The sequence below is a fragment of the Pseudomonas sp. MWU12-3088 genome, assembly GCF_023242405.1.
In the GTDB taxonomy this organism is placed as follows: Bacteria; Pseudomonadota; Gammaproteobacteria; order Pseudomonadales; family Pseudomonadaceae; genus Aquipseudomonas; species Aquipseudomonas kribbensis.
The window spans coordinates 340357-455432 of the sequence record NZ_JALJEA010000003.1 but is presented as its reverse complement, the minus strand read 5'-3'; the positions used below and the strand labels follow the sequence as shown (position 1 = coordinate 455432).

The following is a 115076-nucleotide window of genomic DNA, read 5'->3' as shown; positions in this document are numbered from 1 at the left end:
GCCACGGTCAACAAGATCGTGTTCCCGGCGCACACGCCAGTTAACTTCCGGATCACTTCGGACGCGGTGATGAACTCGTTCTTCATCCCGGGCCTGGGCGGCCAGATCTACGCGATGGCGGGCATGACCACCAAGCTGCACCTGATCGCTGACCGCAACGCTGAAATGGACGGTATCTCCGCCAACTACAGCGGCGCTGGTTTCACCGGTATGAAATTCAAAGCGATCGCAACTTCTCAGGAAGATTTCGACGCCTGGGTAAGTGAAGTCAAAAAGGCACCTAAACAGCTTGAACAAGCTGAATACGCAGCCCTTGCCAAGCCAAGCCAGAACAATCCAGTCGAGCTCTACTCCTCGGTCACGCCGAACCTGTTCCAGACCATCGTCGACAAGTACGAAGGCATGAAACCGGGCAAGCCGCTGAAGCACGAGAAGAAAGAGAAAGAAGTGGCGGCAACGGATATGGACTCGAATTCGCATTCAGCTGCCGGGGCAGAGGAGTAAACGATGTTTGGTAAATTAAGTTGGGAAGCGATCCCTTTCCACGAGCCGATCGTGATGGTCACCATCTCGATGATCGCGCTCGGTGGTCTGGCGTTGTTCGCTGCAATCACCTACTTCAAGAAGTGGACTTACTTGTGGACCGAGTGGCTGACGTCGGTCGACCACAAGAAAATCGGCGTGATGTACATCATCGTTGCCATGGTCATGCTGCTGCGCGGTTTTGCCGACGCCATCATGATGCGTACCCAGCTGGCCATGGCCACCGAGGGTTCGCCTGGCTACCTGCCACCTGAACACTATGACCAGATCTTCACCGCTCACGGTGTGATCATGATCATCTTCATGGCGATGCCATTCTTCACCGGCCTGATGAACCTTGCAGTGCCGCTGCAGATCGGTGCCCGTGACGTTGCGTTCCCGTTCCTGAACTCCCTGAGCTTCTGGCTGCTGGTGTCCGGCGTCGTGCTGATCAACCTGTCCCTGGGCGTCGGCGAATTCGCCAAGACCGGCTGGGTTGCCTATCCACCGCTGTCGGGTCTGCAATACAGCCCTGGCGTGGGGATGGACTACTACATCTGGGCGCTACAGCTATCGGGTCTGGGTACAACGCTAACGGGGGTCAACTTCCTCGCGACCGTGCTGAAAATGCGTACCCCTGGCATGAAACTGATGGACATGCCGATCTTCACCTGGACCTGCACCTGGGCAAACGTTCTGATCGTGGCTTCGTTCCCGATCCTGACCGCTACCCTGGCACTGCTGACCCTTGACCGTTACATGGATTTCCACATTTTCACCAATGAACTTGGTGGCAATCCAATGATGTACGTCAACCTGTTCTGGGCATGGGGCCACCCTGAGGTTTACATCCTGATCCTGCCGGCCTTCGGCATCTTCTCGGAAGTGATCTCGGCCTTCACCGGCAAGAAACTGTTCGGCCACCACTCGATGATCTACGCTTCGGGCGCGATCTCGGTACTGGGCTTCATGGTTTGGCTGCACCACTTCTTCACCATGGGTTCGGGTGCCAGCGTCAACGCCTTCTTCGGTCTGGCGACGATGCTGATTTCCATCCCGACGGGTGTGAAACTGTTCAACTGGCTGTTCACCATCTACCAGGGCCGTCTGCGCTTCACCAGCCAGGTTCTGTGGACTCTGGGCTTCATGGTGACCTTCGCCATCGGCGGCATGACCGGCGTACTGCTGGCCATCCCGGGTGCTGACTTCGTTCTGCACAACAGCCTGTTCGTGATCGCGCACTTCCACAACGTGATCATCGGCGGCGCAGTATTCGGTTACATCGCAGGCTTCGGCTTTTATTTCCCGAAAGCGTTCGGCTTCAAGCTGCACGAAGGCTGGGGTAAAGCAGCGTTCTGGTTCTGGATCTCGGGCTTCTTCGTCGCGTTCATGCCGCTCTATGCACTGGGCTTCATGGGCATGACCCGTCGTCTGAACGCCACCACCAACCCTGAGTGGGTACCGTACCTGTACGTTGCCATGTTCGGTGCGGTGATGATCGCTGTGGGTATCGCTTGCCAGCTGATCCAGCTGTACGTCTCGGTACGTGACCGCAACAAGCCGGAAAACATGTGCGAACACGGTGACCCGTGGAATGCCCATACCCTGGAATGGTCGACCTCGTCGCCACCTCCGTTCTACAACTTCGCTGTGCTGCCTAAGGCTGACTGCATCGACCCGTTCACCGAAGCCAAGGAAAACGGTACTGCGTACCAGACTCCGGCCAAGTACGAGCCGATCCACATGCCGAACAACACCGCCACTGGCGTGGTGATGGGCGCACTGCTGACCGTATTCGGTTTCGCGATGATCTGGCACATCTGGTGGTTGGCGATCGCCAGCCTGGCCGGCACTGTCATCTACTTCGTGATCCACGCTGCACGTGACGACCAGGGCTACATGGTTCCGGTTGAAACGATCGAGCGCATCGAAGCCGAGCAGCACAAGCGTCTGGTAGCGGCCGGGAAGATCCCTGCTTCCGCGACCCGTGTTGAAACCAAGTTGGAACAGGCTTAAACAATGTCGAACTTAGTGACCAATGCTGGACACGCCCATGGCCACGACCATGGGCACGATGACCATCACCACGACTCGGGCGAGATGACCGTATACGGTTTCTGGCTCTACCTGATGACCGACTGCATTCTGTTTGCGTCGATCTTCGCGGTGTACGCGGTACTGGTAAACAACGTCGCCGGTGGCCCGTCGGGCCACGACATCTTCGAACTGCCATACGTGCTGGGCGAAACCGCTCTGCTGTTGTTCAGTTCGATCACCTACGGCTTCGCCATGCTGGCGTTGTACAAAGGTAAAAAGCAGCAGGTTCTGGGCTGGTTGTTCATGACCTTCCTGCTCGGCGCAGGCTTCATCGCCATGGAGATCAACGAGTTCCACCTGCTGATCTCCGAGGGCTTCGGTCCTAGCCGTTCGGGCTTCCTGTCGGCGTTCTTCACCCTGGTCGGTACCCACGGTCTGCACGTATCCGCGGGTCTGATCTGGATGGGCATCATGATGTACCAGGTCAACAAGCACGGCCTGACGGCGACCAACAAGACCCGTCTGAGCTGCCTGAGCCTGTTCTGGCACTTCCTGGACGTGGTGTGGATCTGCGTATTCACCGTTGTTTACCTGATGGGGACCCTGTAATGGCTAATGCACACTCCCATGACAGCCATGATGCTGGCCACGGCAGCGTAAAGTCGTACGCCATCGGCTTCATCCTGTCGGTGATCCTGACCGTGATCCCGTTCGGCCTGGTGATGTTCCCGACCCTGCCGAAGTCCACCACGCTGGCAATCGTCCTGCTGTTCGCAGTGATCCAGGTGATCGTTCACCTGTATTACTTCCTGCACCTGGACCGCTCCGTGGCCCAGCGTAACAACGTGATCGCGTTCGTCTTTACGGCCATCGTGATCCTGCTGCTGGTCGGCCTGTCGCTGTGGATCATGTTCAGCATCCACACGTTCATGATGGCGAAGTGAGGTAGACCCGATGTCGCTCAAGCACTTTATCCAAATCACCAAACCGGGGATCATTTTCGGTAACGTGCTTTCTGTGGCAGGCGGGTTCTTCCTGGCCTCGAAAGGGCATGTGGATCTGGCGGTGTTCCTGGCCGCCATGATCGGCACTTCCCTGGTCGTGGCCTCCGGTTGCGTGTTCAACAACTGCATCGACCGCGACATCGACCTGAAGATGGAGCGCACCAAGAACCGGGTGCTGGTCCAGGGCCTTATCTCCCTGAAACTGGCCCTGGTCTATGCGACCGTCCTGGGTGTCGCCGGCGTTGCGTTGCTGTACAAGGTGGCCAACCCGTTGGCTGCCCTGTTCGCCGTGATCGGCTTCATCATCTACGTCGGCTTCTACAGCCTGTACCTCAAGCGCAAGTCGGTTCACGGCACGCTGGTGGGCAGTCTGTCGGGCGCCATGCCGCCGGTGATCGGTTACGTGGCCGTGACCAACAGCTTTGACATGGCCGCGCTGACCCTGCTGGTGATGTTCAGCTTGTGGCAGATGCCGCATTCTTACGCCATCGCGATCTTCCGCTTCAACGATTACCTGGCCGCATCGATTCCGGTGCTGCCAGTGAAGCGCGGGATCCAGGTGGCCAAGAAGCACATCCTGTTCTACATCCTGGCGTTCCTCGTGGCGACCCTGATGCTGACCTTCAGCGGCTACGCCGGCATGAGCTACCTCGCCGTCGCCGCGGCCATGGGCATGTACTGGCTGTACATGGCCTGGACCGGCTACAAGGCGGTGGATGACACGGTCTGGGCACGCAAGCTGTTCGTGTTCTCGATCTTCACCATCACCGCATTGAGCGTCATGATGTCCCTGGACTTCAAGGTGCCGACCGAGCTGCTGCTGACGTACGCGCCGTAAGGTTCGAACGCTGTACGAAAAACCCCGTTCATCGAGAGATGAGCGGGGTTTTTTGTTGCCCGCGGCAAGTGATTCCGTCACAGCGGTTTGGGTTAAGCCGTAAATGATTAACCAGAAATCGACAGGTTGCGGTCACCAGGCAAAAGCCCTAGATTCGGATCCAACTTCACGCATCGATCAAGAGGCTGGGCGAAATGACTGAGAGGATGACTTGCGACGAACGCTTCATTGCCCTGGCAAAAGAGCTGAATTACGACATCAATGGCGAGAACACGGTGGGCGGCAATTACGCGCCGCTGGTGCGTCATCACGATGAGCTGTACATCAGCGGCATGGTGCCGCGCACCGAGGGCAAGATTCAGTATCCCGGCCGGGTCGGGCTGGAGCTGACGCTCAAGGACGCGCAAGCCGCCGCGAGCATCAGCGCCATGCGTTGCCTGGCGTTCATCGTCGATGCGGTCGGTTCGCTGGACAAGGTCAGGGCGTTGTTGCGGGTCACGGTCTATGTGAAGTCGACACCGGACTTTGTCGACCTGAGTGAAGTGGCCAACGGCGCATCCGACGTTTTCAGTTATGTGCTGGGGGATGCAGGTCGGCATACCCGCACCACCGTCGGCGTCTATCAGTTGCCGAAAAACGCGGCCATCGAAGTCGACATGATCGCAGCGGTACATCCGTCGGCGTAATCGCTGAACGCCGCACAACAAAAAGCCCCGCCTGAGATTCAGAGCGGGGCTTTTTCGTCAGCGCTGCGCTTACTGGGCAGCGATGCTGTAACCGTCGAACGCGGTCTGCTGTTGCAGGGCGGTGATGATGTTCTTGCGGTTGATCGCGTGTTCGGTGCCGGCGTTGTCGACGAAGGTCTCGCCTTCGATTTCTGCTTCTTCGCCTTCACCGACGAAGGTGAAACCGAGGAATTCCAGCGCCTCACGATCCACGCTCAGGCGCGAACGCGGCGTGCGCATTGGCAGGGTCACGCTGACGCCGTCCTTGCTGATGCTGAACACTTCGACGTCTTTCTTGGCGCGTGCGGCTTTGCTCTTGCCGCCGCTCGGGTTGCTGATCGCCTGATGGGTCTGGTTCAGCACCTTGAGGGCCAGGCCATAGACGATTTCCTGGAACGCCGGATCGTCCTTGAAGCTGGACAGGATGCGACTGATCGGGAACTTGCTGCTCAGGTCTTCGAGGGCTGCGATGTCGGCCGCCTCGGCATCTTTCAGGCGCTTGAGCTGGCCCATCAGCTCGTAGGCCTGATCGTCATCGAAGCGATCATGGGCCTGACGGATCGCGGCGCGCAGCTCACGGATCTGCTCGCTCTCGCGGGTCGACTGGAACGCGTCGAGCACCATCTCGCTGATGATCTTCGCTTGTGGAATGTGTTGTGAAAGATTGATGGAGTTTTCGTATTCCGCTTTGGACGACAGGGTGACTACGGATTCAGCGGTGTTGAAATCGGACATTGAAATTTCACTACTTTTTAACTTGGGATAAGACGAGAAAGCATGGGGGGCTTTTTCAGGCCGACTAATTTAGGGGAGCGGGGCAGTGTTGTCACGGAGCAACGGCCCGATGGAGTTGATTATTTGCCCGGCGTATTCAGGTTCATCGAACGGACGATCCACTGTTCGGCGTTCTGTTGATCCACCGGCAGCGAGAAGCGAAAGGTCGCGCCCCGTCCTGCGACATCGAGCAACTGGATTTCGCGCCCGTGCAGTTGCAGGATCCGATGCACGATTCGCAGGCCCAGTCCGCCGTCGCGCCGCGCGCCGCCGATATTGAAGGGACGCAGGAACAAACCTTCACGCAACTCGGCGGCGATGCCGGGGCCGGTGTCACTGACGGTGATTTCAACCAGTGCACCCTGGGGTTTCAGACCGAGTTCGATTTCGCCCCCCGGCGGCGTATGGCGCAAGGCGTTATCGAACAGGTTGGTCAGCACCCGTTCGATCAGCCCGAGGTCAGCGCAGACAGTTGGCAGGTTGGCGCTGAAACTGGCCTTGAGTTCGACGTTCCGGGCTTCGGCGCCCAGTTCGAATTTCTGGAAGATGTCCTGCACCAGGTCGGTCAGGGAAAATTGTTCCAGCACAGGCTGCACGAAACCATGTTCAAGGCGCACCAGCTCCAGCAGCGATTGCGCGAGCCCGCCGACCTTGCGGCTCTGATCCAGGGCGATCCCCAGATAGCGGCGGCGTTCTTCCGGAGACAGGGTGGCGTCCTTGAGTGACAGCGTTTCCAGGTAACCATGCAGCGAAGCCAGCGGTGTGCGCAGGTCATGGGAAATATTCGCCACCAGTTCCCGGCGCTCCTGATCCTGACGGGTCAAAGAGCGCCACTGTTCGCCGAGGCGGTTTTGCATTTGCCGGAACGCTGCGTCGAGCACGGCGATTTCGTCCGGGTCAGCGGACTTGTCCACAGGTGACGGTGCGGCTGGCAGCGATTGCGGTGCGCCGTCGATGTCGAAGCGACTCACGGTTTCGGTCAACCGACGCAATGGCCGGGTGATCAGGTTGAATGCCGTCAGACCGGCAATCAGGCACAGGAACGCCACCAGCCCGATGGACAGCAACGCCGTATTCAGCGCTGCACTGGTGGCGCCGCGTTCGGCGAAACGGTCGTGCGCTTCGCTGAGCAGGACCACGTAAAGGTAACCGGCCGGCTTGCCGTTGACCTGCAACGGCGCGGCGCTGAAGACCTTGCGCCCGTCGATGCTGCGCGGGTCGTCGCCAAGGATCGGCAGCGGTTGATCATTGAGCAGTCGTCGAATCGGTTGCAGGTCGACAGTCTGCCGACGCAGGCGTCCTTCCGGCGCCGCGTTGCCGACGATCCGGCCTTCGGTGTCGAGCAGATACACCTCGACACTCGGGTTGACCAGCATCAACTGGCTGAACAGTTCGCGCACCGCGCCGGGCATCAGGCCGTTGCTGTCCATCAGCACCGTGTCGTGGGCGATGTGTTGCGCCAGATCCCGGGACAGACCTTGCACCACCTCCAGCTCATGCATCTGGCTGGAGCGCACCTGCAACCACGCCGAAGTGCCGCAGCACGCCAGCAGCAACACGGCGAATACCAGGGACAGGCGCTGCGTCAGGGTCAGTTTCATGGTTGTTCTGTACTCGTGCCGAATTTGTAGCCACGGCCCCACACCGTGAGGATGCGCACCGGTTGTGCCGGATCCGCCTCGATCTTCGCCCGCAGGCGATTGATGTGGGTGTTGACCGTGTGTTCGTAGCCTTCGTGGCTGTAGCCCCAGACCGCGTTGAGCAGATCCATGCGCGAGAACACCTTGCCCGGCTGGCGGGCGAAGAAATACAGCAGGTCGAATTCCCGTGGGGTGAGGTCCAGTCGTTGGCCGTTCAGGGCCACGTCACGAGTGATCGGGTCGATGGTCAGGCCGTCGAGGCTCAGGCTGCCGGCGTCCATCTTCAGGTTGCGGGCCATGGCGTCTACCCGGCGCAGCAGGGCTTTGACCCGGGCGACGAGTTCAAGCATCGAAAACGGTTTGGCGAGGTAATCGTCGGCGCCCAGTTCCAGGCCAAGGATGCGGTGCAGTTCGCTGGAGCGGGCGCTGGTGATGATGATCGGTGTGTAGCGCGCCATGGCCCGGGCGCGGCGGCAGATTTCCAGGCCGTCGACGCCCGGCAACATGAGGTCGAGGATCAGTGCATCCCAGTGACTTTGCTGCAGCAGGCGCATGCCTTCGTCGCCGTCGGCGCTGTGGACCACCTCGAATTGCTCATCCCGCAGATGCAGGCAAATGAGGTCGGCGATGTGCAGGTCGTCCTCGACCACCAGGACGCGTTTGGTCTGTTCCATGAAGCTCAATCCTTCGGCGCAATGTGCGCATTGTGCGGGTTTTCCTCCGGGCGAGTTATCACGAATTGTTTAACTTCCCGTGAGGATTTGGCGATCAACCCAAGCCTAGGCTGTGTTCCACGACAGGCATCTGGAATTTTGGGAGACGGCCATGTTTTCACGGCGACAGATTCTGGCAACGGGCGGCGGGCTGGGGCTTGCAGCATTGCTGGCGGGTGTATTGCCAAAGTTATCCACGGGCTCGGCGCTGGTCGGCGAGGCGTTTGCCGACGAAGCGTTCGAAGTGACCCACAGCGACAGTGAATGGCATGCGCTGCTCACCGACGAGCAATTCGACGTGCTGCGCAAGGAAGGCACGGAACGGGCCTACAGCAGTCCCCTGAACAACGAGCATCGGACCGGCACTTTTGCCTGTGCCGGGTGCGATCTGACGCTGTTTTCGTCGGACACCAAGTTCGACAGCCGCACCGGCTGGCCGAGTTTCTGGGCGCCGCTGGAACACGCCGTGGCCACCCGTCAGGATCGGTCCTTCGGCATGACTCGGGAGGAAGTTCACTGCCGACGTTGCGGCGGTCACCTCGGCCATGTGTTCGACGACGGGCCCAAACCCACCGGTCTGCGCTACTGCATGAACGGCCTGGCCATGACTTTTAAACCCGTGGCGGTTTGAGTCGTGGCCCGCCTGCAATCTTCACTCTCTACAGGACGACACCATGTGGCTCTTGGTTCTCGCTTATCTCGGCGGTGTGCTGACGATCGTCAGCCCGTGCATCCTGCCGGTTCTGCCTTTTGTCTTCGCTCGCGCCGGGCAGCCGTTTATCAAGAGTGGCTTGCCGCTGTTGGCCGGGATGGCACTGACCTTCGCCCTCGTCGCGACACTGGCGGCGGTGGGCGGCGGTTGGGTGGTGCAAGTCAATCAGTACGGTCGCTGGCTCGCGTTGCTGTTCGTTGCACTGTTCGGGCTGACCTTGCTGCTGCCGCGTCTGGCCGAGCGTCTGACCCGGCCGCTGGTGTCCGCCGGCAGTCGCCTGTCGGAGGCCGCCGGCCAGGACAATCGTCCGCGTCCCGGCGCGCCGTTTCTGATCGGTGTCGCCACCGGGCTGCTCTGGGCACCGTGCGCCGGGCCCATCCTCGGCTTGATTCTGACCGGTGCCGCGCTGCAAGGAGCAAGCATCGCCACCACGCTGTTGTTGCTCGCTTACGCGGCGGGCGCGGCTACGTCGCTGGCTGCGGCGCTGCTGCTGGGCGGTAAGGTTTTCGCGCTGATGAAGCGCTCGATCGGAACTGGCGAGTGGATCCGCCGCGGGCTCGGTGCTGCGATGCTGGCCGGTGTGGCCGCCATCGCGCTGGGCCTCGATACCGGGATTCTGGCGCGGGTGTCGACCGCATCCACCGGAGGTCTGGAGCAGGCACTGGTCGGCAAACTGTCGGGGAAATCCCCTCAGGGCAACGGCACAATGATGGCGCAGATTCCCGCAGCGGATGACGCGGCAAACGGCAGCATGATGGCTGCTGGCGGTGCGATGAAAATGGCCGCCAAGGCACCGGTTTCGCTGCCGGTCGAAGGTCAGTTGCCGCCGCTCGATGGCGCGGTGCAATGGCTCAACTCCGCGCCGCTTGATGCTCAGGCATTGAAGGGCAAAGTGGTGCTGGTGGATTTCTGGACCTACTCCTGCATCAACTGCCTGCGCACCTTGCCTTACGTCAAAGCCTGGGCCGAGAAGTACAAGGATCAGGGCCTGGTGGTGATCGGCGTGCATGCCCCGGAATTTGCCTTCGAACGTGATGTAGGCAACGTCACCAAAGCCATGAAGGAACTGGGCATCAACTACCCGGTGGCCATCGATAACGACTACAGGATCTGGCGCGCTTTCAACAATGAATACTGGCCGGCACATTACTTTGCCGACGCCCAGGGGCGCATTCGTTACCACCACTTTGGCGAAGGAGACTACGCCGAATCGGAACGCGTCATCCAGCAACTGTTGCGTGAAGCCGGTGCGAAAACCGTCGCCGACGGTTTGATCAATGCCGATGCCCAAGGCGTGCAGCTGGCGCCGGACATGAATCAGGTGCTGTCGCCGGAAACCTACGTCGGCTACCAGCGTGCGGAACATTTCGTACCGGAAACCAGCCTTGTGCCTGACAAGGTGGCGGCTTACACGGCGCCGACGAACCTGGCTCTGAATGACTGGAGTCTGGGCGGGCAATGGGCAGTCGGTGCCGAGCGCGCCACCGCAAATGCGCCGGCCAGCCGTATCGTTTACCGCTTCCATGCCCGCGATCTGCATCTGGTGCTGGGGCCGGGAACGGACGGCAAACCGGTGCGCTTCAAAGTGACCATCGACGGTCAGGCGCCGGGCGATGCCCACGGTGTCGACGTGGCGCCTGACGGCAGCGGTCGGGTCACCGAACAGCGCTTGTATCAATTGGTGCGGCAAACCGATGGGGTGAAGGACCGAACCTTCAGCATCGAGTTTCTAGATCCGGGCGTGTCGGCCTACGCCTTTACCTTCGGCTGATCAGGAGTGCGTGACATGAAAACTCGAATTGTCTGGCGTCGTCTGTTGTTGGGCGTCGCGGCGGCCGGAGTGATCGGACAGTGCTCGGCGTTTTCCTTCGGCGCCGAGGAAGGCGTGGCGATTCCTCCGCCAGCTCTTGATGAGAGCACCCTGGCGCACAGTGAGACGGCAGTCTTCGCCGGCGGCTGTTTCTGGGGTGTGCAGGGTGTTTTCCAGCACGTCAAAGGTGTGCAGAAAGCCGTCTCCGGATACGCTGGCGGCTCGGCCAACACGGCGGAATATGAACGGGTCAGCGAGGGCGATACGGGCCATGCCGAGTCGGTACAAGTCACCTTCGACCCGACCCAGGTCAGCTACGGCAGCCTGTTGCAGATTTACTTCTCGGTGGCCCACAACCCGACCGAGCTCAACCGTCAGGGGCCGGACAGCGGCACGCAATATCGCTCGGCGCTGTTCCCGGTCAATGCCGATCAGCAACGCGTCGCGCAGGCCTATATCGCCCAGCTTGATGCGGCGCATGCCTACAGCAAACCCATCGTGACCCGACTGGAAACCTATAACGGCTTCTATCCGGCGGAGGACTATCACCAGGACTTCCTCACCGAACACCCGACCTATCCGTACATCGTGATCAACGACCTGCCGAAAGTGGCACAGTTGAAGCAGCTGTTCGCCGAGCGTTATCAGGAGAAACCGGTGCTGGTGAAAAACGGGTCGTGATCAACGGTTATGCAATGGTTATTGTGCGGTCACTGGCGACTGTCGAGCGGCGAGGGCTCGCAGTGTCCAGTAGAGTTTCAGCGAACGGGTGCTGATCAGGCCGCACATGAACCCCGATACCGTGGACTTGAGCAGCAGCATGTCGGGGGAAGCGGCCAGCTGCGGATTTACCGCATCCTGATAGCCGAAGTAATAGTTCGCGAAAAAGAACATCAGGAACATGATCAGGATTTTCACGGTGCCCGGCATGATCAACCCCGTCGCGGTATCGTCGAGTGCCACGCCCTTGCGGGAAAACACCAGCCAGGCCGAGAGACTGCCCAGCAACAGCGCGCCAAACCAACTGCCAAGGAACAGGACCGGGTCGATCGTCAAGTTCACGGAGTACAACGACCACGCCAGAAACGCAGGCGGTGTGATGAGCATCGAGAGACGGCTTTCACGGCGGGGAGAAAAAGCCTTGATGCCGAAATAAACCACAAGCAGAAAAAACACATAGGCCCGAATCGGAGTGTTTTGCAGAATCGTGAGCATCGCGCAGCATCCATGCTGGAAAAGAGGAAGGTGGATAATAGTCGTGGTCGCTGCAACCGTCGGCTTTTTGTTGAACCCGGGCTGATCAGCTTTTCCCCCATGTCCGCATCGCAAACTCGACGAAGCGCCGAAGCTTCGGCAGCCGATAACGATCCTGTGCATAAAGCAGATGCAAAGGACGGCTCGGTGGCTGGTAGTCGGGCATCACTGCGACGAGTTTGCCGTCGCGCAGGTCCTGCTCCACCAGTGCATCGGGCAGCATCACGATGCCCATGCCGGTACGCGCCGCCTGATGCAAACCGGCGGAGGTGTTCATCAGCATCGGCCCACTGACATCGACCATGATTTCACCGTCAGGGCCGCTCAGGCGCCAGCGCTTTTCCACCGATTGCCAGTCATCGCCGGCGGGGTAGGCGAACGACAGGCAATCGTGCTGTTGCAGGTCTTCAGGTGTCAGGGGCATGCCGCGCCGGGCCACGTAATCCGGAGATGCACACACGGTCAGGGTGTAGTCGATCAGGGGGCGGGCGATCAGGTTCGATTGCTCGAAATGGCCGAGGCGGAACGCCACATCGAGACCACTCTCCAGCAGATCCGGGCGACTGTTGGTCAGCACGACATCCATTCTGACTTGCGGGTACTGCAGGGAAAATTCGCTGAGCGCCGGAGCCAGGCGTTCAACACCGAAGGTCAGTGGCGCGGTGATGCGCAACAGGCCGCGCGGTTCATCCAGGGTTTGCTCGGCGAGTCGTTCGGAGTCTTGCACCAGCCCCAGCACTTCCAGACAGCGCTGGTAATAGACCGTGCCGAATTCGGTCAGCCGCTGACGCCGTGTGGTGCGTTGCAGCAGTTGTACGCCGAGGCGCTGCTCCAGTGCCCGCAGGTGATTGCCGACCATGGTCGTGGACATTTCGCACTGCAGGGCGGCGGCCGTCATGCTGCCGCTTTCCACGACCTTGACGTAGACGCTCATCGACTGGAACAGATCCATTATCAAGTCCTGCTTATAAATGATTGAAGTTTTGCGGAGTTTATCCAGCTCTGGTGGCTAACCATACTGCAAACACACCGACCTTCACTGGAGTTTGAAGTCATGACCGCCGCCCTGATGAACACGTACCAACCGCTGGCTTTGAGTTTCACCAAAGGCCTGGGCACCCGTCTGTGGGATCAGGCCGGTCGTGAATACCTCGATGCCGTCGCGGGTGTAGCGGTGACCAATGTCGGCCACTCGCATCCGCGGATTGTTTCGGCGATCAGCGAGCAGGCGGGATTGCTGTTGCACACCTCCAACCTCTACAGCATCGACTGGCAGCAGCAACTGGCGCTCAAACTGACGCAGTTGTCGGGGATGGAGCGGGCGTTCTTCAACAACTCCGGCGCCGAGGCCAACGAAACCGCGCTGAAACTGGCGCGCCTGCATGGCTGGCGCAAGGGGATTGAGCCGCCGCTGGTGGTGGTCATGGCCAATGCGTTTCATGGCCGCACTCTGGGCACTTTGTCAGCCAGCGATGGCCCGGCGGTGCGCCTGGGATTCAACGAGTTGCCGGGGGATTTCGTCAAAGTGCCATTTGGCGATCTCGAAGCTCTGGAGCAGGTGCAGCAGCAACATGGCGAGCGGATCGTGGCGATTCTGGTGGAGCCGATCCAGGGCGAAAGCGGCGTGCAAATCGCGCCGCCGGGTTACCTGAAAGCGCTGCGCGAACTCTGCAATCGCCACGCCTGGCTGTTGATGCTCGACGAGATCCAGACCGGCATCGGTCGCACCGGGCGGTGGTTTGCGTTTCAGCATGAAGGCATCGTCCCCGACGTCATGACCCTCGCCAAAGGCCTGGGTAACGGCGTGCCGATCGGTGCCTGTCTGGCACGGGGCCGGGCGGCGGAACTGTTTACGCCGGGCAGCCATGGCAGCACCTTCGGCGGCAATCCGCTGGCCTGCCGGGTGGGTTGCACCGTGCTCGACATCATCGAAGAACAGGGCCTGCTGGAGAATGCCCGGGTACAAGGCGAGCGTTTGCTCAGCCGCCTGCGGTCGGAACTGGCGGACAACCCGAATGTGCTGGCAATTCGTGGGCAGGGGTTGATGATCGGTATCGAACTGAAACAGCCGATCCGCGACCTGACCCTGATTGCCGCGCGGGATCACGGGCTGCTGATCAACGTCACCCGCGGCAAGACGATCCGGTTGCTGCCGCCGCTGACGATTGATGAGCGGGAGGTGGGGATGATTGTGAGGGGGATAGGGCGCGTACTGGAACGGGACTGATCTCTTGTTCAGTAGTGATATCTGCACGTGATGACGCAGACTTCACCGTCTTCAATTGCATAGACCAAACGATGTTCGGCAGTTATCCGTCGGGACCAGAAGCCGCTCATGTTGTGCTTGAGCGGCTCGGGTTTGCCGAGTCCTTCGAAGGGTTGTCGTTGGATCGCTTTGATCAACAGATTGATGCGTTTGAGACCGGCCTTATCGTTCTGCTGAAACCATAAGTAGTCTTCCCACCCGGTTGGCGTGAACTCGATTTTCATTCTTCGATCAGTTGCCTGGCCTTGGCTTTTCCTGCACGCATTTCGCCAATCGATTTGATCAAGCGCTCTGCGTTGGCTGGAGAACGCAGCAGATATGCCGTTTCTTCCATCGCGTTGTATTCAGCCAGAGACATCATGACAACAGGTTCACCTTTTTGGCGGGTGACCAGCAGTGGGGCGCGATCTTCGTTCACGCGGTCCATGGTTTCCGCCAAGTGAGCCCGGGCCGTGGTGTAGTTGATGGTGTGCATGTTGTAGTCCTCGCTTGATGCAAAGAACGTACAGAAATGAGTACATGATGACAAGGCAATACCTACCAGTGGTTGTCGTGCAGAGAGACTATCTGCGGTTGAGTAAGTATCACTGAAGTCTCATCGAGACGTTTCCTGGACCTCTGTAATCTCATTCCGATGGGTAAGCCATCCAGCGGTCGTTGAGAATTCGAATCTGACGTTACCCGCGTAAGACTTATTGACCGTACTTGTCAGGCAACGGCAACCCTGTCTGCAGGCATTTGATGAGTTTGTCGGGATCTACCTGACACCAGTAAACGAATGTCAGCTCATCAAAATCGGCTATTGCTGTCTGGGCGTCGACCAGAAAGTGTGGCGCTTTCCATTGTTGTGCGACGACGGCCAGTGCACCAGGACCGCAAACGATCCACGATGCTTTGCCACCAAAGATTTGTGGCAAATAGGCGTCGCTCAAAATGGATTGCATGACACTATCGAGCGATTCGCTTTCTGATCGAGTCAACCAGCGTTGATGTGGCGCGTCGCAATCATCGCCGGCATGCACGCTGTCGCGAGTGATTCGAAGCTTTTTCAGTAATGTCATCCGAGCAACTTTCCATCAGAAAAAAGGTAAGATCCTAATCAGGATAATCCGTCAGATCCGGCGCCAGCATCCGGGTCTTCGGCGCGCCGTTCGAGTTGTGCTGAATGATGTCCCGGGGCTGTCCTTGCTCATTGAAAAAAACCTGGCCGATCCCCGCCGAATTCCATAGCCGTTCACCCGCTTCGGCATGCTCGGGAACGTACGGCACGATGCGCATGCGTCGGCGTTTGGTCAGCCAGTTCAGCGGCGAGCGAGGTGAGTAGAGCCAGCGATTGAGGCGGTCGAACCATTCGAGCAGGGTGGGCGGGAATTCGTTCTTGATGCCGCTGCTGGTGATCTGCCAGATGCGCGGACCGGCCTTACGGTGTCGGATAAGTACTTCGTAGACGAAGGAATAATGCACATCCCCTGACAGCACCACGTAACTGCCGGGTGTACGGGTGTGTCGGAAAATATTCAGGATCACCTGGGCCGCGCCGCGATGGGCCATCCAGTTTTCCGCGTCCACCAGCAGGGGATAGCCGCACCAGCTGAAAACTTTCTGTACGGTTTCGATCAGCTTCACACCGAAGATCGGTGCCGGCGAGACGATGATCGCCGACGGATGATCGAGCAGTTCCTGCTGCAGTTCGCAAAGGGCCTCCCAGTCCAGCAGACCGGAAGGTTGCTTGAGCGCCATCTCGCTGCGCCAGCGGCGGGTGCGGGTGTCGAGCACCACCATGGCCGGGCTGGTGGGCAGTACGAAATGCCAATGCTGAAAGCGCAGCAGTTCATCAATCAGATCGTCCTGCACCGACGCGTCGAGATAGCAGTCATCACCGCTGTCACTCAGTCGTCGGGTTGTCTCCAATAACCTGCTGAATGCATCCGGGTTGTTGCCCCAGCCCTGACACAACATATAAGCGATCAGCGCATTGCCGATGATGCGTCTGGAGAACGGATGACCATAGGCGGTTTCTTCCCACTGCGCTGACAGGTTCCAGTCATCGGTGATGTCGTGATCGTCGAAGATCATCAGGCTCGGCAAGTGCGCCAGCGCCCGGGCGACATTGCCCAGGCCTGCCTTGAAGGTATCGATCCGGGTCTGTTCCAGTGCGTAGCGCTGGCGGCGTTCGGGCGTCAGGTTCGGAACTTGTGGATCGATCAGCGTCCATGGTGTTGGCGACCACACCAACAGGTACATGGCCATGACTTCGGCAAACGTCACCAGATGGTTGTCGGCGCTGCTGCTGGTGAAAATCGGCTTGCGCGCACCGCCGAAAAAACGCTCGCGCAAAGTCTCGTTGCTCTCAAGTGCCGGTAACAAATCTGCACGGTGGTAATAACTGGCCGGGTGTTCGTAGAGTCGGGCGCTGTCGCTGACCACGGCGCCTTCGAGTTGCTCACCAAACAGGCCGAGTCGCTCGATCAAGGCATGAATCGCCCGCAACATCGGACCGGCAACGTCATCGGCGTAAATCTGATCGCCGCTCATCATCAGCAGGGCAGGGCGCTGTTGCGGCTCGGTTTCAGCCGCGAGCAGTTGATCGACGCAGAGCAGGCCGTCAGCCGCCGGGTGATGCGGTTTGCGGCACGAGCCGTGGAGCAGTTGATCGATCCGTGAACGCACTACAAGGTTCGGGCACATGGCGCTGCCATACAGCAGATTCGGCGCCCAGTCGGCGATGGGATGCTGGCCATCGATCAGCAAGTCGTAATCGACCTGTGTGTCAAAAGGCAGCGGGCTGTCGAGCGTGACGTCTATCAGGTGAATGAATGCATGAGTGCCTACAGGAATGACCGTGCATTTCCCGGCATCCAGTGGAATGTCTCCTGCGCCTTGCAGGCGCAAGGTCAGCGACAACTCGCGGCTGCCGACCAGCCAAAGCACGATGCGTGCAGGTTCCAGCCGTCGCAACAGCGGGCCGGCCAGTACAGGAGGCAGCGGAGTCAGGTCAGCAGACATTCGAGACATCGGAGGGCAGAACTCAGGTCGCACAGGCTGGCGATGATAGCTCAGCCCGTGCTTTCAACCCTTAAGCGAGGCTTAAGAGTCCGACTTTTGCAGCTTCAGCGCCAACAGGCGCCATTCGGCAGGTGTCGCGTCGACTCTTGGCTGTTCCTGCACGGAGCAGTCGAAACGGTAAGTGACGTCGTCGCCGTTCATGTTCCGCGCGGTGACGGTGTTGCTGAAGGTGTAGATCTGATTCTTGAAGCGTTGCGGTGCGATGCTTTTGCTATCGGCAAACCGTGCAGACGCGGGGAAGCGCAAGGTACTGGTCACGAACGGGCTGCACATGACGTACGCAAGCATCGACTTGTCACCCTGCGCGTCGTTGCGCAGTTTTTTGCTCAGGGCTGTCAGGGCTTTGCGCCCCTGGTCGTCACTCTGGTCAATCACGGTTTGCACCGACATGGTTTTCGGCGCCCGACTGGCGTAGTTCGGCAGCAAGGCTGAGTCCGGGGGCGAGGGTTTGTCGTCTGGCTCGATAGCGGCAAACACTGGCGCGGTTTTCAGCGCAGTGGGGCTTGCAGCTGACTCGGCTTCCGGCAGCAACGAGGTTGGCTCTGCTTCCCGTGTCACAACGTTTTCAGTCTGCTCGGCTTCGTAGTGATGGGCTGACGGGAACAGTGAAAGCGTGATCGACAGCACCACCATCGCCACAATAAAACCGCCCGCCGCTCCGACCAGATTGCCGTAAAACAGATGCCAGCTGCCGCGGTTTTTCACCACCCAGCGCCACATGAAACCCCAGGCCGCGACAAATGCCAGAAAACGCAGAAACTCCATTCGATCCTTTCCTTAAACCTGCAAAAACCGGAAATCAGCGTCGCCCCGACGATGAACGCTGAAGATGGACGGCAAGATATCAAAATAGAAGCGTGATACCAGTGACGTAAGCGTTGTCAGCGAAAGTTGAGTACGAAAAACATTAGCGTCGTGACGCCGGCAGTCAGTCCGCACAGGCCTGCGAGCAGGTGACGGGCCACCGGTTGTTCGGGTTGAGGGCGGCGGAGCATCCACATCCAGACTCCCGCAATCGCCCCGGCGGTTGTCATCACCTCCAGCAGGTCGCGGAGCAAATTTGCGGAGGACGGAGGGACGGCTGAGGGGAAAAGGCCGGAACATACAATCGAGATGGCCAGCGCCACCAGGAAACCGCTGGCGGCGCCTGCCAGATTGGCCAAAAGCAGATTCCAGTTGCCACGCGTCTTCACGACCCAAACCCACATGGCGGCCCAGGCGAAGAAGTAAAACAAGGCATACATGCGGTTCGTTCCTTGAATGCGATTTTTTGGAGTGAGGTGCTGTTGATGCGCTCGTCAGCAGTGGACGAGAAGATATCAAAATAGTAGCGTCGCGCCACTTCTCTCCTGTAATGGATTACCTATGTTTGCCGCCTTCAATGCCTCGCGTCTGTTCGGCGCGATCACACTCGTTTTCGCGGTAACCCCGGTGTTCGCAGCCTGGACAGAAGCTCCACAGGCCAGTTGGCAGTACTACAGCGCCAACTGTCAGCGAATGCAGGAAAAAATGGCTGGTGTGCAGAGCGGTCGCAACACTGCTTTCGACATCATGTTTGCCCTGGAAGAGAACCTGCGAACTCTCGATGAGCGCCGCCCGAACCTGACGCCCGAATATTTCTATTCCCGCGAGTACGCTCAGTGCGACAGCACCATCGCGCAAGCCGAATCGATGATCGCCCAAGGCAAGGCTGATTATGCCGCGCAAAACGAACGTGCCGTTCAGGAAGGCCGGATCGCTCACGAGAACTCCCCCGAGTACAAGCGCGCCCGCTCTCTGGGATTCAGCGATGTGGGTGAGCTCTCATTCCTGAAACTGCATGAAGACATGGATGGCGAAGCTCGCCTCAAGACCATGATGATCACCGTCGATGCAGTCTGTGGCCGACACTTCCGTGCCACGCAGTATGTGAAACCGTATGTGATCTATACCGTCAGACCATCGGATGGCGGGTGCGGCGAGGAAAAACGTGTGGCGGTGCTAGGAGGCAGGTCCGTGGAGAAGGGCGATTACATCGATGAACGCGGGACGTTCCAGTACGTGGGATGGAAGAAACTGGTCGGCCTGGATGGCTTTCCCACAGATATCCGTGTCGTGAAAGCGCTGCGCTGATGACGAATTACAGGATGTCTTTCAGGTAGCTTTTAAGGGCAAGGAGTGGTGCATCCATCTGCGCCACCGATCGTGCCTGGCCGAAATCAACCGACAACCTGTTCAATTCACGCCCCAACGGTTTTTCGATACCGCCCAGGGCATCCATCGCCAGGCCCAGGCATTCGTTCATCTTGAACTGAATGGTTTCGACATCTTCCCGGCGTACCAGCAGCTCGAACACGTCTTTCTGATAGTCGCCCATGACCATGTCATCCCGCAGAATCGGGCTCAGGCCTTCTTCCTCGTACGCGAGTTTCAGGGAGAAAAGGGCGACTGTTTCCAGTGACGTTTCCATGGGGTGAACCTGTGTGAGATCTCGCCGGTCGGCCAGCGGCACTTTCCGGCAGGCGAAAAAAAAGGCCTTGCAAAGCAAGACCTTTTCTAATTTTGGTGCCCCGAGGGAGACTCGAACTCCCACTCCTTTCGAAAACGGATTTTGAATCCGCCGCGTCTACCAATTCCGCCATCAGGGCTCAATGGCGGCGAAGTATAGAGAGGTGCCTACCGTTGGTCAATCACGTTTCATGGTCAATTTTCGATATTTCCGCTAGACTTTCCGGCCCTGCTAGACGAACCCCATCATGCGCGTTGCTGACTTTACCTTCGAGCTTCCTGATTCGCTGATCGCCCGCCACCCTTTGGCCGAGCGTCGCGGTAGCCGCCTGTTGACCCTGGATGGGGTCAGCGGCGCCCTGGCACACCGTCAATTCACTGATCTGCTTGAGCATTTGCGCCCGGGCGATCTGATGGTGTTCAACAATACCCGGGTGATTCCGGCGCGGCTGTTCGGGCAGAAAGCCTCCGGCGGCAAGCTGGAAATCCTCATCGAGCGGGTGCTCGATACGCACCGCGTGCTGGCCCATGTGCGCTCCAGCAAGTCGCCGAAACCGGGTTCGAAGATCCTTATCGACGGTGGTGGCGAGGCCGAGATGCTGGCGCGTCATGACGCGCTGTTCGAGCTGGGTTTCTCTGAGGAAGTGCTGCCGTTGCTCGACCGCGTCGGGCACATGCCGCTGCCTCCTTATATAGATCGCCCGGACGAAGGTTCGGATCGCGAGCGTTATCAGACCGTTTACGCCGAGAAGCTGGGCGCGGTGGCTGCACCGACCGCCGGGCTGCACTTCGACCAGACGCTGATGGAAGCGATTGCCGCCAAGGGCGTCGAGACTGCATTCGTCACCCTGCACGTTGGCGCCGGTACCTTCCAGCCAGTGCGCGTCGAGAAGATCGAAGACCACCACATGCACACCGAGTGGCTGGAAGTCGGCCAGGATGTGGTCGATGCCGTTGCCGCTTGCCGCGCACGCGGTGGTCGGGTTATCGCCGTGGGCACCACCAGCGTGCGTTCGCTGGAAAGCGCCGCCCGCGACGGCGTGCTCAAGCCGTTCAGCGGCGACACCGACATCTTTATCTACCCGGGCCGGCCGTTCCATGTGGTCGATGCCCTGGTGACCAATTTCCATTTGCCCGAATCCACGCTGTTGATGCTGGTTTCGGCGTTTGCCGGTTACCCGGAAACCATGGCCGCCTATAAGGCCGCCGTGGACAACGGTTACCGCTTTTTCAGCTACGGTGATGCGATGTTCATCACCCGTAATCCCGCACCGACTGCCCCTGAACAGACAGGCCCAGAGGAAACAGAATGAGTCGCGAATGTCGCATGTCCTTTGAACTCCTGGCCACCGATGGCAAGGCCCGTCGTGGTCGCCTGACCTTCCCCCGTGGCACCGTCGAGACCCCGGCCTTCATGCCGGTGGGCACCTACGGCACGGTCAAGGGCATGTTGCCGCGTGATATCGAGGCGATTGGCGCGGAAATCATTCTGGGCAACACCTTCCACCTGTGGCTGCGTCCGGGCACCGAAGTGATCAAGGCCCATGGCGACCTGCACGATTTCATGCAGTGGAAAGGCCCGATCCTGACCGACTCCGGCGGTTTCCAGGTTTTCAGCCTCGGCGCAATGCGCAAGATCAAGGAAGAGGGCGTGACCTTCGCCTCTCCGGTCGACGGCTCGAAAGTGTTCATGGGCCCGGAAGAGTCGATGCAGGTCCAGCGTGACCTGGGCTCGGACATCGTGATGATTTTCGACGAATGCACCCCGTACCCGGCTGACGAAGACGTCGCCCGCGTGTCCATGGAGCTGTCGCTGCGCTGGGCCCAGCGTTCGAAGAATGCCCATGGCGACAACACGGCGGCGCTGTTCGGCATCGTTCAGGGTGGCATGCACCAGGACCTGCGCATGCGCTCGCTGGAAGGCCTGGACAAGATCGGTTTCGATGGCCTGGCCATCGGCGGTCTGTCGGTGGGCGAGCCGAAGCACGAAATGATCAAGGTGCTCGATTACCTGCCGGGCATGATGCCGGCTGACAAACCTCGTTACCTTATGGGCGTTGGCAAACCGGAAGATCTGGTTGAGGGTGTGCGCCGCGGTGTGGACATGTTCGATTGCGTGATGCCAACCCGTAATGCCCGCAACGGGCATCTGTTCATTGATACAGGCGTGCTGAAGATCCGTAACGCGTTCCATCGCCATGATGATTCGCCGCTGGATCCGACCTGCGATTGCTATACCTGCCAGAACTTCTCCCGCGCTTATCTGCATCACCTGGACAAGTGCGGCGAAATGCTGGGAAGCATGCTCAATACCATCCATAACTTGCGCCATTATCAGGTGCTGATGGCTGGTTTGCGCGAGGCTATTCAACAGGGTACATTGGCCGCCTTTGTCGATGCCTTCTACGCCAAACGCGGGCTCCCCGTTCCGCCTTTGGACTGAGTTTTCTGACCCCAAGATTCAACATTTGCAACTGGAGTGCTAAATGAGCTTTTTTATCTCTAACGCCATGGCTGACGCGGCTGCACCGGCTGCAGCGCCTATGGGCGGCGGCTTCGAGTGGATTTTCCTGGTCGGCTTCCTGGTCATCTTCTACCTGATGATCTGGCGTCCACAGGCCAAGCGCGCCAAAGAGCAGAAGAACCTGCTGAACAGCCTGCAGAAGGGCGACGAAGTGGTCACCACCGGCGGTATCGCCGGCAAGATCACCAAAGTGGCCGATGACTTCGTGGTTCTGGAAGTTTCCGACACCGTGGAAATGAAGTTCCAGAAGGGCGCCATCGCCGCCACGCTGCCAAAAGGCACGCTGAAAGCGATCTAAGGGCAACAACTTCTACTCAATCGACGGGGCGCGCAAGGCGCCCCGCGTCATAACGGGCGGCGTGATGCTGAACAAATATCCTCTGTGGAAATACATTCTGATCCTGGCGGTGCTGGCGATCGGTCTGATTTATTCCGCTCCGAATCTATACCCCGATGACCCGGCCATCCAGATCAGCGGCGCCAGCACGGCCCTGCAGGTCAACCAGGCCGACCTGGACCGCGTGAGCACCGCGCTGCGTGAATCCGGGATCAACGTCAAGGCGTCGAGCCTGGCAGCCAACGGCAAGGGCGGCCTGATCCGTCTGACCAAGGCTGAAGACCAGTTGCCGGCCAAAGACGTTGTGCGCAAGGCATTGGGTGATGACTACGTCGTCGCGCTGAACCTGGCACAGACCACTCCGCAATGGCTGCGCAACATGGCTGCGCACCCGATGAAGCTGGGTCTGGACTTGTCCGGTGGTGTGCACTTCCTGCTGGAAGTGGACATGGACAAAGCCCTCGACGCACGCCTGAAAGTCTACGAAGGCGACGTCAAGAGCCTGCTGCGCAAAGAGAAGCTGCGCTATCGCAGTCTGCCGCAGCTCAATGGCGCCATTCAGCTGGGCTTCAGCGATGCTGACTCCCGCGAACAGGCCCGTGCGCTGATCCGCAAGAATTTCAACGATTTCGACATTGTTCCGGCCGACCTCAACGGTCAACCGGTGCTGCGTCTGGCGATGACCCCGGCCAAGCTGGCGGAAATCCGTGAATACTCCATCAAGCAGAACCTGACCACGGTACGTAACCGCGTCAACGAGCTGGGTGTTGCCGAACCGATCGTCCAGCGTCAGGGTGCCAACCGCATCGTGGTTGAGCTGCCGGGCGTGCAGGACACTGCCGAAGCCAAGCGTATCCTCGGCAAGACCGCCAACCTGGAATTCCGTCTGGCCGCCGAACCGGGTGCTTCGAAAGCCACTTCCGAGACCTTCGAGTTCCGCGAAGGCAAGCGTCCTCCGGCACAGATCGAGCGTAGCCTGATCATCACCGGTGACCAGGTGACCGATGCCAAGGCCGGTTTTGGCGAGCACGGCACACCTGAAGTGAACATCCGTCTGGATGGCCACGGTGGCGAACTGATGAGCCGCGCGACCCGCAGCAACGTCGGTCGCAGCATGGCGGTGATCTTCATCGAACAGCGTCCGGTGACCACCTACGTCAAGCAGATGGTTGACGGCGTCGAGAAAGACGTTGCCGTGCAGACCTTCAAGGAAGAGAAGAAGATCATCAGCCTGGCGACCATTCAGTCGCCGCTGGGTGCGCAGTTCCGTATCACCGGCCTGAACGGCCAGGGCGAGTCTTCCGAGCTGGCGCTGCTGCTGCGTGCCGGTGGTCTGGCGGCTCCGATGTACTTCGCTGAAGAACGTACCATCGGCCCGAGCCTGGGTGCGGACAACATCACCAAGGGTATCGATGCATCGCTGTGGGGCATGCTGTTCGTCTCGCTGTTCATCATCGCCATCTACCGCTTCTTCGGCCTGATCGCCACCGTCGCGCTGGCGGTGAACATGGTGCTGCTGCTGGCGCTGATGTCGCTGCTGGGTGCAACCCTGACCCTGCCGGGTATCGCCGGTATCGTGTTGACCATGGGTATGGCGGTCGACGCCAACGTGCTGATCTTCTCGCGGATCCGCGAAGAGATCGCCGCCGGCATGACCGTGCAGCGTGCAATCAACGAAGGCTTCGGCCGGGCATTCACTGCGATTCTCGACGCCAACCTGACCACCTTGCTGGTCGGCGGCATCCTCTTCGCCATGGGCACCGGCCCGGTGAAGGGTTTCGCAGTGACCATGTCCCTCGGGATCTTTACCTCGATGTTCACGGCCATCATGGTGACCCGCGCGATGGTCAACCTGATCTTCGGCGGTCGTGACTTCAAGAAGTTGTGGATTTAAGGGGCTGCCATGTTACGTACAATCAACTTCATGGGCGTTCGCAACTTCGCGTTCGGCGTCACATTGTTCCTTACCGTGCTGGCCTTGTTCAGCGTGTTCCACAAGGGCATGAACTGGGGCCTGGACTTCACCGGCGGTACGCTCATCGAGCTGACCTACGAGCGTCCGGCCGACGTCACCAAGGTGCGTGAACAACTGGTTACCGCCGGTTATCACGAAGCGGTCGTGCAGAACTTCGGTGCGACCACCGACCTGCTGGTGCGCATGCCGGGTGAAGACCCGCAGCTGGGCCATCAGGTGGCGGAAGCGCTGCAGAAGGTCGGTGGTGAAAACCCGGCGACGGTCAAGCGCGTCGAGTTCGTCGGCCCGCAGGTCGGTGAAGAACTGCGCGACCAGGGCGGCCTCGGCATGCTGCTGGCGCTCGGCGGCATCCTGATCTACCTGGCTTTCCGCTTTCAGTGGAAATTCGCGGTCGGTGCCATCGTTTCGCTGATTCACGACGTGATCGTGACCGTGGGTATCCTGTCGTTCTTCCAGATCACCTTCGACCTGACGGTGCTGGCGGCGGTACTGGCGATCATTGGTTACTCGCTGAACGACACCATCGTCGTGTTCGACCGGGTGCGTGAGAACTTCCGCGTGCTGCGCAAGGCTTCGCTGATCGAGAACATCAACATCTCGACCACTCAGACCCTGCTGCGCACCATGGCGACTTCGATCTCCACCTTGCTTGCGATCGCGGCACTGCTGTTCTTCGGTGGCGACAACCTGTTCGGCTTCTCCATCGCTCTGTTCATCGGTGTTCTGGCGGGTACCTACTCGTCGATCTACATCGCCAACGTGGTGCTGATCTGGCTGAACCTGTCTTCGGAAGACCTGATTCCGCCGGCCAATACCGAGAAGGAAGTCGACGACCGTCCATAACGGCCATCGCTTCCCCGGTTGTCAGTCAAAAAAGGCGCGAGTTGAACTCGCGCCTTTTTTATTGCTCCAAGGCTGGGAGAAGCGCGGGCGCGTCCCGCATGTGATGGTCAGGAGGTTCATGTGAACAAGTCGTTGCTGGTTGGTGCGGTACTGGGTGCTGTCGGTGTGACTGCCGGGGGCGCTGTCGCCACCTACAGCCTGGTTAAAAGCGGCCCTGAGTATGCGCAGGTTCTGGCCGTTGAACCGGTCAAGACACAGATCAAGACGCCACGTGAAGTATGCAAGGATGTCGCTGTGACCCGGCAGGCGCCGGTCAAGGATCAACACCAGATTCTCGGTACCGCCATCGGTGCCGTGGCAGGTGGTTTGCTGGGTAACCAGATCGGCGGCGGCACCGGCAAGAAGATTGCCACGGTAGCTGGCGCGGTCGGTGGCGGTTATGCCGGCAACAAGGTGCAGGAAGGCATGCAGAATCGCGATACCTACACCACCACTCAGACTCGCTGTAATACGGTGAATGACATCAGCGACAAGGTCGTAGGTTATGACGTCCGTTACTCGTTGGACGGCAAGGAAGGCAAGGTGCGGATGGATCGTGATCCGGGCAACCAGATTCCGGTCGACAAGGAAGGCAAGCTGATCCTGTCGCAGGCGCAGCCTGGGCAATAAGCGGTCGTAGTAAAAAGAAGCACCCTTCGGGGTGCTTTTTTGTGCCCGGGAACCAGGCAATGTGCAGGCATAAAAAAAGCACCCCGAAGGGTGCTTTTCTGGTTTCGCGAGAAGCTTAGCGCTTCAGCGAGGCCGGCAGGTGCGGCTGGATTGCCGTCAGAACTGCCTTGAAGCATTTGGTGTTGCCGGCAACGACGTGGCCTTTTTCAAGGAAGTCGTGACCGCCGGTGAAGTCGCTCACCAGGCCGCCGGCTTCCTGAATCAGCAGGGCGCCAGCCGCCATGTCCCACTCGGACAGGCCCGACTCCCAGAACGCGTCGAAACGACCGGCAGCAACGTAAGCCAGGTCCAGGCTCGCCGAACCGGCGCGGCGGATGCCGGCAGTCTGGCCAACCAGGGCGCGGAACATGCCCAGGTAGTTGTCGAGGTTGTCCATCTGGTCGTCACGGAACGGGAAACCGGTGCCGAGCAGAGCGCCGTCCAGGCTGGTACGACCGCTGACACGCAGACGACGACCGTTCAGTTGAGCGCCGCGACCACGGCTGGCGGTGAATTCTTCCTGGCGAACCGGATCCAGAACAACGGCGTGTTCCAGGCGACCACGGTATTTGCAGGCAATGCTGACAGCGAAGTGAGGAATGCCGCGCAGGAAGTTGGTGGTGCCGTCCAGTGGATCGATGATCCACAGGTATTCTTCGCCTTCGATGCCGCTGCCGGCGTGCATGCCGGTCTCTTCGCCCATGATCGAGTGATTCGGGTAAGCCTTGCGCAGGGCGTCGATGATTTTCTGTTCGGCGGCGCGATCGACCTCGGATACATAATCCTTGGCGTCTTTTTCGTCGACCTTGATGGTATCCAGGCGCTCGATGGAGCGGAAGATCAGTTCACTGGCGCTGCGGGCGGCGCGCAGCGCGATATTCAGCATGGGCTGCATGGATGTGTCACCTAAGGTTGTTAAAGAAAGCCGCGCATTCTATCAGAACTTTTCTTCAGGTGAAGGTCGCTGTTCGCTTTCATAGCTTAACGGTAGGCTGTTCTGTAAGATTTGCACCCCTTTCCCCAGTCCGAGAGCGCCCGCCGTGCTGCAAAACATTCGTGTCGTCCTGGTCAATACCAGCCACCCGGGAAATATCGGCGGGACCGCGCGCGCCATGAAAAACATGGGTTTGTCGCGGCTGGTGCTGGTCGATCCGCGAGTCTTTCCGCATCACGAAGCCGATGCTCGTGCCTCGGGTGCCGGTGACATCCTTGAAAATGCGCAAGTCGTCGCCACCTTGGAAGACGCCCTGGTCGGCTGCAATCTGGTGCTCGGCACCAGTGCTCGCGACCGGCGCATTCCCTGGCCGCTGCTGGATCCGCGCGAGTGCGGGACCAAAGTGGTCGAGGAGGCCGGGCAGGGCGCGGAAATCGCGCTGGTGTTCGGTCGTGAAGACTCCGGCCTGACCAACGACGAGCTGCAACGATGTCACTATCACGTGCACATCCCCTCCGATCCTGAATTCAGCTCGCTGAATCTCGGGGCGGCGGTGCAGGTGTTGAGCTATGAAGTGCGCATGGCCTGGCTGGCCGCTCAAGGGCAGCCGACCAAGATCGAGAAAGAAGAAGTGGCCTCCGTGAAAAGCGCCGAGCTGGCGACCATGGATGAGCTGGAGCGATTCTATGAGCACCTGGAGCAGACCCTGGTGGCCATCGAATTCCTCGATCCGGAAAAGCCTCGGCACTTGATGGCGCGCCTGCGCCGGTTGTACGGACGCAGCTCGGTCAGCCGGGCGGAAATGAATATTTTGCGTGGCATCCTCACGGAAACCCAGAAAGCGGCCCGTGGCGAGCTCCTTAAGCGGAAGGATTAATGATGTTCGAGCGTTTGCGTGAAGATATCCAGAGCGTATTCCACCGAGACCCGGCGGCGCGTAACGCTTTTGAAGTCCTGACCTGCTACCCCGGCATGCATGCGATCTGGATTCATCGGCTGGCCGGCATGCTCTGGCGCAACGATCTGAAATGGCTGGCGCGTCTGGTGTCGAACTTCGGTCGCTGGTTGACCGGTATTGAGATACATCCGGGCGCCAAGGTCGGTCGACGCTTCTTCATCGACCATGGCATGGGCATCGTCATTGGCGAAACCGCAGAAATCGGCGATGACGTCACCATCTATCAAGGCGTGACCCTTGGCGGTACCAGCTGGAACAAGGGCAAGCGTCACCCGACGCTGGGTGATGGCGTTGTAGTGGGGGCTGGCGCGAAGGTGCTAGGTCCGTTCACGGTCGGCGCCGGCGCCAAGGTCGGCTCCAATGCCGTGGTGACCAAAGAGGTGCCGCCGGGCGCCACGGTGGTAGGTATTCCGGGGCGGATCATCGTCAAATCCGATGATGAAGCCGATGCCAAGCGCAAAGCGATGGCCGAGAAAATCGGTTTCGATGCCTATGGTGTGAGCGGTGATATGCCGGACCCGGTGGCGCGTGCCATCGGTCAATTGCTCGATCACCTGCAGGCGGTGGATGGCCGTCTGGAAGGAATGTGCGGGGCGTTGAAGGATCTGGGCAGCAATTATTGTGCGAAAGATCTGCCAGAGCTGCGCGAAGAAGACTTCGCCTGCGTCAAGGGCAAGGACGAATCCACGACGCATTGATGCGCTTGCAGGGCTGCTGCCGGCCGGTGTGCCATTAAGCCGCAGACCCTGCTATCATTCGCGCGCTCTTTTGCGGGTAAACCCGACTAAAGCACTAGGTCTTATAGTTGACTTAAATGCTCAGGAATTGCATACTCCCGCCCATTCCGAACTCCGTGGTAATTGTCCATGCGACTGACTACAAAAGGCCGATACGCCGTGACCGCCATGCTTGACCTGGCGTTGCACGCGCAGCACGGGCCCGTGTCCCTGGCCGATATCTCCGAGCGCCAAGGCATCTCCCTGTCCTATCTCGAACAGCTTTTCGCCAAGCTGCGTCGCAGCAACCTGGTTTCCAGTGTTCGCGGTCCGGGCGGTGGCTACCAGTTGTCCCGCGACATGCAGGGCATTCAGGTCGCCCAGGTGATCGATGCGGTGAACGAATCGGTCGATGCAACAAAATGCCAGGGCCAGGGCGATTGCCATTCCGGCGACACCTGCCTGACCCATCACCTGTGGTGCGACCTGAGCCTGCAGATTCACGAATTTCTCAGCGGTATCAGCTTGGCCGACCTCGTAACTCGCCGTGAGGTGCAGGAAGTGGCCCAGCGTCAGGATCAGCGTCGTTGCAATGGCAAGGCGCCGCGCCTGGACAAGATTGAAGCGTCCGCCGTCGAATGACAGCCAGAGAGCTAGCGGCACGCCAGCCAGCCTGATTTAGGAGATAGTCCATGAAATTGCCGATTTACCTTGATTACTCTGCGACCACCCCGGTCGATCCGCGCGTTGCGCAAAAGATGAGTGAATGCCTGCTGGTCGACGGAAACTTCGGTAACCCGGCGTCCCGCTCCCACGTGTTCGGCTGGAAGGCCGAAGAGTCCGTCGAAAACGCCCGTCGTCAGGTGGCCGACCTGGTCAACGCCGACCCGCGCGAAATCGTCTGGACCTCCGGTGCCACCGAGTCCGACAACCTGGCAATCAAGGGCGCGGCACATTTCTACGCCTCCAAGGGCAAACACCTGATCACCTCCAAGATCGAGCACAAGGCTGTCCTCGACACCATGCGCCAACTGGAGCGTGAAGGTTTCGAAGTGACCTACCTCGAGCCGACTGAAGACGGTCTTATCACGCCGGCCATGATCGAAGCCGCGCTGCGCGAAGACACCATCCTGGTGTCGGTGATGCACGTGAACAACGAAATCGGCACGGTCAACGACATCGCCGCCATCGGCGAGCTGACCCGTTCCAAAGGTATTCTGTTCCACGTCGACGCCGCTCAGTCCACCGGCAAGGTCGAAATCGACCTGCAGAAGCTGAAAGTCGACATGATGTCGTTCTCTGCCCACAAGACCTACGGTCCTAAAGGCATCGGCGCGCTGTACGTCAGCCGCAAGCCGCGTGTGCGCATCGAAGCGACCATGCACGGCGGCGGTCACGAGCGTGGCATGCGTTCCGGCACCCTGGCGACCCACCAGATCGTCGGCATGGGCGAAGCGTTCCGTGTGGCCAAGGAAGACATGGCTGCCGAAAACGCGCGCATCAAAGCGTTGAGCGATCGCTTCTACAAGCAGGTCGAGCATCTGGAAGAGCTGTACGTCAACGGCAGCCTGACCGCCCGCGTTCCGCACAACCTGAACCTGAGCTTCAACTACGTTGAAGGCGAGTCGCTGATCATGGCACTCAAGGATCTGGCGGTTTCGTCCGGTTCGGCTTGCACCTCGGCGTCCCTGGAACCTTCGTACGTGCTGCGCGCCCTGGGCCGCAACGACGAACTGGCGCACAGCTCGATCCGCTTCACCTTCGGCCGTTTCACCACCGAAGAAGAAATCGATTACGCCGCGCAGAAAGTCTGCGAGGCCGTTACCAAGCTGCGCGCTCTGTCGCCGCTGTGGGACATGTACAAAGACGGCGTCGATATCTCGAAGATCGAGTGGGCGGCACACTAAACATAGAAGCCGCCGGATACGGATCCTGTAGCGACGCGGCGGTTTGCGCAGCGCAGTTGCAGGGTCTCAAGAGCGGCCCTGATGAGTGAGGATTGAGAATCATGGCTTACAGCGAAAAGGTCATCGACCACTACGAAAACCCGCGTAACGTCGGCAAGATGGACGCGGAAGATCCAGATGTCGGCACCGGCATGGTCGGCGCTCCGGCGTGCGGCGACGTGATGCGTCTGCAGATCAAGGTCAACGACCAGGGCGTTATCGAAGACGCCAAGTTCAAGACCTATGGCTGCGGTTCGGCTATCGCTTCCAGCTCCCTCGCCACCGAGTGGATGAAGGGCAAGACCCTGGACGAAGCGGAAACCATCAAAAATACCCAGCTGGCCGAAGAACTGGCCCTGCCGCCAGTGAAAATCCACTGCTCGGTTCTCGCTGAGGACGCCATCAAGGCGGCCGTTCGCGACTACAAGCAGAAGAAAGGCTTGATCTAAGCATTGGGCGACGAGTAAGGAGTCAACGATGGCTATCAGCATGACAGAAGCGGCTGCTCGGCACGTGCGACGCTCCCTCGACGGGCGCGGCAAGGGTGAAGGGATTCGTCTGGGTGTTCGCACCACGGGCTGTTCCGGCCTTGCCTACGTGCTGGAGTTTGTCGACGAGGTGGTTGCAGAAGATCAGGTGTTCGAGAGTCACGGCGAAAAAGTGATCATCGACCCCAAGAGCCTGGCTTACCTCGACGGCACCGAGCTCGATTTCGTCAAGGAAGGGTTGAACGAAGGCTTCAAGTTCAACAATCCCAACGTGCGCGGTGAGTGTGGCTGCGGCGAAAGCTTCAACATCTGAGGCTGGTCGTGGGAACTCCTTGTCATTTCGCTTTATTCGAGCTGCAACCGGGCTTTCGCCTGGATCTCGAGCAACTGGCCACGCGCTATCGCGAGCTGGCGCGCGGCGTTCATCCGGATCGTTTTGCCGACGCTTCCGAGCGTGAGCAGCGCTCGGCGCTCGAACAGTCCGCTCGGCTCAACGATGCCTATCAGACGCTCAAGAGTCCGGCCCAGCGTGCACGTTACTTGCTGACCATCAGCGGTCATGAAGTGCCGATGGAAGTCACGGTCCATGATCCCGAGTTTCTTCTGCAGCAGATGCAATGGCGCGAAGAGCTCGAAGATCTGCAGGACAGTGCCGACCTGGCGGGTGTCGCGACCTTCAAGCGTCGCCTGAAGACCGCCCAGGAGCAGCTGAACGAAAGCTTCGCAGCCTGTTGGGATGATGCAGCGCAACGCGAACAGGCCGAACGCCTGATGCGGCGCATGCAGTTCCTCGACAAGCTCACCTACGAAGTGCGCCAGTTAGAAGAGCGCCTCGACGATTAACCCAGTGCCGCTCCGGTCGCACGCCTGATATACAGATAAGTCCTGATCACGATGGCCCTACTGCAGATCGCCGAACCCGGCCAAAGTCCTCAACCACACCAGCGTCGTCTGGCTGTGGGGATCGACTTGGGCACTACCAATTCGCTGGTCGCTGCGTTGCGCAGTGGTCTTTCCGAGCCGCTGGCCGATGCCGAAGGGCGGGTCATCCTGCCTTCCGCCGTGCGTTATCACGCCGATCGCGTCGAAGTCGGCGAGTCGGCCAAGCTGGCCGCGTCCTCCGATCCCCTGAATACCGTGCTGTCGGTCAAGCGCCTGATGGGCCGTGGCCTGTCTGACGTCAAGCAACTGGGCGATCAACTGCCATACCGCTTTGTCGGCGGCGAATCGCACATGCCGTTCATCGACACCGTGCAGGGCCCGAAAAGCCCTGTCGAAGTCTCCGCCGATATCCTCAAAGTGCTGCGCCAGCGCGCGGAAGCGACCTTGGGCGGCGAGCTGGTCGGCGCGGTGATTACCGTTCCTGCCTATTTCGACGACGCTCAGCGTCAGGCTACGAAGGATGCGGCGAAACTTGCCGGCCTGAACGTGCTGCGCCTGCTCAATGAGCCAACCGCCGCCGCGGTGGCTTATGGGCTGGATCAGCATGCCGAAGGCCTGGTCGCCATTTATGACCTGGGCGGCGGTACTTTCGATATTTCGATTCTGCGCCTGACCGGTGGCGTCTTCGAAGTTCTGGCTACAGGCGGCGACAGCGCGCTGGGTGGTGATGACTTCGACCATGCGATTGCCGGCTGGATCATCGAGAGCGCGGGCCTGTCCGCCGATCTCGATCCGGGCGCGCAGCGCAATCTACTGCAAACCGCCTGCGCGGCCAAGGAAGCCCTGACGAATGCCGGCAGTGTTGAAGTTGCTTATGGCGACTGGAAAGCGCAGCTGACCCGCGAGGCCTTCGACGCACTGATCGAGCCGATGGTTGCCCGCAGTCTGAAAGCCTGCCGTCGTGCCGTTCGCGACTCCGGTATCGAGCTGGAAGATGTGCATGCCGTGGTCATGGTGGGTGGTTCGACCCGCGTCCCACGTGTTCGCGAAGCCGTCGCCGAAGCCTTCGGCCGTCAACCGCTGACCGAAATCGATCCGGATCAGGTGGTGGCCATCGGTGCTGCGATCCAGGCCGATACGCTGGCCGGCAACAAGCGCGATGGCGGTGAACTGCTGCTGCTCGACGTGATTCCACTGTCTCTGGGGCTGGAAACCATGGGCGGCCTGATGGAGAAGGTGATTCCGCGCAACACCACCATTCCGGTTGCCCGCGCCCAGGACTTCACTACTTATAAAGACGGCCAGTCGGCCATGGCGATCCATGTGTTGCAGGGCGAGCGCGAGCTGATCAGCGACTGCCGCTCCCTGGCTCGCTTCGAATTGCGCGGTATCCCGGCGATGGTGGCGGGCGCGGCGAAGATTCGCGTGACCTTCCAGGTCGATGCCGACGGTCTGCTCAGCGTTTCTGCCCGCGAACTGGGTTCGGGCGTTGAAGCGAGCATTCAGGTCAAGCCCTCCTATGGCCTGACCGACGGCGAAATCGCCAAAATGCTCAAGGATTCGTTCCAGCACGCCAATGACGACAAGGTCGCTCGCGTTCTGCGTGAGCAGCAAGTCGATGCCCAGCGCCTGATCGAAGCGGTGCAGGGCGCTCTGGAGGCGGATGGCGAGCGTTTGCTCGACGCCGAAGAGCGCATGGTCATCGATCTGCAGGTGCAGGAACTGACCGAACTGATGAAAGGTACCGATGGTTACGCCATCGAGCAGCAGACCAAGCGTCTGTCGCAAGTGACCGATGCTTTTGCTGCCCGTCGTATGGATCAGACGGTGAAAGCCGCTCTGTCGGGGCGCAACCTGAATGAAATCGAGGATATCTGATGCCGCAGGTCATTTTTCTGCCCCACGAGAAGTTCTGCCCTGAAGGCATGGTGGTCGAGGCTGAGCCCGGCACATCGATTCTCGAGCTGGCCCACGAACACCATATCGAGATGGAAAGCGCCTGCGGCGGCGTCTGCGCCTGCACCACCTGTCACTGCATCATCCGCGAGGGTTTCGACTCGCTGGAAGAAGCTGACGAGTTGGAGGAAGATTTCCTCGATCGTGCCTGGGGTCTGGAGGCGCAGTCGCGCCTGGCTTGTCAGGCCATCGTCGGCGAGGAAGACCTCACCGTCGAGATTCCGAAATATTCGCTTAACCATGCGGCCGAAGCGCCGCACTGACTGGTAAGACTGTCATGAGCTACGGTTGGAATGATGTTCAACGTATTGCAGAAGAATTGGCTGAGGCCAAGCCGGGTGTGGATCCGTATTCTGTCAATTTCGTCGAGTTGCAGCAGTGGATCAAGGAGCTGCCTGACTTCGACGCTAACTCTGGCCGGGTCGGCGAGAAGGTGTTGGAAGCGGTTCAGCAGCTCTGGAATGATGAAATAGACTGATCATCCTTGCAGGTTAGGCAATACCCAAGAACCCGCGTATAATTCGCGGGTTTAATTTTTCGCAAATTACCGTTTCTGGAGTTACACCATGGCTGTTCAACGTACTTTCTCCATCATCAAGCCTGACGCCGTTGCAAAAGGCGCTGCCGGCGAAATCGTTACCCGTTTCGAAAAGGCTGGTCTGAAAGTGGTTGCTTCGAAAATGAAGCAACTGTCCAAAGCCGAAGCTGAAGGCTTCTACGCTGAGCACAAAGAGCGCGGTTTCTTCGGTGACCTGGTTGCTTTCATGATTTCCGGTCCGGTTGTTGTTCAGGTTCTGGAAGGCGAAAACGCCATCGCTCGCAACCGTGAGCTGATGGGCGCTACCAACCCTAAAGAAGCTGCTGCCGGCACCATCCGTGCTGACTTCGCTGAGTCGATCGACGCCAACGCCGTTCACGGTTCGGACTCCGAAGCCGCTGCCGCTCGCGAAATCTCGTACTTCTTCGCAGCTACTGAAGTAACCACTCGCTAAGCATTGGCTTAAGAGTGAAGGTGAATCCATGACTACATCGACTGTTAAAACCAACCTGCTGGGTCTGACCCAGCCGGAAATGGAAAAATTCTTCGACTCAATCGGGGAGAAGCGTTTCCGTGCCGGTCAGGTAATGAAATGGATTCACCACTTTGGTGTCGATGATTTCGACGCCATGACGAACGTCAGCAAGGCCTTGCGCGAAAAGCTCAAGGCTGTTGCTGAAGTTCGCGGTCCCGAAGTGGTCAGCGAGGACATTTCCAGCGACGGCACCCGCAAGTGGGTGGTACGCGTGGCGTCCGGCAGCTGTGTCGAGACCGTTTACATTCCCCAGGGCAAACGCGGCACTCTGTGCGTTTCGTCCCAGGCAGGCTGTGCCCTGGACTGCAGTTTTTGCTCCACCGGCAAGCAAGGCTTCAACAGCAACCTCACCGCCGCCGAAGTCATCGGCCAGGTGTGGATTGCCAACAAATCCTTCGGCAGTGTTCCGGCTACCATCGACCGCGCCATCACCAACGTGGTGATGATGGGCATGGGCGAACCGCTGCTGAACTTCGACAACGTCGTGGCCGCCATGCATCTGATGATGGATGACCTGGGCTACGGGATCTCCAAGCGCCGCGTGACCCTGTCCACGTCGGGTGTGGTGCCGATGATCGATGAGCTGGCCAAGCACATCGACGTATCCCTGGCGTTGTCCCTGCACGCACCGAATGACGCATTGCGTAACCAATTGGTGCCGATCAACAAGAAATATCCGCTTAAGATGCTCCTCGATTCGTGTGTGCGCTACATGTCCGCCCTGGGCGAGAAACGTGTACTGACCATCGAGTACACCTTGCTCAAGGACGTCAACGACAAGCTTGAGCACGCTGTGGAAATGATCGAGTTGCTCAAGGACATTCCCTGCAAGATCAACCTGATTCCGTTCAACCCGTTCCCGCACTCCGGTTACGAGCGGCCAAGCAACAATGCGATTCGCCGGTTCCAGGATCAGCTGCATCAGGCAGGCTATAACGTGACCGTGCGCACCACCCGTGGTGAAGACATCGACGCGGCTTGCGGTCAATTGGTAGGGCAGGTGCTGGATCGCACCCGTCGCAGCGAACGTTACATCGCCGTGCGCGAATTGAGCGCCGACAGCGATCTGGCACAGAACGCCGCGAACACTAACTAAGAGAGGATCTCTATGTCCCTGCGCTTTGCGCTGCTGTTGCTGTTGGCCAGCCTGTGTGCTGGCTGTGTCCTGTCGGGTGATTACAACCCGATGAAGACCAGCAAGGGCCGCGACGAGGCGCGGGCTGCCTACGTGCAGCTGGGGCTGGGATACTTGCAGCAAGGCATGACCGAGCGGGCCAAGGTGCCCTTGAAAAAGGCCCTCGAGCTGGACGGTTCCGATCCCGACGCCAACGCCGCTCTTGGGCTGGTCTTTCAGTCCGAAATGGAGCCGAAGCTGGCCGACGAACACTTTCGCAAGGCACTTTCCTCCCGTCCCGCCGATGCCCGCATCCTCAACAATTACGGCAGTTTTCTTTACGAAGAGCAGCGTTACAAGGAAGCCTACGAGCGTTTTGAACAGGCCGCCGCCGATACCCTGTATCCTGAGCGTTCCCGTGTGTTCGAGAACCTCGGCATGACGGCGTCCAAGCTTGGTCAGCGTGATCTGGCCCGCCAACAACTGGAAAAAGCATTGCGTTTGAACCGTCAGCAACCGCGGGCGTTGCTGGAAATGGCTGAGTTGTCATTCGAAGACAGGCATTATGTGCCCGCGCGTGACTATTACGACCGTTTCAGCCAGCTGTCCGAGCAAAACGCACGTAGTCTGTTGCTCGCGGTGCGGTTGGCAAAAGTGTTTGAAGATCGCGACAAGGCCGCCAGTGCGGGCCTGCAATTAAAACGACTCTATCCCGGTACGCCGGAATATCAGCAATACCTGTCGGAGCAATGATGAAAGCGGCGCATCCCGAAGTTGTAGCAGCGAATCGCGTTAACCCCGGTGAGACCTTGCGCCAGGCCCGCGAAAGCAATGGCTGGTCGCTGGCCGAAGTGGCCCTCAAGCTCAACCTCACCGTGACTTCCCTGACCAACCTCGAAGCCGGTGCGTTCGACAAGCTGCCGGGGCATACCTTCGCTCGTGGCTATATTCGCGCCTATGCCAAATTGCTCGGCATGGATCAGGCGGTCCTGGTCCAGCAGTTCGACCAGTCCACCGGCACCGACTCCCAGGGCAGCAATGTCCATGCGCTGGGCCGGATCGAAGAGCCGGTCCGGGTTTCCCACACCATTCTGCGAATTGTCAGCCTGTTGTTGCTGATCGCGGTCATCGGCGGCGGCTTCGTCTGGTGGCAGGATCAGACCTCGTTGCGCACCAAGGACCTGACCAGTCTGGCCCCGGAGCACGTTGAAGTCGAAGGCGCCGATGGCACCACGCAGATTCATCCGATCGACGAGCCGGAAGACCAGGCCGTTACCGAAGGTCAGACCGAGGGCGCGACGGCGCTGGCACTGCCCCAATCGGAAACCGCTGCCGAGTCGTCCGGTGCCGAACCCGTCGTTCCGGCAACCGCACCGGCCGTACCTGCTGCCCCGGCGGCGACGCCAGTTGCTCCGGCTCATGCCCCGGCCCCGGTTGTCGCCACTCCGGCTGCACCTGCCCCTAATGTTCCGGCGACTCCGGCACCGACCGTCACCGCCCCCGTAGTCCCGGCCACCCCGGCACCCACCGCAGAAACCACTGCTCCGGCAGCAGGCGAAGGTCAGGTGCAACTGCAGTTCACCGCTGATTGCTGGGCACAGGTCACCGATGGTCGCGGCAAGGTTCTGTTCAGCGGTCTGAAACATAAAGGCGACAGCGTCTCCGTGGCAGGCAAGCCACCGCTGGCCGTGCGTCTGGGTGTTGCCCGGGCAGCGCAGGTCAGCTACAACGGCCAGCCGGTCGATGTCGCTCCGTTCACCAGTGGCGAGACTGCTCGCCTGAAGTTGGGTCAATAAGTCATGCACGGCGAATCTCCAATCAAACGTCGCGAATCGCGCAAGATCTGGGTCGGTAACGTGCCTGTGGGCGGCGATGCACCTATCGCGGTGCAGAGCATGACCAACAGCGACACCAATGATGTCGCGGCCACCGTCGCCCAGATCAACCGTCTGGAAGCCGCTGGCGTCGACATCGTTCGCGTATCGGTGCCGGACATGGACGCCGCCGAGGCGTTCGGCAAGATCAAGCAACTGGTCAAGGTGCCGCTGGTTGCCGATATCCACTTCGACTACAAGATCGCTTTGCGCGTGGCCGAACTGGGTGTGGACTGCCTGCGCATCAACCCGGGCAACATCGGTCGCGAAGACCGCGTGCGCGCGGTGGTCGATGCCGCCCGTGACCGCGGGATTCCGATCCGCATCGGCGTCAACGCCGGTTCCCTGGAAAAAGACCTGCAGAAGAAATACGGTGAGCCGACCCCGGCCGCGCTGGTCGAGTCCGCACTGCGTCACGTCGAGCACCTGGAGCGCCTGAATTTCCAGGACTTCAAGGTCAGCGTGAAGGCTTCCGACGTGTTCATGGCCGTCGAAGCCTACCGCCTGCTGGCGAAAGAAATCGTCCAGCCGCTGCACCTGGGCATCACCGAAGCCGGTGGATTGCGCTCCGGTACAGTGAAATCCGCCGTGGGCCTAGGTATGCTGCTCGCCGAGGGGATTGGCGATACCATCCGCATCTCGCTGGCGGCCGATCCGGTCGAGGAAGTGAAGGTCGGTTACGACATCCTCAAGTCTTTGCATCTGCGTTCCCGTGGCATCAACTTCATCGCCTGCCCGAGCTGCTCGCGGCAGAACTTCGATGTGGTCAAGACCATGAACGAGCTGGAAGGGCGCCTTGAAGACCTGCTGGTGCCGCTGGATGTTGCGGTGATCGGCTGTGTGGTCAACGGCCCCGGCGAAGCCAAGGAAGCCCATATCGGCTTGACCGGTGGTACGCCGAACCTGATTTACATCGACGGCAAGCCGTCGCAGAAACTGACGAATGACAATCTGGTGGACGAGCTGGAAAAGCTGATCCGCGAGAAGGCGGCCGAGAAGGTCGAAGCCGACGCAGCGGTCATCGCGCGCGGCTGATCGAACGAATTAAGGAATTTCTGTGAGCAAGTCCCTGCAAGCCATTCGTGGCATGAACGACATCCTGCCGGAACAGACCCCGGTATGGCGCTACTTCGAAGGCACTGTTTCGCGTTTGCTGGATAACTACGGTTACAAGCAGATCCGCATGCCGATCGTCGAATTCACCGAGCTGTTCAAGCGCTCGATCGGCGAAGTGACCGACATCGTCGAAAAAGAGATGTACACCTTCGACGACCGCAACGGCGACTCCCTGACCCTGCGTCCGGAAGGCACCGCCGCATGTGTGCGTGCCGTGCTCGAACATGGCATCACCGGCGGTGGCCAGGTGCAGAAACTCTGGTACATCGGCCCGATGTTCCGTCACGAGCGTCCGCAGAAAGGCCGTTATCGCCAGTTCCACCAGATCGGTCTGGAAGTCTTCAACCTCGACGGTCCGGACATCGACGCCGAACTGATCATCATGACCTGGCGCCTGTGGGGCGAGCTGGGCATCCGTGATGCGGTCAAGCTCGAACTTAACAGCCTGGGCACCAGCGAGTCCCGTGGCCGTTATCGTGAAGCGCTGGTCGAGTACCTCTCGGCGCACCACGACAAACTGGACGAAGACAGCCAGCGTCGCCTGAAAACCAACCCGCTGCGCGTGCTCGACACCAAAAATGCCGACACGCAAGCCGTGCTGGTCGATGCGCCGAAGATGGCTGACTACCTGGACGACGAATCCCGTGCCCACTTCGAAGGTCTGAAGGCCCGTCTGGATGCTGTCGGCATTCCTTACGTGCTCAACCCGAAACTGGTACGCGGTCTCGATTACTACAGCAAAACCGTATTCGAATGGGTCACCGACAAGCTCGGCGCCCAGGGCACTGTGTGCGCGGGCGGCCGTTACGACGGTCTGGTCGAGCAGATGGGCGGCAAGCCGACCCCGGGTGTCGGTTTCGCCATGGGCATCGAGCGTCTGGTGCTGATGCTGGAAACCCTGGAGCAGATCCCGCAAGAACTCGCCCGTCAGGTCGACGTCTACCTCTGCGCCTTCGGCGAAGAGGCGGAGCTGGCCGGTCTGGCCCTGGCCGAGCGTGTACGCGACCAGCTGCCGAACCTGCGCCTGCAGGTCAATGCCGGTGCCGGCAGCTTCAAGAGCCAGTTCAAGAAAGCCGACAAGAGCGGTGCGCTGTACGCACTGATCCTCGGTGACGACGAAATGGCCCAGCAAGTGGTAGGTTTCAAACCCCTGCGTGGCCAGGGCGAACAACAAAGCATTGCCTGGGATGCGCTTGCCGCTCACCTGGCCACCTGCGTCGTGCAGGGTTGAAGCTGTTTAAACAGCCGATTTAGCGATTAAGGAGTATTGGGGTGTCGAGTACCGAAGACGAACAGTTGGCGGATTTGAAGGACTGGTGGACACGCAACGGCAAACCTCTGGTCACTGGCGGCCTGTTGGCGCTGGTCATCGTGTTCGGCTGGCAGGCATTTCACAAGTATCAGAGCAACCAGTCGCAAGGCGCCTCGGTGCTCTATCAGCAATTGCTGGAAACCACGCTGACCCCGGACGGCAAGCCTGACGCCGCACGCGTTGCGGATCTGGCCGGCAAGCTCAACAGCGAATTCGGCGGTACTGCCTACGCGCAGTACGGCAGCCTGTTCGTGGCCAAGGTTGCGGTCGACAGCGGCAAGCTGGATGACGCGGCGACCGAATTGAAGGCCATCGTTGCCAAACCGGCCAACGCGGCGCTGGGCGAAATCGCCCGTCAGCGTCTGGCGCAGGTGCTGGGTGCACAGAACAAGGCGGATGAAGCCCTGAAACTGCTTGAAGGCGATGCCGACAAGTCGTTCCTGGCCACTCGCGAAGAACTCAAGGGCGACCTGCTGGTACAGCTGGGCCGCACTGACGAAGCGAACGCGGCGTATCAAAAAGCCAAGGCGGCACTGTCGGATGAAGCGGCAGTCGGCGGCCTTCAAATCAAGCTGGACGACCTGGCCAAAGGGGATGCGTGACGTGATCGGTTGGAAGCATGCAGCATTGCTGGCTCTGGCCATTCTGGCCACGGGTTGCAGCAGCAACAGCACAAAAGAACTGCCACCAGCCGAACTGACTTCCTTCAAGGAAGAAGTGGTTCTGCACAAAGTCTGGAGCCGTTCGATCGGTGACGGTCAGGGCGAAACCTACAACATGCTGGTGCCGGCGATCGATGGTGACACCATCTACGCCGCCGATGTGACCGGCATCGTGATGTCCATGGATCGCAGCAACGGCGACGTGAAGTGGAAGAAAGAACTGGATGTGCCAGTCTCCGGCGCCGTCGGCGTGGGTTACGGTCTGGTTCTGGTCGGCACGCTGCGTGGCGACGTCATCGCTCTCGACACCATCAACGGTGAAGAGAAGTGGCGCGCTCGCGTGACCAGTGAAGTGTTGGCGCCTCCAGCCAGCAACGGCGACATCGTGGTCGTGCAGACCCAGGACGATCGTCTGATCGGTCTGGATGCATCCACCGGTCACCAGCGCTGGGTGTATGACAGCACCCCGGCCGTACTGACCCTGCGTGGCACCAGTGCACCGCTCGCGACCAACCGCCTCGCGGTGGCTGGCCTGTCGACCGGTAAAGTGGTCGCTCTGGACATTTCCAACGGTGTGCCGGTCTGGGAACAACGGATCGCGATTCCACAAGGTCGTTCGGAACTGGAGCGCGTGGTCGACATCGACGGCGGTCTGCTGCTGTCCGGCGGCACACTGTACGTTGCCAGCTATCAGGGTCGCGTTGCGGCACTGGACCTGGAAAGCGGCCGTCAACTGTGGCAGCGCGATGCGTCGAGCTATGCCGGTATCGCCCAGGGCTTCGGCAACGTCTACGTGAGCCTGTCTTCGGGCACCGTTGAAGGCGTCGACGAGCGTTCGACCACTGCACTGTGGACCAACGACTCGCTGGCCCGCCGTCAACTGTCGGCACCGGAAGTGTTCTCCAGCTACGTTGCAGTCGGTGACCTGGAAGGTTACCTGCATCTGCTGAGTCAGGTGGACGGTCGTTTCGTCGGCCGCGAGCGCATCGACAGCGACGGCCTGCGTGCCCGTCCGCTGGTGGTGGGTGACACGATTTACGTGTATGGCAACAGCGGCAAACTGGAAGCCCTGACCATCAAGTAATGGTTTGACTATGCTTGGGGTTGAACCCCAAGCGGCCCTGCTCCGGCAGGGTTTGCAACACCCATGGGTGTTGCCCCGAGCACCAGCCGCTGCCTCGCAGCGGCTTTTGTATTTTCTGAAATAACGAAGTGGAGAGCCGCATGGTTCCCGTAATCGCCCTGGTGGGCCGACCGAACGTCGGCAAGTCCACCTTGTTCAACCGCCTGACCAGGACTCGCGACGCCATCGTCGGCGACTTGTCCGGTCTGACCCGTGATCGCCAGTACGGTGAGGCCAAGTGGCAAGGGCGTTCCTACATTCTGATCGACACCGGCGGTATCTCCGGTGACGAGCATGGTATGGACGAAAAAATGGCCGAGCAGTCGCTGTTGGCCATCGAAGAAGCGGATGTCGTTCTGTTCCTGGTAGATGCCAAGGCCGGTTTCACCGCCGCCGACCAGATGATCGGCGAACACCTGCGCAAGCGTAACAAGCGTTCCTATGTGGTCGCCAACAAGGTCGACAACATCGATCCGGAAATGGCCCGCGCCGAATTCGCGCCGATGGGCATGGGCGATGCGATCCCGATTGCCGGCGCGCATGGTCGTGGCATCACTCAATTGCTGGAAATCGCCCTGAGCTCGTTCCCGAAAGATGAGGACGAGCTGCCGGAAGGCGAAGAGCAGGAAGAAGTCGCCGAAGGCGAGGAAGCCAAGCGCATTCCAGGTCCGAGCGAAAAGGACGGCATCAAGATCGCCATCATCGGCCGGCCGAACGTCGGCAAGTCGACGCTGGTCAACCGCATGCTCGGTGAAGAGCGGGTGATCGTTTACGACCAGCCGGGCACCACTCGCGACAGTATCTACATCCCGTTCGAGCGTAACGACGAGAAGTACACACTGATCGACACTGCCGGTGTGCGCAAGCGCGGCAAGATCCACGAAGAAGTCGAAAAGTTCTCCGTGGTCAAAACCCTGCAGGCGATCAAAGACGCCAACGTGGTGATCTTCGTGATGGATGCCCGCGAAGGTGTGGTCGACCACGACCTCAACCTGTTGGGCTTCGCCCTCGAGTCCGGCCGTGCGCTGGTCATCGCGCTGAACAAGTGGGATGGCATGACTCCGGGCGAGCGCGACTACGTGAAGACCGAACTGGAACGCCGGTTGTTCTTCGTCGACTTCGCCGATATTCACTTCATTTCGGCACTGCACGGTACCGGCGTGGGCAACCTCTACGCTTCGGTGCAGAACTCGTTCAAGTCGGCGGTCACCCGCTGGCCGACCAGCCGCCTGACCCAGATCCTCGAAGACGCGGTCAGCGAGCACCAGCCACCGATGGTCAACGGCCGCCGGATCAAGCTGCGTTATGCCCACCTCGGTGGCGCCAACCCGCCGCTGATCGTGATCCACGGCAACCAGATCGAGAAAGTGCCGAACTCGTACGTGCGCTATCTGGAAAACACTTACCGCCGTGTGCTCAAACTGGTCGGTACGCCGATCCGTATCGAGTTCAAGGGCGGCGAGAACCCGTACGAAGGCAACAAGAACACGCTGACCGACCGCCAGGTCAACAAGAAGCGTCGTTTGATGTCGCACAACAAGAAGGCCAGCAAGAAGCGCCGCGACAAGCGCTGATCCCGGTCATCAAGAGAGAAGGGCGCCGTCTGGCGCCCTTTTTTTATGGGCGCCGGATGGGCTATCCTCGGGCTCTCCCGCGCCGTCGTCAGTGCCGGGGCAGAGCAGGGAACCCCGATGATCAACAGCAAGCTGCCGAATGTCGGCATCACTATTTTCACGCAGATGTCTCAGCTCGCGGCACAGACCGGAGCCATCAACCTGTCCCAGGGTTTTCCCGATTTCGACGGCCCGCAGTCGCTGCGCGATGCGGTCGGTCGGCACATCGCCAGCGGCCATAACCAGTATTCGCCCATGACCGGCCTGCCGGCACTGCGCCAACAGATTGCGGCGAAGATTGCCCGCAGCTATGGCGTGAATGTCGATGCCGATCACGAGGTGACCGTCACCCCCGGCGCGACCCAGGCGATCTTCTGTGCGATCCAGGCGGTTATCCACAGCGGCGATGAAGTCATCGTGTTCGACCCGGCCTACGACAGCTACGAGCCGTCGGTAGAGCTGGCCGGCGGGCGCTGCGTGCATGTGCAACTCGGTCTGGAGGATTTCTCCATCGACTTCGACAAGCTCGGTGCAGCGTTGAGCCCGCGCACGCGGATGATCATCCTCAACACTCCACACAACCCCAGTGGCGCCCTGATCAGTCGCGCAGAGCTGGACCAGTTGGCGGCGCTGATCCGCGATCGCGACATCTATGTGATCAGCGACGAAGTCTACGAACACCTGGTGTACGACGGCGTTCCGCATGTGAGCGTGCTGGCCCATGAAGAGCTATATCAGCGTGCGTTCGTGGTCAGCTCGTTCGGCAAGACCTATCACGTCACCGGCTGGAAAACCGGCTACGTCGTGGCGCCGCCGGCCCTGACCGCCGAACTGCGCAAGGTGCACCAGTACGTCAGCTTCTGTGGCGTGACGCCGCTGCAATATGCGCTGGCCGATTACATGGCCGAGCATCCGGAACACGTCGAAGAACTGCCGGGCTTCTATCAGGCCAAGCGCGATCTGTTCTGTGATCTGCTGGCGCCGTCGCGATTCAGCTTCACCCGGGTCACCGGCACCTATTTCCAACTGGTCGATTACTCGCAGATCCGTCCCGACCTGAACGACGTCGAGATGGCGATGTGGATGACCCGCGAACATGGTGTGGCGAGCATCCCGGTGTCGGTGTTCTACCAGAATCCACCTGAAGGCCAGCGCCTGGTGCGCCTGTGCTTCGCCAAACGCGAGGAGACGCTGCGGGAAGCGGCGGCAAAACTATGCGTGATCTGAGTGCATTGCCCGATCTCAACCTGGCGCTGATCCAGACCAGCCTGGCCTGGCATGATCGTCAGGCCAACCTCGAGCATTTCGACGCGTTGCTGGAGCAGGCGCGCGGGGCGGATCTGATTATCCTGCCGGAGATGTTCACCACCGGCTTCTCCATGGAATCCGAAACTCTGGCGGAAGCCGAAAACGGCCCGACCAGCAAATGGATGAAGGCACAGGCGGCAAAACTCAATGCGGTGATCACCGGCAGCGTGATCATCCAGGCCGCCGACGGCAGCCATCGCAATCGCCTGCTATGGGCGCGCCCCGACGGCGAAGTGTGGCATTACGACAAGCGCCATCTGTTCCGCATGGCCGGCGAGCACAATCACTACACGCCCGGCGAACGCCAGGTGCAGTTCGAGCTCAAGGGCTGGCGCATCCGGCCACTGATTTGCTACGACTTGCGTTTCCCGGTGTGGAGCCGCGATGCACAAGACACCGACCTGCTGCTGTACACCGCTAACTGGCCCGGGGCGCGGCGTCTGCACTGGAACCGTTTGCTGCCGGCGCGGGCGATTGAAAACCTGTGCTACGTGGCAGCGGTGAATCGCGTCGGCACCGACGGCAAGGGTTTTGCCTACACCGGCGACAGTCAAGTCCTGGACTTCCAGGGCGAGACCTTGCTGGCGGCGGGGGAGGCGGACGGGGTGTTCAAGGCCGTACTGGAAGCGGCACCGCTGGCGGCTTACCGCGAGCGATTCCCGGCGAATCTGGATGCGGACACGTTCGAATTCACCTGAGTTTTTGCGTTGTCTGTGCGGGCCCCATCGCGGGCAAGCCCGCTCCCACAGTGACCGTTGTGTACTCAATGTCATGTACACCAGAAAACCCTGTGGGAGCGGGCTTGCCCGCGAAGAGGCCAGTTCAGGCAACATAAAGCCAGCAGGCATAAAAAAGGCCCCGGAGTTCGCACTCCGGGGCCTTTTGCACTTCAGCGGTAATTTACGCCGCTTTCGCTTCCGGCTGGCTCAGCGAGCGGTTCAGCGCGCTGAACAGTGCCTTGAAGCTGGCGGTGGTGATGTTTTCATCGATACCTACGCCGTGCACTGCACGTTCGCCATTCACACGCAGCTCGATATAAGCCGCTGCCTTGGCGTTGGTGCCCGCGCCGATGGCGTGTTCGTTGTAGTCCATGATCTCCACCGGAATCGGCAGGCCGGCCACCAATGCCTCCAGCGCACCGTTGCCCTTGCCGCGCCAGTGCAGGTTGGTTTCGCCCTGCCCCTTGCTCGCCACTTCCACCTCGACGGCGCTGTGGCCGTTTTCTTCCTGCAGGCGATGGCTGACCAGCGCATACGGGGTGTTGGCTTGCAGGTACTCGGTGTGCAGCAGCGAGTGGATCTGCTGGGCAGTCATTTCCAGGCCCAGGCGATCGGTTTCACGCTGCACGACCTGGCTGAACTCGATCTGCATGCGGCGCGGCAGGCTGATGCCGTATTCCTGCTCCAGCAGGTAGGCGATACCGCCCTTGCCCGACTGGCTGTTGACGCGGATCACCGCCTCGTAGCTGCGGCCGATGTCGGCCGGGTCGATCGGCAGGTATGGCACTTCCCACAGAGTGTCCGGTTTCTGCTGGGCGAAACCCTTGCGGATCGCGTCCTGGTGGGAGCCGGAGAACGCGGTGTGCACCAGGTCGCCGACGTACGGGTGACGCGGGTGTACCTGAATCTGGTTGCACTCTTCGACGACTTTGCGCACGCCGTCGATGTCGGAGAAGTCCAGTTGCGGGTCGAGGCCCTGGGTGTACATGTTCAGTGCCACGGTCACGAGGTCGACGTTACCGGTACGCTCACCGTTGCCGAACAGGCAGCCCTCGACGCGGTCGGCGCCGGCCATCAGGCCCAGTTCGGTGGCGGCCACGCCAGTGCCACGGTCGTTGTGGGTGTGCAGGCTGATGATCACGCTGTCACGACGGTTGATGTTGCGGTGGAACCACTCGATCTGGTCGGCGTAGACGTTCGGGGTCGCGCATTCAACGGTGGCCGGCAGGTTGAGGATGATCTTGTGCTCGGGCGTCGGGTTCCAGACCTCGATCACCGCGTCGCAGACTTCCTTGGCGAACTCCAGTTCGGTGGCGCTGAAGGTTTCCGGCGAGTATTCGAAGGTCCACTCGGTGTCCGGCTGCATGGCGGCGTATTTGACGAACAGCTTGGCGGCGTTCACGGCGATGGCCTTGATCCCGTCCTTGTCCTGGTTGAACACGATGCGACGGAAAGAAGGGGAAGTGGCGTTGTAGAGGTGAACGATGGCTTTCTTCGCCCCGCGCAGGGATTCGAAAGTACGCTCGATCAGGTCTTCACGGCCCTGGGTCAACACCTGGATGGTGGTGTCGTCCGGGATGTGGCCGTCTTCGATCAGGGTACGCACGAAGTCGAAGTCGGTTTGCGAAGCCGCCGGGAACGACGCCTCGATTTCCTTCACACCCACCTGCACCAGAGTTTTCCAGAAGCGCAGCTTTTTCACCGCGTCCATTGGCTCGATCAACGACTGGTTGCCGTCACGCAGGTCGGAGCTGCACCAGATCGGCGCGGCATCGATGGTTTTCGACGGCCAGGTGCGATCCGGCAGGTTGATCACAGGAAACGCGCGGTATTTCGAAGACGGGTCTTTGAGCATGCTCATCGGGAAATTCCTTATTGTCTGGGCCGAAAAGAGGCGGCCTGCCGGTGGAACGAATGTTCGGAGAAGCTTGGGACGAGGCGCAGCGATTCAGCCCGGCAGTCGTGCGCTGACAAGGCACAGGCTGCGGTGCTGGCGAAGCTGAATAAGGGTGTGAGAGGTTTTCATGCCTTCAACCCTAACCGCGGGGGATGAGGATGGCAAGCAGTCGAAAAAAATTGAGAGGAATACCCGGAAAGCGCTTTTTTCCGCGATTTTATTCTTGATATGGCGGTTATTGTTGGCGGGGATTGCGCGGACCATTCGTCGTGCGCAATCCCTGTGGGAGCGAGCCTGCTCGCGATGAGGCCAGTCGCCTCACCCGCAAATCAAGGCTGGAAAGCCCCAATGAAAATCGCCGGATCGACCCTCGCGTCGTTCAGACTGACGTTCCAGTGCATGTGCGGCCCTGTGGCCCGACCTGTGGCACCCACCTTGCCGACTACCGCACCGCGGGCCAGTTGCTGGCCGTTCTGCACGTCGATCTTTGACATGTGGCAGAACATGCTGATGAAGCCCTGGCCGTGGTCGACGAACACCGTGTTGCCATTGAAGAAGTAGTTGCCGATCAGGATCACCTTGCCCGCCGCCGGGGTCTTGATCGGTGTTCCCGCCGGCACCGCAAAGTCGAGGCCGGCGTGTGGATTGCGTTCTTCACCGTTGAAGAAACGGCGCACACCGAACTTGCTCGACAGCGGCCCGTTGACCGGTTTGTCCAGCAACAGGTTGCTCGGTGTGTTCGGGCTGAAGCTGCGATAGGCCTTGATCTGCTCGGCCAGTTCGCCCTCGATGCGCTTCAGGTTCGCCGGGTTCGGATTGACCTGCTGAGTGTTCTTCAGCGTGATGTGCTGTTCCGGGTATTTCTTGTTGCCGACATTGAAGTTGAGGGTACGGCCGCCACTGCTGACCTGCTGAACGCCAGGTTTGACAGTCAACGGAACGCCGACAATCGCCAGCCAGTTGTTCTGTTCCTTGACCACCAGCACCGGTTTGCCCTGATACGTGGCTTTCGGCGCTTGTGCGGCGGATCCCAGATCGACCACCGCAACACCACCCGGTACCGGTTTGTTCAACAGCCGGGTGATGTAGCTGTCGGCGTGGGCATTGAAGGTCAGGCACAGCAATAACAGCGGAGCAAGAAAACGCGGCATGGATCAGTCCAGTAAAGAAAGAGTGACGGGCGTCAGGTGGTTGTCCTCGACGCGCACTTGCAGTTCGCCTTCGCCCAGTCTGGCCTTGAGGCGCTGGCCGGTGTGGGTTTGTGCCGCGTCGCGGATCGCGTTGCCACGCTCGTCGAGCAGAATGCTGTAGCCACGGCCGAGGGTTGCCAGCGGGCTGACCACGTGCAGGGTCTGCATCTGGCTTTGCAACTGCAGGCGCCGGCGTTTCAGGCCTTCGTTCATGGCGCGGGGCAGACGCTCGGCGAGGCTGTCGAGGCGTTGGCGCAACAGGGCCAGTTGTCGTCCGGGATGTTGCCCGGCGAGACGGGTTTCCAGACGAATCAGGCGTTCGCGGCGGGTATTGAGCTGGCGCTCGAACGCCCGGCGCATGCGCATGTCCAGATCATCCAGACGCTGGGCCTGCTGGCGCAGTCGTTCACCGGGATGGCGCAAGCGGCGGGTCATTCCTTCAAGTCGCAGACGGTCGCGCATCAGGCGGTCGCGCATGCGCATCACCAGTCGGCGGTGCAGGCTTTCGACCTGGCGGATCAGATGGCTGGAATCCGGGGCGAGCAATTCGGCCGCCGCAGATGGCGTCGGCGCACGAACGTCGGCCACAAAGTCGCTGATCGACACGTCGGTTTCATGGCCGACCGCGCTGACGATCGGCGTCACACAGGCGTCCACCGCCCGGGCCACGGCTTCTTCGTTGAAGCACCAGAGGTCTTCCAGCGAGCCACCGCCGCGCGCCAGGATCAGCGCGTCGAAGCCCCGGGCATCCGCGAGTTTCAAGGCGCGGACGATCTGCGCCGTGGCCTCGCGGCCCTGAACGGCCGTCGGGATCAGCGTCAGTTGCACTTGTGGTGCGCGGCGGCGGAACACGCTGATGATGTCGCGGATCACCGCGCCGGTCGGCGAACTGATGATGCCGATGTGCTGTGGATGGGCCGGCAGCGGCACCTTGCGCTCGGCACTGAACAGCCCTTCGGCGCTGAGCTTTTCCTTCAAGGCATCAAACGCCAGACGCAGCGCACCATCGCCGGCAGGCTCCACCGTGTCGAGAATCAACTGATAGTCGCCACGCCCTTCGAACAGCGAGACCTTGCCACGCACCTTGACCGCCAGGCCATCCTTCAGCGCTTGCCGCACCCGCGCAGCGTTCTGGCGGAACAGTGCGCAACGCACCTGCGCGCCGCTGTCCTTGAGGGTGAAATACACGTGGCCGGACGCCGGGCGGGCGAGGTTGGAGATTTCGCCTTCGACCCAGATGTTGCTGAACACGTCTTCGAGCAACACCCGCGCGCGGCCGTTGAGCTGGCTGACGGTCAGGACTTCGCGGTCGAGGCCGAGTCTTGCAAAGGGATCTTTAATCATGGGGCGCAGTTTAAAGGCTTTCGCCGGTGAATGTCTGGAGGAAGTGTTGCACCAAAGGTGTGGGATTTTGCCGAAAGGCGAGGGCGACGGTGCTCTGGCAATCGCCGGTCAGCGGCACAAATCTCACACCAGCGGGCGCGATGTCCTGCATCGATTCCGGCAGCAGGGCGATACCGAATCCGGCCTGGATCAATTGCAGCTGTGTGGTCTTGCGCGACATCACCCGTGCAGCCTGGGGGAAGAAGCCGTGACGCATGCACAGGTCGGCGCACAAATAACTCAACCCGCCGCGTTGCGGGTGCGGAATAGAGATGAACGCTTCGTCCTTCAACTGCGCCAGATTGACCGCATCAGCCAGTGCCAGTCGATGCTCCGCCGGCACGGCAAGCAGCAAGCGCTCGGTGTAGAGCGGCAGGACCTGAACGCCCTCGCGCTGGCGCAAAACCGGCAGGCGCAGAAGACCGATGTCGAGCCGCCCCTCGGCCAGTTCTTCGAGCTGGGCCTCCGAAGACAACGTGCCGATGTCCAGCGAAACCCCGGGTTGCTGCTCCAGGTAAGCGCTCATGTCGCGCAACAGTTGGCCGCTGATCGGCACTGTGCTGGAGTGGCACAGGCGCAACGTGCCGCGCTGGCCCTGGCCGATTTCCGTGGCGAGGGTGCTGGCCTTGTTCAATTCATTGAGCAGGTTTCTCGCCCGGGGCAGGAATGCTTCGCCAGCGGCAGTAAGCCGGGGCTGGCGGGCGGTGCGTTCGAACAGCGGCGTTTGCAGGCGGTTTTCCATGTCCTTGATCTGCCGGCTCAGCGCTGACTGGGCGATGAACAGGCGTTCGGCGGCGGCACTGAAGCTGCGGCACTCGGCGATTTCCACGAAGTAGCGCAATTGACGGGTTGAAAGCACGAGGCATGCCTTTTCGAGATGGCTTGGCGGTTTCGATGATATTAGTCGCAACCCTCGGCGCTGGCTAAAGTCATCACAGGCTTATTAAAGGAAGCGAGCGGATGAGTGTGGCGGGGCTGTTGGGCGAATGGTCGTGGGGCTTCGGGGGCTGGGCAGTCATCGGAGTGGGCGTTGCGCTGGCCTACATCGTGTTCGGCATTGCCGGTTTTGGTACGGCGCTGGTGGCGGGGCCGATCCTGATCCTGTTCATGCCGCTTTCGAAAATCGTGCCGTTGCTGGTGTTGCTGGATTTTGTCGCCGCGTTCGGCAATCTGCTGCCATCGCGCAGAGATGTAGCGAAGCCGGAGTTGCTGCGGTTGCTGCCGTGCATGGCGGTCGGGTGCACGCTGGGGGTGATTTTTCTGCTTAATCTCAAGTCCGATCTGCTGTTGTTGCTGATGGGGCTGTTTATCACGGCCTATGCGATCTACAGCTTGTGGATCAAGGCGCGGCCGGCGCAGTTGGCTGCTGGATGGGCGTTGCCGATGGGCACGGTGGGCGGGCTGTTCGGGGCGTTGTTCGGCAGTGGCGGCTTTCTTTATGCGATCTACCTCAACAGCCGACTGCCCAAGGACGCGGCACGGGCCACGCAAAGTGCGCTGATCAGTTGCAGCACGGTGGTGCGTTTGAGTCTGTTCGCCATCGCCGGGGTGTATGCCGAGCTACCCTTGTTGATGCTCGCGCTGTGTCTGTTGCCGGCCATGGCGCTGGGCTTGTGGATCGGGCGGCGGCTGACCATGCGTTTGTCCCGCGAGGCTTTCGTGCGGCTGGTGACCTGGCTGGTGCTGGCGAGCGGTCTGGCGCTGATCGGCCGCTATTTAAGCACTTGACCGGATTGTCTCAGGGATTAAGCTGCCGGCCGCGTTCGTCGCAGAACATCCTTTGACGCAGCAGGCTTGCACCATGAACTCCCAAAGCATCATCGTCCCGAAAATCTCCAACCTGCCGGTGCACGAGCCCCGCGCCCGGGCGATCCTGCGCTGGCTGGTGCGCAAGAACATCGTCAAGGAAGAGCTCAGCACCTGCGGACGCACCGGCAACCGCATGGCCTATGCCATCGCCGATGGTGCCCGCGCCGTGGTGCTGCACCCCGAGGCGCTGCCGTTCGGTGAGCCGATCAATGGGCTGGAGGTCATCACCAAGCGCTGCATCTACACCCCGGCCAAAGGTTTTCTCGAAGAAGCCGGTTGTGCCGAGTGCCGCCAGGAAATCGGCGAAGCGCTGTTCGAAAGCCTGGAAGACTGGATGCCGGGCCGCACCGACAACTTCACCTGCCCCGAGTGTGGGCATGAAGACGACATCAACGGCTTTCTGTATTTGCAGGAGTGCGGGTTTTCCAACCTCGGTTTCATCTTCAACAACTGGCTCGAGGCGGGGTTCAAGCAGAGTTTCATCGACGAATTCGCCGACTGGCTGGATCAACCGGTGAGTTGGGTCAAGGTCGAGTTGTAGGGGCGGCTTTTCCCGTACATCAGCAACATTGATATAAGACAAGTTTTACATTGAACCCGAAGGGGTGTCTGACTATAATGGCGCGCTTCCATTTTCCCGCTCGGGAGCCCCCGCGATGCTGCGTATCAGCCAAGAAGCTCTGACCTTCGACGACATTCTTTTAGTGCCTGGTTATTCCGAGGTGCTTCCTAACGAAGTCAGTCTCAAGACCCGCCTCACCCGTGGCATCGAACTGAATATTCCTCTGGTTTCTGCCGCCATGGACACCGTCACCGAAGCCCGTCTGGCAATCGCCATGGCTCAGGAAGGTGGCATCGGCATTATCCACAAGAACATGACCATCGAGCAGCAAGCTGCCGAAGTCCGCAAGGTCAAGAAGTTCGAAGCCGGTGTGGTCAAGGATCCAATCACCATCGAGGCTGACGCCACGGTTCGTGATCTGTTCGAACTGACCCGCATGCACAACATTTCCGGCGTTCCGGTGCTGCACGATGGCGACCTGGTCGGCATCGTCACTTCCCGTGACGTGCGTTTCGAAACCCGTCTGGAAGCCACCGTTCGTGAAGTGATGACGCCGAAAGAGCGTCTGGTCACTGTTCGCGAAGGCGCCAACAAGAACGAAGTCCGCGAGTTGCTGCACAAGCACCGCCTGGAAAAAGTCCTGATCGTCGACGACAAGTTTGCCCTCAAAGGCATGATGACCGTCAAAGACATCGAAAAAGCCAAGGCCTACCCGCTGGCCAGCAAGGACGACCAAGGTCGTCTGCGCGTCGGCGCTGCAGTCGGTACCGGCAAAGACACCGGTGATCGTGTTGCCGCGCTGGTCAATGCCGGTGTGGACGTGGTGGTGGTCGACACCGCTCACGGTCACTCCAAAGGCGTGATCGACCGCGTTCGCTGGGTCAAGGAGAACTTCCCTGAAGTGCAGGTGATCGGCGGCAACATCGCCACCGGCGCAGCCGCCAAGGCCCTGGCCGAAGCCGGCGCCGATGCGGTCAAGGTCGGTATCGGCCCTGGCTCGATCTGCACCACCCGTATCGTCGCCGGTGTCGGCGTTCCGCAAATCAGTGCCATCGCCAACGTTGCCGCTGCCCTCGAAGGCACCGGTGTTCCGTTGATCGCCGACGGCGGCATCCGTTTCTCCGGTGACCTGTCCAAGGCCATCGTGGCCGGTGCGTCCTGCGTGATGATGGGCTCGATGTTCGCCGGTACCGAAGAAGCGCCGGGTGAGATCGAACTGTTCCAGGGTCGTTCGTACAAGGCTTATCGCGGCATGGGTTCGCTGGGCGCCATGTCCCAGGCTCAAGGTTCTTCCGACCGTTACTTCCAGGACTCCTCGGCAGGCGCCGAGAAACTGGTTCCGGAAGGCATCGAAGGCCGTGTTCCTTACAAGGGCACCCTGAGCGCGATCATTCACCAGTTGATGGGCGGTCTGCGTTCCTCGATGGGTTACACCGGCAGCGCCAACATCGAAGAGATGCGCACCAAGCCTGAGTTCGTGCGGATCACCGGTGCCGGCATGGCCGAATCCCACGTTCACGACGTGCAGATCACCAAGGAAGCGCCAAACTACCGCGTAGGTTGAGGCTTCAAGCAAAACGTCAAATGACCGGGGCTGTTTTATTCAGCCCCGAGTCGTTTCTGAATCAAGACTGTTTCTGAATTACTTAGACGAGACTGAATCATGGCCCTCGACATTCACGCTCACCGCATCCTGATCCTCGACTTCGGTTCGCAATACACCCAACTGATCGCCCGCCGCGTGCGCGAGATCGGTGTGTACTGCGAACTGCACCCGTTCGACATGGACGAGGATGCGATCCGCGAATTCGCTCCAAAAGGCGTGATCCTCGCCGGCGGTCCCGAGTCCGTGCACGAAGCCAACAGCCCACGCTGCCCGCAAGCGGTGTTCGACCTGGGCGTACCGGTCTTCGGCATCTGCTACGGCATGCAGACCATGGCCGAGCAACTGGGCGGCAAGGTTGAAGGTTCCGAGCTGCGTGAGTTCGGTTATGCCCGCGTTGACGTGGTCGGCAAGAGCCGTCTGCTCGACGGCATCGAAGACCACATCGACGCCGACGGCCTGTTCGGCCTCGACGTATGGATGAGCCACGGTGACAAGGTCACCAAGATGCCAAGCGACTTCCACATCCTGGCCAGCACCCCGAGCTGCCCGATCGCCGGCATGTTCAACGACGAGCGCGCTTACTACGGCGTGCAGTTCCACCCGGAAGTGACCCACACCAAGCAGGGCGGTCGCATCCTGTCGCGCTTCGTTCTCGACATCTGTGGCTGTGAAGCCCTGTGGACCCCGTCGAAGATTGCCGAAGACGCGATCGCCAACATCCGCGCACAGGTCGGCACCGACAACGTCCTGCTGGGTCTGTCCGGCGGTGTGGACTCCTCGGTGGTTGCGGCGCTGCTGCACAAGGCCATCGGCGACCAGCTGACCTGCGTCTTCGTCGACAACGGCCTGTTGCGTCTGCACGAAGGCGAGCAAGTGATGGCCATGTTCGCCGAGAACATGGGCGTCAAGGTGATCCGCGCCAACGCTGAAGACCAGTTCCTGAACAACCTGGCCGGCGAAGCCGATCCGGAGAAGAAGCGCAAGATCATCGGCCGTACCTTCATCGACGTGTTCGATGCCGAATCCTGCAAGCTGGACAACATCAAGTACCTGGCCCAGGGCACCATCTATCCGGACGTGATCGAGTCGGCTGGCGCGAAAAGCGGCAAAGCGCACGTGATCAAGTCGCACCACAACGTGGGCGGCCTGCCGGACGAGATGAACCTGAAACTGGTCGAGCCACTGCGCGAACTGTTCAAGGACGAAGTCCGTCGTCTGGGTCTGGAACTGGGCCTGCCGTACGACATGGTCTACCGTCACCCGTTCCCGGGCCCGGGCCTGGGCGTGCGGATCCTCGGTGAAGTGAAGAAGGAATACGCCGACCTGCTGCGTCGCGCCGACCACATCTTCATCGAAGAACTGCGCAAGGCCGACTGGTACCACAAGGTCAGCCAGGCGTTCGTCGTGTTCCAGCCGGTGAAATCGGTGGGCGTGGTAGGTGATGGCCGTCGTTACGCCTGGGTCGTGGCCCTGCGTGCCGTGGAAACCATCGACTTCATGACCGCGCGTTGGGCACACCTGCCTTACGAACTGCTGGAAACCGTTTCCGGCCGCATCATCAATGAAATCGAAGGCATCTCCCGCGTCACTTACGACGTGTCGAGCAAGCCGCCGGCGACTATTGAGTGGGAGTGATCCCGCACACGCCTTGACGGCGTGAGAGCAGGCAACCCCGAGGCCGCGTGAACAGTGTTCACGCGGCCTTTTTATTGCCGCTTACAAGGGACCGGACCAGCCGGCCAGGGTCATGCCACGCTCGTCCAGTGCCTTGAGCAGGTCTTCGACACTGTTGAAGCGTTTCTCATGGAGGGCGGGCCAGGCGGGGCGTTCGATGAACCAGCGACCGGATTCCCAATGGATCTCCGTGCGTACAAGTGCATTGTCGCGGCTGCGATGAACCAGCAAGGTGGATCGGGGTTCCTGTTTCAAGGTGTACATGCCCGGACGATTCAGCAATTGATCGATCTCCTTTTGCGTCTGGGCGTTCCACGGCGTCTGCACCTGCAGACGCACATCACCTTTTACCTGCCCGGCCGGCTTGCCCTTGTCATCGAAAAAAGTCCTTCCGGGATCGGGTTCGAACCCACGGGATTTACCGTAGCCAACGTCTTCAATCCGCAGGCCGACGGCGTTTTCCAGCTCACTGACGCCTGCGACACCCTCGAAGGTGTTGGAGTGTGAATTGCCCATGAGCGAGACCCATTTGTGTGGTCCGCGCGCGGACTGATCGGCCTCGATGATGGTGTGGGCAAAGAAGTTCATCATCTTCTGCCGGGTCGTCGCGTCAAGGCCTCGCATACCTTCCAACCGGTAGCTGGCCATGCAGTCGATGGCTTGAATGCGCACTCCTTGACGGTTGGCTTCCTTCACCAGATTGAGAAAGGTGTAGCGTCTTGTGGGATCGGTGATGTGACCCTGGTCAAGGCCCTCCAGATACAGCTCAAGATCCCGGGGCATGACCGAGGTTCTGGCAAAGTTGTCCAGCGCTGCCTGGTGGAAGTCCGTGAGCAGATGTTCCATGTACAGGGTCTTCACGCCTTTTCGAGCGAGCGCAGGCATCTGTTCGATGAGCCATTGCTTGCTGCCGATCTCGGAATGACTCTCGCCGATGACCAGACCGTTGAATTGCTTCAGGGATTTCTCGATGAACGATTCGGCGCTCGAGGCCTGCTCGACAGGCGCCAGCGTCGTACGCGGCGCAGGATTTGCTCGGGCATAAAAGCCGTTGGCGGCCTCACGCAGTTGTTTGCGCAGCGCCCTGAACGTGTCGAGGGGCCGATTGCCTTCCAGGCTCTCGAAAGCGTCACCCAGTGTTCGCTCATTGCCGATGACGGCAGCATTTTTCAGTTCATTGCGAAACGCTACGGGAATTTCGTAAGGCGAACTGATCAACGGAGTATCAGGCAGTGACACTTCAGGATTGACCACTGCGCCGGCACCGGTGGTGGATATCGAAGGCTCGATGCCCGGCAATTGTCCCTCGGTTGCCAGCGGATCGATGCGCACGCGCCTGAGTGTCAGGCCTTCATCGGTCAAAGCCGTCGCCAGTTCCTGAACACTGTCAAAGTGCCGGCCGCTGACGGATATCCATTTGGGGCGGACGATGAAAAAGCCTCCGGCATCCTTCTGGATCGTTGTTGTTACCAGCGTGCCGTCGCCGCTGCGATGAATGAGCGTGGAGGGCTCCTGGATCATGAACATGCCCCTTCTGGGTAACGCTTCTTCGAGCGTTCGGGCGGTGATCGTTGGAGGAGGTCCATTCAATTGCAGGCGCAAGTCGCTTTTAAGCAGGTCGACGGGGTTGCCGACGAGATCACGTACCTTTTTGCCCAGGTCGGTTGTCAGGCCTTCCGCCTGACCTACGGTGATTTCCTCGACCCGCAGTGTCGGCGCACCTTCCAGTTCACCCAGCCCGGCGACCTTGTCGAAGGTGCTGGCGCGTCCTTCATCCAGCAACGCCACCCAGCGATGGGCGCCCCTCGCTGCCTGATCGGCCTTGATCACGGTGTCGGAGAAGTAATTCTGCATCTTGCGGCTGCTGACTTCAGACGTGTGTTCCATGTTCGGGAAACGCCGGCTGGCCATGCAGTCGATAGCCTGCACACGGATATGGTTTTTCTGTGCACTCCTGATCAGCTCGGTATATGAATGGGGCCCTGTCGGGTCGGCGTCGAAGCGGACATCCAGTGACTTCAGATAATCTTCCAGCTCAGTCGGCATGTTGCCGGTCTTGTGGAACAGGTCGAGATTCGTTTGATGGAAATCGCTCAGCAGATGATCCAGGTACAGGGTTCGGACCTTCTGTTTGTTCAATGCCTTGAAGTTGTCGATCAGAATACCTCGCGCTCCAGTGCCGCTGCTGTCCTGTCCGATCACCAGTCCAGGCGCTTCCTTGAGCAGGCGCTTGGTCATGTCGGCGAAAGGCGTTGCGGGTTTGAAGGGCGATATCGCCGGGCGTGGCGGGGAGTTCGGAGCACTGTAAAAATCGATGGCGTCGTCATACAGGCTGCGCCGCAGCGTCTTGAAGTCCTGATAAAGGCTGTCACTCCCGGTCTGGCTGTTCAACGGGAAATCATCGACATGCCTTTCCGCCACCGGGCGCAGAGCCGATCTGGACCACAGTGACGTGTCATAGGGCATCGTTTGTGTTGCCATCTCGGGCAACGGGTCTGCCGTATGACCCCAGGGCCAATCGCCGAACAGCTTCATTCCCCCTCTGAGTCCTGGGCGGGCGACCGGCTGCCATTTCAACGCTTCGTTCAGGCGTACCGGCACGTTGCGATAAAACGAATAGGGATTGGCCGGGTCGACAATGACCCAGCTACGCATCTGCTCAACGTAACGCACCTGGTAGAAACCCTGGTTACCCCAGGCTCGGCGCATGTAAATGTAGTACTTGCCGGACGCGGTCTGAAGGATCTCCTGGAATTTTGGGTCACCGGTTTCTATCCGGGTGCCTTCGCCGATCTCGGTCTTGAAGGACGCCAGAAAATCCTCCGGCGCTGCCGGCAGCACTTGCTTCGGTGCGATCTCCGACAGTGTCGGCAGTGGTGAACGTGCCAGTGCCGCTTCGGCCAGTTTTTCTTCAGGTTTTACGGACAGCCCGGTCTGAGCGAGTTCTTCTTCCGGCGCAATGAAGGTCTCGGTCTCTGCAATCTCGGGCAGTCGCCCGCTGCCTTTGATGAACGTGGCGTTGAACAGCGTATCGATGGCCGCGAAGATTGCTCCGGTCACGCCGGCCTTGCGCGCCTGCGGCGTCTTGCCGTTGACCGCCTGATCGATCTGCAACCCGACGTTGGCGATGCCCGCACCGACCACGGCCAGCGCTACCGGCCAGCCAACCGCCGCCATCGGTCCGAATACGCGGTTGAAGGCGTTGAGGTAACCGATCCACAGTTTTTTGCGCAGATCACCGTTGGAATGCAGCATGAATTCCGCGTCGCTGATCATGCGGGCGTGGGTGGCGGTCGCCAGAAAACTGAAGATATCGCCATCGAGTGCAACACCGGTGTGAGCCACCAGAGTGTGATCGTCGCTGTCCCAGGTGCTGACGAGCAGATCCAGCACGTGGTTCAGCCCGACGTTCTCGATATGTGGTGCGCGCCATAGCTCCGAAATACCTCCCGCCAGAGGACCGAAGGCCCAGAGCCAGCGCCGTTTCGCGACTGCGCGCCAGGATGTGTCCTCCATGATGTCGTGATCGGCGACCTGGAAGTGCGCCATGAAGCGTTTGCGATCAGAGGGCTTTCTGATCTGCGACAGCACCCACCAATGCAGGTCGCGAGCGTTCTGCAGGGCATGCACCCCCCAGATTTCACCCGGGACATAAAGAATGGTGCCGCCCTTGCCATCGGTGATGCACAGGATGTCGGTCGCGACGAACCCGCCGATTTTCAGCAGGCCGATGCGCAGGCCATCGGCTTGTGCAGCTTCTTCTTCGAGCATCTTGCGCGTCACCGGCCAGCTGACGTTGCCGGCGATGGCTTTTACGGCGGTGCGGAAGTTGTCGTCGGAGAGCCGGCCACCTTCTCGATCTTCCATGGCCTTGGCCAGGAAAGTGCATTTGGCCAGGGTTCTGAAGGTCTTGCCGTGCTTGTTCCAGAACGAATCGACCTTTTTCCGGTAGCGATCGGCGAAGTTGATCGCCCAGAACGCTTTGAGTACGTCGCGGCTGTGCAGCTTCACTTCGTTGGTTTCGTTATAGGTGCCGGCGTCCGGGCCGACGGTATAGAAACCTGCGTCGGAATCGAGCAGATCGGCATTGTCCTGGTCGTGAACGCTGAAGCGCTGGATCACCAGTTGCGGCAGGGTCATCGACTCGCGCGGGGTTTCGAACAGATGCTCCCAGCCGGTAAAGGTTCGCGGGCTGCTTTGTGCGGCGTGGAACCGATGCCAGTAAACCTGTTCGGGTTCCAGGTGAGCGAGGTCGTGGCTGGCGAGGATCTCTCTGGCAATCGCGCAGGCCATTTCATACATGTCGGGGCAGGCCTCGACCAGGGCGGGAACCAGTGCCTTGAGGGCGTTTCTGTCGGCGGTGTTGGGCAGTGCTATGTCGTGTGTCGTGTCCACAGTCTTTCCTTGAGCGTGGTGGATAAAAAACGACCGCGATCATTTCAATAGGTGAGGAATACGTCTGTCAGACACCTGGCTGTTGGCGTGTCGTCTGAAGGAAAAAGATGAATGGGAAACAGGCTTCGTGCCTGTAGTCTGCGGCCATCCGCCGCGCTGCCCTTACTGTTTCGCAACCGCAGGTGTATCGTATTCGCCTTTTGCGGGCGCCCTGGCCCGCGGCTGATACGAGAGGTAGTTGTGCCCATGTCCTTTACCCGTCGACAAATTCTCGGTGGCCTGGCCGGCCTTGCAGTGGTTGGCGCGGGAGCCGGTGGTGCGACGCGTTACTGGCTGGGCAAGGTGGCCGATGCCAACGCCGGGCATGACTACGAGCTGATCGCCGCACCGCTGGACGTCGAGCTGGTGCCAGGGCACAAGACCGAGGCCTGGGCGTTCGGCCCGTCGGCACCGGGCACCGAGTTGCGCGTGCGTCAGGGCGAGTGGCTGCGGGTGCGCTTCATCAACCATCTGCCGGTCGCGACGACCATTCACTGGCACGGCATCCGCCTGCCGCTGGAGATGGACGGTGTACCTTACGTCTCGCAATTGCCGGTGCTGCCGGGTGAATACTTCGATTACAAATTCCGCGTGCCGGACGCCGGCAGCTACTGGTATCACCCGCATGTCAGCAGCAGCGAAGAACTCGGGCGCGGGCTGGTCGGGCCGTTGATCGTCGAGGAGCGCGAGCCGACCGGGTTCAAGTACGAAAAGACCCTGAGCCTGAAGAGCTGGCACGTCGATGAAGAAGGCAACTTCGTCGAATTCAGCATTCCCCGCGAGGCGGCCCGTGGCGGTACGGCGGGGCGGCTGGCGACCATCAACGGCGTGCCGTCACCGGTGATCGAGTTGCCGGCCGGGCAGATCACCCGTGTGCGTTTGCTCAACCTCGACAACACCCTGACCTATCGCATCAACATTCCCGGTGTCGAAGCGCAGATCTATGCGCTGGACGGCAACCCGGTCGAGCCCCGGCCGCTGGGCAAGGAGTACTGGCTCGGCCCGGGCATGCGCATCTGCCTGGCGATCAAGGCACCACCGGCCGGTGAGGAACTGTCACTGCGCAACGGCCCGGTTCGCCTCGGCACCCTGCGTTCGGTGGCCAACAACGACGCGCCGACCGAGTGGCCGAAGGCACTTCCGGCCAACCCGGTAGCTGAGCCGGACCTGGCCAATGCCGAGAAACTCAACTTCAATTTCGAATGGGTCGGTTCGGTGTCGGTCAATGTCGACAACGGCAAGCCGCCGAGCCTGTGGCAGATCAACGGCAAGGCCTGGGACATTACTGACAAGACCTGCGCCGATCGGCCGATCGCCAGCCTGAAACTGGGCCAGAGTTATATCTTCGAACTGAAGAACATGACCCAGTACCAGCACCCGATCCACCTGCACGGCATGAGCTTCAAGGTGATTGCGTCGAACCGGCACAAGATCGTGCCGTACTTCACCGACACTTATCTGCTGGGCAAGAACGAGCGTGCGCAGGTGGCGCTGGTGGCGGATAACCCGGGGGTATGGATGTTCCACTGCCACGTGATCGACCACATGGAAACCGGCCTGATGGCCGCCATTGAGGTGAAGTGATGCGCCAGATTCGCCCCGCGGCGATCATCGACCGCAGCCGTGACCGTGACTTCATGCGTGAAGCATTGGCGTTGGCCGCCCAAGGTGCAGCCCTCGGCGAAGTGCCGGTGGGCGCGGTGCTGGTGCAGGACGGCGAGATCATCGGCCGTGGATTCAACTGCCCGATCAGCACCAGCGATCCCAGCGCACACGCAGAAATGGTCGCGATCCGCGCCGCCGCGCAAGCAGTGGATAACTATCGTCTGCCGGGCAGCACGCTGTACGTGACACTGGAGCCGTGCAGCATGTGCGCCGGGCTGATCGTGCATTCGCGGGTTGCTCGCGTGGTGTACGGCGCGCTGGAGCCCAAGGCCGGGATTGTGCAGAGCCAGGGGCAGTTCTTCACTCAGGGCTTTCTCAACCATCGAGTGTTGTATGAAGGCGGGGTGTTGGCGGAGGAGTGTGGTGCGGTGCTGACCGAGTTTTTCAGGGCACGGCGCGTGAAACCCGCAGACTGAATAAAAAACCTGTGGGAGCGAGCATGCCCGCTCCCACAGGTTTTTTAGTGATCGGAAGATTTACTTCTTAGCGACAATCACCGCCCGCATCGGCGCCGGCAGCCCTTCAATCGTTTTGCTGTGATCTTGCGGATCAAGGAAATCGCTCAACGACTGATACTTCATCCACTCGGTTCCGCGCTGTTCTTCAACGGTGGTAGTGCTCACGTCCACGCATTTCACATCCGTGAAACCCGCACGCCGTAGCCACAATTCCAGCGCCGGCACCGACGGCAAAAACCACACGTTTCGCATCTGCGCATAACGGTCTTCCGGCACCAGCACCTGATGCTTGTCGCCTTCGACCACCAGCGTCTCCAGCACCAGTTCGCCGCCCTTCACCAGGCAATCCTTCAGCGCCAGCAAATGTTCGATCGGCGAACGACGGTGGTAGAACACGCCCATGGAAAACACCGTGTCGAAGCCTTCCAGATTCGGCGGCAGGTCTTCGAACGGGAAGGGCAAGTGCCAGGCATTCGGCTCTGACAGATAACGCTGCACCGCCTGGAACTGGCAGAAAAACAGCCAGTTCGGATCGACGCCGATCACGCTGTCGGCGCCGGCACCGAGCATGCGCCACATGTAATAGCCGTTACCGCAACCGACATCGAGGATGCGTTTGCCCTTCAGATCGAGATGCGGAGCGACTCGCGACCACTTCCAGTCCGAGCGCCATTCGGTGTCGACGTGTACGCCGAACAAATCGAACGGTCCCTTGCGCCACGGTGACAGGCCCATCAGCGCGGTGCGCATCTGTGCGCGGGTTTCGTCGTCGCAATCGGTATCCAGCTTCAGGCCATCGAGCAGGTCGACTTCACTCGGCTGGATCTTCGGCAGGGCGTCCAGCGCACTTTGCCAGCGCTCCAGATCGCCGTGGCCTTTCTCCATTTTCTTGTCGAGTTGCGCTTGCAGGGTGTTGGCCCAGTCGGCCAGCGGTGTACCGGCCAGACGGCGGGCGAGGGGAGACAGATCAATCATGGCAAGGCAATCAACGAGGCAAAGTTAAGACACTGGAACCACGGCACGACTTTCGAGAACCCGGCGGCCAGCAGGCGCTCGCGGTGTTCTTCGAGGCTGTCGGGCTTCATGACGTTTTCGATGGCGCTGCGCTTCTGGGCGATTTCCAGTTCGCTGTAGCCGTTGGCGCGTTTGAATGCCACGTGCAGGTCGGTCAGCAGCGCGTGTTCTTCGGCGTCGTTGAAGCGCAGCTTCTCCGACAGAATCAGCGCGCCGCCCGGTAGCAGCGATTGGCGAATGCGCGACAGCAACGCCGTGCGCTGCTCCGGAGCAATGAATTGCAGGGTGAAGTTCAGCGCCACCACCGAGGCCGGTTCGAAATCGAGGGCGAGGATGTCGCCTTCGATCACTTCGACCGGCAACAACTCCTGGAACATCGAGTCCTGACCGTTGAGGTATTCGCGGCAGCGCTCGACCATCGCCGCCGAGTTATCCACCGCGATCACCCGGCAACCGTCGGTGCGTACATGTCGGCGCAGGGCCTGAGTCACGGCACCCAGCGAAGCGCCGAGGTCGTAAAGGACGCTGTTCGGCTGAGCGAACTGTGCCGCAAGCACGCCGAGGTTCTCGACGATGGTCGGGTAACCCGGCACCGAGCGCTTGATCATGTCCGGGAACACCCGCACCACGTCTTCGTTGAAGGCGAAGTCAGGCACCTGGGCCATCGGCTGGGCGAAAATGCGATCGGGTTCTTTGCTCACGGCGGTTCCGGCGGTGTCGATGAAAAGGCCGGCATTTTAGCCAAACTGGCGCGCAGATGCGCGGGTTGTCTGATAAACCGCCCGATCAAAGGACCGGGCGTTTGCTCTGGGAAAATGCCGAGGCGGCGATGCCCCACTGCCCCAGCCAGTAACTGAGGATGATGACGTACGGCGCGGCGTGGAACGGTGTGACAAAACGATCAATACCGATCACGCTGTCGGAGAACACGAACGCCACCGCGCCGCCCGCCGCGAGCAGCGCCGAGCGTTGCGGTACGCCACTGCCGAGTCGGGCCAGGGCGCGCCAGAGCATGGCGCTGATGGCGGTGCCGTAGACGATCACCGGCACGGTCAACGGTCCGAGTCCGCTGGAAATCAGGATGCCGAGCAGGATTGCGCCAACGCCAACGGCAAGGATCAGCGGTAGCAGGGCCGGGCGCCGGCAATCGCTGAGGTAAGCCTTTAGATACGCCAGATGCGCCACCAGAAACGCACCCAGGCCAAACACGAACAGATCCCCCGGCCATGCCAGCAACACATCACCGAGCAAAGAGAAAATCAGACCGAGGCTGATCCAGCGGCGATAGTCGCTGGGCGGTGCATCGTGCAACCAGCCTAGCAACGCCAGCACCGGCAACGGTTTGACCAGCAGGCAAAGCAGCGCCGCATGGGTGCTGACGCCGTAGAGAAAGGTCGCTGCGCCCATCAGCGCGAGGATCAGCCAGCCCACGATCAGTTCACCGAGATCGCGCAGTCGAAGGTTTCCACCGGCTCGACTTCAGGCTCCCAGGGTTGCTGCGACGTCAGGCGCAGGCGCCCGGTGCCAGTGGCAAAGGCCTGGAAACGCCAGGTGGAGAAGCCGCCCGCGCCGACCATACCGGAATCTTTCGGGCTGCTGTAAACCTCGGGGCTCAGCGCATGCAGCACCCCGCCGGCCGAGTCTTGAATGGCCCAGCGATAGCCGGTGGTGGGGTTGCTTGGCAGCATGACGGTCAGGTTCTGGCCGTTGGTCAGCCGCACCGGGCATTCGCTCTGTTTTTCCACGGTCACGTTGGTTTTCGGTTGCGTGGCGCAGGCGGCCAGCAGGGCGAGGGACAGGGGGACAAACAGGCGAGTGGGGGACATAGGCTCAGCAGCTCCGGCGTTGGCGACGAACGGCGAGCATAACTGAAGATGAGACAAAGTGTGACAGCCGGGGGAAGGTGTGATCATTCCCACGCTCTGCGTGGGAATGATCGTTAACTCAAGCCGTAATCAGAAAAGCACCTTCGCCACATCCGCAAACTTCTTGGCGAAATGCACCGTAATGCCTTCCTTCAGGTAATCCGGCAGTTCCTCGAAGTTACCCCGATTCGGCTCCGGCAGAATCAACTCGAAAATCTTCTGCCGCCGAGCCGCAATCACCTTCTCGCGCACCCCGCCAATCGGCAGCACATGCCCGGTCAGCGTCAGTTCACCAGTCATCGCCACCCCTTTTTTCGGCGGCTGATTACGGGCGAGGGAGAGCAGAGCACTGGCCATGGTCACGCCGGCGCTCGGGCCGTCTTTCGGTGTTGCGCCTTCCGGCACGTGCAGGTGGACGAAGGCTTCGTCGAAGAATTTCGGATCGCCACCGAAGGATTTGAGGTGCGAGCTGACGTAGCTGTAGGCGATCTCCGCCGACTCCTTCATCACATCGCCCAGTTGTCCGGTGAGCTTGAAGCCGCGATTCAACGTGTGAATCCGCGTGGCCTCGATCGGCAGGGTCGCACCGCCCATGCTGGTCCAGGCAAGTCCCGTGATCACGCCAGTGCCGGACAGCACTTGCTCATTGCGGAACACCGGATGGCCGAGTGACGCTTCGAGGTCTTTCGGGCCGAGCTTGATCACCGCTTTCGGGTCGTCGATCAGCTTCATCACCGCTTTGCGCACCAGTTTGCCCATCTGTTTTTCCAGCTGGCGCACGCCGGCTTCACGGGCGTAGCCGTCGATCAGGGCTTTGAGGGCGCTGTCGCTGATGCTCAGGCTGCCCTTGGACACGCCGGCCTTTTCCAGCAGTTTCGGCCACAGGTGGCGCTTGGCGATGGCGACTTTTTCTTCGGTGATGTAGCCCGACAGGCGAATCACTTCCATCCGGTCCAGCAACGGGCCGGGAATCGAATCCAGGGTGTTGGCGGTGCAGACGAACAGGACTTTCGACAGGTCCATCCGCAGGTCCAGATAGTGGTCGAGGAATTCGACGTTCTGTTCCGGGTCGAGGGTTTCCAGCAGCGCCGAGGCCGGGTCGCCCTGGTAGCTCTGGCCCATCTTGTCGATCTCGTCGAGCATGATCACCGGGTTCATCACTTCGACGTCTTTCAACGCCTGCACGAGTTTGCCTGGCTGCGCGCCGATGTAAGTGCGGCGGTGGCCCTTGATTTCGGCTTCGTCGCGCATGCCGCCGAGGCTGAAGCGGTAGAACGGCCGGCCGAGGGATTCGGCGATGGATTTGCCGACGCTGGTTTTACCCACGCCCGGCGGGCCGACCAGCAACACGATGGAGCCGCTGATTTCACCTTTATAGGCACCGACCGCAAGGAATTCGAGGATGCGATCCTTGATGTCATCGAGGCCGGCGTGGTGTTTGTCCAGCACCTTGCGCGCGTGCTTGAGGTCGAGCTTGTCCTCGCCGTACACGCCCCACGGCACCGAGGTCGCCCAGTCGAGGTAGTTGCGGGTGACCGCGTACTCCGGCGATCCGGTTTCGAGGATCGACAGTTTGTTCATTTCTTCTTCGAGGCGCTTCTGCACCTGTGTCGGCAGAACCTTGCCTTCCAGGCGCTGCTCGAACTGTTCGAGGTCGGCGCTGCGGTCGTCCTTGGTCAGGCCCAGCTCTTGCTGAATGACCTTGAGCTGTTCCTTGAGGAAAAACTCGCGCTGGTGCTCGCCGATCTTGCGGTTCACTTCGGCGGAGATTTCTTTCTGCAGGCGCGCGACTTCGACTTCCTTACGCAGCATCGGCAGGACTTTTTCCATGCGCTTGAGCATGGGGACGCAATCGAGCACTTCCTGCAATTCAGGGCCGGTGGCTGAGGTCAGGGCGGCGGCGAAGTCGGTCAGCGGCGACGGATCGTTGGGGCTGAAGCGGTTGAGGTAGTTCTTCAGCTCTTCGCTGTACAGCGGGTTGAGCGGCAGCAGTTCCTTGATCGCGTTGATCAGCGCCATGCCGTAGGCCTTGACCTCGTCGGTCGGCTCGGTGGGCTGGTGCGGGTATTCGACTTCAACGAGATACGGCGGGCGATGGTGCTTGAGCCAGGTCTTGATGCGCACACGGCTCAGGCCCTGGGCGACGAATTGCAGTTTGCCGTTTTCGCGGCTGGCGTGGTGCACCTTGACCAGGGTGCCGTATTGCGGCAATGCCTTGGTGTCGAAGTGGCGCGGGTCTTCCTGGGGCGTGTCCATGAAGAACAGGGCCAGGGAGTGGTGTTCGGATTTGCTGACCAGTTCGAGGGTTTCGGCCCAGGGTTCTTCGTTGACGATGACCGGCAGCACTTGGGCCGGGAAGAACGGGCGATTGTGGATCGGGATGATGTAGACCTTGTCCGGCAGGTTCTGGCCGGGCAGGGCGAGGCCTTTGCCGGGGACGTGGTGTTCGATGTGCTCGGCGTCGGTTTCGGTGATGTCGTCCGGGTTCTCGGGGAATTCTTGCTGGTCGCTCATGGGGCACCTGCGCAATGGGGTATGGGTGTTAGATGGGGCAGGGTTTTGGTGGTTTCAATGGGGTGGGGTGTTTCTGGTTGTGTGTTCAGGGTTTTGACAGGGTGTTGGGCTTGGCGGCCTCTGGGCCGGCCATGCTGGGGATTTATCGAGTACATATCCGTTTCTTCGGGTGCACCCGCTGGCGGTTTCGCCTTTACGGCGACTCACTTTTTTGACAAACGCCTCAAAAAAGTAAGCAAAAAAAGGCTTGTCCCAACGTTCGGCCCGCTCGCTGAGGCTCGGGGTTCCTTCGCTCCGGGATTCATCCGGGGGCATCGCCTCCGGTTTGCTGCGCTGCACCTCCTCTCGATGTGTTCGACTTCGTCGAACGGCGCTGCGCGCCTACCCCCGGATGAACCCCTCCACTCAGCCTGCCGACGGGACCTGTGGATCAAGATCAAAAGCGTTGTCGAGCTAACGCTCATCCGGTTTGTTTGGGGGAGCCATGCGCGGGTTGGTCGACCGGGGAATGGAACCTGGCAGGGCCTAGGCCCTCCCGCGCATGGCTGTAACTTGATCGTTCCCACGCTCCGCGTGGGAATGCAGCCCGGGACGCTCCGCGTCCCAATCGATCTGCCAGCGATTGTGGTCTGTGGCTGGCAGTCGATTTCGTCAGGGCGGCTTAGCTGTGTGTCGGGTAACGTTGTACTTCGACGTTATCCAGCACCCGATTCACCGCCAGCTCAGCCAGCATGATGATTTGCTGAATGGCCAGTATTGTCCGCCGCTGCGGGAGGTCGATGTGTGAGGCGATGTCGCTGGTCATGAGGCTGGCCTGTGCCAGTGATTCGCAGGCGTGGACCAGCAGGCTTTCGCTGTCCTGATCGGGTGCGACCTGGAACATGGTGCTGGGTTTATGGAAACGCAGGGTGGTGGCGTTCGGTTTCAGGTAGTGGTCGAGCGCGCGCTCGGCAGCGTCGTGGAGTTTTTTGGAATCTGGCGATTCGTAGGGCGATGCGTCGTTTGATTCGGGGGGATTGGGTGTTGGTTTTTTCATGGTGAATACTCAGTTGGTGAAGTTGGAGCTGCCTTCGATTACCGCGACGCAATCTGAGGTGGCAGCTGTACGCGGGTTCGCGGACCGATAACTGAGGAATCGGCATACCTCCAAGGAAGGTATCCCGCGCACAGCCGCCATGACACAAACAACAGGCACCGAGGTGCCGTGAGGTTGGCGATTATGCATCAGTTATCGGGCCGCGACGCCCCATCGCTGAATTTGCAGCGACCCTCCGAGCCTATCCAGCTGATTTCCGAGGCACAACCGACGCGATTTGTCGGAAATCTCCGCGTAATCCCCAGCGTCTGTAGGACGAGTGCATTTCCCATAAGCCAACACATCTCAAACTGTGGGAGCTGGTGGACGTAGAAATAGGGCGCACAAAAAAGGCGATGTCCCTTGCGGAACATCGCCTTTCTATAACCACCGCTAAAACTTATTCCGGCAGTTTGTACGCAATCACATAGTCACCCATCTTGGTGCCCAGCGAACCGTGACCACCCACCACGAGCAGGACGTATTGCTTGCCGTCCTTGCCGGTGTAGGTCATCGGGGTCGCCTGGCCACCAGCCGGCAGACGGGATTTCCACAGCTCTTTACCGGTGTTCACGTCGTAGGCGCGCAGGTACTGGTCGAGGGTGCCGCTGAGGAAGCCGACGCCGCCCGCAGTAACGATCGAACCGCCCATGCTCGGCACACCCAGGGTGAAGCCGATCGGGATTGGCGAGCTGTCGCGGCTGGTGCCGTTCTTGCGTTTCCACACGACTTTGCCGGTGGTCAGGTCGATACCGGCGACGTAGCCCCAGGCCGGAGCCTGGCACGGTACGCCCAGTGGCGACATGAACGGATGCATGGTCACCGCGTATGGCGCGCCGGTGTTTGGCTGGATGCCGGCAGTTTCGCTTTCGCGCTTGCTGTCGGCGGCCACTTCGGCACGCGGGATCATCTTCGAGACGAAGGCCATGTAGTTCGGGCTGGTGAACAGCATCTGGCGAACCGGGTCGACAGAAACACCGCCCCAGTTGAACACGCCGACGTTACCCGGATAGATCAGGCTGCCCTGTTCCGACGGAGGCGTGTACTGGCCTTCGTAGCGCAGTTCCTTGAACTGGATGCGGCACAGCATCTGGTCGAACGGGCTGGCGCCCCACATGGCTTTTTCGGTCAGTTCCGGGGCCAGCAGGTTCAGGTCCGAACGGGCCTGGGTCGGTGCGGTGTGGTCGCCTTTCACGGCGCCTTGCGGAACCGGGATTTCGCGGATCGGGATGATCGGCGTGCCGTCACGACGGTCGAGGACGTACAGGCTGCCCTGCTTGGTCGGGGCGATCAGCGCAGGCTTGATGCCGTCGGCGGTTTTCATGTCCAGCAGGGTTGGCTGGCTGCCGACGTCCATGTCCCACAGGTCGTGGTGGGTGAACTGGTAGTTCCAGCGCACTTTACCGGTGGCCAGGTCCAGCGCGACGATGCCGGCGCTGAATTTCTCGGCCCCCGGGGTGCGGTCGGCGCCCCACTGGTCCGGAGTCTGGTTGCCCAGTGGCAGGAAGACCATGCCGAGTTTTTCATCGACGCTGGCCAGCGACCACATGTTGGCCGAGTTGCGGCTGTAGATCTGACCCGGGGCGAGAGGCTCGGTGGCGTCCGGCTTGTCGCTGTCCCAGTTCCACACCAGGTGACCGTCGCGCACGTCGAAGGCGCGGATCACGCCCGATGGCTCGTTGGTCGATTCGTTGTCGGTGACGTGACCGCCCATGATCACCAGATCACGCGTGATCGCGGCTGGCGAGGTGGAGTAGTAGCCGCCAGCGGTGAACGGGCCGATGCCTTGGGTCAGGTCGACCACGCCTTTGTTGCCGAAGCCTTCGCAGATCTTGCCGGTGTCGGCGTTCAGTGCGATCAGGCGCGCATCGGCGGTTGGCAGGTACAGGCGACGCGGGCAGGCCTGGGCGACGGCTTTGCCGGCCTCGGAGATGACGGCGGACGCTGCGTTTTCAGACTTGGCGTACGCGGCTTCGTCGTAGTACGACACGCCACGGCAGGTCATGTGGGCGAAGCCCTTGAAGCCGACCGGGCTCTTGATCTGCGGGTCGAAGCGCCACAGTTCCTTGCCGGTGTCCGGGTCCAGCGCCAGCACTTTGCTGTGAGCGGTGCAGGCATAGAGCATGCCGTTGGCTTTCAGCGGCGTGTTTTCGTTGGTCAGCTCCACCGGGTCATCGGCGGTCGGCAGGTCGCCGGTCTGGATGCGCCAGGCTTCCTGCAGCTTGCCGACGTTGGCCGGGGTGATCTGCTTCAGTGGCGAGTAGCGGTCACCGAATTCGGTGCGGCCGTAGGCCTGCCAGTCGCCATCGGGCATGGCTGGCGCGGTGCTGGTGGTGTCGGCGGTGTCGCGACCCAGTTCACCGAAGGTTTCGCCCGGGTGGGTGAACAGGCTGGCCAGAGCGGTGAGGCCGGCCAGCACCACGGCCACGGTCAGGCCGCCGGTGCCCATCGGTGCAGGACCGTTGAGCAGCAGCGGACGACGGAACCACGGCAGCAGCATCACGAAACCGAGGACGAACCACAGGGCCAGACGCGGCACCAGTTGCCACCAGTCCAGACCGACTTCCCACAGTGCCCAGACGGTGCTGGCAAACAGCACGATGGCGTACAGGCCCAGTGCTGCGCGGCGACGCATCAGCAACAGAATGCCGGTCAGCGTGATGCCGATACCGGCCAGCAGGTAGTACAGCGAGCCGCCGAGCGTGCTCAGCTTGATTCCCCCGGCCAGCATGGCCAGGCCCATCAGTAGAAGCAGAATGCCGAGCAGGCTCGGAAGCAGACGGCCTCGACTCGAAGCACTTTCGGTGCTCATAGTGTGGTTCTCCGTGACGTTTCAAGTAGTCCCGCGCTGTAGTCACTTTAGATGACGATTGGGCGAGGGCATGGTTCATTGCAAAATTGAAATCAGAACGACGACTGGATCTTGATCCCGCCGATCAGCGCGTCATCGACCTTGTCCACACCGCCCGGATGGCGGATGTATTGCAGGTTCGGACGCACCGTCAGCCAATTGGTGACGTGCACGCCGTAATAGAGTTCGGCGCTGTATTCGGTGTCTTGCGGCGGCAGGTAGGACGGATCGTCGTAGTCGTAGACCGCGCGGGCCTGGTTGGTCGCCTCGGCGTTCTTGCGGTAGGCCGGGTTGACGTGGACGCGGGCCAGGGCGAAACCGATGTCGTCCTTGGCGCGGGCGTCGAACAGGCCTTTGTAGACCAGACCGGCCTGGACGTAGTTGTCGACGGCGTTGGTCTTCTTGTCGTGCATCGTGCCGTTGGCGAACACGCTCAGGCCACGGGAGTTGTCGCTGGCGACGCTGGTGATCTGCTGCTGCACGCCGAGCCACACGCCGTGTTTGCTCGAAGCGCTGCGATAGGCTTCGCCGCTCAAGGCAGCCGGCTGACCGTTGCTGTCTTTATAGGCGTCGGTGGCCTTGGCGTTGCTGTAGTAGTAACCGGCGCGGTATTCGCCCGGCAGGCCGTTGAGCTTCGGTGTCCACACCAGTTCGATCGGCAGGATCGCGCCCTGGGTGCCGCTGCCGCTGAGTTTGAAGCCGTTACCGCGATCGAGGTTCGACGGGTTCTGCTCATAAGCGCCGACCTGCGCGTACAGCTCTGGCGTCAGGTGATATTTGACGCGCAGCGCCCATTGGCTGACCGGCCAGTTGTACCAGATGCCGCCGACCCAGTTGCCCACCTGCGAGCCGCAGAACGCCAGGTTCTGGAAGTCGCACGGGAAGCTGTTGAAGTCTTCGCCTTCACCGAAGCGGCCGACCTTGATGTCGAGCTTCTGGTCGAAGAATTTTTGCTGGTACCACATTTGTGTCAGGCGGGTGGTCTGGCCACGGCCCCAGACTTCCTGGGCGGAAGTGAAGCCGCCAACGCGCGGGTCGTTGATGCGGTCGTTGCTGATGTTGTTGCCGCTGCGTTTGGTTACGGTCAACTGGAATTCGGCATCGTTCCAGCCCAGCAGTTTTTGCAGGTCCAGATGAGTGCCGAGGCCCCATTGATCGCTGTAGCGTGCGGTGCGGTCGTGGTCGTATCCGCCGTGCAGGTTGCTGCCCATTTCGCCGGTGTAGTCGAGCTTGAAGTCGATGCCCTTCGCCGAGAGTTCGCTGCGGGTGCCGTTCCAGTCACCGAGCATGTACGGTGATTCACTGTCGAAGGCCGGAGCGGCCTGGGAGCAGGTAGCGAGGCCAAGGGCGGTGCAGCCGCCGATCAGGCGCAGGGTTGAGATAGCGCTGTCTCGGGAGAACGGAAAATCGGGCATGAAATGGTCTTTCTTGATCTTTTTTGGGGGACGGGCTGACCGCTACGATTTGACGCAGGCAGTGAAGCGATTCAGCAGAAGGGCGGCAGGATAATGTCCTGTTACAAAAACACAAAGTGCTTTTGCAGACATGAACCCTTTCGGATTCGGTAACAGTGCGGCAATCGATCACATTGCCGGTGTCGACGGAGCCTGCGATCTTGCACGGTTCACCTACATTTGAAGGAAGGCCTTCCACCGGCACAGCCCCTCGGCTAAGGTGCGCGGCTTCTGCATTTTCACTTCGCCCAAAGGCCCGGCATGAACGACCACAACCCCGATCCGCTGCACGGCGTGACTCTCGAACAGATCCTCAATGCACTGGTGACCCATTACGAATGGTCGGGCCTGGCCGAGCGCATCGACATCCGTTGCTTCAAGAGCGATCCGACCATCAAGTCGAGCCTGACCTTTTTGCGCAAGACGCCATGGGCGCGGGAAAAGGTCGAACGCCTGTACGTGAAACTCATGCGCACCAAGCGTCCGCTTTGAGATGAACGCCGTGCTGCGGCGACGCCTGATCACTTCGGCGGCGGTGCTGGGTTGGGCCGGGCTGGGGATTCAGCTGTACCTGATTTTCTTTGCCCGCCTGAGTGTCGGTGCCAGCCTGCTGGGCGGGCTGGTGAGTTTCTTCAGTTACTTCACCGTGATCACCAACACCCTGGTGGCGGTGGTGCTGACCTGCGCGGTGACGGATCGCGAATCGGCTGCACGGCGCTGGTTTCTGCAACCCTGGGTCAGCAGTGGGATTGCCGTCAGCATTGCCGTGGTGGGCCTGGCCTATAGCATTCTGCTGCGACATCTGTGGCATCCGCAGGGCTGGCAGTTTATCGCTGACGAATTGCTCCATGACGTGATGCCGCTGCTGTTCCTGGCCTATTGGTGGTTGTGCGTGCCGAAGGGCACCCTGCGTCTGAAGCACCTGCCGCTGTGGCTGATCTATCCGCTGGTGTACTTCGCTTATGCGCTGCTGCGCGGACACTTGCTGGGGGCTTACGCCTATCCGTTCATCGACGTGGCGCTGCTGGGTTATCCACAGGTGTTCGTCAATGCCGGGGGAATTCTGGCGGGGTTTGTGCTGATGGCGTTGCTGGTGATCGGCATTGATCGCTGGAAGGGGCGGCGCCTCTAGCAGCGCCGCCGCTCGTATTCACTCTTCTTCGGAACCCTCGGCACGCCAGTAACCGACGGCTTTGACGAACTGCTCGTCCAGCCCATGCTCATCGAGCAGCACCCGGCGGATCTGCCGCGAGACTTTCGTTTCCGTCGCGACCCACGCGTACAGGTTGCCTTTGGGCACCTGCAACTGCTTGACGGTGGTCAGCAGGCTGTCCTTGTTGGCGCCGCGCAACACCCAGATCACGTTGACCTGCGCCGCACTTTCCAGCGCTTGCTGTTCCTTGCCATTTTCCACTTCGACCACCACCAGCGCCTTTCGATTGGCTGCCAGGCCTTCGAGGCGACGGGCGATGGCGGGCAGGGCGGTTTCGTCGCCGATCAGCAGGTAGCTGTCGAAGATGTCCGGCACGATCATCGAACCGCGCGGGCCGCCGATGTGCAGGAACTGCCCAGCCGTTGCCTGTTCGGCCCAGGTCGAGGCAGGGCCGTCGCCGTGCAGGACGAAGTCGATGTCCAGTTCAAGTTTGTCGAGATCGTAGCGACGCGGGGTGTAGTCGCGCATCTCGGGCATCGGTACGTCGCTCTTGCCGGCGCCGAGTACAAGAGTCTCCAGCGCGGCAGCCTGCTCGGCGTTCTGCGGGAACAGCAGTTTGACGTGGTCGTCAGTGCCCAGGCTGATGAACCCGGCCAGTTCCGGCCCGCCGAGGGTGATGCGGCGCATGCGCGGGGTCAGGTCGACCACGCGCAGAACTTCGAGCCGGCGGCGTTTGATTTCATGCATCACACGGTGGATGCCTTGGGTCTGGACTTCAGTCATTCGGCTTTCTCCGGGGCAGGTTGAACGGCGGGGCCGTCGACGATGGCTTTAGCGGTGTCGTTGAGCAGGTCGCGCACCCGAAGGATTTCTTCCGGGCTCCAGCGTCCGTGGTGCATCTGCAAAGCGTGGCGCAGGTTGTGCACCGCTTCATGGATTTCCGGCGGCCGGTCGTGGCCGCGCAAGGAGCGCTTGCTGACGTCGATGCGCATGCGCACGCCGTCGAGGGCCACGGCCTGTTCGCTCAGCGATTGACGACCGGCATCGGTTACTTCGTAGCGTTTTTTTCCGCCCTCGGTGTCGCCGGTGATCATTTCGCTCTCTTCGAGGAACGTCAGGGTCGGATAGATCACGCCGGGGCTGGGGCTGTAGGCGCCGTCGAACATGGTTTCGATCTGGCGGATCAGGTCATAGCCGTGGCACGGCTGCTCGGCGATCAATGCCAGCAGCAGCAATTTCAGATCGCCCGGGGCAAAGACCCGTGGGCCGCGTCCGCCGCGTTCACGCCCGTGGCGTTTTTCGAAGCCGTCACGGCTGTCACCATGGTCGCGGTGGGGGGAATGATGGTCTCTCATTTCAGTCTTCTCTCGTCGTGTTTAGATACAACTTAAGATATATCTTTGCGGCGAGGCAAGGCCTTTTGTCCTGAGAGCTGACGAGCGGTCAATGGCTGAGCAGGGCACGCTACCGGACGAACAGGGGTTACTTGTTCATCCAGACAACAATGACCATAAAGTTAAAGCTATCACTCTATTGGTAATCGAGCTTATATTCTAAAACAGAAGAAAGTGCCGATATATATTGGTGAAACTGCTGTATTGTTTTTTATTTTAAACTGTAGGTAGGGCGTTCCTTACAGTCACTGTTTTATAGATTGAATTTTCGATGTTTTTTCTTTCAAGTTGCGAGGTTGTTGAACTACGCGTTCGTGGGAAGTTGCCTGCTTACATTCTCGATTCAAGAGTCGATCATGCCCCGGCGTTGAACTTCCATGTTTCAGGTCTTATCGGCCGGTGTGACATGAACTTCAACGTTTCGATTCCTTAAAAAAGAAAACAGGTACTGACCGATGTTCAAGAAAATCGCAATCACCGCTTCCCTCGCCGCCCTGGCCCTGAGCTCTTCCGTAACCTTCGCCGCCGGCGAAGCGCGTCACTCCATCAGCCTCATCGCTCACGTGCCGACCAACGGCTTCTACGTGGTGCCGACCGATGCGGACCTGGTCAACAAGGACCAGGACATGAGCTTTCAGCCAAGTACCGGCAAGATGCGTGAAATCAACGGTTTCTTCGATGTGCGCAACAATAACGGTTCGGTTCATGCCAGCCTGGAAAGTGTTCCGCAACTGATCTACGGAAATGAAACCATTCCACTGGAAGTGCTGTTCAACAACAAGGTACTGACCCAGACCCCGCAAATGGTCGTGGGGGAATCCGAGTCCGATGTGAACTACCGCGCGCCGCTGAAAATCAGCGCCCAGGGCACCACGTTCAATCCGGGTGATTACACCGGTACTGTCGCGATGACTTTCGACGCAGTGCCTCCGGTCATCACGCCTTGATCGGTCAATCGTTGCTGACTGCCAAGTAGCGTTTCCCGGCGGGACAACCACTCCCCGATTGTCCCGCCGGACTTCAACTTGTTCGAAATCAGAGTAAGAGTTCATGTTCCCGATGACACCCATCGCGGTGGCGCTTGCGCTGCTGTTTTGTGCTGGCGCAATGGCGGCCCCTGCTCCTGCGGGTACGACACCTCGCAGCCTGCTGGCGCAGGCCAAAGGTTTGCCGGCGGATTTCGAGGAGCATTTCTTCGATGTGCCTCTGGCGGTGCGAGTCGAGCTTGATCAACAACCTCTGGGCGAGGCACTGGTGGTGCTGTCGCGCGATGATCGCATCACCCTGCTCGAATTCACCGATACCAGCGAGAACCGCTACACCCCTGCCGAGCGAGAAAAGTGGGCTGCTTTCCTCAAGCCTGGTGTGCCGCTGGGCGATTGCTCCGGATCCTGTCCGGATGATGTGCTCGCGGTGCACTACAACCTGGAAAATTCCCTGGTCTCGATCCTCACCCGCCATGCCGAGCGCGATCTGGAAGCCAAGCGTTTTCACGATCAGCCTCTGGAAGGCAGCAGCGGTCTGATGGTGCGCAACCAGCTCAATCTCAATGGCGGCCAGGATCAGGACCTGGGCGGGCGCTATGGTCTGGAGGCCAGCGGCAGCCTGGGCAACTGGAGCCAGACATTCAACATGCAACTGGCGCGCATGGGCGGTCCCGACGACAAGCTGTACCACGCCGTGCACGAGCTTTACACCCAGCGCGAGCTGCAAGGCAGCTTCTTTCGCCTGGGCTATTTCACCCCCAATTCCGAAGGCCTGACCCGTCAGCCGCGTACATTCGGCACCAGCCCCGACACGGCGGTCGGTGTGATGTACGGCAGCTCCGACAGTCTGGCCATCAACAATGCGATGCCCAGTGTTTACCCGATTTATGTCACGGCCAACCGTCAGGGTTCAGTGGAAATCTATCGCGACGGCCTGCTGATCAATACCCAGTCGGTGCCCGCCGGGTTGCAGACCCTGGATACCCGGCCGTTGCCCGGTGGTATCTATGAAGTGGAAGTGCGGCTGATCGAAGACGGTCAGATCACCTCCACCACCCAGGAGCTGGTCTACAAACCGAACAACTGGCGCAACCTCGATGAGCGCTGGCGCTACAACCTGTTCGCCGGTGAAGAAAGCAAACTGCTCAGCAACTGGGACCAACAGGCCAGCGGCAGTCCTACGGCCGGAGCGTCGATCAACTACCTGGCGCATCCTCGGGTGATTCTCGGGCTGTCGGCAAGACAGATCCGGGAAAAACTGCAATATGGCACGTCCATTGACTGGACCCTGGCCAATCACCTGAGCCTGTATGCCAACGTCTATCAGACCCGCGATTACGGTACAGGCCTGGATCTGCAAAGCCTCTACAACTACGGCGCCGGCAGCCTGATCCTCAGCCATAACCGAAGCTGGCTGGACACCACCAACCTCTACGACACCCTGCCTGACGGTACGCGCGTGCGACAGCGCAACGTGTTCGTCGGCCAGACCAGCAACTCGTCGCTGGCGATCAACCATCGGGTCGATCAGCGCAATTCCCTCAACGCCCGGGTTTCTCACAGCGAAGGCAACGTCGAAGGCGTCGGTGTGGATCTGGGCTGGAACCGCCGCTCGGTGCTGTTCGGCAACGATGCCAACTGGCGCCTGTCGCTGTTCGACCGGCCGGGCAGTTTCAGCAGCGGCAATGATCGCAGCCGGGGCGTCGACCTGAGCCTGAACCTGGCCACTGGCGCACCGGGTCAGCAACTGACCGGCAGCATCGGCTCTCGCACTGATCGCGATGGCGGGCGCGACAACAATGCCTCGCTCGGCTGGCGCAAGGACTTCAAGGATCATGTGCTGCAAAACGTCTCGGTCACCGCGCTGAGCGATACCTACGGCATGGGCCTGTCGAGCCTGGCCAATTTCCGCACCGACACGGTCAATGGCGACGGTTTCGTTCAGCGTTCGTCCTACAACAACAAGTTCACCGGCGGCCTGAACCTCGACAGCACGCTGGTGGTGGGCGGGCAGAAAATGCTGATGACCAGCGAATACGAGATGCGCGGCGCCGGCATGATCGTCGACGTGGAGTCGGACATCGACGGGATCGTCCTGCGGGCCGATGACCTCAGTGGCGGCGGTGCGGCGTTGAAACCGGGGCGCAATTTCATTCCGCTGACCGCGTACCAGAACAGCTCCGTGAGCTTCGACTTCGAGGGCAACCATGTGCCCGCCGCGACCATCGCCCCGGCCCGGACCCGCTATCACCTGAACAAGGGCGGCGTGGATTACCGGCAGATCCGGGTGATGAAAACCCTCACCGTGCTCGGCCGTCTGGTGGATGCACAGGGCCGGCCGCTTCGGGGGCATCACGTGATCAACCACGCCAGTCGCGGGGTTACCGAAGTCGACGGGTTCTTCTCGATGGAAATGAATGCCGGCTCGCCGACCCTCGAAGTGCGCCGCGATAACAGCCTGTTGTGCCAGTTCCGCCTCAACGAGAAGGAGCACCGCAGCGAAAACAACGTGTTGATGATCGGCGACCTGCGTTGCACGCCGGACACCCTGGCCGATCTCACGTCCACTGAACAGAAGGCGGGTTGAGACCATGAAAAGATCTCCGTACTGGCTGGGCCTGCTGGCAGCGCTGAGCCTGCCATCGGCCGAGGCGGTCAATCAGGAAATCCGGGCGCTGTTCCAGCCCGATCCGATGAAACCGAACAAGAATGTATTCATCAACAAAACGCCAAACAGTGGCTATTGCGCCCTATGGCCCGATCAATGCGCTGACAACCAAATGTTCAGTATCGAATTACCGGTTCGATTCTCTTCCAGCCGTTTCATGTCGGCTGGCTTCCCGCTTTCATTGAAAGTGCCGGCCAACTGGAGACAACTGACGGTCACCAACCCGAAGACCCAGGAAACCGAAACCGTCGAAGTGCGGATCACCGGCATCGGCTCCGATTTCGAGCTGAGCGACACAGCGGCCAATCTGGTCGGGGTATCGGACATTCTCGAAGGTCATCAAAAACTCTGGACCAGCAGCAGTTGGGTTTACGCGCCGTCACCCTGTCAGTACAGCGGCGTGGGTTCCTACTCACCTTCGACCTATCGGTTTTTCTGGAAAACGCCAGTCGAGGCTGCCTGTACCAAGGTAGCGGCGTACATCATTCCAGGAATGGTTTTCAGGACAATCGATTTTGCCTACGAGTTGCGCACGCCTAACCCTCTGGGTATGTCGACCGGGCTGTATACCGGCTCGCTTACCTACACCCTTGGACCTGGTGGCGACTTTGACCTCGGTATGCAGATGTATCCGGACGACAACAACCTGACTCTGGACTTCGTACTGGACGTGCAACATACCCTGCGGGTCGAGTTGCCTCCGGGTGGAAATAAAATCACGCTGGAGCCCGAAGGCGGCTGGCAACGCTGGCTCGACAGCGGCCAGAAACCGACGAGGGTCTACCGCGATCAACCCTTTTATATCTCCGCATCGACGCGTTTCAAAATGCAGATGTATTGCAGCGAAGCGGCAGGTGGGCCGATAAACAATGGTTGTTTAATGAGAAGTCCGTCGACGAACAAACACCTCACCTTTTACCCAAGACTCACCTTGCCTGCCGGTATCGTGGATGGTTACAGCGGCGGCAACGTTAACCGGGTGCCGTTGTTTCACAGTGTGTGGTCTCCCTTTCTGACCAGGCAATACGTCGATCGTGGACAGGGGATGCTTCATTTTGAATTGGACAGAAATGATCTGTATTTCCTGCTTCAGCCAGGCATGAGTGACACCTTCCACGGCGGCGTCCTTGTTTCCTGGGATTCGGAAATCTGAATGCTCGCCCGGCCATTTCTTTTTTTATTGAGGTTAAAGACGATGAAGCGTCTGTTATTGCTGTGCGCGATGGGTGTGTTTTGCGGAGCGGTCAGTGCCGGACCGCAGATCAATGTCGGCACGGTATACGACTATCTGGATGGCAGCAAAAGCACTTATCTCAAGCGAGTGTTCAACAGCGGTGACAGCACCGCTTTCGTCAAAGTCAACGTGCTGGAAATCGTCTACGACAGCGAAGGTGTATCCAAGGAGGTTCCGGTGGAGTTCGCAGCTGACGGAGCATCGCGAAACGGCCTGATGGCCAGCCCGGCGCGGCTGATTATTCCGGCCCAGGGTATGCAGGGTACTCGTTTGTTGTACATGGGGGAGCGTGATCGCGAACGCTATTTCCGGGTGCGCTTCGTGCCGGTAGTCCCGGAAAAGGAAGACGACTTCGCGGTTTCCAGCGAAGAGCGCGCCGACTACAAAAAGACTCTGTCGGCCGGGATCAATGTGATGACCGGGTTCGGCACGGTGTTCTTCGTGCGGCCCAAAGATGTGCGTTTCGATACGGTGATAAACGAAACCGCCAGCCACTACGAGGTGCGCAACAATGGCAATACGGTGCTGGTGGTCGACGAGTTCAAGAGCTGCTCGCTGGCCGACGAAGCCGACTGTGGCGCAACTGTCAAACATCACGTCATGGCCGGCCGCACGTTTGGCTTCGACAAAGAAAAGGGTCGGGAGTATCGCTTCAAACTGATCGAAGGCGAGCACAAGCAGGATCTCAAGGTGGTGAGCCGCTGACTGCAGGCTCCATGACTTTTCAGGTAACCAATATGAATAAGCTATGTGCTGCTGCCCTATTGGCGGTAATCACCGGATTGACCAGCGCATGGGCTTGGGCAGCCAACCATCACGAGCGATTCGAGCTGTTCTTTTCTGTTCCGAGCAGACCGTTCTATATCATTCCGACCGAGTCGGACTGGATCCATGTAACGCAGCCGCTGGTCTGGGATTATCCTCAATCGACGCTGATCGGGCTGCGCAAGAGTTTCGACGTACGCCATGACACCAGCGCAATAGAGGCGCGCCTGGACGCCGAGCCCTCTCTATGGAGCGGTAGGGACAGCATTGCATTGCGGGTGCGTTTTAACGGCGTGGAGCTGAGTGCCGATCCGGTTTTCCGTCAGGTGCTGTCGAAGGAGGAAGCCGCGCAAGGCAAACGGGTGCCGCTGGAGATCGACCCGATAAAACCAGCAGGCGGTTTCAAGGCAGGGGAGTATGCGGGCACCGTAATGTTGTTGTTCAACGCCAGAGCTCCTGGAGAATAAACGGCGACGGCCGGCGATCGTCATCCGGTTACGGACAAGGAAAAGATCACGGTCATCGCCAGTCAGAGAAGCCGTCAGGGAGGCGGCTTTCTTATCGACGCAAAGGGAAGTGACATGATCAAACAAGCGGTCATTGCCGTGTCCGTGGGCGTTTCGACGTCGATGTCCGGAGCCGTATTCGCGGCGCAGGAGAAACACATCTTTGAAGTCTCGGTGGATATTCCGGTCCTGGAATTTTATGTGATACCGAGCGAACCGGACTGGATACATCATCAGCAGACACTGCCCTGGGACATTGCCACTTCGACCCTCGGCGGCTTGCGCAAGAACTTCGATGTGCGGACCGACAGCAGTGCCATCGAAGCCCGTCTCGAAGGTTTCCCAATTCTCTCCAGCGGCCAGGATTCGCGGGATGACATCAGCCTGCGTGTCACCTTCAACGGCACGGAGCTGAGCCATCATCCGGTGCCGATCCAGGTGGTGTCCCGCGAAGAGGCCGTCGCGGGCAAGAGGGTGCGCCTGGAGATCGAGCCCCGGGTCCATCCCGACGGTTATACGCCGGGCGACTACTACGGCACCGTCAACATCATTTTCAATGTGGCAGCCCCGACGGGTTGATCGTTGAACCAACAACAAGACCGATTGCTGAGCAAGGAGCTGGTAATGGTTTCAGGGTTGCGAACATCCAACACATCACGCAAGACAAAGTGGCCGGCCGCCCTCTATGGCTGGCTGATCTGCTCGACCGCACACGCAGTGACTCAGGAAATCCGCGCGGTCTACGTTCCGGATCCTGCCGATCCGCAGGCCAATGCATTCATCAACCAGACACCGCAGAGCGGCTACTGCGCTACCTATCCCAATGATTGCAAGCCGCTGTCGGGCGTTCGCCTGCCGCTGCGGTTTGCTTCGGTACAGGCACTGGAGCCGGGCTCATCCGAGCGCAACGGCGCGATGTTCAACATGCCGGCGCAGTGGCGCAGCCTGATGGTCACCAATGTCTTCACCGGCGAGACCGCGACGGTGGACATGCGCATCGGCGGGTTCGGTTCCCAGTACGTACTGAGCGACACGGCCGCCAACCTGACCGGCGAAACCGACGACCAGCAGGCGCACTACAAACTGTGGGGCACCAGTTGGGGCGTTGCGCCACTGCCTTGCCGGCCCGGGGCGATGCCGTCTCACGGGCCGGATTTTTTCCGATTCTTCTGGAAAACGCCGGCCGAAGGCATCTGCGCCAAACGGGCCGCGTTCATGATTCCCTGGATGTCCTATGGCTATCTGGACGTGGGCTACGAATTGCGCATGCCGGACCCGTTGAAGATGTCCGCCGGCCTGTACACCGGTCAGTTGGCCTACGGTGTCGGGCCGGGCATGGACATCGACTCCGGTGACAATCTGTTGCCGGACGGCTCGGACGTGACCTTCAGATTCGTGCTGGATGTCCAGCATGTCCTGAAAGTCGATATTCCCCCCGGCGGCAACAAAGTGGTGCTGGTACCCGAGGGCGGCTGGCTGGCCTGGTTGCAACAGGGGCGAAAACCGGCGCGGTTGTTTCGCGACCAGACCTTCAATATTTCTTCCTCGTCGCGATTCAAGATGTTCCTGGAGTGTCAGCACGGCGGTGCGCAGTCCTGCGGGTTACGGGATTCGGAAGGCAGTGCCACGCAGGCGCAGGTGTTCGTCAGCATCAGTCTGCCCGACAGCATCACCGACAACGCCGGACAGCCAGTACGCCGCCGGCCGCTGAGTGCCAGCCCGAACGCCCCGGGCTTTCAGCCGGGGCGGTTTCTGGACCGGGCACCGGGCACGCTGCATTTCGAAATCCCCAGGGACTACGTCGAGCAAATGCTGCAGCCCGGTCAGGCCAAACGCTATGCCGGCAATGTCACGGTGATCTGGGATTCGGAGGTCTAGGGTCGCGTCCGAAGGCAGCCGGATGGCTGCCTCCCGGCGACCGAACGGTTCAGATCCCGATGCGTGCCATGGCCTCGCGGGTCAGTCGTTGTTTCAGTGCCTTCTCCTGTCGGCCGATACTTTCAAGCCACGCGTCGAAGGTTTTCTGATTCATTTTTTCCGTTGTGAAAAGCAGTTCCTCGGGTATGGACAGTTGCTGCGCCAGGTCAGCGATGGTCTGTCTGAGCCCGGTTGAGCGACCGTTTCCCTCGACCCACAGGGCCTGGGCCGCCTGCAAATCGATCAGCAGATCGATCTTCTGTTGGTGCGCGCGGGTATTGGCTTCGATCTCTCCCGGCCAGGTTTCACGCAGGTAACGATCCCAGAAAGGCTGGTCGAGCATCTGCTCGATCAGACCGTCACCGGCTTCCCTGTCGAGAATCCTGTCGCCGGCGGCATCGATGGTTGCCTCGCTGACCCCGGCGACCTGCCGGAATTTCATGGCCTCGGATTGCCAGGGCAGTTCAAGCCGTCTGGCCAGGCCGGTTTCATAGGCCAGATGGACTTCCACTTCGTCGGGTTCGCCCTGCCGGGTCGCGATATCGGCCCGGGCGATCTCATTGACCTGCCTGAGTCGCGCAGCCCCTTTGGCCAGTGTCACCAAGCGGCGTTCAAGCTCCTCGGGCGAGCGGGAAAAAATCCGTGCTTCCGATTCCAGCACGCGTATTCCCATGCTGTTGAACAACTGGGCCCCGGCATCTTCGCAACCTTCGGGATCGGTCGACATCAGGAACAGCTCTTCGCGCAGCCGGGTGTCGATGTCCATGGCGTCGATCATGCGCCAGACACGGTCGGTCAACTGATCCAGCGCCTCGCCACCCTGTTCGTAATCGGCAGAACGGGTCAGATCCTGCAGCACTTGAAAAAATCCATCGGAGCCGGGTTCGCTTGCCAGTTCGTGCCACGCCTCGGGGCGAAGAGCGCCGATGCCGGGTGTTTCATCGGCCAGTTCGGTATCCACGGAGACCGGCCACTGCTCCAGCAAGTCTTCGGCAATGGTCGCGTAGCTTTGCGAAGGACGCATACCCACTGACCTTCGATATTGCTCGTAGGTGGTGCGGGCTCGTCTGGTGAGTTGATCCAGATGGACGCGAGTACGGGCGATCAATCGTGCCTCATCGGAACCGGGCCGTACTTCGGGGATGTATCTGAGCGAATTTTTGCCCAGATCGAGAAAGAATCCTCGGGGGCGGGGAACATCGAACAGGCCCAGCGGCCAGGCGTCGATCTGCGTATTGATCAGGCTCAGGACCCGCAACCTCGGCATGCGCCCGACCGACAGGGGCATGCTGACAGGATTGTTGTCCAGTCTCAGGATTTCCAGGCGTGTCAGCATATTCAGTTGTTGCGCATTGGCGGGCGTCAGTTGCAGCTGGTTGTTGCTCAGACGCAGGGTTTCCAGACGCTGCATCTGGCTGATGCCGGCCGGCAGGGTCTTGAGACCGCAGTGTCTGGCGCTCAGTTGACGCAACTGAAGGAAATCCTTCAACAACCCGTTTGAGGTCGAAGAGAACCCCTGGCCGTCCAGGTTCAGTGTCGTGATCTGATCGAGCCAGGGTTTGAGGCCGTCCGGCAATTGCCCCCACCAGTGCTGAAGGTCATGGGGCAGCATCTCTTTCGACAAGTCCAGCGCGTAGCCGCTCTCGAGGCTGATGCTGCGCTCCTGGAACACCTCGGATTTGCGTTCGAAACATTCCAGCAGGCGGTCGGCGATAAAGCGCCCGCCTTTGTGCTGATAGTCATGATAGGCACGGGGCAGGTTGGCATCAGGGTTGTCGGCGTCCCAACTGCTCAGATAGCTCTGTCTCCAGGTTTCCAGTTTTTCCTTCAACGTCTTGAGTTCACTTTCAAGCCGCGCGATTTTCCAGTGTGCATCCCCCGTGGAGTGCAATGACCGGGTGAACGCCGTCACTTCTGTTTCGCTGAAATGCGGGTAGAGATTTCTGACCTTTTCTTCCAAGGTCAGCGGTGCCTTGGACAGTCTCGGACCGCGCAACAACAATTCGGTTTCCAGCGGTACGAACGGGCGTATGGGAGGGCGCGCCAGCACGATCCGGCGCTCGGCTGGCGTCTCGGTCAACGCCATCACCCATTGCCTGAGCATTCTCCCTTGACCTGTGCGGTAGCCCAATGCCGTGCGCCTGGCTTCGGGGATGGCCGACAGAACCGCCTCATAGAAATCGCTGCCGTCCTGGAGCCTGTTGTCAGCGCTGTCATGCACTTCATAACGGCCGTGTTCATTCCTGATCAGCCTGTGCACCGTGGCCGCATCCTCTCGGCCGGCGCTGCATCGCAACCGGCCGTCATCAGTGCCTTCTCGCACCTCAATGCGCAGGTTTTCGAAGACGTTGGTGTAAACCTTCAAGGCATTGAGAGTGAGCCGTTCGGTGTCGGGAGTAAACAACGCCGGATCCATTACACCCTCATTGGCCCGGGTCGCCAGAACTTCGAATTCGATTTCGCGAGCCTGACTTTTCAGGCGCAGCGGGATGCGTTGCTGGTCGGTCATGAGGCTGTGCTCGGCAGCTGTCGCCTCGCTGGCCACCGACTCGGCAAGTCGTGCGGACAAGTGCGGAAACCGGCGCTGGATCAACTGGGCCAGCGTATCGACAGTGCGATTCTTGAATCGGTAGTGATAATCGAAGATGTCGCTTTCACGGGTTCGCACGATATCGGCCAGGTGGTTGCGCAAGATTTGCGCCCGCCGGCCTTTCGGGTAGTTCCCGTCGAGCAGGGATTGCATGTCGGCATCACCGAGAAAGTCCACCAGCCGTTCAGGGAGTTTGTTGTCCATTACATCGGCAATGCCGATGGACAGTGTCTGACCGTCAGAAGCCCGGGGATTGCCGTATTGCCTGTAAGCACCGGTCAGATCGTTGTTTTGCCAGATCTTCAGGGCCTTGTCCGCAGGCCAGCCCGGCATGTCAGGGACTATCCGGTCGAACCAATGCGATTCTGGATAGAGCGGCTGCCCGGTACGAATGAGCTCACCGACGTTTTTGGTTTCCTGCCAGGTCTTGAAGCGGGTGAGCGTATCGTCCAGCAACGGCGGTGGCGGGCTGTTTTCCACATGCATCCGGCGCAGCGAGTCGACCGGCGTGTCACTGATGCGGCGTATTCGCTCCAGTTCGGCGTCACTTAAACCGTCGACCGAGTGACCCATGCGGCGCATCAGGCGCGCGCCTTCCCACTCATGCGGGGCCTCGGCCTCGTGAGTCCAGGCCCCCCGACCGTTGTGCCGCAGTCGTGGTGAATAGGCCTGCGGCCGGGAAGGGTGCTCGACACGATAGTGACCGCTGCTGCGATCGAGCCTGACCGCATAGTGCTTGCCCTCCAGGGGCAGAACGGTCTTTCCCGCATGTTGATGCAGGCCCAGAGCATCAGGTTTTGAGCCACCCGGCAGCGTCAGTTGTGACTGCTCGTACGGTTCGAGATCCGGGTGCCACAAGCGCGTGCTGCCATCGAATGAACGTACCGCTTTCATGTTTTCTATCAACGGAGACAGCTTCAACAGCAACGGCCTGGCGATCAAGGCGCCGCTGGCGAAAGCCGCCAGTTGCAGAACATCGTTGACCACACCCACCACATGCTCCGTGGCTTCCTCCCAATGACCCAGTGTCAGATCCACCACACCTTCGATGACCTCGTTGGTCAATTGCCAGGCGGTGTAGCCGAGCATCGCAAGGCCGACGACAGGCACGAAGGGCGCAGCCACCATCACCGTCACGTTCAGGATGTCCTGGACAATCTTGAAGAGGTTCGCCCACCAGTCCGCGCGAGCACTCTTGTCCGCATCGGCGGTCGGCACGGCAATGTTGCGTGCATCGTTGAGGATCTTGTCGAGCTGCCGCTGATAGAGGGATTCCCACAATGGCCCGGTGATGACTGTCGCGCCATATTGCAGGTTGGGATTGCTGACCGGTGTTTCACGCCAGGACGGACGCGAGTCTCCGCGTTCCTGTGGATACCATTTCACAGATGTCAGACGCTGTTTGAGATCGGCGAAAAAGTGTCCGCGTTCATGGTGATCGACGAACTGGCTGAAGAACTGCCAGTAACTGCCACCGGTCGAGTCCAGGGTTTCGTTCCTCTGCAACTGACGAGTCAGCTCCTTGAGAAAGGCGAGGTGGGAGTCGAATTCCTTCAATGGATGTTCAGGGTCGTGGGGAACGTAGACGATGACTCGCGAAGAATGCAGCGGCTGAGCGGGATCGGGGCGCAGGATCAGGATGCCGGTCAGCTTCAGATCCATGATGTTCAGCTCGCAGACCTGCATTGGCTGCCGACCGAGCTTGAGCGCCACGCGGCCATCGAGCAGGGCGCGGATCAGTTGAAAACCTTCGCGGCTGATCTCCTTTCGCGCCAACGCCATGTGCGAAGCTGCCTGCAGCGTGGCCTTGTGACTCTGCACAACCCGTGACTGCACATAACTTCGGGCCACCGGCTCGTCGTTCAACAACATTTCCTGCAGGTGCGCTTGATAGAGCTTGCCGATATCCAGTTCACGACACAGGGTCTGGAACTGGGCAACGGTCATCAGTCGATCCAGTGGCGAAATATCGTACTGATCATTCACATGTTCTCTTTTGACGAGAAACGCGGAGTTCGATGCGTAGATTTCGTTGTAGGAAAAATTGTTCAGTGCGGCCTCGAGCAATGACACTTTTCTTGTGGATGAACCACTCAGAGTCTCTATCACGTACCAGGGCGATCTGGCTTCGCGGTACAGCATCAGAAACGTGTTCCTGATATCGACGTCGATACCGGTTTTTTCCCGCAAGCGGGCCTTCAGCAGCGGTTCGGCAAACGAGTGAATGTCTTTCAGTCGGGCCAGTGCCCGGTCGGCAGCGTTGCGGGCTGCCCAGGCGCTTCGGTTGACGCCGGCCAGTTGCGGCACCATCCAGGATTCACGACGAGGTTTGATCTTTCTCAACGCGTCGCCGTGTTGCGGCTTCATATCGATAAATACCGGATCGATCCGCGATTTGATTAATTCGTAATGTTGCCCTTTGTATTCAGTTGTTGCGGTCATGGGTACAGCCTTGAATAAGTCAGGAAGATTCAGCCTAACGTTCAAGGGTGCAGAAAATTAGTTCAAAAGCCTGCTGTTCGAGTGCGAACCTGGCAGGCGAAACATTGAATATTGGAATGCATAAAATAATTAGTTAATGCCTCCACAACTTCAATCGGGCTTAAGCGATGGCAGGTTCATCAGGGCCACTTGAGGAACTTGCGGTGGTCGGCACTGCGAATCGCTGCCCGGTTGCAGATATGGCATCAGAATCGGTGCCATGCCTTTGAGCACCTGCACCGGCAGGGCCGAGGTGAACTTGAAGTTCTCCGCCGAGCGTCCCGGAACGAACGCGGTGAGCGTGCCGAAATGGTGGTCGCCGATGTAGAACACGAAGGTCGCCGTGCGGTTGATCGACTTGGAACTCAAAATGCGCCCGCCGGAGCCGATGGCCTCGATGCGGTTGTCGCCCGTACCGGTTTTTCCGCCCATGGTCAGCGGTGTTCCATCGTTCAGTTTGAAACTGCCGGAAACACGTTTGGCGGTTCCCGAGTCCACCACTTGCGACAGTGCCTCGCGCATGGCAGTGGCCACTTCCGACGGCATCACCCGTTTGCCGACATGGGGATCATTGACCAGTTTCGTCTCGTAAGGCGTGCCGGCGGCAAAATGCAGGCTGTCGATGCGCAGGGTCGGCATGCGCACACCGTCGTTGAGGATGGTGCCGATCAGTTCGGCCAGCGCGGCAGGGCGGTCGCCGGAGCTGCCGATGGCGGTGGCCAGCGACGGCACCAGATGATCGAACGGGTAACCGACTTTCTGCCAGCGCTGATGGATGTCGAGGAACGCTTCGATCTCCAGCATGGTACGGATCCGGCTGTCCCGGGCGCCCTTGTGCTTGCTCTTGAACAGCCAGCTGTAGACTTCCTGACGTTCGAACTGACTGGCCTTGACGATCTGGCTCCAGGTCGCGTCCGGGTGGTTGAGCAAGTAGCCGATCAGCCACAGATCCAGCGGGTGCACCTTGGCGATGAAACCCTGATCCGGCAAATCGTAGGTGCCGGGACCGTAGGCCAGATAAAGCCTTTCGAGGCGCTCGTCAGTGAGTTTCTCGGTGATCTTCACGCCCTTCAGATGTGAGCGGACAAAGCTGTTGAAGTCTTCCTGGCTGGCGTTGGGCAGCAGGTAGCGGTGCACGGCGGCCATGCGGATCGGCGTCGGACGCATGCTGTCGAGGAAGGTGTCGAGACGGGCCTGGGTGTCCTTGTTTTTGTATTTCTTCCAGAACTTGAGCAGGAACGAAGTGCCTTCGCGGTCGGCGAACGAGGCGAGGTATTCCTGACGCCGCGGGTCGCGATCATCCTTCAGCAGCTCGGCGCTGTTGTTGGGGCCGGAGTAGGTGGTGTAGCGCACCAGATCGCGCATCAGGCGAATGAACGGCAGGTTGATCGACTCGCGCAGGGCATCGCGCAGGGTCGGCATGCGGCCGTTGTCCTCCTTGCGGAAGTTGTGGAACACGTGCAGGCCGCCACCGGTGAAAAACGCTTCGCCGGGGCTGGCGGAATATTTGCGGTCGAGGGCGGCGCCGAGCATCTTCGACAGGTCGTGATCCTTGTTCTGGATCAGGTAATCGATCACCCACTGGGTCAGGCGGTCCTGATCCGGCACGTCGACTTTCTTCAGTTCCGGCACGCTCATGGCGCCGTACTTGTCATGCAGTTCGGAGATGATTTGCAGGTAGGTGGTCAGCACCCGCATCTTCGCCGTGGAGCCCAGTTCCAGTTTGCTGCCTTCGTTGATGTCGAACGGCTGGTCGGTGCTGTCGGTCTGCACCCGCACCCGCGAGCCGTCCGGTGTCAGCTCGAACAGGGTGAAGCTGTAGCGCACCTGAGTGGTGCTGGTGGGCGTCAGCAGACGTTCACCGAGCAGACCGATTTCGGCGGCGTAGGCCGGGTCGGCGAGTTTCTTCAGGTAGGCCGTGGCCTGGGTTTGCAGTTCGCCTTGCAGGGTGCTGGTGGCCGAGAGGTCGAGGCGGTCGAGGTCGTACAGCGGACGATTGAGCATCGAGGCCAGACGGCTGCGGGCGACGCTGATGCCTTTGTTGGTTTCGATCGGCTGAATGGTCGGCTGGGTCTGCCAGTCGCGATAGGTGACTTTGCTCGCGAGGGCCGCATCGGCCAGTGCGTTGTCGATCACCCCATTCTGCTTGAGCAGCCGCAGGTGGCTGTCGGTGAGGTCGGCCAGCTCTTCCCGGCCCTTGGTCAGGTAATGGGAAGGACGGCGCTGGGCGATCATCAGCGAGAGCATTTCGCGCAGGGCCAGGCCCTTGTCGGCCAGGGTCTGCGGATCGGTCGCGGTACTGGCGAGCTTTTTATTGGCTTCATTGAAATCGGCGCCGTACCAGACCCGCAACCCTTCGGCCATGCCATGGACTTCGCCATGCCCCGGCACCGCCGACAAAGGTACGCTGTTGAGGTAGTCACGAATGATGTTGCGCCGCGCTGGCAAGGTATCCGGGCCGGCCTGATAGGCGCGCACGCTGGCGGAAATCATCTGGCGGATTTTCTCGGCACCGTTCACCGTCAGACCATCCGGCGAGTGGCGATATTTTTCCAGCTGCGTGGCCAGCGTGCTGCCGCCCGCCGACTGTCCCGGCAAGTGCAGCAACTTGGCAACCTGCGACCACGCGGCCATGCCGAAGCGCGGCCAGTCCACTGCCGGGTTGGCCAGCGGTTGTTTCGGGTCCAGCAGGAAACGGTTTTCGATGAACAACAGGCTGTTGACCACCACCGGCGGAATCGACTCGAAACTCGAATACAGCTGTTGCGGATAGTTGTACTGATACAACGGCGCGGCGCGGCAATCGGTGATCGACAGCCCGGCCTGGATTTTCTCGGAGTAGGGCACGAACAGGCCCTTGTCGGTATAGCCGAGCAGCGCCGGCGAAAAACGGGTCTGTTCGGTGATCACGTAATTGCGCTTGAGCAGACGGGGCAGAAACTCGTCCAGCGAGCTGTAGCCCAGACGCAGATCGAAAGGTCCGTTGCCCGGATAGCGAATGGCTTCGCTGGGGCCCGGTTGCAGTTCATAGGTCAATTTGGCGGCGTACTGGCTGACCTCGCGGGATTGAAAACGCGAGGTGCGCATTTCCTTCATCGCGGCCAGGCCCACCACAATCGCAATGATCACCAGCAACAGCCAGAAAGCCTTCCACCCATGCCGGTTACGACGGGGTTTCTCAGGGACAGGCGCTTCATCCACACGTTCAGTCGGAACCACTTTTTCACTCGAATCGGTTTGCCACAAAGCGCCCATAGTCGATTGATCCATTCACGCAGATTGATCGGACTTGACTGAAGCTTAGTCGGTGGTTGGCGCGGGTGAAAAAATTGTGAAGCTTCGACCCTGAACAAATCTGCGCAGGGGGCAATCCGGCAGCAACGCCCGTGCAGATCTCGAAAAAGGGCGGATCAGAGCGGTTCGCGGGTAAATACGACTTGGGTAGGGGCATGACGCTGCACCATTGCTGTGCAATACTCGGCGCCCATTTCGGCAGTGAATAATCCGGTTTTTTCAGGAGTGTTTGTCTCGAAATCCGGATTTATAACGATGCTTGTCGCTGAATAAGTCGGTTTTTAGAGTGAAATATCCTGCTGGAAGCTTTTTATACTGCCAGCCCCGCTGATCCTCAGGCCTGGACCTGAAGGACGCGTCCGCCCACGAGGCCGGCGCGGTGTCGGGAAGCCGGGGCTTATCGGCCGACGCTTCGACACTCGGTGGTCTATCCAATAACAAGACGAGGAAGTCCCCCATGCCAGTCGGCAATCACCCGCCCCATGGCGAGACCGCGAACGGCGGTCCACTCAAACGCGAACTCGGCGAACGGCATATCCGTCTGATGGCGCTCGGCGCCTGTATCGGTGTCGGCCTGTTCCTGGGTTCGGCCAAGGCCATCGAAATGGCCGGCCCGGCAATCATGCTGTCGTACATCATCGGTGGTCTGGCGATCCTGGTGATCATGCGCGCCCTCGGCGAGATGGCCGTGCACAACCCGGTGGCCGGTTCCTTCAGTCGTTACGCACAGGATTATCTCGGCCCGCTGGCAGGCTTTCTCACCGGCTGGAACTACTGGTTCCTGTGGCTGGTGACCTGCGTCGCGGAAATCACCGCAGTGGCGGTGTACATGGGCATCTGGTTCCCCGATGTGCCGCGCTGGATCTGGGCGCTGGCGGCGCTGGTCAGCATGGGCTCGATCAACCTGATCGCGGTCAAGGCTTTCGGTGAGTTCGAGTTCTGGTTCGCCCTGATCAAGATCGTCACCATCATCGCCATGGTGTTCGGCGGCATCGGCATCATCGCGTTCGGTTTCGGCAACGATGGTGTGGCGCTGGGGATTTCCAATCTGTGGACCCATGGCGGCTTCATGCCCAACGGCGTGACGGGCGTGTTGATGTCGCTGCAGATGGTGATGTTCGCCTACCTGGGCGTGGAGATGATCGGCCTGACCGCCGGTGAAGCGAAGAACCCGCAGAAGACCATTCCCGGTGCGATCGGCTCGGTGTTCTGGCGGATTCTGCTGTTCTACGTCGGTGCGTTGTTCGTGATCCTGTCGATCTACCCGTGGAATGAAATCGGCACGCAGGGCAGCCCGTTCGTGATGACCTTCGAGCGTCTGGGCATCAAGACTGCCGCCGGCATCATCAACTTCGTGGTGATCACCGCCGCGCTGTCGTCGTGCAACGGCGGCATCTTCAGCACCGGGCGCATGCTCTACAGCCTGGCGCAGAACGGCCAGGCGCCTGCCGCCTTTGCCAAGACCTCCAACGGCGTGCCGCGTCGGGCGTTGCTGCTGTCGATTTTCGCCCTGCTGATTGGCGTGCTGCTGAATTATCTGGTGCCGGAAAAAGTCTTCGTCTGGGTGACCTCGATTGCCACCTTCGGCGCGATCTGGACCTGGGTGATGATCCTGCTGGCCCAGCTGAAATTCCGCAAAGGCCTGAGCGCCAGCGAACGTGCCGGCCTGAAGTACAAGATGTGGCTGTTCCCGGTCAGCTCCTATCTGGCGCTGGCCTTCCTGGTGCTGGTGGTGGGCCTGATGGCGTACTTCCCGGATACCCGCGTGGCGCTGTATGTGGGCCCGGCGTTCCTGGTGCTGCTGACCGTTCTGTTCTACGTGTTCAAGCTGCAACCGACCGATGCGTCGCAAGGCGCGGTGCGTTCGGCGTCGTAAGGCGTAATGCCTGTTGTGCCAAAAGCCCTGATCATCATGATCGGGGCTTTTGTTTTTCCGGGATGAGAATATTCAATGGCTCGGACATGCCCATCCGCTCGTCTGAAAGGGCGGCTAACCTGTAATTCCTGACAGTAGCGGCTTTCCAACGTTTAGTGATCGAATCGGTGGCAACGATTTCAGAGGCACGGACATGAGGATGAGTGATTTTGTCGACCGCGAACTCGGCCGCCGTCAGGTCGTGCTGTTTTTCCTGTTCGCCACGATGCTGTACATCCTGCCGCTGCTCCTCGCTGACTTCCCCTACATCGACGACAACTGGCGCACCCTGGCCGCCGGCAATGTCTGGGCCGGGCAGGGGCGCCTGTTCATGGACTGGCTGTATCAGGCGCTGTCGTTCACTGGCGCTGCGCCGAACATCTTTCCGTTGCCGCTGCTACTCTCCACGCTGGCCATGTCATTGGCCCTGACCCGACTGACCTTTCACTACTTCCCCGAACCGACGCTCGCCTGTTGTCTGGTGTCGTTGCCGCTCTGGTACAACCCGTTCCTGTTGCAGAACCTGTCCTATCAATACGACGGGGCCGGCATGGCCTTGAGTCTGGTCGCGGTGATTTACGCGATCACGTTTGGCGGCACTTCCCGGATACAACGATGGCTGGTGCCATCGGTGTTGCTGGCGCTGGCGATCGGGCTGTATCAGATCAGCCTCAACGTGTTTCTCGGACTGTGCTGTGTGGAATTGCTCAGGGCTGTTCATCGGCGCATGCCTTGGGCAGAGCTCTGGCAACTGGCGGGCTGGAAGCTGGCGCAACTGGTGCTGGGCGTGTCGATCTACGCGATCACGGCCTATCCGTTCACGGATTCCACACGTACCGAACTGCTCGACTTCAGTGCTGACCCACTGTTGCAGATCGGCATCAATTTTGGCCGGGTCCTGGAGAAGGTGGCGCTGTTGTTTCACGGTGGTTACACGGCAGTGTTCGTCCTGCTACTCCTGTGCGCATTGTTCGGTGGTGTGCGGATGGGACGGCAAATTCGCCTGCGCCAGGAGCAACCTGCAAAAGGCCTGCTCCTGAGTTTTGGCTGTCTGCTGACCTTGCCGCTGATTGTATTGCTGGTGCCGGGGATGACACTGTTGTTTCGCGACTTCAACGAAGGTGCGCGAACCCTGATGGGGTTCGGCGTGTTGCTGATGGTGCTGTTTTATCTGGCCCGTATCGGGCTGACGTCGCTGCACTCGCGACTGCCCCTGTTGTTGGTGATTCCGCTTCTGGCCACGCTGTCGCTGTCCTTCGCTTACGGGCGGGTGCTGACGATGGAGAAAACCTTCGCCAGCAGTGCTCTCTACAGCCTCAGCCACGACATTTCTTCCCATCGCGAATTGCGTGACGCCAAGCGGATTTATATGTCGGTCACTTACTCCGACCGCTGGCTGGCGAGTGCGACGGGCACGTTCAGACAGCTGCCGGTGCTGCGCTATCTGCTCAACATCGACTACTTCATGCTCACGGAAAACCTGCCGTCCGCCGGCATCACCAACGTGGTCGCCGAACGCGAACGACGTAACGCCACCCGCGTCGGCTATCAGGGTTTCCCCGCGTTGGTGGATAGCCTCTATTACCGCATTTATTTGATCGGCGATTACGGTTTCATCGTCATGAAAGAGCCGCCCCATGGTCGGCTCTTGAGTTGGTGAGCGTTACCGCTAGGCCGCCGCAATGTCTTGCGGCTCAAAACTGTCCGCCCGCGCCATCTGCCACATCCGCGAATAGAACTCGCCGTTCACTTCCCCGGTAAGCAACTCTCCCGGTTTCAGGAACACATGCAGCTGCGAGAACAGTTTGATCTCGGTGGCCGACATGCGCCGTACCAGATGCTTGGCCGACAGCTGCGACGGATGATCGAGGCCGGCGGCGGCGAGCATTTCCGCCAGCGCCTTCAACGTGTTGCGATGGAAGTTGTAGACCCGCTGGGCCTTGTCCGGCACCACCAGCGCACGCTGGCGCAGGTTGTCCTGGGTGGCGACGCCGGTCGGGCATTTGTTGGTGTGGCAGCTTTGTGACTGGATGCAGCCGATGGCGAACATGAAGCCCCGCGCCGAGTTGGCCCAGTCGGCGCCGATGGCCAGCACGCTGGCGATGTCGAAGGCGCTGACGATCTTGCCGCTGGCGCCGAGCTTGATCTTGTCCCGCAGATTCAGGCCCACAAGCGTGTTGTGCACGAACAACAGACCTTCGCGCATCGGCACGCCGATGTGGTCGGTGAACTCCACCGGGGCGGCGCCGGTGCCGCCTTCCTTGCCGTCGACCACGATGAAGTCCGGGAGAATGCCGGTTTCCAGCATGGCCTTGGCGATGCCCATGAACTCCCACGGATGGCCGAGGCAGAACTTGAAGCCCACCGGTTTGCCGCCGGACAGTTCACGCAGTTGCTGGATGAAATGCATCATCTCGATCGGCGTGGAGAACGCGCTGTGGCGGGACGGCGAGATGCAGTCTTCGCCCATCAGAATGCCGCGGGTGTCGGCGATTTCCTGGGTCACCTTGTGCTTGGGCAGAATCCCGCCGTGGCCGGGTTTGGCACCCTGGCTCATCTTGATTTCGATCATCCGCACTTGCGGGGTCTGTGCCTGGGCGGCGAAGCGTTCCGGGTCGAAGCGGCCGTCGCTGGTGCGGCAGCCGAAATAGCCGCTGCCCAGTTCCCAGGTCAGGTCGCCGCCGTGTTCGCGGTGATAGGGGCTGATGCTGCCTTCGCCGGTGTCGTGGGCGAAGTTGCCGAGTTTCGCACCCTGGTTCAGCGCGCGGATCGCGTTGGCGCTGAGGGAGCCAAAACTCATGGCCGAGATGTTGAACACCGATGCCGAGTACGGCTGGGTGCATTGCGGGCCGCCGACGGTCACGCGAAAGCTGTTCGGGTCGCTCAACGGCGCCGGGCGCATCGAGTGGCCGATGAATTCGAAACCGGACTGATACACGTCGATCAGGGTGCCGAACGGTTTGTCGGCGCTTTCATTCTTGGCCCGCGAATACACCAGCGAGCGCTGAGCACGGGAGAAGGGCAGGGCGTCGCTGTCGGATTCCAGCAGGTACTGGCGGATTTCCGGGCGAATCCCCTCGACCAGATAACGGATGTTGCCCAGGATCGGGTAGTTGCGGCGCACCGCGTGGGGGCTCTGCATCAGGTCGAACAGACCAAGCAGGCTCAGCACCCCGGTGACGGCGGTGATCGGCCACAGCCAGTCGTGTTCGAGGAAGGGCAGGCTGGCGAGGGTGAAAATCACGCAGACGGCAAAGAAGGCGTAGCGGCTCAGGAGTGACAGGCTCATACGGTTTCCTTGGTTCGGACAGATTTTTTTGCGGCAGTCAGGCGTTCTGCGCCTGCAGGAAGATCGAAAACAGCTCCGACTGGGATTTGATCCCCAGCTTGCTGTACATGTGTTTCTTATGGACTTTCACGGTTTCAACAGAGATTTCCAGCTTACGGGCGATTTCTTTACTGGAGCAACCGCTGAGCATCAAACGCCCGACATCCAGTTCCCGGGCGGTCAGTTGCGCGCCCTTGAGTTGCTGCACCGACGCTTCGAGCTGCACCCGCCAGTCCGGTTGCGCCGGTGACGGGGCGAGGGCGACGATTTCATTGATTTCGTAAGGCAGGCGTTGGCGCAGCAGGCCGAGCACCCACGGCTGGATCAGTGACAGCAGGGCAATCTGCTCGCCACTGAAACGCTGCTTGCTGCCCAGTGACAGGCACAGCGTGCGGTCGCCTTCGAGCTGGCAATTGAACTGGATTTCGTCGGCCACCACATTCAGACGAAAGTATCGCTGGTAATACTCGGTCAGCTCGAAATGCTCCGGCGCGACCTCCGACAGGCGGTACAACCCGGTGCGCGATTGCTCGCGGCAGGCGATATAGAAAGGGTCGAGCAGGTACAACCCGCGCAGGTAATCCTGGAATAGCTGGTCGGGGCTGCCGTCTTCGCCCGGGCATTCAGCGAACACCTGCGGGTGACGGTCGGCGCTGAACAGCAGCGCCACCCAGCTATCGAACGGCACGTACTGGTCGAGCAGGCGCACCAGTTGCGCCCAGAAATTCGGCTTGTCGAGGGCGTCGATCAACTGCCCGACGGCGCGGTGCCAGGTGATGTCGTCAAACGAAACAGTCATGCCTCTACCCCTATCGGGTTACCCCGGCCGCGTAATTCCCTGGCCGGTCGAATGCCGAGCATACTGGCCCACAGACAGCCGCCGGGCAATCTTTCGGCGCCCGGCGCTCATAACAAGGACTCCCCATGAAAGTCGAACTCGCCCAACTGGCGGGCCGTGACAAAGACACGGCGTACAACCTCGAACGCGCCCTGGCGGCGATTGCCGAGTGCCCGGCCGACACGCAACTGATCGTGTTCCCCGAGACCCACCTGATGGGCTTCCCGAGCGCCGACACCGTGGCGCAGATCGCCGAGCCGCTGGACGGGCCGACCGTCAGCGCGTTGCAGGCCGCTGTCCGCGAACGCAACGTCGCCGTGGTGATCGGCATGGCCGAAAACGACAACGGCCGCTTCTACAACACCACGCTGCTGATCACCCCCGAAGGAATCGCCCTGAAATACCGCAAGACCCACCTCTGGGCCTCCGATCGCGGTGTGTTCGAGGCCGGTGATCGTTACACCACGTGCCTGTGGAACGGCGTGCGGGTCGGTCTGCTGATCTGCTACGACATCGAGTTCCCGGAGTCGGCCCGTGCCTTGGCGCAACTGGGGGCGGAGTTGTTGATCGTGACCAACGGCAACATGGACCCTTACGGCCCGACCCACCGCACCGCGATCATGGCCCGGGCCCAGGAAAACCAGGCGTTTGCGCTGATGGTCAACCGCGTGGAAGCCGGGGATGACGGGCTGATGTTTGCCGGCGGCAGTGCGCTGGTGGATCCGCTGGGCACGGTACTGTTCGAGGCCGGGCGTGAGGAGGGGCGGTTCAGTGTCGAGCTGGATTTCGGTCAGCTGGCGCTGGCGCGCAAGGATTATCGGTATCTGGATGATCAGCGGTTGAGGTTGCCGGGGGAGGTGGTTGAACACGCTTCTGGACTGCGGGAGCTGCTGATTCCTTCGCGCTAAAGAACAAGAGATATCCGATCGTGCCCACCCTCTGCGTGGGAACGATCAGCAACACCCGGAAAATTCGCCGAATTCGGCCTCTGCCATAAATCCAATAAAATCCGGAGTAAGTCGCCCATGGCTCGTTTGCAACGCACCCTTTCGCTGGGGTCGGTGGTGCTGTTCGGCATCGCCTACATGACGCCGATCATTGTCCTCGGCACGTTCGGCATCCTCGCTCAATCCACCGCCGGCATGGTGCCCGCCGCGTATCTGGCGGCGCTGGTGGCGATGTTCTTCACCGCCATGAGTTATGGCCGCATGGCCGCCGCGTTCCCGGTGGCCGGCTCGGCCTACAGCTATGTGCGCAAGGCCATCAGCCCGAAACTCGGTTTCATCGCCGGTTGGGCAGTGCTGCTCGATTATCTGTTTCTGCCGATGGCGATCTGGCTGATCGGCGCCGCGTACCTCGCGTCGGCCTTCCCGTCGCTCCCGCAGTGGATCTGGGTGCTGGCGTTCATCGGCATCACCAGTGCGATCAACATCATCGGCCTGAAGCTGGCCAACGGCATCAACGCCTTGCTGATGCTGGTGCAGTTCCTGGTGCTGGTCGCGTTCGTTGTGCTGTGCGTGCATTACATCGGCGGCGACGCCAGCACGCCACTGTGGTCGATCAAACCGTTCTTCAACGGCGACATGCAGATGCCGCTGATCATGAGCGGCGCGGCCATCGCCTGCTACTCGTTCCTCGGTTTCGATGCAGTCAGCACCCTCACCGAAGAAACCCGCGATCCGCGCCGCACCATTCCTCGGGCGATCATGTTGATCACCCTGATCGGCGGGCTGATCTTCGTCGGCGTGTCGTACTTCGTGCAGGTCGCCCATCCGTCGTTCCAGTTCGACAATGTCGACTCGGCAGCCTACGAGATTGCGCGCAACATTGGCGGCGACCTGTTCGTGTCGATCTTCCTCATCGGCCTGATCGTCGGTCAGTTCGCTTCGGGTCTGTCCGCCCAGGCCAGCGGTTCGCGGCTGCTGTTTGCGATGGGGCGTGACGGCGTGTTGCCGAAGTCATTTTTCGGCACCTTGCACGAACGCTTCGGCACACCGGTCAACAGCATCCTGCTGTGCGCCGTGGTGGCCTTGCTCGCATTGAAACTCGACGTGACCACCTCGACCTCGTTCATCAACTTCGGCGCGTTCCTGGCCTTCAGCCTGGTCAACCTGTCAGTGATTTTTCACTACTGGATCGGTGGCGAGAAAAAAGGCCCGCGCGAGCTGCTGCTGTTTCTGGTGTTCCCGTTCATCGGTCTGGTCGCGGACCTGTGGCTGATGGTCAGCCTCGATCACCTGGCGGTGTATCTGGGCCTGAGCTGGCTGGCGATTGGCGTGGTGTATCTGGCGGTGCTGACCGGCGGTTTCCGTCGCCAGCCACCGGAAATGGATTTTCAGGAAGCGACCTGATCAGGCCGCAGGCCGGGTCTGGCGTAATGGCAGTTGCACGCGAAACGTGGTGCCGGCGCCCAAAGTGCTGCTGACCGAGATGTCCCCGCCGTGTTTCTTCACGATGCCGTAGGACAGGGACAGACCCAGCCCTGTCCCCTGGCCTACGGGTTTGGTGGTGAAAAACGGGTCGAAGATTTTCTGCAGGGTCTCGGGCGCAATGCCCGAGCCGGTGTCGGCCACTTCGATGATCGCCGACTCGCCCTGCACCGCAGTGCGCAGGGTGATGGTGCCGCGCTCGGCACCCATGGCCTGCGCCGCGTTGATCACCAGGTTCATGATGACCTGATTGATCTGCGAGGGCAGGCACTCGATCTCCGGGATGTCCTGATATTCCTTGACCACATCGGCCTTGTACTTGAGTTCGCTGGCGACGATGTTCAGGGTCGACTCGATGCCCTGCTGCAGGTTCGCCCACTGCCATTGCTGCTGGGTGTCGACCCGGGAAAAGTCCTTGAGGTCCTTGACGATCTGCCCGACCCGGCCGATGCCTTCCTTGGACTCGCGGATCAGCACCGGAATGTCTTCCAGCAGAAAATCCACTTCAAGGTGCTCGCGCAGTTGTTGCAACTGCGCAGCCGGCTCGGCAGCCAGCGTCTGCCCGACGGCGTGATAGGCGCCGAGCATGGCCAGTAGTTGCTGGAAGTAACCGTCGAGGGTGCCGAGGTTGGAGGAAATGAAGCCGATCGGGTTATTGATTTCATGGGCGACCCCGGCGGCCAGTTGCCCCAGCGAGGCGAGTTTTTCCGACTGCACCAACTGGCCTTCCAGTTGCTTGCGTTCATCGATCTCTCGCTGCAAGGCTTCGCTGGCCTGCTTGAACTGGGCGGTGCGCTGGTCCACCAGGTGTTCCAGGTGATGCATCTGCAATGAGGCACGTTCGGTCATCTGCCATTTGGTCAGCAGGGTGTTGGCCATCTGCTGGACTTCGATGTTGTCGAACGGCTTTTTCAGGATCAGTAACCGGTCATGGGCGTGCAGGCGATCCAGCAGTTCATCCCAGGAATAATCGGAATACGCGGTGCAGACCACCACCTGCAATTGCGGATCCTGTAGCCACAACTGCTCGATGGTTTTCGCGCCGTCCCAACCGTCGGGCATGCGCATGTCGACAAAGGCCAGGGCGTAGGGGCATTGCTCCTGCAGGGCCAGGTTGAGTTTGGCCAGGCCTTCCTCGCCGCCATAGGCCGAGTCCAGTTCGAACATCGCCCGCCTGGGTTTGGCGGGGGCGCCGAACAGGGCCGCTTCCATCTCGTCCAGTTCCGCCGACTGCGCCCGGTTCGGGGTGAGGATCTTGCGAAAATCTTCGTGGATCGACGGCATGTCGTCGATCAGCAGGATGCGGCGGTTCGACAGTTCGCTCATGCGTTCTCCGTTACCGTGATCAGCGGGATCTGCAAAGTGAACAGGGCGCCCAGGCCAGGCCCGTCGCTGTGGGCGGTGAGATGGCCGTTCATCTCGATGGCCGCCAGGGCGCAACTGTGCAGGCCGAAGCCGTGGCCATCCTTGCGGGTGGTGAAGCCGTGGGCAAAGATCCGCGTCATGTTCTCCGGTGCGATGCCCTCGCCATCATCCTTGACGCTGATCTCCAGAAAACCTTCATCGACGATCTTCACGCCGAGAGTCATGGTCCGCGGGCGGTTGCTGAGGTCTGACATCGCGTACTTGGCGTTGCTGATCAGGTTGATCAGGATCAGCAGCAGTCGGTGCTTGTCGCCCATCACCTGGGGCACGTCGCCGTATTCCTTGAACACCGTGACGTGATGCCGGGTCAGCGCGCCGGCGTTCATGCGCAGCGCGTCTTCGAGCAGTTCGTTGATGTACAGCGGCTCGGTCAGGCTGTTGGCGCCGGCATAGGATTGCTGGGTGGCGACGATGTCCTTGATGTGATCGACGCTCTTGTTCATCTGGGCCAGTTCGTCGGCCATTTCCTGCTGTTCCTGGGCGATGGCGCCCACCAGTTGGTTGAGGTAGCCGGGCAGCAGCTTGCCCTTGGCATCTTCAGTCAGGAACGGCCCGAGGTCGTCCGGGTGTTCGTTGATCAGTTGCATCGCCTTGCCCAGCCCCAGGGCTTTGCTGCTGCGCAGTTTTCGCGAGATCAGGTCGGAGGAAATGTTCACGCTGTTGAGCACGTTGCCGACGTTGTGCAACACGTTGGTGGCGATTTCCGCCATGCCGGCCTGGCGCGCGGCATCGAGCAATTCGCTCTGCACGTTCTTCAGTTCACGAGTGCGCTCGTCGACCCGTTGCTCGAGCACGTCATTGGCGGTTTGCAGGGCCGCATTGACCCGGTTGATTTCGGCAAAACTGCGGATCAGGCGGATGGCCAGCCACAGCAGCGACAACATCAGCAGGACGGAAAACAGCAACAGGTAGAAATGGTATTTCTGGTCGGTGCGTTCGGCCTGTTGCTGATCCAGATCGAGCATGTTGGTGATGGTGTCCAGGCGCTCGGCCACGGGAATCGCCTCGATCTGATCGAGCAGGCGGTTGACGATCGGTTGCTCGCGCAGGATCAGCGCAATGTGATTGCTCAGGATCCGGATCGGGGTCTGAAAATTCGCCGGCAGACGTTGCGCGTTCACCGCCAGTTTGTTCAGACCCACTTCGATGTCTGAGGCTTTGTCGTCGGAGGCGACCTGGGCGAACTCCAGTGCGCTGAGCAACAGGTCATAGGTGTCAGTGACGATGTTCTGCAATTGAATCTTGTCGAGGTCGGACAGATTGGCCAGTTGCGCCTGAATGTCATCCTCGGCGCTGGGCAGGAACGCCAGGGAGTTGCGCAACAGCGCGTTGTGTGACTTGAACTGTTCCACCAGACGGGTTTTTTCCTGCATGGCGTCCAGGTAGCGTTCGTGGGCATGGTCCCACTGCCTGGATTCGTTGCGTCCATGCCCGGATTCCATGGATTCGAAATGTGCCCACAGGCGATTCATCTCGTTCATCGGCGAGACCAGCGGGTCGTAATTGTGGGTAATCGCCACCCGGGCCTTGAGGACTTCACTTTCCCACTGCGAATCCTGTTGCTTGATCTGACGGATCAGGTCCCGGGATTCGGTGTAAGTGGTGGTCTGTTCGGAACTGGACTTGAGGTACAGAAACACCAGGACCGAGGCCAGCAATACGGCGAGGAGGCTGAGCAAAAGCAGGCTGCGCCGCCCCGCGACGGTTGTCATCATGACTGACCCTCCCAGTGTCCGGTCAGGGTCTTGAGAAACTCGATGATCAGCGCCTTGTCTTCCTCGCTCGGCATGCGTCCCAACTGATACTGGAACATCACGTCCACCGCCCGTTCGAGGGTGGGCGCCGAGCCGTCGTGGAAGTACGGCGCGGTCAGCGCGACGTTGCGCAGGCTCGGCACCTTGAACACGGCCCGATCGTTTTCGTCGCCGGTGACGTTGTACCGGCCCTGATCCGCCAGCGTCGGGTTGCCGCGATCGGCGATGTAGTCACCGAACACCCCGAATTTCTGGTACATGTTGCCGCCGATGTTTACCCCCTGATGGCAGGCAATGCAGCCGTAGTCCTTGAAGCGCTGATAGCCGTATTTCTCATCGAGGGTCAGGATCTCGGTGTTGCCGAGCAGGTACTGATCGAAGCGTGAGCCGGGTGTCAGCAGCGTGCGTTCGTAGCTCGTCAGGGCGTTCTGGATATTGGCTTGCGTCACGGCATCCGGATAGGCGGCACTGAAAGACTGGCGATAACCGGAATCGTCGGCAATCCGTTGCACGACAGTGTTCCAGTCGCTGCCCATTTCGTGGGGGCTGGTGATGACGACATTGGTCTGCTCTTCCAGCGTTTCCACGCGACCGTCCCAGAACTGGCGGAAATTGAGGCTGGCGTTGAGCACGGTCGGGGTGTTGACCGCCACCGGCTGGCCATCGAAGCCCAGGGAAAGGGCCCGGCTGTCAGCGCCGTTCTTGTCCAGTTGATGGCAACTGGCGCAGGACAGGGTGTTGTTGAGGGATAACCGTGGATCGAGAAAAAGCCGGCGACCCAGCTCGACGCGTTTCGGATCCTGTTTCGGAATGTCGGGCAGCGGTTTCAGCGGCTCGTCCAGCGGCGCGGCAACAATCTCGACGCAGGGCGCGAAAAGCATCAGGAACAAAACGCTGCGCGACGGGCACGTCGTTGGCGTGTTCATGCAACGCTCCAGGGACCAGGCACCCCGGCCACCAGCAGGCGGGCGAAGTCGTCCGCCGGCAAGGCTTTGCTGAAGTGGAAACCCTGGCCCTCCTCGCAGTCGTGGTCCCTGAGAAAGGCCAGTTGTTGTGCGGTCTCCACGCCTTCGGCGATGACGTTCAGGTTCAGGCTCTTGCCCAGGCTGATGATCGCGCCGACCAGCGCGGCATCGCTGCTGTCATGGCTCAGGCCGCGAATGAACGACTGATCGATCTTCAGCACATCGATGGGGAACCGCCGCAGGTAACTCAGGCTGGAATAGCCGGTGCCGAAGTCATCGATGGCCAGCCTGACCCCCAGAGCCTTGAGCCGGTTCAACGCGCTCATGGTCGCGTCGACGTTCTGCATCAGTACGCCTTCGGTAATCTCCAGTTCCAGCAGGGCGGGATCGAGCCCGGTCTCTTTGAGCACCTGTTCGATGCCCTCGACAAACAGGCGCTGACGAAAGTCGATGGCCGAGGTGTTGACCGATATGCGGATCGGCGGCAACCCGGCTTTTTGCCAGTCCCGCGTCTGACGGCACGCCTCACCCAGCACCCATTTGCTCAGAGGCACGATCAGGCCGCTGTCTTCGGCCACGGGGATGAACTCCGATGGATACACCCAGCCATGCCCCGGTTTCTGCCAGCGTACCAGTGCCTCGGCGCCTACCACCCGGCCGCTGCCCAGGTCGATTTTCGGCTGGTAGTGCAGTACGAATTCGTGCCGTTGCAGGGCCAGGCGAATGCCCGACTCGATGCCGTGCTGTTCCCGGGCGCGCTGGTTCATGGCCTCGATGAAGAAACCGATCTCGTTCGGACCGCTTTCCTTGGCATTGCGCATGGCCGTCTCGGCTTTTTTGATCAGGTCGATGGCTTCCAGCCCGTCGTCCGGATAAAGGCTGATACCCACGCTGGCGGTGACACTGACGTCGTGACCGACAATCGTCTGTGGCTCACGGATGGCCGCCAGCAGTTTTTCAGCGATGCTGCGGGTCTGCTGCGGGTGATTGATGTCGCTGAGCATCACCACGAATTCGTCAGAGCCATAGCGAAACACCGAGTCCGATTCGCGCACGCAGGTCAGCAGTTGCTGGCCGACCCGTTTGAGCATCTCGTCGCCCGCCGGATGGCCCAGGGCATTGTTGATGCGCTTGAAGCGATCCAGGCCGAGAAACATCACCACCAACTGTTTGTCATGGCGCCGGCAAGCGGCCAGCGACTGAGTCAGACGGTCACCGAGCAAGGTGCTGTTGGGCAGGCCCGTGAGGCTGTCGTACTGCAACAGGCGCGAGACCTTGAGCAGCTCATGCACCCGGGCTTCGACGGTCTGCTCGAGGCTGAGCAACTTCAGCGCCGCGTCCTGGGCCAGTTGCCATTTCCAGGTCAGGGCATTGGCCATCTGACGGATTTCCAGGGTGTCGAACGGCTTTTTCAGGATCAACAACTGATCGCCGAATTCCAGTCGTTCGGCCATGGCTTCCCAGCTGTAATCGGAGTAGGCGGTGCATAAGGCGATTTGCAGGTTCGGATCGACCTCCCACAGTTTTTCGATGGTCTCCAGACCGTCCCAACCAGGCGGCATCCGCATGTCGGTGAAGGCGAGGGCATAGGGACGACCTTCGTCCAGTGCGTGTTGCACCAATTTCAACGCTTCCTGGCCCTGATAGGCGGAATCGAGCTGAAAGGTCAGGTGCGGCGACTGACGGGTGCCGAACAGCGTCTGTTCGAGACCGCTCAGATCCGCTTCAGCCGCCGTCTCGGGGGCGAGGATCTTGCGGAAGTCGGCATGGATCGCTGGCGTATCGTCGACGATCAGAATGCGCCGGTTGGTCTGGGGAAAAGGCGTTTTCATCCTTCATCCTCCCTGGGCAGCGGGGCGGCTGCGCTGGCGTCCTTCAGCAGTCGGGCGGCCTGTTCCGGGCTGACCGCCGCGCTCAGGCAAAAGCCCTGCACGTTTTTCAACGGCACGCCGGGCACGAGGGTTGCGCCCTGAACGTCCGGCTGGACGCCTTCGGCGCTGATGTCGATGGCCAGGTCCCGGGCGAAATTGACGATCGCCCGCAGCCGGTTGGCGCCGTCTTCATCCCGGGCCGCATTGTCGATCAGGGACTGGGCGAGTTTGAGGTGATTGACCCGGTAGGTTTTCAGGTAATCGAACGATGAGTATTCGGTGCCGAAATCATCGATGGCGATGGTCACACCCAGCTCGCGCAGGCGCGGCAACGCATCGTTGTGGGTCCATTGGGTCTGGGCCAGGGTGGCCTCGGTGACATCGAAGCGCAGGTCCCATGGCGCCAGTTCCCAGCGCGCCGTGGTGCGCAACACGTCGTAGATGAGTTCGGGGCCGGACTTGAGCTGCGCCAGGGAAATCTTGATCGCCATCACCGGAGGCGCCACCCCGTCGTTTTGCCACCGGTGCATCTGCCAGCAGGCCTGATCCAGAATCCAGCGTCCGAGAGGAATGATTGCACCGGTCTTTTCCGCCGCCGGAACGAAGGCTGACGCCGGCAGCAGGCCAAGCCTGGGGTGTTGCCAACTGACCTGCGCGGCCATGCCGAGAATCCTGCCGCTGTGCAGGTCCACTTCCGGCATGTAATCGAGCTTCAGTCCTCCCTGGATGAGGGCCGTGGTCAACTCCTCGGCAAGGACCATGCGCTCGGCCACCTCCCGAGTGATGTCCTCCGAGTGGAAGTGAAACTGATCGCGTCCGGACTCCTTGGCGCGGTACAGCGCCATGTCGGCTTGCCCCAACAGGCTGTCGGCATCGAAGCTGACGGGCGCATAACTGCTGATGCCGATGCTGGCCGAAATGCGCACGGCATTGCCGCCCAGTTGGTAGGGCGCCTGCAGTGTTTCAAGGATTTTGGTGGCCATGGCGGCGGACTGTGTCGGTTCGCTGACGTCCAGTTGCAGGATCGCGAACTCATCGCCGCCCAGACGCGCCACCACGTCGTTCTCCCGGACCACGGTCTTGATCCGTTGTGCCACTTGCTCCAACAGCAGGTCGCCGACCGGATGACCGAGGGTGTCATTGACCCGTTTGAAGTGATCCAGGTCCAGGTAAAACACCGAAAATGGCGTTGCTCCCCGGCGCGCGGCAGCGAAGGCCTGATGCAGACGCTCGATCAGCGTGGCGCGGTTGGCCAGCCCGGTGAGGCCGTCCGTGCGGGCCAGCAGGGTCACTTTTTGTTCCAACTGATTCATCTTCAGCGCGGCGTCTTCGGTCATTTGCCATTTGACCGTCAGGGCGCTGGCCATCTGGCGTATTTCGATCGCATCGAAGGGTTTTTTCAGGATCAGCAGGCGATCGTTCAGCGGCAACCGCTGATCGATCTCTTCCCAGGAATAATCGGAATAAGCGGTGCACAGGGCCACTTGCAGCTTGGGATCGACCTGCCAGAGCCGCTCGATGGTTTCCAGGCCATCCCAGCCCGGCGGCATGCGCATGTCGATGAAGGCCATGGCGTAAGGGCGACCGGCGGCCAGCGCGACTTCGACCATGTCCAGTGCTTCGCACCCCTGGAAGGCCGAATCCAGCTCGAAATTTTCGTTCTGTGTGGCAGACGCGCCGGTCGGAGTACCGAACAGCAGGCTTTCGGTTTCGCCCAGACTGTCGTCTTCAACCGTGGATGACTTGAGGATTTTCGCGAAATCGTCGTGGATCGATGCCGTATCGTCGACGATCAGCACACGGCGATTGATGGGACCAGGTGGCGCACTCATGGCGCCCTACCCGCAAGTTCACGCACGATCGTCATCGGGAGCATCCTTTTCCCCTCATCACAGGCCTGCGCGCAGGCTGATGGTGTCGTCCAGCGACTTGAGCATAGTTGCCCTGTGGGTACTTCGCCTTACCCGATGACTTGCGCGGTCCCGGCGCAAAAATCATCTAGCCTGTCACTCAGGCGCGGGCAAGGGAGGAAGTCTGTCGACACGCCTGCCACGTCCATCGTCTATCGCGAGGCCTCGCCATGGAAGCGCAATCCGCCCCGACTCCGGCCCATCGGCCTGCCGTGTTGCTGGTCGATGACGAGGAGTCGATCCTCAACAGCCTGCGCCGTCTGCTGCGGGGCCAGCCCTATGAGGTGTTGCTCGCCAGCAGCGGTGCCCAGGCGCTGGAAATGCTGGCGCAACGTCCGGTCGATCTGGTGATGAGTGACGCGCGGATGCCCAATATGGACGGCGCCACGCTGCTGGCCAGCGTTCGTCAGTTGTATCCGGCAACCACGCGGATCATGTTGACGGGCTATGCCGACCCTTCGGCGATCATCAAGGCCATCAACGAAGGCCAGATCGACCGCTATATCAGCAAACCCTGGAACGACGAGGAGATGCTGCTGATCCTGCGCCAGGCTCTGGAACATCAGCACCTGGCCCGTGAGCGCGAGCGTCTGGAGCAACTGACCCGGGTGCAGAACGATCAGTTGAAGTTGCTCAACAGCACTCTGGAAAAACATGTCAGCGCCCGTACCGCCGAGCTGCAGCAGACCGCCGACATGCTCGATCTGGCCTACGAAGAACTCAAGCACAGCTATGTGACCGGCACCGAAGTGTTCTCGCTGCTGGCCAACCTGCGCCTGCCGCCGGCCAAGCAGACCAACCGGCAGATCATCGAACTGGTGCGCGGCTACTGCAAGGTGCATCGGCTGGACGAAGCCGCCAGCCGCGACCTGACCATGGCCGCCGCGCTGTACAACATCGGCAAGCTGAGCTGGACCGACAGCATGATGACCACCCCTTCGGACCTGTTGCACAGCACCGACCGCGACCGCTATCGGGGTTATCCGAAACAGAGCGAGTCACTGCTGATGACCCTGGACCCGATGAAGGATGCCGCGCGGCTGATCCTGCACCATCAGGAACACTGGGACGGCAGCGGGTTTCCCGACCGGCTCAAGGGCGAGGCCATTCCCCTGGGTTCGCGGCTGTTGAAACTGGCGGTGGATTTCGTCGAGTTGCAGCGCGGGTTGATTCTCGAACGACAGATGAACAGCGACGAGGCGTTGCTGTACCTGCGCCAGTACGCCGGCAGACTCTATGATCCCGAGCTGATTGAGGACTTTATCAAGGTCTGCGCGCTGGTCAGCGATATCACCCTGACCGATCCGAGCGTCAAGGTTCTGGGCACCCGGGAGCTGGCGGCGGGGATGATCCTGGCACGCAACCTCAATGCCGATAACGGCATGTTGCTGCTCAATGCCGGCAAGGTGCTGAGTGCGCTGCTGGTGGACAAACTGATCAGTTTCGAAGCCATGGAGGGGGCCAAATACAAGGTGTTCGTGAAAGTGCCGGAGGAGGGCGAAGCGGCGCTGCTGGCCGGTTCTTGAGGCCGTACGAGGTGACGCTGGCGCAGCCGGCATGGGATCCTTGCGGTTTTTCTCAAGGCCGGTGGCTGACCCATGACCTCTGTATCCGCTGTTTCCCCCCGTACCATTCGCATTGCCGCCGCGCTGCTGCTCAACCCCGACGGCCAGACCCTGCTGGTGCGCAAGCGCGATACCACCGCGTTCATGCAACCGGGCGGCAAGATCGAGGCCCATGAACTGCCGGTGCGTGCGCTGGCCCGCGAGCTGGAGGAAGAACTGGGGCTGGTGATCGATCCGGCGCAGGCGAGTTTTCTCGGTCAGTTCTCGGCACCGGCTGCCAACGAGCCGGGGTTTGTCGTGCAGGCCGAGATCTTTCAGCTGACCATCGACGCCGAAGTCTTCCCGGCGGCCGAGATCGAAGAGGTGATCTGGATCGACCCGGCCACCGACGGCGATGTGGTTCTCGCCCCATTGACACGCGACCTGATCCTGCCGTTTTATCGAGCCTCGCTGACCGCGATCGCCTGATCATTCGTGCAAAGGACTTCGTCATGATCCCGCTTCCAGACCTGCTGATTTTTGCTGCTGCCGCGTTGTTGATGGTACTGACGCCGGGGCCGAACATGATTTACCTGATCTCCCGTTCGATCTGTCAGGGGCGCAAGGCCGGGGTCACGTCGCTGCTCGGCGTGGTGGCCGGGTTCTTCGTGCATATGTTTGCGGCGGCGGCCGGTCTGACGGCGGTATTTCTTGCGGTGCCGATGGCCTATGAAGTGTTGAAGTGGGCCGGCGCGCTGTACCTGCTGTGGCTGGCCTGGCAAGCGGTGAAACCCGGTGCGCGTTCACCGTTCGAAGTGCAGGCATTGCCGGCGGACTCGTCGCGCAGGCTCATCACCATGGGCTTTCTCACCAGCGCCCTGAACCCGAAGATCGCGGTGTTCTACCTCTCGGTTTTTCCGCAGTTCATCACGCCGGAACACGGCTCGGTGTTCAGCCAGAGCATCATCCTCGGCCTGACCCAGATCAGCGTCAGTTTCAGCGTCAACCTGTTGATCGCCCTGTCGGCGGCGGGCATTGCCTCGTGGTTCGCCAGCAACCCGACATGGCTTGCGGCGCAGCGTTATTTCATGGGCTTCGTGCTCGGCGGCCTGGCGGTGCGCCTGATGCTCGAGCAGCGCAGGACCGCGTGAACATGTGGATCGAACGGCTGGATGCCAGCCATGCGCTGGCCTATCGGGAATTGATGCTGGAAGCGTATGACCGGCATCCGCAGGCCTTCACCTCCAGCGTGCGCGAGCGCGCGGCGATGCCGCTGAGCTGGTGGGAGTCGCGCCTGACCAGCAAGCTCGACGCGGTGTTTGGCGCGTTCGAAGCAGGCCGCCTGGCGGGCATCGTTGGCCTGGCGTTCGAGCCTCGGGAAAAGGCCCGGCACAAGGCAACGGTATTCGGCATGTATGTATCAACGGAGTTTCGTCAGCGCGGGCTGGGCCTGAAGTTGATGGAGGCGGTGCTGGGTGAGGCGCAGCAGCATCCGGCGCTGAAAGTCATTCAACTGACCGTCACCGCCGGCAATGACGCGGCGTTCAAGCTGTACCAGCGCTGCGGCTTCATCCAGTTCGGTCTGGAACCGATGGCGGTGCGGGTCGGCGAGGACTACTTCGACAAGATCCACATGTGGTGCGCGCCTTTGGTGCCATCCGCCAGCCTCAACGAACCGCGCTGACCCCATCCAGGGTCGAGAACGAGGTGTCCTTGGCCGTCAGCAGGAAATCGCGCATGTACGGCGCATCCAGCATGTCGGCGCGGATCGCCGCGTACAGCGTTGCAAACAGACCTTTCTCACCCAGCCGCTTGGCCTTCACGTAACCCCGTGAACTGTATTCATGCAGCGCCCAGTGCGGCATGCCGCACACGCCACGACCGCTGGCCACCAGTTGCATCATCATCACCGTCAGTTCCGAGGTGCGTACCTGCGCAGGTTCGATGTCGGCCGGTTCGAGGAAGCGGGTGAAGATATCGAGGCGGTCGCGCTCCACCGGATAAGTGATCAGGGTTTCCGTCAGCAGGTCTTCGGGGACGATGTACGGTTTGCTTGCCAATGCATGCTGGTTGGCGACCGCAAGCATGGCTTCGTAGGTGAACAGCGGCACGTAGGTGATACCGGCGATTTCCAGCGGGTCGGAGGTCACCACCAGATCCAGGTCACCCCGGGCCAGCGCCGGCAGCGGTGCAAACGAGAAACCCGAAGCGAGGTCGAGTTCGACTTCCGGCCAGGCATCGCGGAACTGGTCGATGGTCGGCATCAGCCACTGGAAGCAGCTGTGGCATTCGATGGCCATGTGCAGACGCCCGGCGGTGCCCCCGGCCAGGCGCCCGATGTCACGTTCGGCAGCACGCAGCAGTGGCAGGGTCGCGTCGGCCAGTTGCAGCAGGCGCAGGCCGGCGCTGGTGAAGCGCACCGGTTTGGTCTTGCGCACGAACAATGGCATGCCCATGCGCTCTTCCAATTCCTTGAACTGGTGGGACAGCGCCGACTGGGTCAGGTGCAGTCGGTCGGCCGCATCCACCAGGCTGTCAGCTTCGCGCAGGGCATGCAGGGTTTTCAGGTGACGGATCTCAAGCACCGCAGGCTCCATGAGGAAAATTTGTGATCAACACGAAAAGGTTGAGTTTGTCTCATGTTGCCCTGGCTGTCGACAATGGCACCATCTTTTACGCAATGGAGAACACTCGACATGGCCGTGGCCCACACCCTTGGTTTCCCGCGCATCGGCGCCGACCGCGAACTGAAAAAAGCCCTCGAAGCCTACTGGAAAGGCGATCTCGATCAGGCGTCCCTGAATCAGGTCGGCCGCGAGTTGCGCGCAAAACATTGGCAACTTCAGAAAGACGCCGGCATTGATTTGCTGCCGGTCGGTGACTTTGCCTGGTACGACCAGGTGCTGACCCACTCGCTGACCTTCGGTGTGATCCCTGAGCGCTTCGACGGTGTGCGCGACGAGCGTGGCCTGCCGACTCTCGACACCCTGTTCGCCATGGCCCGTGGCGCCACGGCCTCCTGCTGCGGCGGCGAGCACGGCAAGACTCAATACGCACAAGAGCTGACCAAGTGGTTCGACACCAACTACCACTACCTGGTCCCGGAGTTCACCGCGGATCAGTCGTTCAAGCTGAGCTGGGAGCAACTGTTCGATGAAGTCGAAGAAGCCAAGGCCCTCGGTCATAACGTCAAACCGGTGATCATCGGCCCGCTGACTTACCTGTGGCTGGGCAAGGCGAAAGGCAACGATTTCGACAAGCTCGACCTGCTCGAGCGCCTGCTGCCGGTGTACAACGAAATCCTCGGTCGCCTCGCCGCACAGGGTGTGGAGTGGGTGCAGATCGACGAACCGATCCTCACTCTCGACCTGCCGCAGGCCTGGAAAAATGCTTTCGAACGCGCCTATCACATCCTTCAGTACTCGCCGCTGAAAAAACTGGTGGCGACCTATTTCAGCGGTCTGCAAGACAACCTCGGTCTGGCCGTCGGCCTGCCGGTACAAGGCCTGCACATCGACGCGGTGCGTGCGCCGGATCAGCTCGGTCAGGTGCTGGATCGCCTGCCGACCTACAAGATTCTTTCGGTGGGTCTGGTCAACGGCCGCAACGTCTGGCGCTGCGAGCTGGAGCAGGCACTGGCGCAGTTGCAACCGGCGCAGGAGCGTTTTGGCGACAATCTGTGGGTCAGCAGTTCCTGTTCGTTGCTGCACAGTCCGGTGGATGTCGAGCGTGAAGACAAGCTCGATCCGGAACTGAAAAGCTGGCTGGCATTCGCCGTGCAGAAGTGCGCCGAAATCTCCGTGTTGCGTGATGCGCTGAACGATCCACAAGCGCCGAAAGTGCAAAGCGCACTGGCCGAAAGCCGCGCCATTCAGGAAAGCCGCGCTCGCTCGCCGCGTATTCACAAGGCCGATGTGCAGGCGCGCATCGAAGCGGTCAACGCCCGCGACAGCCAGCGTCATTCGCCGTTCGCCAAGCGCATCGCTGCGCAACAGGCACGTTTGAAATTGCCGACGTTCCCGACCACCACTATCGGTTCGTTCCCGCAGACCGGATCGATCCGTCTGGCCCGTCAGGCGTTCAAGCAGGGCAAGCTGTCGGCCAACGATTACCACGACGCCATGCGCAGCGAAATCCGCCACGCGGTACAGGTGCAGGAGCGTCTGGGCCTGGATGTGCTGGTGCACGGTGAAGCCGAACGCAACGACATGGTCGAGTACTTCGCCGAGCAGCTCGACGGTTACCTGTTCACCCGTTTCGGCTGGGTCCAGAGCTACGGTTCCCGTTGCGTAAAACCGGCGGTGATCTACGGTGACCTGAGCCGTCCGAACGCCATGACCGTCGACTGGATCAGCTACGCCCAGAGCCTGACCGACAAGGTCATGAAAGGCATGCTGACCGGCCCGGTGACCATGCTGATGTGGTCGTTCCCCCGCGAAGACGTGTCGCGCAAAGTCCAGGCGCAGCAACTGGCGCTGGCCCTGCGTGACGAAGTGGTGGATCTGGAAAACGCCGGGATCAAAATCGTGCAGATCGACGAAGCCGCGTTCCGCGAAGGCCTGCCGCTGCGCCGCGCACAATGGCAGGAGTATCTGGACTGGGCGGTGGAAGCGTTCCGCCTGACCGCCT

General features: G+C 60.4%; 100 protein-coding genes and 1 tRNA gene (2 of these 101 only partly in view). 62 read left to right on the top strand and 39 right to left on the bottom strand.

Annotated elements, in window-relative coordinates:
* The 6 genes from cyoA to M5B98_RS10760 all read left to right on the top strand — a co-directional run.
* Positions 1-504 carry the 3' portion of a ubiquinol oxidase subunit II gene (cyoA, locus tag M5B98_RS10785; RefSeq protein WP_065261342.1) on the top strand. The gene continues 438 nt to the left of window position 1, outside the view, so 504 of the gene's 942 nt are visible here — the last part of the coding sequence; its start codon lies off the left edge, out of view; its stop codon occupies positions 502-504.
* A gap of 3 nt (positions 505-507) precedes the next feature.
* A complete protein-coding gene (gene cyoB / locus M5B98_RS10780; protein ID WP_114885397.1) occupies positions 508-2538 on the top strand; it encodes a cytochrome o ubiquinol oxidase subunit I in 2031 nt (676 codons plus the stop codon).
* 3 nt (positions 2539-2541) lie between these two features.
* The gene (locus tag M5B98_RS10775) at positions 2542-3168 is read left to right on the top strand and encodes a cytochrome o ubiquinol oxidase subunit III (RefSeq protein WP_007956720.1); all 627 of its coding nucleotides are present in this window, start codon (positions 2542-2544) and stop codon (positions 3166-3168) included.
* On the top strand, positions 3168-3503 hold the full coding sequence (cyoD, locus tag M5B98_RS10770; RefSeq protein WP_065261339.1) for a cytochrome o ubiquinol oxidase subunit IV: 336 nt from the start codon (positions 3168-3170) through the stop codon (positions 3501-3503). The genes M5B98_RS10775 and cyoD overlap by 1 nt, the downstream gene beginning before the upstream one ends.
* A gap of 10 nt (positions 3504-3513) precedes the next feature.
* Positions 3514-4401: a heme o synthase gene (gene cyoE / locus M5B98_RS10765; protein ID WP_039765651.1), complete on the top strand. Its 888-nt coding sequence runs from the start codon at positions 3514-3516 to the stop codon at positions 4399-4401.
* Positions 4402-4595: 194 nt separating this feature from the next.
* Complete coding sequence (locus M5B98_RS10760) at positions 4596-5087, top strand: RidA family protein (RefSeq protein WP_085709372.1); 492 nt, start codon at positions 4596-4598, stop codon at positions 5085-5087.
* A gap of 69 nt (positions 5088-5156) precedes the next feature.
* Here the strand turns inward: M5B98_RS10760 and M5B98_RS10755 are convergent, their stop codons facing one another.
* From M5B98_RS10755 to M5B98_RS10745, 3 genes are all read right to left on the bottom strand, one after another.
* A complete protein-coding gene (locus M5B98_RS10755) occupies positions 5157-5861 on the bottom strand; it encodes a hypothetical protein (protein ID WP_248742685.1) in 705 nt (234 codons plus the stop codon).
* A gap of 119 nt (positions 5862-5980) precedes the next feature.
* On the bottom strand, positions 5981-7501 hold the full coding sequence (locus M5B98_RS10750) for a sensor histidine kinase (RefSeq protein ID WP_248742684.1): 1521 nt from the start codon (positions 7499-7501) through the stop codon (positions 5981-5983).
* On the bottom strand, positions 7498-8214 hold the full coding sequence (locus tag M5B98_RS10745) for a response regulator transcription factor (RefSeq protein ID WP_248739330.1): 717 nt from the start codon (positions 8212-8214) through the stop codon (positions 7498-7500). Before M5B98_RS10745 ends, M5B98_RS10750 begins: the two co-directional genes overlap by 4 nt.
* 151 nt (positions 8215-8365) lie before the next feature.
* Here M5B98_RS10745 and msrB point away from each other — a divergent pair, with 151 nt between their 5' ends.
* From msrB to msrA, 3 genes are read left to right on the top strand one after another with little or no spacing between them, the layout of a single operon-like run.
* Positions 8366-8884 (top strand): peptide-methionine (R)-S-oxide reductase MsrB, encoded by a 519-nt coding sequence (msrB, locus tag M5B98_RS10740; RefSeq protein WP_248742683.1) that lies wholly within the window; start codon positions 8366-8368, stop codon positions 8882-8884.
* Between the two features lie 43 nt (positions 8885-8927).
* Positions 8928-10736 carry a cytochrome c biogenesis protein DipZ gene (locus M5B98_RS10735; protein WP_248742682.1) on the top strand — a complete coding sequence of 603 codons (1809 nt, stop codon included), beginning with the start codon at positions 8928-8930 and terminating at the stop codon, positions 10734-10736.
* A gap of 15 nt (positions 10737-10751) precedes the next feature.
* Positions 10752-11456: a peptide-methionine (S)-S-oxide reductase MsrA gene (msrA, locus tag M5B98_RS10730; protein ID WP_248742681.1), complete on the top strand. Its 705-nt coding sequence runs from the start codon at positions 10752-10754 to the stop codon at positions 11454-11456.
* A gap of 18 nt (positions 11457-11474) precedes the next feature.
* On the opposite strand, the gene M5B98_RS10725 is transcribed toward msrA, so the two are convergent.
* Together M5B98_RS10725 and M5B98_RS10720 are read right to left on the bottom strand one after the other, a co-directional pair.
* Positions 11475-11990, bottom strand: a complete 516-nt coding sequence (locus tag M5B98_RS10725) for a DUF6622 family protein (RefSeq protein ID WP_248742680.1) — start codon at positions 11988-11990, stop codon at positions 11475-11477.
* A gap of 85 nt (positions 11991-12075) precedes the next feature.
* Complete coding sequence (locus M5B98_RS10720; protein ID WP_248739325.1) at positions 12076-12981, bottom strand: LysR family transcriptional regulator; 906 nt, start codon at positions 12979-12981, stop codon at positions 12076-12078.
* Positions 12982-13083: 102 nt separating this feature from the next.
* Between M5B98_RS10720 and M5B98_RS10715 the strand changes: the two genes are divergently transcribed.
* On the top strand, positions 13084-14256 hold the full coding sequence (locus tag M5B98_RS10715) for an aspartate aminotransferase family protein (protein ID WP_248742679.1): 1173 nt from the start codon (positions 13084-13086) through the stop codon (positions 14254-14256).
* Between the two features lie 8 nt (positions 14257-14264).
* Here M5B98_RS10715 and M5B98_RS10710 read toward each other — a convergent pair whose 3' ends face one another.
* From M5B98_RS10710 to M5B98_RS10685, 6 genes are all read right to left on the bottom strand, one after another.
* A complete protein-coding gene (locus M5B98_RS10710) occupies positions 14265-14519 on the bottom strand; it encodes a Txe/YoeB family addiction module toxin (protein ID WP_114885380.1) in 255 nt (84 codons plus the stop codon).
* Complete coding sequence (locus tag M5B98_RS10705) at positions 14516-14770, bottom strand: type II toxin-antitoxin system prevent-host-death family antitoxin (RefSeq protein ID WP_248742678.1); 255 nt, start codon at positions 14768-14770, stop codon at positions 14516-14518. Before M5B98_RS10705 ends, M5B98_RS10710 begins: the two co-directional genes overlap by 4 nt.
* Before the next feature lie 217 nt (positions 14771-14987).
* Positions 14988-15356 carry a hypothetical protein gene (locus M5B98_RS10700; RefSeq protein ID WP_114885376.1) on the bottom strand — a complete coding sequence of 123 codons (369 nt, stop codon included), beginning with the start codon at positions 15354-15356 and terminating at the stop codon, positions 14988-14990.
* 34 nt (positions 15357-15390) lie between these two features.
* Positions 15391-17310: an alkaline phosphatase D family protein gene (locus M5B98_RS10695; protein ID WP_248742677.1), complete on the bottom strand. Its 1920-nt coding sequence runs from the start codon at positions 17308-17310 to the stop codon at positions 15391-15393.
* A gap of 72 nt (positions 17311-17382) precedes the next feature.
* A complete protein-coding gene (locus M5B98_RS10690; protein ID WP_248742676.1) occupies positions 17383-18126 on the bottom strand; it encodes a hypothetical protein in 744 nt (247 codons plus the stop codon).
* 116 nt (positions 18127-18242) lie between these two features.
* The gene (locus M5B98_RS10685) at positions 18243-18605 is read right to left on the bottom strand and encodes a hypothetical protein (protein WP_192552323.1); all 363 of its coding nucleotides are present in this window, start codon (positions 18603-18605) and stop codon (positions 18243-18245) included.
* Positions 18606-18726: 121 nt separating this feature from the next.
* Between M5B98_RS10685 and M5B98_RS10680 the strand changes: the two genes are divergently transcribed.
* Positions 18727-19473 (top strand): hypothetical protein, encoded by a 747-nt coding sequence (locus M5B98_RS10680; protein WP_248742675.1) that lies wholly within the window; start codon positions 18727-18729, stop codon positions 19471-19473.
* Positions 19474-19480: 7 nt separating this feature from the next.
* Here M5B98_RS10680 and M5B98_RS10675 read toward each other — a convergent pair whose 3' ends face one another.
* A complete protein-coding gene (locus M5B98_RS10675) occupies positions 19481-19810 on the bottom strand; it encodes a hypothetical protein (protein WP_248742674.1) in 330 nt (109 codons plus the stop codon).
* 93 nt (positions 19811-19903) lie between these two features.
* Positions 19904-19988 (bottom strand) — tRNA-Leu (locus tag M5B98_RS10670).
* Positions 19989-20096: 108 nt separating this feature from the next.
* On the opposite strand from M5B98_RS10670, the gene queA reads away from it, so the two are divergent.
* The 6 genes from queA (at position 20097) to M5B98_RS10640 (ending at position 26196) form a co-directional block, all read left to right on the top strand.
* Positions 20097-21161: a tRNA preQ1(34) S-adenosylmethionine ribosyltransferase-isomerase QueA gene (gene queA / locus M5B98_RS10665; protein WP_085709388.1), complete on the top strand. Its 1065-nt coding sequence runs from the start codon at positions 20097-20099 to the stop codon at positions 21159-21161.
* A gap of 14 nt (positions 21162-21175) precedes the next feature.
* On the top strand, positions 21176-22291 hold the full coding sequence (gene tgt, locus M5B98_RS10660) for a tRNA guanosine(34) transglycosylase Tgt (protein ID WP_162803510.1): 1116 nt from the start codon (positions 21176-21178) through the stop codon (positions 22289-22291).
* Between the two features lie 43 nt (positions 22292-22334).
* The gene (gene yajC, locus M5B98_RS10655; protein ID WP_065257675.1) at positions 22335-22670 is read left to right on the top strand and encodes a preprotein translocase subunit YajC; all 336 of its coding nucleotides are present in this window, start codon (positions 22335-22337) and stop codon (positions 22668-22670) included.
* A 64-nt stretch (positions 22671-22734) separates the two neighbouring features.
* The gene (secD, locus tag M5B98_RS10650; RefSeq protein ID WP_248742673.1) at positions 22735-24603 is read left to right on the top strand and encodes a protein translocase subunit SecD; all 1869 of its coding nucleotides are present in this window, start codon (positions 22735-22737) and stop codon (positions 24601-24603) included.
* A gap of 9 nt (positions 24604-24612) precedes the next feature.
* On the top strand, positions 24613-25527 hold the full coding sequence (gene secF, locus M5B98_RS10645) for a protein translocase subunit SecF (RefSeq protein ID WP_085709391.1): 915 nt from the start codon (positions 24613-24615) through the stop codon (positions 25525-25527).
* A 120-nt stretch (positions 25528-25647) separates the two neighbouring features.
* Entirely contained in the window at positions 25648-26196 is a 549-nt protein-coding gene (locus M5B98_RS10640; RefSeq protein ID WP_085709392.1) for a glycine zipper 2TM domain-containing protein, read from the top strand.
* 115 nt (positions 26197-26311) lie between these two features.
* On the opposite strand, the gene suhB is transcribed toward M5B98_RS10640, so the two are convergent.
* Positions 26312-27130, bottom strand: a complete 819-nt coding sequence (gene suhB, locus M5B98_RS10635; protein WP_085709393.1) for an inositol-phosphate phosphatase — start codon at positions 27128-27130, stop codon at positions 26312-26314.
* Between the two features lie 145 nt (positions 27131-27275).
* On the opposite strand from suhB, the gene trmJ reads away from it, so the two are divergent.
* From trmJ to M5B98_RS10530, 21 genes are all read left to right on the top strand, one after another.
* Entirely contained in the window at positions 27276-28046 is a 771-nt protein-coding gene (trmJ, locus tag M5B98_RS10630; protein WP_007956692.1) for a tRNA (cytosine(32)/uridine(32)-2'-O)-methyltransferase TrmJ, read from the top strand.
* 2 nt (positions 28047-28048) lie between these two features.
* Entirely contained in the window at positions 28049-28825 is a 777-nt protein-coding gene (cysE, locus tag M5B98_RS10625; RefSeq protein WP_085709395.1) for a serine O-acetyltransferase, read from the top strand.
* A 168-nt stretch (positions 28826-28993) separates the two neighbouring features.
* Positions 28994-29485: a Fe-S cluster assembly transcriptional regulator IscR gene (gene iscR, locus M5B98_RS10620; RefSeq protein WP_007956690.1), complete on the top strand. Its 492-nt coding sequence runs from the start codon at positions 28994-28996 to the stop codon at positions 29483-29485.
* Positions 29486-29535: 50 nt separating this feature from the next.
* Positions 29536-30750 carry an IscS subfamily cysteine desulfurase gene (locus M5B98_RS10615; RefSeq protein ID WP_248742672.1) on the top strand — a complete coding sequence of 405 codons (1215 nt, stop codon included), beginning with the start codon at positions 29536-29538 and terminating at the stop codon, positions 30748-30750.
* Between the two features lie 101 nt (positions 30751-30851).
* On the top strand, positions 30852-31238 hold the full coding sequence (gene iscU / locus M5B98_RS10610; RefSeq protein WP_064589074.1) for a Fe-S cluster assembly scaffold IscU: 387 nt from the start codon (positions 30852-30854) through the stop codon (positions 31236-31238).
* Positions 31239-31266: 28 nt separating this feature from the next.
* The gene (gene iscA / locus M5B98_RS10605) at positions 31267-31590 is read left to right on the top strand and encodes an iron-sulfur cluster assembly protein IscA (protein ID WP_003227904.1); all 324 of its coding nucleotides are present in this window, start codon (positions 31267-31269) and stop codon (positions 31588-31590) included.
* 8 nt (positions 31591-31598) lie between these two features.
* On the top strand, positions 31599-32120 hold the full coding sequence (hscB, locus tag M5B98_RS10600; RefSeq protein WP_085709397.1) for a co-chaperone HscB: 522 nt from the start codon (positions 31599-31601) through the stop codon (positions 32118-32120).
* Positions 32121-32171: 51 nt separating this feature from the next.
* The gene (gene hscA / locus M5B98_RS10595; RefSeq protein ID WP_248742671.1) at positions 32172-34037 is read left to right on the top strand and encodes a Fe-S protein assembly chaperone HscA; all 1866 of its coding nucleotides are present in this window, start codon (positions 32172-32174) and stop codon (positions 34035-34037) included.
* Complete coding sequence (fdx, locus tag M5B98_RS10590) at positions 34037-34378, top strand: ISC system 2Fe-2S type ferredoxin (RefSeq protein ID WP_041071821.1); 342 nt, start codon at positions 34037-34039, stop codon at positions 34376-34378. The genes hscA and fdx overlap by 1 nt, the downstream gene beginning before the upstream one ends.
* A 14-nt stretch (positions 34379-34392) precedes the next feature.
* A complete protein-coding gene (gene iscX, locus M5B98_RS10585) occupies positions 34393-34593 on the top strand; it encodes a Fe-S cluster assembly protein IscX (RefSeq protein ID WP_085709399.1) in 201 nt (66 codons plus the stop codon).
* 88 nt (positions 34594-34681) lie between these two features.
* Positions 34682-35107, top strand: coding sequence for a nucleoside-diphosphate kinase (ndk, locus tag M5B98_RS10580; protein ID WP_003227894.1), 426 nt, complete (start codon positions 34682-34684; stop codon positions 35105-35107).
* 28 nt (positions 35108-35135) lie between these two features.
* Complete coding sequence (rlmN, locus tag M5B98_RS10575; RefSeq protein ID WP_085709400.1) at positions 35136-36284, top strand: 23S rRNA (adenine(2503)-C(2))-methyltransferase RlmN; 1149 nt, start codon at positions 35136-35138, stop codon at positions 36282-36284.
* 12 nt (positions 36285-36296) lie between these two features.
* Positions 36297-37055, top strand: coding sequence for a type IV pilus biogenesis/stability protein PilW (gene pilW / locus M5B98_RS10570; protein ID WP_134828012.1), 759 nt, complete (start codon positions 36297-36299; stop codon positions 37053-37055).
* Complete coding sequence (locus M5B98_RS10565) at positions 37055-38098, top strand: helix-turn-helix domain-containing protein (protein WP_248742670.1); 1044 nt, start codon at positions 37055-37057, stop codon at positions 38096-38098. Before pilW ends, M5B98_RS10565 begins: the two co-directional genes overlap by 1 nt.
* A gap of 3 nt (positions 38099-38101) precedes the next feature.
* Complete coding sequence (gene ispG / locus M5B98_RS10560) at positions 38102-39211, top strand: flavodoxin-dependent (E)-4-hydroxy-3-methylbut-2-enyl-diphosphate synthase (RefSeq protein WP_007956680.1); 1110 nt, start codon at positions 38102-38104, stop codon at positions 39209-39211.
* Between the two features lie 22 nt (positions 39212-39233).
* Positions 39234-40523: a histidine--tRNA ligase gene (gene hisS, locus M5B98_RS10555; protein ID WP_248742669.1), complete on the top strand. Its 1290-nt coding sequence runs from the start codon at positions 39234-39236 to the stop codon at positions 40521-40523.
* A 41-nt stretch (positions 40524-40564) separates the two neighbouring features.
* Positions 40565-41206, top strand: a complete 642-nt coding sequence (locus M5B98_RS10550) for a tetratricopeptide repeat protein (RefSeq protein WP_085734102.1) — start codon at positions 40565-40567, stop codon at positions 41204-41206.
* Complete coding sequence (gene bamB, locus M5B98_RS10545; RefSeq protein WP_248742668.1) at positions 41199-42350, top strand: outer membrane protein assembly factor BamB; 1152 nt, start codon at positions 41199-41201, stop codon at positions 42348-42350. Before M5B98_RS10550 ends, bamB begins: the two co-directional genes overlap by 8 nt.
* A gap of 140 nt (positions 42351-42490) precedes the next feature.
* Positions 42491-43963 carry a ribosome biogenesis GTPase Der gene (gene der / locus M5B98_RS10540; RefSeq protein ID WP_248739310.1) on the top strand — a complete coding sequence of 491 codons (1473 nt, stop codon included), beginning with the start codon at positions 42491-42493 and terminating at the stop codon, positions 43961-43963.
* Positions 43964-44080: 117 nt separating this feature from the next.
* The gene (locus M5B98_RS10535; protein ID WP_248742667.1) at positions 44081-45229 is read left to right on the top strand and encodes a pyridoxal phosphate-dependent aminotransferase; all 1149 of its coding nucleotides are present in this window, start codon (positions 44081-44083) and stop codon (positions 45227-45229) included.
* The gene (locus tag M5B98_RS10530; protein ID WP_085734105.1) at positions 45217-46008 is read left to right on the top strand and encodes an amidohydrolase; all 792 of its coding nucleotides are present in this window, start codon (positions 45217-45219) and stop codon (positions 46006-46008) included. Before M5B98_RS10535 ends, M5B98_RS10530 begins: the two co-directional genes overlap by 13 nt.
* Before the next feature lie 202 nt (positions 46009-46210).
* On the opposite strand, the gene leuA is transcribed toward M5B98_RS10530, so the two are convergent.
* From leuA to M5B98_RS10510, 4 genes are all read right to left on the bottom strand, one after another.
* Positions 46211-47890 (bottom strand): 2-isopropylmalate synthase, encoded by a 1680-nt coding sequence (leuA, locus tag M5B98_RS10525; protein WP_085709408.1) that lies wholly within the window; start codon positions 47888-47890, stop codon positions 46211-46213.
* 365 nt (positions 47891-48255) lie between these two features.
* On the bottom strand, positions 48256-49077 hold the full coding sequence (locus tag M5B98_RS10520) for a peptidoglycan DD-metalloendopeptidase family protein (RefSeq protein WP_248742666.1): 822 nt from the start codon (positions 49075-49077) through the stop codon (positions 48256-48258).
* Between the two features lie 3 nt (positions 49078-49080).
* Positions 49081-50460, bottom strand: coding sequence for an exodeoxyribonuclease VII large subunit (gene xseA, locus M5B98_RS10515; protein WP_248742665.1), 1380 nt, complete (start codon positions 50458-50460; stop codon positions 49081-49083).
* A gap of 10 nt (positions 50461-50470) precedes the next feature.
* A complete protein-coding gene (locus tag M5B98_RS10510; RefSeq protein ID WP_248742664.1) occupies positions 50471-51358 on the bottom strand; it encodes a LysR family transcriptional regulator in 888 nt (295 codons plus the stop codon).
* 101 nt (positions 51359-51459) lie between these two features.
* Between M5B98_RS10510 and M5B98_RS10505 the strand changes: the two genes are divergently transcribed.
* From M5B98_RS10505 to guaA, 4 genes are all read left to right on the top strand, one after another.
* Positions 51460-52227, top strand: coding sequence for a sulfite exporter TauE/SafE family protein (locus M5B98_RS10505; protein ID WP_248742663.1), 768 nt, complete (start codon positions 51460-51462; stop codon positions 52225-52227).
* 73 nt (positions 52228-52300) lie between these two features.
* Complete coding sequence (locus tag M5B98_RS10500; protein ID WP_011335799.1) at positions 52301-52849, top strand: hypothetical protein; 549 nt, start codon at positions 52301-52303, stop codon at positions 52847-52849.
* Positions 52850-52964: 115 nt separating this feature from the next.
* The gene (guaB, locus tag M5B98_RS10495) at positions 52965-54434 is read left to right on the top strand and encodes an IMP dehydrogenase (RefSeq protein ID WP_085709413.1); all 1470 of its coding nucleotides are present in this window, start codon (positions 52965-52967) and stop codon (positions 54432-54434) included.
* Between the two features lie 99 nt (positions 54435-54533).
* Positions 54534-56111, top strand: coding sequence for a glutamine-hydrolyzing GMP synthase (gene guaA / locus M5B98_RS10490; RefSeq protein ID WP_085709414.1), 1578 nt, complete (start codon positions 54534-54536; stop codon positions 56109-56111).
* Positions 56112-56192: 81 nt separating this feature from the next.
* On the opposite strand, the gene M5B98_RS10485 is transcribed toward guaA, so the two are convergent.
* On the bottom strand, positions 56193-60545 hold the full coding sequence (locus M5B98_RS10485) for a membrane-targeted effector domain-containing toxin (protein ID WP_248742662.1): 4353 nt from the start codon (positions 60543-60545) through the stop codon (positions 56193-56195).
* A gap of 246 nt (positions 60546-60791) precedes the next feature.
* Between M5B98_RS10485 and M5B98_RS10480 the strand changes: the two genes are divergently transcribed.
* Both M5B98_RS10480 and tadA read left to right on the top strand, forming a co-directional pair.
* Positions 60792-62168 carry a multicopper oxidase family protein gene (locus M5B98_RS10480; protein ID WP_192552312.1) on the top strand — a complete coding sequence of 459 codons (1377 nt, stop codon included), beginning with the start codon at positions 60792-60794 and terminating at the stop codon, positions 62166-62168.
* Complete coding sequence (gene tadA, locus M5B98_RS10475; protein ID WP_248742661.1) at positions 62168-62665, top strand: tRNA adenosine(34) deaminase TadA; 498 nt, start codon at positions 62168-62170, stop codon at positions 62663-62665. The genes M5B98_RS10480 and tadA overlap by 1 nt, the downstream gene beginning before the upstream one ends.
* A gap of 60 nt (positions 62666-62725) precedes the next feature.
* Here tadA and cmoB read toward each other — a convergent pair whose 3' ends face one another.
* The 8 genes from cmoB to M5B98_RS10435 form a co-directional block, all read right to left on the bottom strand.
* Complete coding sequence (gene cmoB, locus M5B98_RS10470) at positions 62726-63682, bottom strand: tRNA 5-methoxyuridine(34)/uridine 5-oxyacetic acid(34) synthase CmoB (protein ID WP_248742660.1); 957 nt, start codon at positions 63680-63682, stop codon at positions 62726-62728.
* Positions 63679-64386, bottom strand: coding sequence for a carboxy-S-adenosyl-L-methionine synthase CmoA (gene cmoA, locus M5B98_RS10465; protein ID WP_248742761.1), 708 nt, complete (start codon positions 64384-64386; stop codon positions 63679-63681). The genes cmoB and cmoA overlap by 4 nt, the downstream gene beginning before the upstream one ends.
* Before the next feature lie 121 nt (positions 64387-64507).
* Positions 64508-65152, bottom strand: coding sequence for a lysoplasmalogenase (locus M5B98_RS10460; RefSeq protein ID WP_248742659.1), 645 nt, complete (start codon positions 65150-65152; stop codon positions 64508-64510).
* Positions 65153-65154: 2 nt separating this feature from the next.
* Positions 65155-65547: a protease inhibitor I42 family protein gene (locus tag M5B98_RS10455; RefSeq protein WP_134827999.1), complete on the bottom strand. Its 393-nt coding sequence runs from the start codon at positions 65545-65547 to the stop codon at positions 65155-65157.
* Between the two features lie 129 nt (positions 65548-65676).
* Positions 65677-68100, bottom strand: coding sequence for an endopeptidase La (lon, locus tag M5B98_RS10450; protein ID WP_085709421.1), 2424 nt, complete (start codon positions 68098-68100; stop codon positions 65677-65679).
* Between the two features lie 661 nt (positions 68101-68761).
* Complete coding sequence (locus M5B98_RS10445) at positions 68762-69136, bottom strand: DUF6124 family protein (RefSeq protein ID WP_248742658.1); 375 nt, start codon at positions 69134-69136, stop codon at positions 68762-68764.
* Between the two features lie 439 nt (positions 69137-69575).
* Entirely contained in the window at positions 69576-71987 is a 2412-nt protein-coding gene (locus M5B98_RS10440; RefSeq protein ID WP_114885323.1) for a glucose/quinate/shikimate family membrane-bound PQQ-dependent dehydrogenase, read from the bottom strand.
* Between the two features lie 92 nt (positions 71988-72079).
* Positions 72080-73441, bottom strand: a complete 1362-nt coding sequence (locus M5B98_RS10435; RefSeq protein WP_248742657.1) for a carbohydrate porin — start codon at positions 73439-73441, stop codon at positions 72080-72082.
* 300 nt (positions 73442-73741) lie between these two features.
* Here M5B98_RS10435 and M5B98_RS10430 point away from each other — a divergent pair, with 300 nt between their 5' ends.
* Together M5B98_RS10430 and M5B98_RS10425 are read left to right on the top strand one after the other, a co-directional pair.
* Entirely contained in the window at positions 73742-73972 is a 231-nt protein-coding gene (locus M5B98_RS10430; protein ID WP_007956650.1) for a VF530 family DNA-binding protein, read from the top strand.
* A gap of 1 nt (position 73973) precedes the next feature.
* Positions 73974-74612, top strand: a complete 639-nt coding sequence (locus M5B98_RS10425) for a Pr6Pr family membrane protein (protein WP_248742656.1) — start codon at positions 73974-73976, stop codon at positions 74610-74612.
* Between the two features lie 18 nt (positions 74613-74630).
* Here the strand turns inward: M5B98_RS10425 and M5B98_RS10420 are convergent, their stop codons facing one another.
* Positions 74631-75416: a siderophore-interacting protein gene (locus tag M5B98_RS10420; protein ID WP_248742655.1), complete on the bottom strand. Its 786-nt coding sequence runs from the start codon at positions 75414-75416 to the stop codon at positions 74631-74633.
* Positions 75413-75988 (bottom strand): PadR family transcriptional regulator, encoded by a 576-nt coding sequence (locus M5B98_RS10415; protein ID WP_248742654.1) that lies wholly within the window; start codon positions 75986-75988, stop codon positions 75413-75415. Before M5B98_RS10415 ends, M5B98_RS10420 begins: the two co-directional genes overlap by 4 nt.
* A 494-nt stretch (positions 75989-76482) precedes the next feature.
* Here M5B98_RS10415 and M5B98_RS10410 point away from each other — a divergent pair, with 494 nt between their 5' ends.
* The 7 genes from M5B98_RS10410 to M5B98_RS10380 all read left to right on the top strand — a co-directional run bounded on the left by M5B98_RS10410 (position 76483) and on the right by M5B98_RS10380 (position 84064).
* Positions 76483-76974 carry a CS1 type fimbrial major subunit gene (locus M5B98_RS10410; protein ID WP_248742653.1) on the top strand — a complete coding sequence of 164 codons (492 nt, stop codon included), beginning with the start codon at positions 76483-76485 and terminating at the stop codon, positions 76972-76974.
* Between the two features lie 103 nt (positions 76975-77077).
* Complete coding sequence (locus M5B98_RS10405; RefSeq protein ID WP_248742652.1) at positions 77078-79600, top strand: TcfC E-set like domain-containing protein; 2523 nt, start codon at positions 77078-77080, stop codon at positions 79598-79600.
* Between the two features lie 4 nt (positions 79601-79604).
* Positions 79605-80834 carry a hypothetical protein gene (locus tag M5B98_RS10400; protein ID WP_248742651.1) on the top strand — a complete coding sequence of 410 codons (1230 nt, stop codon included), beginning with the start codon at positions 79605-79607 and terminating at the stop codon, positions 80832-80834.
* 42 nt (positions 80835-80876) lie between these two features.
* A complete protein-coding gene (locus tag M5B98_RS10395) occupies positions 80877-81620 on the top strand; it encodes a molecular chaperone (protein WP_248742650.1) in 744 nt (247 codons plus the stop codon).
* An 11-nt stretch (positions 81621-81631) separates the two neighbouring features.
* Positions 81632-82147: a CS1 type fimbrial major subunit gene (locus M5B98_RS10390; protein ID WP_248742649.1), complete on the top strand. Its 516-nt coding sequence runs from the start codon at positions 81632-81634 to the stop codon at positions 82145-82147.
* A gap of 114 nt (positions 82148-82261) precedes the next feature.
* Positions 82262-82765 (top strand): CS1 type fimbrial major subunit, encoded by a 504-nt coding sequence (locus M5B98_RS10385; RefSeq protein WP_248742648.1) that lies wholly within the window; start codon positions 82262-82264, stop codon positions 82763-82765.
* 45 nt (positions 82766-82810) lie between these two features.
* Positions 82811-84064, top strand: a complete 1254-nt coding sequence (locus M5B98_RS10380; protein WP_248742647.1) for a hypothetical protein — start codon at positions 82811-82813, stop codon at positions 84062-84064.
* 49 nt (positions 84065-84113) lie between these two features.
* On the opposite strand, the gene M5B98_RS10375 is transcribed toward M5B98_RS10380, so the two are convergent.
* Both M5B98_RS10375 and M5B98_RS10370 read right to left on the bottom strand, forming a co-directional pair.
* Entirely contained in the window at positions 84114-89135 is a 5022-nt protein-coding gene (locus M5B98_RS10375) for an NEL-type E3 ubiquitin ligase domain-containing protein (RefSeq protein WP_248742646.1), read from the bottom strand.
* A 150-nt stretch (positions 89136-89285) separates the two neighbouring features.
* Positions 89286-92429: a transglycosylase domain-containing protein gene (locus M5B98_RS10370; protein ID WP_248742645.1), complete on the bottom strand. Its 3144-nt coding sequence runs from the start codon at positions 92427-92429 to the stop codon at positions 89286-89288.
* A gap of 496 nt (positions 92430-92925) precedes the next feature.
* On the opposite strand from M5B98_RS10370, the gene M5B98_RS10365 reads away from it, so the two are divergent.
* Together M5B98_RS10365 and M5B98_RS10360 are read left to right on the top strand one after the other, a co-directional pair.
* Entirely contained in the window at positions 92926-94344 is a 1419-nt protein-coding gene (locus M5B98_RS10365; RefSeq protein ID WP_248742644.1) for an amino acid permease, read from the top strand.
* 193 nt (positions 94345-94537) lie between these two features.
* Positions 94538-96043 (top strand): glucosyltransferase domain-containing protein, encoded by a 1506-nt coding sequence (locus M5B98_RS10360; RefSeq protein WP_248742643.1) that lies wholly within the window; start codon positions 94538-94540, stop codon positions 96041-96043.
* A 9-nt stretch (positions 96044-96052) separates the two neighbouring features.
* Here M5B98_RS10360 and M5B98_RS10355 read toward each other — a convergent pair whose 3' ends face one another.
* A complete protein-coding gene (locus M5B98_RS10355) occupies positions 96053-97672 on the bottom strand; it encodes an FMN-binding glutamate synthase family protein (protein WP_119427750.1) in 1620 nt (539 codons plus the stop codon).
* Between the two features lie 37 nt (positions 97673-97709).
* Entirely contained in the window at positions 97710-98510 is an 801-nt protein-coding gene (locus M5B98_RS10350; protein WP_119427751.1) for a helix-turn-helix transcriptional regulator, read from the bottom strand.
* 125 nt (positions 98511-98635) lie between these two features.
* Here M5B98_RS10350 and M5B98_RS10345 point away from each other — a divergent pair, with 125 nt between their 5' ends.
* Positions 98636-99457, top strand: a complete 822-nt coding sequence (locus M5B98_RS10345; RefSeq protein WP_248742642.1) for a carbon-nitrogen hydrolase family protein — start codon at positions 98636-98638, stop codon at positions 99455-99457.
* Between the two features lie 117 nt (positions 99458-99574).
* Positions 99575-100900 carry an APC family permease gene (locus tag M5B98_RS10340; protein ID WP_248742641.1) on the top strand — a complete coding sequence of 442 codons (1326 nt, stop codon included), beginning with the start codon at positions 99575-99577 and terminating at the stop codon, positions 100898-100900.
* On the opposite strand, the gene M5B98_RS10335 is transcribed toward M5B98_RS10340, so the two are convergent.
* Genes M5B98_RS10335 through M5B98_RS10315 form a run of 5 tightly spaced genes read right to left on the bottom strand, consistent with a single transcriptional unit; the run spans position 100901 to position 108825 of the window.
* Positions 100901-102304, bottom strand: coding sequence for an ATP-binding protein (locus M5B98_RS10335; protein WP_248742640.1), 1404 nt, complete (start codon positions 102302-102304; stop codon positions 100901-100903).
* Positions 102301-104115, bottom strand: coding sequence for a DAHL domain-containing protein (locus tag M5B98_RS10330; RefSeq protein ID WP_248742760.1), 1815 nt, complete (start codon positions 104113-104115; stop codon positions 102301-102303). The genes M5B98_RS10335 and M5B98_RS10330 overlap by 4 nt, the downstream gene beginning before the upstream one ends.
* A complete protein-coding gene (locus M5B98_RS10325) occupies positions 104115-105083 on the bottom strand; it encodes a cytochrome-c peroxidase (RefSeq protein WP_412548535.1) in 969 nt (322 codons plus the stop codon). Before M5B98_RS10325 ends, M5B98_RS10330 begins: the two co-directional genes overlap by 1 nt.
* Positions 105080-106954: a putative bifunctional diguanylate cyclase/phosphodiesterase gene (locus tag M5B98_RS10320; RefSeq protein ID WP_248742639.1), complete on the bottom strand. Its 1875-nt coding sequence runs from the start codon at positions 106952-106954 to the stop codon at positions 105080-105082. The genes M5B98_RS10325 and M5B98_RS10320 overlap by 4 nt, the downstream gene beginning before the upstream one ends.
* Positions 106951-108825 (bottom strand): putative bifunctional diguanylate cyclase/phosphodiesterase, encoded by a 1875-nt coding sequence (locus M5B98_RS10315; RefSeq protein WP_248742638.1) that lies wholly within the window; start codon positions 108823-108825, stop codon positions 106951-106953. The genes M5B98_RS10320 and M5B98_RS10315 overlap by 4 nt, the downstream gene beginning before the upstream one ends.
* 248 nt (positions 108826-109073) lie before the next feature.
* Between M5B98_RS10315 and M5B98_RS10310 the strand changes: the two genes are divergently transcribed.
* From M5B98_RS10310 to M5B98_RS10295, 4 genes are all read left to right on the top strand, one after another.
* Positions 109074-110429 (top strand): HD domain-containing phosphohydrolase, encoded by a 1356-nt coding sequence (locus M5B98_RS10310; RefSeq protein ID WP_248742637.1) that lies wholly within the window; start codon positions 109074-109076, stop codon positions 110427-110429.
* A 72-nt stretch (positions 110430-110501) separates the two neighbouring features.
* On the top strand, positions 110502-110936 hold the full coding sequence (locus tag M5B98_RS10305) for an NUDIX hydrolase (protein ID WP_248742636.1): 435 nt from the start codon (positions 110502-110504) through the stop codon (positions 110934-110936).
* A gap of 23 nt (positions 110937-110959) precedes the next feature.
* Complete coding sequence (locus M5B98_RS10300; protein ID WP_248742635.1) at positions 110960-111598, top strand: LysE family translocator; 639 nt, start codon at positions 110960-110962, stop codon at positions 111596-111598.
* A 2-nt stretch (positions 111599-111600) separates the two neighbouring features.
* Positions 111601-112131, top strand: coding sequence for a GNAT family N-acetyltransferase (locus M5B98_RS10295; RefSeq protein WP_248742634.1), 531 nt, complete (start codon positions 111601-111603; stop codon positions 112129-112131).
* Here the strand turns inward: M5B98_RS10295 and metR are convergent.
* A complete protein-coding gene (gene metR / locus M5B98_RS10290) occupies positions 112115-113032 on the bottom strand; it encodes a transcriptional regulator MetR (protein ID WP_085709456.1) in 918 nt (305 codons plus the stop codon). The genes M5B98_RS10295 and metR overlap by 17 nt on opposite strands.
* Before the next feature lie 111 nt (positions 113033-113143).
* On the opposite strand from metR, the gene metE reads away from it, so the two are divergent.
* Positions 113144-115076, top strand: partial view of a 5-methyltetrahydropteroyltriglutamate--homocysteine S-methyltransferase gene (metE, locus tag M5B98_RS10285; protein WP_248742633.1) — the 5' portion only. It continues 380 nt past the right edge of the window; only the first 1933 of its 2313 coding nucleotides appear in the window; the start codon lies at positions 113144-113146; the stop codon falls past the right edge of the window.

Coding starts and splice junctions, on each gene's coding strand:
- M5B98_RS10340 (WP_248742641.1), top strand. CDS start 99,575: ATGGCTCGTTTGCAACGCACCCTTTCGCTGGGGTCGGTGGTGCTGTTC.
- M5B98_RS10425 (WP_248742656.1), top strand. CDS start 73,974: ATGAACGCCGTGCTGCGGCGACGCCTGATCACTTCGGCGGCGGTGCTG.
- M5B98_RS10615 (WP_248742672.1), top strand. CDS start 29,536: ATGAAATTGCCGATTTACCTTGATTACTCTGCGACCACCCCGGTCGAT.
- M5B98_RS10435 (WP_248742657.1), bottom strand. CDS start 73,441: ATGCCCGATTTTCCGTTCTCCCGAGACAGCGCTATCTCAACCCTGCGC.
- msrB (WP_248742683.1), top strand. CDS start 8,366: ATGTTTTCACGGCGACAGATTCTGGCAACGGGCGGCGGGCTGGGGCTT.
- cyoE (WP_039765651.1), top strand. CDS start 3,514: ATGTCGCTCAAGCACTTTATCCAAATCACCAAACCGGGGATCATTTTC.
- M5B98_RS10710 (WP_114885380.1), bottom strand. CDS start 14,519: ATGAAAATCGAGTTCACGCCAACCGGGTGGGAAGACTACTTATGGTTT.
- yajC (WP_065257675.1), top strand. CDS start 22,335: ATGAGCTTTTTTATCTCTAACGCCATGGCTGACGCGGCTGCACCGGCT.
- secF (WP_085709391.1), top strand. CDS start 24,613: ATGTTACGTACAATCAACTTCATGGGCGTTCGCAACTTCGCGTTCGGC.
- M5B98_RS10385 (WP_248742648.1), top strand. CDS start 82,262: ATGATCAAACAAGCGGTCATTGCCGTGTCCGTGGGCGTTTCGACGTCG.
- guaB (WP_085709413.1), top strand. CDS start 52,965: ATGCTGCGTATCAGCCAAGAAGCTCTGACCTTCGACGACATTCTTTTA.
- M5B98_RS10395 (WP_248742650.1), top strand. CDS start 80,877: ATGAAGCGTCTGTTATTGCTGTGCGCGATGGGTGTGTTTTGCGGAGCG.
- M5B98_RS10500 (WP_011335799.1), top strand. CDS start 52,301: ATGAACTCCCAAAGCATCATCGTCCCGAAAATCTCCAACCTGCCGGTG.
- tgt (WP_162803510.1), top strand. CDS start 21,176: ATGTCCTTTGAACTCCTGGCCACCGATGGCAAGGCCCGTCGTGGTCGC.
- M5B98_RS10355 (WP_119427750.1), bottom strand. CDS start 97,672: ATGAGCCTGTCACTCCTGAGCCGCTACGCCTTCTTTGCCGTCTGCGTG.
- M5B98_RS10685 (WP_192552323.1), bottom strand. CDS start 18,605: ATGTATGCCTTGTTTTACTTCTTCGCCTGGGCCGCCATGTGGGTTTGG.
- cmoA (WP_248742761.1), bottom strand. CDS start 64,386: ATGGCCCAGGTGCCTGACTTCGCCTTCAACGAAGACGTGGTGCGGGTG.
- M5B98_RS10325 (WP_412548535.1), bottom strand. CDS start 105,083: ATGAACACGCCAACGACGTGCCCGTCGCGCAGCGTTTTGTTCCTGATG.
- M5B98_RS10705 (WP_248742678.1), bottom strand. CDS start 14,770: ATGCACACCATCAACTACACCACGGCCCGGGCTCACTTGGCGGAAACC.
- M5B98_RS10320 (WP_248742639.1), bottom strand. CDS start 106,954: ATGAAAACGCCTTTTCCCCAGACCAACCGGCGCATTCTGATCGTCGAC.
- iscU (WP_064589074.1), top strand. CDS start 30,852: ATGGCTTACAGCGAAAAGGTCATCGACCACTACGAAAACCCGCGTAAC.
- fdx (WP_041071821.1), top strand. CDS start 34,037: ATGCCGCAGGTCATTTTTCTGCCCCACGAGAAGTTCTGCCCTGAAGGC.
- pilW (WP_134828012.1), top strand. CDS start 36,297: ATGTCCCTGCGCTTTGCGCTGCTGTTGCTGTTGGCCAGCCTGTGTGCT.
- M5B98_RS10420 (WP_248742655.1), bottom strand. CDS start 75,416: ATGACTGAAGTCCAGACCCAAGGCATCCACCGTGTGATGCATGAAATC.
- M5B98_RS10680 (WP_248742675.1), top strand. CDS start 18,727: ATGTTTGCCGCCTTCAATGCCTCGCGTCTGTTCGGCGCGATCACACTC.
- leuA (WP_085709408.1), bottom strand. CDS start 47,890: ATGAGCATGCTCAAAGACCCGTCTTCGAAATACCGCGCGTTTCCTGTG.
- hscA (WP_248742671.1), top strand. CDS start 32,172: ATGGCCCTACTGCAGATCGCCGAACCCGGCCAAAGTCCTCAACCACAC.
- M5B98_RS10720 (WP_248739325.1), bottom strand. CDS start 12,981: ATGGATCTGTTCCAGTCGATGAGCGTCTACGTCAAGGTCGTGGAAAGC.
- M5B98_RS10695 (WP_248742677.1), bottom strand. CDS start 17,310: ATGTCTCGAATGTCTGCTGACCTGACTCCGCTGCCTCCTGTACTGGCC.
- suhB (WP_085709393.1), bottom strand. CDS start 27,130: ATGCAGCCCATGCTGAATATCGCGCTGCGCGCCGCCCGCAGCGCCAGT.
- tadA (WP_248742661.1), top strand. CDS start 62,168: ATGCGCCAGATTCGCCCCGCGGCGATCATCGACCGCAGCCGTGACCGT.
- msrA (WP_248742681.1), top strand. CDS start 10,752: ATGAAAACTCGAATTGTCTGGCGTCGTCTGTTGTTGGGCGTCGCGGCG.
- M5B98_RS10415 (WP_248742654.1), bottom strand. CDS start 75,988: ATGAGAGACCATCATTCCCCCCACCGCGACCATGGTGACAGCCGTGAC.
- M5B98_RS10360 (WP_248742643.1), top strand. CDS start 94,538: ATGAGGATGAGTGATTTTGTCGACCGCGAACTCGGCCGCCGTCAGGTC.
- M5B98_RS10520 (WP_248742666.1), bottom strand. CDS start 49,077: ATGCCGCGTTTTCTTGCTCCGCTGTTATTGCTGTGCCTGACCTTCAAT.
- M5B98_RS10330 (WP_248742760.1), bottom strand. CDS start 104,115: ATGACAACCGTCGCGGGGCGGCGCAGCCTGCTTTTGCTCAGCCTCCTC.
- M5B98_RS10690 (WP_248742676.1), bottom strand. CDS start 18,126: ATGGAGTTTCTGCGTTTTCTGGCATTTGTCGCGGCCTGGGGTTTCATG.
- M5B98_RS10750 (WP_248742684.1), bottom strand. CDS start 7,501: ATGAAACTGACCCTGACGCAGCGCCTGTCCCTGGTATTCGCCGTGTTG.
- iscR (WP_007956690.1), top strand. CDS start 28,994: ATGCGACTGACTACAAAAGGCCGATACGCCGTGACCGCCATGCTTGAC.
- M5B98_RS10440 (WP_114885323.1), bottom strand. CDS start 71,987: ATGAGCACCGAAAGTGCTTCGAGTCGAGGCCGTCTGCTTCCGAGCCTG.
- cyoB (WP_114885397.1), top strand. CDS start 508: ATGTTTGGTAAATTAAGTTGGGAAGCGATCCCTTTCCACGAGCCGATC.
- M5B98_RS10295 (WP_248742634.1), top strand. CDS start 111,601: ATGTGGATCGAACGGCTGGATGCCAGCCATGCGCTGGCCTATCGGGAA.
- M5B98_RS10530 (WP_085734105.1), top strand. CDS start 45,217: ATGCGTGATCTGAGTGCATTGCCCGATCTCAACCTGGCGCTGATCCAG.
- M5B98_RS10675 (WP_248742674.1), bottom strand. CDS start 19,810: ATGGAAACGTCACTGGAAACAGTCGCCCTTTTCTCCCTGAAACTCGCG.
- M5B98_RS10365 (WP_248742644.1), top strand. CDS start 92,926: ATGCCAGTCGGCAATCACCCGCCCCATGGCGAGACCGCGAACGGCGGT.
- M5B98_RS10535 (WP_248742667.1), top strand. CDS start 44,081: ATGATCAACAGCAAGCTGCCGAATGTCGGCATCACTATTTTCACGCAG.
- guaA (WP_085709414.1), top strand. CDS start 54,534: ATGGCCCTCGACATTCACGCTCACCGCATCCTGATCCTCGACTTCGGT.
- M5B98_RS10505 (WP_248742663.1), top strand. CDS start 51,460: ATGAGTGTGGCGGGGCTGTTGGGCGAATGGTCGTGGGGCTTCGGGGGC.
- M5B98_RS10760 (WP_085709372.1), top strand. CDS start 4,596: ATGACTGAGAGGATGACTTGCGACGAACGCTTCATTGCCCTGGCAAAA.
- xseA (WP_248742665.1), bottom strand. CDS start 50,460: ATGATTAAAGATCCCTTTGCAAGACTCGGCCTCGACCGCGAAGTCCTG.
- M5B98_RS10305 (WP_248742636.1), top strand. CDS start 110,502: ATGACCTCTGTATCCGCTGTTTCCCCCCGTACCATTCGCATTGCCGCC.
- M5B98_RS10350 (WP_119427751.1), bottom strand. CDS start 98,510: ATGACTGTTTCGTTTGACGACATCACCTGGCACCGCGCCGTCGGGCAG.
- M5B98_RS10755 (WP_248742685.1), bottom strand. CDS start 5,861: ATGTCCGATTTCAACACCGCTGAATCCGTAGTCACCCTGTCGTCCAAA.
- iscA (WP_003227904.1), top strand. CDS start 31,267: ATGGCTATCAGCATGACAGAAGCGGCTGCTCGGCACGTGCGACGCTCC.
- M5B98_RS10400 (WP_248742651.1), top strand. CDS start 79,605: ATGAAAAGATCTCCGTACTGGCTGGGCCTGCTGGCAGCGCTGAGCCTG.
- lon (WP_085709421.1), bottom strand. CDS start 68,100: ATGAGCGACCAGCAAGAATTCCCCGAGAACCCGGACGACATCACCGAA.
- M5B98_RS10370 (WP_248742645.1), bottom strand. CDS start 92,429: ATGGGCGCTTTGTGGCAAACCGATTCGAGTGAAAAAGTGGTTCCGACT.
- M5B98_RS10390 (WP_248742649.1), top strand. CDS start 81,632: ATGACTTTTCAGGTAACCAATATGAATAAGCTATGTGCTGCTGCCCTA.
- M5B98_RS10380 (WP_248742647.1), top strand. CDS start 82,811: ATGGTTTCAGGGTTGCGAACATCCAACACATCACGCAAGACAAAGTGG.
- M5B98_RS10300 (WP_248742635.1), top strand. CDS start 110,960: ATGATCCCGCTTCCAGACCTGCTGATTTTTGCTGCTGCCGCGTTGTTG.
- M5B98_RS10410 (WP_248742653.1), top strand. CDS start 76,483: ATGTTCAAGAAAATCGCAATCACCGCTTCCCTCGCCGCCCTGGCCCTG.
- M5B98_RS10310 (WP_248742637.1), top strand. CDS start 109,074: ATGGAAGCGCAATCCGCCCCGACTCCGGCCCATCGGCCTGCCGTGTTG.
- cyoD (WP_065261339.1), top strand. CDS start 3,168: ATGGCTAATGCACACTCCCATGACAGCCATGATGCTGGCCACGGCAGC.
- M5B98_RS10335 (WP_248742640.1), bottom strand. CDS start 102,304: ATGAGCGAACTGTCGAACCGCCGCATCCTGCTGATCGACGACATGCCG.
- M5B98_RS10315 (WP_248742638.1), bottom strand. CDS start 108,825: ATGAGTGCGCCACCTGGTCCCATCAATCGCCGTGTGCTGATCGTCGAC.
- der (WP_248739310.1), top strand. CDS start 42,491: ATGGTTCCCGTAATCGCCCTGGTGGGCCGACCGAACGTCGGCAAGTCC.
- cmoB (WP_248742660.1), bottom strand. CDS start 63,682: ATGATTGATCTGTCTCCCCTCGCCCGCCGTCTGGCCGGTACACCGCTG.
- M5B98_RS10405 (WP_248742652.1), top strand. CDS start 77,078: ATGTTCCCGATGACACCCATCGCGGTGGCGCTTGCGCTGCTGTTTTGT.
- M5B98_RS10745 (WP_248739330.1), bottom strand. CDS start 8,214: ATGGAACAGACCAAACGCGTCCTGGTGGTCGAGGACGACCTGCACATC.
- M5B98_RS10700 (WP_114885376.1), bottom strand. CDS start 15,356: ATGACATTACTGAAAAAGCTTCGAATCACTCGCGACAGCGTGCATGCC.
- M5B98_RS10480 (WP_192552312.1), top strand. CDS start 60,792: ATGTCCTTTACCCGTCGACAAATTCTCGGTGGCCTGGCCGGCCTTGCA.
- M5B98_RS10735 (WP_248742682.1), top strand. CDS start 8,928: ATGTGGCTCTTGGTTCTCGCTTATCTCGGCGGTGTGCTGACGATCGTC.
- rlmN (WP_085709400.1), top strand. CDS start 35,136: ATGACTACATCGACTGTTAAAACCAACCTGCTGGGTCTGACCCAGCCG.
- M5B98_RS10565 (WP_248742670.1), top strand. CDS start 37,055: ATGAAAGCGGCGCATCCCGAAGTTGTAGCAGCGAATCGCGTTAACCCC.
- ndk (WP_003227894.1), top strand. CDS start 34,682: ATGGCTGTTCAACGTACTTTCTCCATCATCAAGCCTGACGCCGTTGCA.
- cysE (WP_085709395.1), top strand. CDS start 28,049: ATGTTCGAGCGTTTGCGTGAAGATATCCAGAGCGTATTCCACCGAGAC.
- M5B98_RS10445 (WP_248742658.1), bottom strand. CDS start 69,136: ATGAAAAAACCAACACCCAATCCCCCCGAATCAAACGACGCATCGCCC.
- ispG (WP_007956680.1), top strand. CDS start 38,102: ATGCACGGCGAATCTCCAATCAAACGTCGCGAATCGCGCAAGATCTGG.
- queA (WP_085709388.1), top strand. CDS start 20,097: ATGCGCGTTGCTGACTTTACCTTCGAGCTTCCTGATTCGCTGATCGCC.
- M5B98_RS10375 (WP_248742646.1), bottom strand. CDS start 89,135: ATGACCGCAACAACTGAATACAAAGGGCAACATTACGAATTAATCAAA.
- M5B98_RS10430 (WP_007956650.1), top strand. CDS start 73,742: ATGAACGACCACAACCCCGATCCGCTGCACGGCGTGACTCTCGAACAG.
- M5B98_RS10455 (WP_134827999.1), bottom strand. CDS start 65,547: ATGTCCCCCACTCGCCTGTTTGTCCCCCTGTCCCTCGCCCTGCTGGCC.
- M5B98_RS10715 (WP_248742679.1), top strand. CDS start 13,084: ATGACCGCCGCCCTGATGAACACGTACCAACCGCTGGCTTTGAGTTTC.
- M5B98_RS10345 (WP_248742642.1), top strand. CDS start 98,636: ATGAAAGTCGAACTCGCCCAACTGGCGGGCCGTGACAAAGACACGGCG.
- M5B98_RS10775 (WP_007956720.1), top strand. CDS start 2,542: ATGTCGAACTTAGTGACCAATGCTGGACACGCCCATGGCCACGACCAT.
- iscX (WP_085709399.1), top strand. CDS start 34,393: ATGAGCTACGGTTGGAATGATGTTCAACGTATTGCAGAAGAATTGGCT.
- M5B98_RS10725 (WP_248742680.1), bottom strand. CDS start 11,990: ATGCTCACGATTCTGCAAAACACTCCGATTCGGGCCTATGTGTTTTTT.
- secD (WP_248742673.1), top strand. CDS start 22,735: ATGCTGAACAAATATCCTCTGTGGAAATACATTCTGATCCTGGCGGTG.
- bamB (WP_248742668.1), top strand. CDS start 41,199: ATGCGTGACGTGATCGGTTGGAAGCATGCAGCATTGCTGGCTCTGGCC.